General features: G+C 69.7%; 94 protein-coding genes and 2 pseudogenes (1 of these 96 cut by a window edge). 54 read left to right on the forward strand and 42 right to left on the reverse strand.

Annotated elements, in window-relative coordinates; genetic code table 11:
• Together AB0J93_RS15845 and AB0J93_RS15850 are read left to right on the forward strand one after the other, a co-directional pair.
• On the forward strand, positions 1-128 hold the 3' end of the coding sequence (locus AB0J93_RS15845) for a 3-oxoacyl-ACP reductase family protein (RefSeq protein WP_363922350.1). The gene continues 616 nt to the left of window position 1, outside the view; the window shows 128 of its 744 coding nt (coding positions 617-744); the start codon falls outside the window, past its left edge; its stop codon occupies positions 126-128.
• 62 nt (positions 129-190) lie between these two features.
• The gene (locus tag AB0J93_RS15850) at positions 191-1057 is read left to right on the forward strand and encodes an FAD-dependent oxidoreductase (RefSeq protein ID WP_363922352.1); all 867 of its coding nucleotides are present in this window, start codon (positions 191-193) and stop codon (positions 1055-1057) included.
• A gap of 32 nt (positions 1058-1089) precedes the next feature.
• On the opposite strand, the gene AB0J93_RS15855 is transcribed toward AB0J93_RS15850, so the two are convergent.
• Positions 1090-1650 (reverse strand): helix-turn-helix domain-containing protein, encoded by a 561-nt coding sequence (locus AB0J93_RS15855; protein ID WP_363922354.1) that lies wholly within the window; start codon positions 1648-1650, stop codon positions 1090-1092.
• Between the two features lie 59 nt (positions 1651-1709).
• Here AB0J93_RS15855 and AB0J93_RS15860 point away from each other — a divergent pair, with 59 nt between their 5' ends.
• The gene (locus AB0J93_RS15860; RefSeq protein ID WP_363922356.1) at positions 1710-2645 is read left to right on the forward strand and encodes an alpha/beta fold hydrolase; all 936 of its coding nucleotides are present in this window, start codon (positions 1710-1712) and stop codon (positions 2643-2645) included.
• On the opposite strand, the gene AB0J93_RS15865 is transcribed toward AB0J93_RS15860, so the two are convergent.
• Positions 2631-3344 (reverse strand): alpha/beta hydrolase, encoded by a 714-nt coding sequence (locus AB0J93_RS15865; RefSeq protein WP_363922358.1) that lies wholly within the window; start codon positions 3342-3344, stop codon positions 2631-2633. The genes AB0J93_RS15860 and AB0J93_RS15865 overlap by 15 nt on opposite strands.
• 445 nt (positions 3345-3789) lie before the next feature.
• On the opposite strand from AB0J93_RS15865, the pseudogene AB0J93_RS15870 reads away from it, so the two are divergent.
• Positions 3790-3957, forward strand: a pseudogene (locus AB0J93_RS15870) (cell division protein DivIVA); the annotation flags it as partial.
• 105 nt (positions 3958-4062) lie between these two features.
• Positions 4063-4572 (forward strand): hypothetical protein, encoded by a 510-nt coding sequence (locus tag AB0J93_RS15875; RefSeq protein WP_363922360.1) that lies wholly within the window; start codon positions 4063-4065, stop codon positions 4570-4572.
• Here AB0J93_RS15875 and AB0J93_RS15880 read toward each other — a convergent pair.
• From AB0J93_RS15880 to AB0J93_RS15890, 3 genes are all read right to left on the reverse strand, one after another.
• A complete protein-coding gene (locus AB0J93_RS15880) occupies positions 4511-5794 on the reverse strand; it encodes an MFS transporter (protein WP_363922363.1) in 1284 nt (427 codons plus the stop codon). The genes AB0J93_RS15875 and AB0J93_RS15880 overlap by 62 nt on opposite strands.
• 83 nt (positions 5795-5877) lie before the next feature.
• Positions 5878-6357: a hypothetical protein gene (locus AB0J93_RS15885; RefSeq protein ID WP_363922365.1), complete on the reverse strand. Its 480-nt coding sequence runs from the start codon at positions 6355-6357 to the stop codon at positions 5878-5880.
• A 41-nt stretch (positions 6358-6398) separates the two neighbouring features.
• Complete coding sequence (locus tag AB0J93_RS15890; RefSeq protein ID WP_363922367.1) at positions 6399-6713, reverse strand: hypothetical protein; 315 nt, start codon at positions 6711-6713, stop codon at positions 6399-6401.
• Between the two features lie 328 nt (positions 6714-7041).
• On the opposite strand from AB0J93_RS15890, the gene AB0J93_RS15895 reads away from it, so the two are divergent.
• The 3 genes from AB0J93_RS15895 to AB0J93_RS15905 all read left to right on the forward strand — a co-directional run bounded on the left by AB0J93_RS15895 (position 7042) and on the right by AB0J93_RS15905 (position 11323).
• Positions 7042-9489, forward strand: coding sequence for a M14 family metallopeptidase (locus AB0J93_RS15895; protein ID WP_363922369.1), 2448 nt, complete (start codon positions 7042-7044; stop codon positions 9487-9489).
• A gap of 154 nt (positions 9490-9643) precedes the next feature.
• Positions 9644-10312, forward strand: a complete 669-nt coding sequence (locus tag AB0J93_RS15900; RefSeq protein WP_363922371.1) for a HEAT repeat domain-containing protein — start codon at positions 9644-9646, stop codon at positions 10310-10312.
• Between the two features lie 6 nt (positions 10313-10318).
• On the forward strand, positions 10319-11323 hold the full coding sequence (locus AB0J93_RS15905; protein ID WP_363922373.1) for a MerR family transcriptional regulator: 1005 nt from the start codon (positions 10319-10321) through the stop codon (positions 11321-11323).
• A 50-nt stretch (positions 11324-11373) separates the two neighbouring features.
• On the opposite strand, the gene AB0J93_RS15910 is transcribed toward AB0J93_RS15905, so the two are convergent.
• Both AB0J93_RS15910 and AB0J93_RS15915 read right to left on the reverse strand, forming a co-directional pair.
• Positions 11374-12222, reverse strand: a complete 849-nt coding sequence (locus AB0J93_RS15910; protein WP_363922375.1) for an IclR family transcriptional regulator C-terminal domain-containing protein — start codon at positions 12220-12222, stop codon at positions 11374-11376.
• 31 nt (positions 12223-12253) lie between these two features.
• Positions 12254-13711, reverse strand: coding sequence for an amidohydrolase family protein (locus AB0J93_RS15915; protein WP_363922377.1), 1458 nt, complete (start codon positions 13709-13711; stop codon positions 12254-12256).
• A 186-nt stretch (positions 13712-13897) separates the two neighbouring features.
• Here AB0J93_RS15915 and AB0J93_RS15920 point away from each other — a divergent pair, with 186 nt between their 5' ends.
• The 6 genes from AB0J93_RS15920 to pdxY all read left to right on the forward strand — a co-directional run bounded on the left by AB0J93_RS15920 (position 13898) and on the right by pdxY (position 19105).
• Positions 13898-15094, forward strand: a complete 1197-nt coding sequence (locus AB0J93_RS15920) for a CoA transferase (RefSeq protein ID WP_363922379.1) — start codon at positions 13898-13900, stop codon at positions 15092-15094.
• On the forward strand, positions 15091-15879 hold the full coding sequence (locus AB0J93_RS15925) for a citryl-CoA lyase (RefSeq protein ID WP_363922381.1): 789 nt from the start codon (positions 15091-15093) through the stop codon (positions 15877-15879). Before AB0J93_RS15920 ends, AB0J93_RS15925 begins: the two co-directional genes overlap by 4 nt.
• Before the next feature lie 12 nt (positions 15880-15891).
• Positions 15892-16782, forward strand: a complete 891-nt coding sequence (locus tag AB0J93_RS15930) for an extradiol ring-cleavage dioxygenase (protein WP_093405773.1) — start codon at positions 15892-15894, stop codon at positions 16780-16782.
• A complete protein-coding gene (locus AB0J93_RS15935) occupies positions 16779-17141 on the forward strand; it encodes a hypothetical protein (RefSeq protein ID WP_357584430.1) in 363 nt (120 codons plus the stop codon). Before AB0J93_RS15930 ends, AB0J93_RS15935 begins: the two co-directional genes overlap by 4 nt.
• Positions 17141-18106 carry a zinc-binding dehydrogenase gene (locus tag AB0J93_RS15940; RefSeq protein ID WP_363922384.1) on the forward strand — a complete coding sequence of 322 codons (966 nt, stop codon included), beginning with the start codon at positions 17141-17143 and terminating at the stop codon, positions 18104-18106. Before AB0J93_RS15935 ends, AB0J93_RS15940 begins: the two co-directional genes overlap by 1 nt.
• 147 nt (positions 18107-18253) lie before the next feature.
• On the forward strand, positions 18254-19105 hold the full coding sequence (gene pdxY / locus AB0J93_RS15945) for a pyridoxal kinase PdxY (RefSeq protein WP_363922386.1): 852 nt from the start codon (positions 18254-18256) through the stop codon (positions 19103-19105).
• A gap of 508 nt (positions 19106-19613) precedes the next feature.
• Here the strand turns inward: pdxY and AB0J93_RS15950 are convergent.
• On the reverse strand, positions 19614-20273 hold the full coding sequence (locus AB0J93_RS15950; RefSeq protein ID WP_363922388.1) for a TetR/AcrR family transcriptional regulator C-terminal ligand-binding domain-containing protein: 660 nt from the start codon (positions 20271-20273) through the stop codon (positions 19614-19616).
• Between the two features lie 132 nt (positions 20274-20405).
• Between AB0J93_RS15950 and AB0J93_RS15955 the strand changes: the two genes are divergently transcribed.
• The gene (locus AB0J93_RS15955) at positions 20406-21629 is read left to right on the forward strand and encodes a DUF418 domain-containing protein (protein ID WP_363922390.1); all 1224 of its coding nucleotides are present in this window, start codon (positions 20406-20408) and stop codon (positions 21627-21629) included.
• A gap of 179 nt (positions 21630-21808) precedes the next feature.
• Here AB0J93_RS15955 and AB0J93_RS15960 read toward each other — a convergent pair whose 3' ends face one another.
• From AB0J93_RS15960 to AB0J93_RS15985, 6 genes are all read right to left on the reverse strand, one after another.
• Positions 21809-22786: a sugar phosphate isomerase/epimerase gene (locus AB0J93_RS15960; RefSeq protein WP_363922392.1), complete on the reverse strand. Its 978-nt coding sequence runs from the start codon at positions 22784-22786 to the stop codon at positions 21809-21811.
• A 20-nt stretch (positions 22787-22806) separates the two neighbouring features.
• Positions 22807-24939, reverse strand: a complete 2133-nt coding sequence (locus AB0J93_RS15965; RefSeq protein ID WP_363922394.1) for a PQQ-dependent sugar dehydrogenase — start codon at positions 24937-24939, stop codon at positions 22807-22809.
• Between the two features lie 392 nt (positions 24940-25331).
• Positions 25332-25934 (reverse strand): dihydrofolate reductase family protein, encoded by a 603-nt coding sequence (locus AB0J93_RS15970; RefSeq protein ID WP_363922396.1) that lies wholly within the window; start codon positions 25932-25934, stop codon positions 25332-25334.
• A gap of 77 nt (positions 25935-26011) precedes the next feature.
• Positions 26012-26413 carry an MmcQ/YjbR family DNA-binding protein gene (locus tag AB0J93_RS15975; RefSeq protein WP_363922398.1) on the reverse strand — a complete coding sequence of 134 codons (402 nt, stop codon included), beginning with the start codon at positions 26411-26413 and terminating at the stop codon, positions 26012-26014.
• 62 nt (positions 26414-26475) lie between these two features.
• Positions 26476-28236 carry a DUF6119 family protein gene (locus AB0J93_RS15980; RefSeq protein ID WP_363922400.1) on the reverse strand — a complete coding sequence of 587 codons (1761 nt, stop codon included), beginning with the start codon at positions 28234-28236 and terminating at the stop codon, positions 26476-26478.
• Positions 28237-28332: 96 nt separating this feature from the next.
• Entirely contained in the window at positions 28333-28875 is a 543-nt protein-coding gene (locus AB0J93_RS15985) for a DUF4352 domain-containing protein (protein WP_363922402.1), read from the reverse strand.
• Positions 28876-28973: 98 nt separating this feature from the next.
• On the opposite strand from AB0J93_RS15985, the gene AB0J93_RS15990 reads away from it, so the two are divergent.
• Positions 28974-30899, forward strand: a complete 1926-nt coding sequence (locus AB0J93_RS15990) for an N-6 DNA methylase (protein WP_363922404.1) — start codon at positions 28974-28976, stop codon at positions 30897-30899.
• Positions 30900-30901: 2 nt separating this feature from the next.
• Here the strand turns inward: AB0J93_RS15990 and AB0J93_RS15995 are convergent, their stop codons facing one another.
• Both AB0J93_RS15995 and AB0J93_RS16000 read right to left on the reverse strand, forming a co-directional pair.
• A complete protein-coding gene (locus tag AB0J93_RS15995) occupies positions 30902-31303 on the reverse strand; it encodes a hypothetical protein (protein ID WP_363922406.1) in 402 nt (133 codons plus the stop codon).
• On the reverse strand, positions 31300-31611 hold the full coding sequence (locus AB0J93_RS16000) for a hypothetical protein (protein WP_363922408.1): 312 nt from the start codon (positions 31609-31611) through the stop codon (positions 31300-31302). The genes AB0J93_RS15995 and AB0J93_RS16000 overlap by 4 nt, the downstream gene beginning before the upstream one ends.
• 141 nt (positions 31612-31752) lie before the next feature.
• Between AB0J93_RS16000 and AB0J93_RS16005 the strand changes: the two genes are divergently transcribed.
• The 7 genes from AB0J93_RS16005 to AB0J93_RS16035 all read left to right on the forward strand — a co-directional run bounded on the left by AB0J93_RS16005 (position 31753) and on the right by AB0J93_RS16035 (position 45049).
• Entirely contained in the window at positions 31753-33714 is a 1962-nt protein-coding gene (locus tag AB0J93_RS16005) for a class I SAM-dependent DNA methyltransferase (protein ID WP_363922410.1), read from the forward strand.
• The gene (locus tag AB0J93_RS16010; RefSeq protein ID WP_363922412.1) at positions 33711-34952 is read left to right on the forward strand and encodes a restriction endonuclease subunit S; all 1242 of its coding nucleotides are present in this window, start codon (positions 33711-33713) and stop codon (positions 34950-34952) included. The genes AB0J93_RS16005 and AB0J93_RS16010 overlap by 4 nt, the downstream gene beginning before the upstream one ends.
• Positions 34953-35127: 175 nt before the next feature.
• Positions 35128-38181 carry a type I restriction endonuclease gene (locus tag AB0J93_RS16015; protein ID WP_363922414.1) on the forward strand — a complete coding sequence of 1018 codons (3054 nt, stop codon included), beginning with the start codon at positions 35128-35130 and terminating at the stop codon, positions 38179-38181.
• 125 nt (positions 38182-38306) lie between these two features.
• The gene (locus AB0J93_RS16020) at positions 38307-41525 is read left to right on the forward strand and encodes a class I SAM-dependent DNA methyltransferase (RefSeq protein WP_363922416.1); all 3219 of its coding nucleotides are present in this window, start codon (positions 38307-38309) and stop codon (positions 41523-41525) included.
• 91 nt (positions 41526-41616) lie between these two features.
• A complete protein-coding gene (locus AB0J93_RS16025; protein ID WP_363922418.1) occupies positions 41617-43230 on the forward strand; it encodes a serine/threonine-protein kinase in 1614 nt (537 codons plus the stop codon).
• 12 nt (positions 43231-43242) lie between these two features.
• Positions 43243-44382, forward strand: coding sequence for a hypothetical protein (locus AB0J93_RS16030; protein ID WP_363922420.1), 1140 nt, complete (start codon positions 43243-43245; stop codon positions 44380-44382).
• A 25-nt stretch (positions 44383-44407) separates the two neighbouring features.
• Positions 44408-45049 (forward strand): DUF6308 family protein, encoded by a 642-nt coding sequence (locus AB0J93_RS16035; RefSeq protein ID WP_363922422.1) that lies wholly within the window; start codon positions 44408-44410, stop codon positions 45047-45049.
• Positions 45050-45137: 88 nt separating this feature from the next.
• Here the strand turns inward: AB0J93_RS16035 and AB0J93_RS16040 are convergent, their stop codons facing one another.
• Positions 45138-45332 (reverse strand): DUF397 domain-containing protein, encoded by a 195-nt coding sequence (locus tag AB0J93_RS16040; protein ID WP_363922424.1) that lies wholly within the window; start codon positions 45330-45332, stop codon positions 45138-45140.
• A complete protein-coding gene (locus AB0J93_RS16045) occupies positions 45325-46212 on the reverse strand; it encodes a helix-turn-helix transcriptional regulator (protein ID WP_363922426.1) in 888 nt (295 codons plus the stop codon). Before AB0J93_RS16045 ends, AB0J93_RS16040 begins: the two co-directional genes overlap by 8 nt.
• Positions 46213-46438: 226 nt before the next feature.
• Here AB0J93_RS16045 and AB0J93_RS16050 point away from each other — a divergent pair, with 226 nt between their 5' ends.
• From AB0J93_RS16050 to AB0J93_RS16075, 6 genes are all read left to right on the forward strand, one after another.
• A complete protein-coding gene (locus tag AB0J93_RS16050) occupies positions 46439-46693 on the forward strand; it encodes a DivIVA domain-containing protein (RefSeq protein ID WP_363922428.1) in 255 nt (84 codons plus the stop codon).
• 60 nt (positions 46694-46753) lie between these two features.
• Positions 46754-47257 carry a hypothetical protein gene (locus tag AB0J93_RS16055; protein WP_363922430.1) on the forward strand — a complete coding sequence of 168 codons (504 nt, stop codon included), beginning with the start codon at positions 46754-46756 and terminating at the stop codon, positions 47255-47257.
• Positions 47254-47742, forward strand: coding sequence for a hypothetical protein (locus AB0J93_RS16060; protein WP_363922432.1), 489 nt, complete (start codon positions 47254-47256; stop codon positions 47740-47742). Before AB0J93_RS16055 ends, AB0J93_RS16060 begins: the two co-directional genes overlap by 4 nt.
• Positions 47743-48058: 316 nt before the next feature.
• Positions 48059-49057, forward strand: coding sequence for a hypothetical protein (locus AB0J93_RS16065; RefSeq protein ID WP_363922434.1), 999 nt, complete (start codon positions 48059-48061; stop codon positions 49055-49057).
• Entirely contained in the window at positions 49050-49451 is a 402-nt protein-coding gene (locus tag AB0J93_RS16070) for a hypothetical protein (protein ID WP_363922436.1), read from the forward strand. Before AB0J93_RS16065 ends, AB0J93_RS16070 begins: the two co-directional genes overlap by 8 nt.
• Before the next feature lie 150 nt (positions 49452-49601).
• Entirely contained in the window at positions 49602-50003 is a 402-nt protein-coding gene (locus tag AB0J93_RS16075) for a hypothetical protein (RefSeq protein ID WP_363922438.1), read from the forward strand.
• A gap of 6 nt (positions 50004-50009) precedes the next feature.
• Here the strand turns inward: AB0J93_RS16075 and AB0J93_RS16080 are convergent, their stop codons facing one another.
• From AB0J93_RS16080 to AB0J93_RS16105, 6 genes are all read right to left on the reverse strand, one after another.
• Complete coding sequence (locus AB0J93_RS16080; protein ID WP_363922440.1) at positions 50010-50954, reverse strand: hypothetical protein; 945 nt, start codon at positions 50952-50954, stop codon at positions 50010-50012.
• On the reverse strand, positions 50951-51559 hold the full coding sequence (locus tag AB0J93_RS16085) for a thymidylate synthase (protein WP_363922442.1): 609 nt from the start codon (positions 51557-51559) through the stop codon (positions 50951-50953). The genes AB0J93_RS16080 and AB0J93_RS16085 overlap by 4 nt, the downstream gene beginning before the upstream one ends.
• Before the next feature lies 1 nt (position 51560).
• A complete protein-coding gene (locus tag AB0J93_RS16090) occupies positions 51561-52274 on the reverse strand; it encodes a hypothetical protein (protein ID WP_363922444.1) in 714 nt (237 codons plus the stop codon).
• The gene (locus tag AB0J93_RS16095; protein WP_363922446.1) at positions 52271-52684 is read right to left on the reverse strand and encodes a hypothetical protein; all 414 of its coding nucleotides are present in this window, start codon (positions 52682-52684) and stop codon (positions 52271-52273) included. Before AB0J93_RS16095 ends, AB0J93_RS16090 begins: the two co-directional genes overlap by 4 nt.
• Positions 52685-52716: 32 nt before the next feature.
• Positions 52717-53658, reverse strand: coding sequence for a radical SAM protein (locus AB0J93_RS16100; RefSeq protein WP_363922448.1), 942 nt, complete (start codon positions 53656-53658; stop codon positions 52717-52719).
• Between the two features lie 113 nt (positions 53659-53771).
• Positions 53772-56870 carry an N-6 DNA methylase gene (locus tag AB0J93_RS16105; RefSeq protein ID WP_363922450.1) on the reverse strand — a complete coding sequence of 1033 codons (3099 nt, stop codon included), beginning with the start codon at positions 56868-56870 and terminating at the stop codon, positions 53772-53774.
• Positions 56871-57213: 343 nt separating this feature from the next.
• Here AB0J93_RS16105 and AB0J93_RS16110 point away from each other — a divergent pair, with 343 nt between their 5' ends.
• Positions 57214-59733 carry a DUF262 domain-containing protein gene (locus AB0J93_RS16110; protein ID WP_363922452.1) on the forward strand — a complete coding sequence of 840 codons (2520 nt, stop codon included), beginning with the start codon at positions 57214-57216 and terminating at the stop codon, positions 59731-59733.
• Between the two features lie 345 nt (positions 59734-60078).
• A complete protein-coding gene (locus AB0J93_RS16115) occupies positions 60079-61365 on the forward strand; it encodes a serpin family protein (RefSeq protein ID WP_363922454.1) in 1287 nt (428 codons plus the stop codon).
• A gap of 17 nt (positions 61366-61382) precedes the next feature.
• Here the strand turns inward: AB0J93_RS16115 and AB0J93_RS16120 are convergent, their stop codons facing one another.
• Positions 61383-62009 carry an NAD(P)H-binding protein gene (locus AB0J93_RS16120; RefSeq protein ID WP_363922456.1) on the reverse strand — a complete coding sequence of 209 codons (627 nt, stop codon included), beginning with the start codon at positions 62007-62009 and terminating at the stop codon, positions 61383-61385.
• Entirely contained in the window at positions 62006-62929 is a 924-nt protein-coding gene (locus tag AB0J93_RS16125) for an EamA family transporter (RefSeq protein WP_363922458.1), read from the reverse strand. The genes AB0J93_RS16120 and AB0J93_RS16125 overlap by 4 nt, the downstream gene beginning before the upstream one ends.
• A gap of 79 nt (positions 62930-63008) precedes the next feature.
• On the opposite strand from AB0J93_RS16125, the gene AB0J93_RS16130 reads away from it, so the two are divergent.
• Positions 63009-63911 carry a LysR family transcriptional regulator gene (locus AB0J93_RS16130; RefSeq protein ID WP_363922460.1) on the forward strand — a complete coding sequence of 301 codons (903 nt, stop codon included), beginning with the start codon at positions 63009-63011 and terminating at the stop codon, positions 63909-63911.
• Positions 63912-63951: 40 nt separating this feature from the next.
• Here the strand turns inward: AB0J93_RS16130 and AB0J93_RS16135 are convergent, their stop codons facing one another.
• On the reverse strand, positions 63952-64602 hold the full coding sequence (locus tag AB0J93_RS16135; protein WP_363922462.1) for an NAD(P)H-dependent oxidoreductase: 651 nt from the start codon (positions 64600-64602) through the stop codon (positions 63952-63954).
• A 64-nt stretch (positions 64603-64666) separates the two neighbouring features.
• Here AB0J93_RS16135 and AB0J93_RS16140 point away from each other — a divergent pair, with 64 nt between their 5' ends.
• The 6 genes from AB0J93_RS16140 (at position 64667) to AB0J93_RS16165 (ending at position 72112) form a co-directional block, all read left to right on the forward strand.
• Entirely contained in the window at positions 64667-65056 is a 390-nt protein-coding gene (locus AB0J93_RS16140) for a MerR family transcriptional regulator (RefSeq protein WP_363922464.1), read from the forward strand.
• 67 nt (positions 65057-65123) lie between these two features.
• Positions 65124-66242 (forward strand): erythromycin esterase family protein, encoded by a 1119-nt coding sequence (locus AB0J93_RS16145; RefSeq protein WP_363922466.1) that lies wholly within the window; start codon positions 65124-65126, stop codon positions 66240-66242.
• Between the two features lie 126 nt (positions 66243-66368).
• Positions 66369-67913: an arabinofuranosidase catalytic domain-containing protein gene (locus tag AB0J93_RS16150; RefSeq protein WP_363922468.1), complete on the forward strand. Its 1545-nt coding sequence runs from the start codon at positions 66369-66371 to the stop codon at positions 67911-67913.
• A 129-nt stretch (positions 67914-68042) separates the two neighbouring features.
• A complete protein-coding gene (locus AB0J93_RS16155) occupies positions 68043-69656 on the forward strand; it encodes a flavin monoamine oxidase family protein (protein WP_363922470.1) in 1614 nt (537 codons plus the stop codon).
• Between the two features lie 157 nt (positions 69657-69813).
• On the forward strand, positions 69814-71616 hold the full coding sequence (locus AB0J93_RS16160; protein WP_363922472.1) for a RyR domain-containing protein: 1803 nt from the start codon (positions 69814-69816) through the stop codon (positions 71614-71616).
• Entirely contained in the window at positions 71606-72112 is a 507-nt protein-coding gene (locus AB0J93_RS16165) for a hypothetical protein (RefSeq protein ID WP_363922474.1), read from the forward strand. The genes AB0J93_RS16160 and AB0J93_RS16165 overlap by 11 nt, the downstream gene beginning before the upstream one ends.
• On the opposite strand, the gene AB0J93_RS16170 is transcribed toward AB0J93_RS16165, so the two are convergent.
• Together AB0J93_RS16170 and AB0J93_RS16175 are read right to left on the reverse strand one after the other, a co-directional pair.
• Positions 72072-74729 (reverse strand): alpha-amylase family glycosyl hydrolase, encoded by a 2658-nt coding sequence (locus AB0J93_RS16170; protein WP_363922476.1) that lies wholly within the window; start codon positions 74727-74729, stop codon positions 72072-72074. The two genes, AB0J93_RS16165 and AB0J93_RS16170, sit on opposite strands and share 41 nt — an antisense overlap.
• 15 nt (positions 74730-74744) lie before the next feature.
• The gene (locus tag AB0J93_RS16175; protein WP_363922478.1) at positions 74745-75170 is read right to left on the reverse strand and encodes a hypothetical protein; all 426 of its coding nucleotides are present in this window, start codon (positions 75168-75170) and stop codon (positions 74745-74747) included.
• A 239-nt stretch (positions 75171-75409) separates the two neighbouring features.
• Between AB0J93_RS16175 and AB0J93_RS16180 the strand changes: the two genes are divergently transcribed.
• Together AB0J93_RS16180 and AB0J93_RS16185 are read left to right on the forward strand one after the other, a co-directional pair.
• Positions 75410-76525, forward strand: a complete 1116-nt coding sequence (locus AB0J93_RS16180; protein ID WP_363922480.1) for an exo-alpha-sialidase — start codon at positions 75410-75412, stop codon at positions 76523-76525.
• Positions 76522-76824 carry a MoaD/ThiS family protein gene (locus tag AB0J93_RS16185; protein ID WP_363922482.1) on the forward strand — a complete coding sequence of 101 codons (303 nt, stop codon included), beginning with the start codon at positions 76522-76524 and terminating at the stop codon, positions 76822-76824. Before AB0J93_RS16180 ends, AB0J93_RS16185 begins: the two co-directional genes overlap by 4 nt.
• Positions 76825-76898: 74 nt before the next feature.
• Here the strand turns inward: AB0J93_RS16185 and AB0J93_RS16190 are convergent, their stop codons facing one another.
• The 4 genes from AB0J93_RS16190 to AB0J93_RS16205 are packed head-to-tail and all read right to left on the reverse strand — an operon-like array spanning position 76899 to position 80292.
• A complete protein-coding gene (locus AB0J93_RS16190; RefSeq protein ID WP_363922484.1) occupies positions 76899-77525 on the reverse strand; it encodes a response regulator transcription factor in 627 nt (208 codons plus the stop codon).
• Positions 77522-78835: a histidine kinase gene (locus AB0J93_RS16195; protein WP_363922486.1), complete on the reverse strand. Its 1314-nt coding sequence runs from the start codon at positions 78833-78835 to the stop codon at positions 77522-77524. Before AB0J93_RS16195 ends, AB0J93_RS16190 begins: the two co-directional genes overlap by 4 nt.
• A 4-nt stretch (positions 78836-78839) precedes the next feature.
• Positions 78840-79295: an ABA4-like family protein gene (locus AB0J93_RS16200; RefSeq protein ID WP_363922488.1), complete on the reverse strand. Its 456-nt coding sequence runs from the start codon at positions 79293-79295 to the stop codon at positions 78840-78842.
• A gap of 4 nt (positions 79296-79299) precedes the next feature.
• The gene (locus AB0J93_RS16205) at positions 79300-80292 is read right to left on the reverse strand and encodes a hypothetical protein (RefSeq protein WP_363922490.1); all 993 of its coding nucleotides are present in this window, start codon (positions 80290-80292) and stop codon (positions 79300-79302) included.
• 180 nt (positions 80293-80472) lie between these two features.
• On the opposite strand from AB0J93_RS16205, the gene AB0J93_RS16210 reads away from it, so the two are divergent.
• From AB0J93_RS16210 to sigJ, 3 genes are all read left to right on the forward strand, one after another.
• The gene (locus AB0J93_RS16210; protein WP_363922492.1) at positions 80473-81207 is read left to right on the forward strand and encodes a CBS domain-containing protein; all 735 of its coding nucleotides are present in this window, start codon (positions 80473-80475) and stop codon (positions 81205-81207) included.
• A complete protein-coding gene (locus tag AB0J93_RS16215) occupies positions 81200-82216 on the forward strand; it encodes a CehA/McbA family metallohydrolase (RefSeq protein WP_363922494.1) in 1017 nt (338 codons plus the stop codon). Before AB0J93_RS16210 ends, AB0J93_RS16215 begins: the two co-directional genes overlap by 8 nt.
• A 137-nt stretch (positions 82217-82353) precedes the next feature.
• Entirely contained in the window at positions 82354-83238 is an 885-nt protein-coding gene (gene sigJ, locus AB0J93_RS16220) for an RNA polymerase sigma factor SigJ (RefSeq protein ID WP_363922496.1), read from the forward strand.
• Between the two features lie 140 nt (positions 83239-83378).
• Here the strand turns inward: sigJ and AB0J93_RS16225 are convergent, their stop codons facing one another.
• Positions 83379-83996, reverse strand: a complete 618-nt coding sequence (locus AB0J93_RS16225; protein ID WP_363922498.1) for a hypothetical protein — start codon at positions 83994-83996, stop codon at positions 83379-83381.
• A 96-nt stretch (positions 83997-84092) separates the two neighbouring features.
• On the opposite strand from AB0J93_RS16225, the gene AB0J93_RS16230 reads away from it, so the two are divergent.
• The 4 genes from AB0J93_RS16230 (at position 84093) to AB0J93_RS16245 (ending at position 88864) form a co-directional block, all read left to right on the forward strand.
• Positions 84093-84971, forward strand: a complete 879-nt coding sequence (locus tag AB0J93_RS16230; protein WP_363922500.1) for an aminoglycoside adenylyltransferase family protein — start codon at positions 84093-84095, stop codon at positions 84969-84971.
• A 24-nt stretch (positions 84972-84995) separates the two neighbouring features.
• Complete coding sequence (gene manD, locus AB0J93_RS16235) at positions 84996-86225, forward strand: D-mannonate dehydratase ManD (protein WP_363922502.1); 1230 nt, start codon at positions 84996-84998, stop codon at positions 86223-86225.
• Positions 86215-86757, forward strand: a complete 543-nt coding sequence (locus AB0J93_RS16240) for a gluconokinase (RefSeq protein WP_363922504.1) — start codon at positions 86215-86217, stop codon at positions 86755-86757. The genes manD and AB0J93_RS16240 overlap by 11 nt, the downstream gene beginning before the upstream one ends.
• Before the next feature lie 277 nt (positions 86758-87034).
• Complete coding sequence (locus AB0J93_RS16245; protein WP_363922506.1) at positions 87035-88864, forward strand: AMP-dependent synthetase/ligase; 1830 nt, start codon at positions 87035-87037, stop codon at positions 88862-88864.
• A 2-nt stretch (positions 88865-88866) separates the two neighbouring features.
• Here AB0J93_RS16245 and AB0J93_RS16250 read toward each other — a convergent pair whose 3' ends face one another.
• Genes AB0J93_RS16250 through AB0J93_RS16260 form a run of 3 tightly spaced genes read right to left on the reverse strand, consistent with a single transcriptional unit; the run spans position 88867 to position 91069 of the window.
• Positions 88867-89532 (reverse strand): lysoplasmalogenase, encoded by a 666-nt coding sequence (locus AB0J93_RS16250; protein WP_363922508.1) that lies wholly within the window; start codon positions 89530-89532, stop codon positions 88867-88869.
• Complete coding sequence (locus AB0J93_RS16255; protein ID WP_363922510.1) at positions 89529-90356, reverse strand: sterol desaturase family protein; 828 nt, start codon at positions 90354-90356, stop codon at positions 89529-89531. The genes AB0J93_RS16250 and AB0J93_RS16255 overlap by 4 nt, the downstream gene beginning before the upstream one ends.
• On the reverse strand, positions 90353-91069 hold the full coding sequence (locus tag AB0J93_RS16260) for a GntR family transcriptional regulator (protein ID WP_363922512.1): 717 nt from the start codon (positions 91067-91069) through the stop codon (positions 90353-90355). Before AB0J93_RS16260 ends, AB0J93_RS16255 begins: the two co-directional genes overlap by 4 nt.
• Positions 91070-91657: 588 nt before the next feature.
• Here AB0J93_RS16260 and AB0J93_RS16265 point away from each other — a divergent pair.
• Both AB0J93_RS16265 and AB0J93_RS16270 read left to right on the forward strand, forming a co-directional pair.
• Positions 91658-92416 carry a hypothetical protein gene (locus tag AB0J93_RS16265; protein ID WP_363922514.1) on the forward strand — a complete coding sequence of 253 codons (759 nt, stop codon included), beginning with the start codon at positions 91658-91660 and terminating at the stop codon, positions 92414-92416.
• Positions 92417-92577: 161 nt separating this feature from the next.
• Positions 92578-93282 (forward strand): hypothetical protein, encoded by a 705-nt coding sequence (locus tag AB0J93_RS16270; RefSeq protein WP_363922516.1) that lies wholly within the window; start codon positions 92578-92580, stop codon positions 93280-93282.
• 102 nt (positions 93283-93384) lie between these two features.
• Here AB0J93_RS16270 and AB0J93_RS16275 read toward each other — a convergent pair whose 3' ends face one another.
• The gene (locus tag AB0J93_RS16275; protein WP_363922518.1) at positions 93385-94959 is read right to left on the reverse strand and encodes an FMN-binding glutamate synthase family protein; all 1575 of its coding nucleotides are present in this window, start codon (positions 94957-94959) and stop codon (positions 93385-93387) included.
• 333 nt (positions 94960-95292) lie between these two features.
• On the opposite strand from AB0J93_RS16275, the gene AB0J93_RS16280 reads away from it, so the two are divergent.
• The 5 genes and pseudogenes from AB0J93_RS16280 (at position 95293) to AB0J93_RS16300 (ending at position 102163) form a co-directional block, all read left to right on the forward strand.
• Positions 95293-96978: a protein kinase gene (locus AB0J93_RS16280; RefSeq protein WP_363922520.1), complete on the forward strand. Its 1686-nt coding sequence runs from the start codon at positions 95293-95295 to the stop codon at positions 96976-96978.
• A 54-nt stretch (positions 96979-97032) separates the two neighbouring features.
• Positions 97033-97935 carry a hypothetical protein gene (locus AB0J93_RS16285; RefSeq protein ID WP_363922522.1) on the forward strand — a complete coding sequence of 301 codons (903 nt, stop codon included), beginning with the start codon at positions 97033-97035 and terminating at the stop codon, positions 97933-97935.
• Positions 97936-98578: 643 nt separating this feature from the next.
• Positions 98579-99184: a lytic polysaccharide monooxygenase gene (locus AB0J93_RS16290; RefSeq protein WP_363922524.1), complete on the forward strand. Its 606-nt coding sequence runs from the start codon at positions 98579-98581 to the stop codon at positions 99182-99184.
• A 243-nt stretch (positions 99185-99427) separates the two neighbouring features.
• Positions 99428-100159: pseudogene (locus AB0J93_RS16295) on the forward strand (hypothetical protein); the annotation flags it as partial.
• 543 nt (positions 100160-100702) lie between these two features.
• The gene (locus AB0J93_RS16300) at positions 100703-102163 is read left to right on the forward strand and encodes an MFS transporter (RefSeq protein ID WP_363922526.1); all 1461 of its coding nucleotides are present in this window, start codon (positions 100703-100705) and stop codon (positions 102161-102163) included.
• On the opposite strand, the gene AB0J93_RS16305 is transcribed toward AB0J93_RS16300, so the two are convergent.
• The 4 genes from AB0J93_RS16305 to AB0J93_RS16320 form a co-directional block, all read right to left on the reverse strand.
• Entirely contained in the window at positions 102139-102558 is a 420-nt protein-coding gene (locus AB0J93_RS16305; protein ID WP_363922528.1) for a YchJ family metal-binding protein, read from the reverse strand. The two genes, AB0J93_RS16300 and AB0J93_RS16305, sit on opposite strands and share 25 nt — an antisense overlap.
• 96 nt (positions 102559-102654) lie before the next feature.
• On the reverse strand, positions 102655-103125 hold the full coding sequence (locus AB0J93_RS16310) for a hypothetical protein (RefSeq protein WP_363922530.1): 471 nt from the start codon (positions 103123-103125) through the stop codon (positions 102655-102657).
• Between the two features lie 66 nt (positions 103126-103191).
• Positions 103192-103806: a class F sortase gene (locus tag AB0J93_RS16315; RefSeq protein ID WP_363922532.1), complete on the reverse strand. Its 615-nt coding sequence runs from the start codon at positions 103804-103806 to the stop codon at positions 103192-103194.
• A gap of 136 nt (positions 103807-103942) precedes the next feature.
• Positions 103943-104434 carry a hypothetical protein gene (locus AB0J93_RS16320; protein WP_363922534.1) on the reverse strand — a complete coding sequence of 164 codons (492 nt, stop codon included), beginning with the start codon at positions 104432-104434 and terminating at the stop codon, positions 103943-103945.
• Positions 104435-105166: the final 732 nt, after the last annotated feature.

Consider the following 105166-nt stretch of genomic DNA (forward strand, 5'->3'; position numbering starts at 1 on the left):
GCTTCACCGCCCTCGGCCACTACGCGGACCCCGCTGACGTGGCTGCCACGGTGGCGTTCCTCGCCAGCACGGACGGGCGCTACATCACCGGGGCGACGATCAACGTCGACGGCGGCTTCACCATCTGATCCCCGGCTCACCACCGTCGTCCGCTTGACCTCAAGCTAGGTTGAGGTCCGAGGATCGCGCCATGAGTGGAATCGAGAATTCGGCAGCCAGGGTCGCGGTCATCGGCACCGGAGCGATCGGTAGCGCGGTGGCATATCGCCTACTGCGAAGCGGGCACGATGTCACGGTGTGGAACCGTACCGAAAGTCGGGCAACCGACCTGGTGGCCGCCGGGGCACTACCAGCGCGGTCCATTCGGGAGGCAGTGGCAGCAAGTTCCCTCGTGTTCCTGACCCTCAAGGACTTCGCAGCGGTTGAGCAGTGCCTTGCCCAGATCGACATGGACCTGTCCGGGCGTACGGTTGTCGGGATGTACACGGGGACCGCCAGTGAGGCGCGGGTAGCGGCCCGGCGGGTCACCAGCGCAGGCGCACATTACCTCGACGCGGGGATCCAAGCCTCGCCCGAGATGATCGGCACGGATACCGCGACCATCCTGTACAGCGGATCTTCGTACGCCTTCGAGCAGCACCGGACGATCCTCGGTCTGCTGAGCACGCCACGCCTTGTCGGTGAAGCGCCGGAAGCTGCTGCGGTGTGGGACCTCGCCCTGTTCGGCGTCTGGTACGACGCCCAACTCGGCCTGCTACGAGCCCTGGAAACGGCACGCGCGGCTGGTGTCGACGTGGTCGAGTTCTCCCGTACGGCGAGTACTCAACTCGGCCACGTCGTGGCGGCGGTTCCCGCCACCGTCTCGGAGATGCAGCGGGCCACCTACCCGCCAGGTCCGGCAGACCTCACTGAACATTTGACGGTCGTCCGTCATCTCATCGCGCTGCGGGCCGACCGACGTCTCGGCGATGGCGGATTGGCAGAGGTGGCGGCGCGGGTCGAAGCGCTCATCGCGGACGGCCACGGCGGCGAGGGGTTGACCGCAACGGTCGGGTAGCCATCGACCGGAGCGCTGGTCGGCGAAGCCCGCTACGTGGCTGGGTCGGGGTGCAGCACCATGGCGAACGTCGTCCGGCGCCGTCGCTGACCCTCGGACCGGGTCCGCAGGGGTCGTACGAGATCGGTGATCGCGGCGGCGAGCTGGCGCGATTCGGCAGGAGTGGTCCAGAGCGGAATCTGCTGGTACACCACGCCGTCGCGGGTGGGGGCGGCGTCGGTCGCCCGCAGGTACTGCTCGAACCCGGCGACCAGCGCGCCGACGAACGCGGCGAAGTAGCGCTGGTGGTCGCTTGGTGTGGCGGCGTCGAAGTCGTGGGGGCCGAGGGTGACCGCGGACTCCACCACCGTGTACGTACGCTGCGTGCCGCCACGTACCCGCTCCTCGTGGGTCACCCGTAGCACCCCCGCGTCGACCAGGCGTCCGACGTGTCGGTAGAGCGATGCCTGAGGGATGTCGCTGAGTTCGGCGCTGAGCTGGCGCGCGGTCAGCTCGCGGTGCATCAGCGCGTGCACGATGCGCAACCGGCCCGGATGCAGCACGGTCTCCACGATTCCGGCGCTGGATCTCGCCGGCTCGGCATTGATTCCCACAATCGAGAATGTTAACTTGAGCCCTCTGATTCTCAGAAGTGAGAATGAAGGTGGATCCGGTGCGGGAGCACACTGTCGAGATCAGAGCTGTGGGAGCGGTGCTGGCCGGCACGCTCACCCGGCCCAACGTGGACGGCCGGCACCCCTGCGCGCTGCTCATCAACGGCTCCGGGCCACTCGACCGCGACTCCGCCATGCCCGGGATGGCGCTGGGGCTGGGCCGGGCACTCGCGGTGGCACTGGCCCACGACGGCTGCGTCGTGCTGCGCTACGACAAGCGGGGCGTGGGTACCTCACAGGGTGACTATCTGAGCACCGGCTTCCACGACGAGTGCCGCGACGCCGCAGCCGCCCTCGCCGCGCTGCGCGCCCACCCCGCGGTGGACCGGGAGCGGGTCTTCGTGGTCGGGCACTCGACCGGAGCGGTGGTGGCGGCCACCCTCGTACGGACCGTTCCACCGCCCGCCGGATATGTGCTGCTCGCGGGTGCCGCACAGCCCGGCGACCAGGTAATGGCATGGCAGAGCGACCGGATCGCGGCCACGCTGCCACGGCTACTGCGGCCGTTCGGCCCGGTACTGGTGCGCCGTCAGGCCCGCGAGCGCGACCGGATCCGCCGGTCCACCGCCGACCGACACGACCGGATGCCCCGCTCGCGCCTCACCGACCAATGGCTACGCGAGTACCTCGCCCACGACCCGGGCCCGGACCTGGCCGCCATCGACAGGCCGGTGCTGGCGATCACCGGCGACAAGGACGTCCAGGTCGACCCGGCCGACGTCGCACGCATCGGCCGCCTCGTGACCGGCCCGTTCGACGGTGAAGTGCCGACCGACCTCACCCACCTGCTACGCCGCGACCCCGGACCGCCAGGACTGTGGCGGTACCGAGAGCAGGTCAGCAGGCCGATGGACGACTGGGTGACCGAACGCATTCTGGCGTGGGCCCGGACCCGTCTCGGATATCCGCCCACGCCTGGCTTATCCGGCTGGTGACTCCCAACCTGCGGTAACGGTGACGATGTGAGCGGCCACCGCGTCAGGGTCGACGAGTTGGTGGAGGTGTCCGCCGGGAACCTCCGCGACGCTCCAGCCCCGGGTCCGTGACTCCTGCGCCTCACGGCCGTACGGCGGCCCGAACAGCAGGTACGCGCAGGGCCGGTGATCCCAGCCCGGAGGCACCGGGAGTTGCTGCTCGTAGTAGCTCACCGGAAGCCGGGGCTGCTCGGCCGAGACAAGTGCCCTGGTCCCGGCATCGGGAAACAGCGGCGCGACGATGCCTTCTTCCCACCACGTCGTCCATTGCGGCAACCGGCCCTCCGCTGCGATCGACCGCAGGTGGGCCAGCCGCTCGGGTGACGCGGCAGGCGTCGGCCCGCAACGCGAGGGCAGGCCGGCATCGACGAACAAGCATCCCACGACCGGACGGCCGGCCGCCCGTACGACAGTTGGCACCAGAAGGCCAGCGTTGCTGTGGGCAACCAGCACGATCGGCTGGTCCTGCGGTAGGTGGGAGACGATGTCTCTGACGGTAGTGCCGATCCTCGGCCAGAACGGCGGGTCGTCGACATCGGCCACGTGGACCAACGAGGGCACCACCGTGGCCGCGCCCAGTGCCGTCAGCCTGGCCGCCACCGGAGCCCAGGTCAGGGGCCCCAGCAACAGGCTGTGTAGGAGGACAACCGCGGGCTTCACACGTCCATCATCCACGGACCGCGCCGAGCGACCGTCACCCCGCCTCGATCGACAATCGCCCCCTCATGGGTTATGACCTCGGCTGGTCCAGCTCCCTCCTGCGTCAGAGCGGCCGTCGGGGACGAGCCGGGTTGACGTGTTGGTCATGCTGGAACCGCATGCTGACGGACCATCCAGAGGAGAACCGATGCGCAAGCCGGTCACGACTGCCGCCGTCCACGTCGGGCTCGGCGTCGGCGTGGCAATCGGTCCGTCCCTTGGTGCGGTCGCGCTCTGGTCCGGCGTCGCGATTGCCGGGCTCGGTGTCGCGCTTCTCCTGGTGGGCAGGAGGGCATCCGATCTTGTCGGGGACGGCCCGGTGGACCGCGACGAGGACGCCGGAGCGCCAGGCAACGCGACGAGTACAGGTACAACTGTCGCTGCCCCACGACGGCGGAACCGTCCGCGGCCAGGTCTCGGCGGCCTGGGCACCCGGGTGGAACAGATCCTCAAACTCGCCGAGGAGCAGGCCAACGACCACCGCGCCGAGGCGCGGCGCGAGAGCGAGGCGATTGTGACCGCAGCCCGACGGGAGGCCGAGGCGATCCTCAACCAGGCCCACGAACAAGCGGCCAGAGTCAGCGGTGACCGCCGGGACCCGCCCGAGCCTCGTACAATCTGATCCTCGGATTCGAAACGACGGGGGTCGATGATGCGGGCAGGGAAGACCAGCTGGTCGGTGGCTGCTGCTTCGCTGGCCGTGCTGTTGCTCGGCTGCGCGGCCCCGGGCACCGGGGGCGACGACGCGCAGGCGATACCGACGAGCACGTCGGCGTCGCCCACCGCGCTGGCGAAGCCGGCCGCTCCGCGGGCGGACGCACCCCCCAACCATGCCGACAACAACGGCTGGAAACGACGGCGCGAACTCTCCGCCGCGGACCAGCGCACCGGGCAGAAGCTCGCCGCGCGGATCCGGCCCAAGCTTGAGGCACTACGCGCGGCCGGGGACTTCGCGCCGGCGTCCACTCAGCGAGTCCTGCTCGACCTGGGCATCACGGCAGACGCGATCGAGGTCACCGCCATGCGAACGCCGATCGGGCAGGAGACCACACCCCCGCCGGGTGCGGTGTACGCGGTGCGCTTCGCGGACGTGGGCTGTGTGATCGGGGACGTGCGGCCCGAACGAGTCATGGTCGAGGTCCGCGGCTCGGCTGCCGAATTCGGGTGCCTGGAGCCCTTCTCGCACTGACGCCGTCCCGCGTTTCGGCTCGCGACGTCAGCCCGGGACGACCGGCTGACACGGGGGAGGGGTGCGACGGTGTCCGGTCGCGCCGACGTCGCCAGGTCAGCGCGCAGGCGGTGAGACAGACGGCGGCAGCGAGAACGAGCGGTGGCCGGGCGCCGAGCTGTACGGCGGCGGAGCCGAGCGGAGTCGTCGCCGCGATCGGCCCGAACATGACCGTGTTGGCGGTGGCGGCGATCCGGCCGAGCAGTGCGTCGGGGCTGTGTGTCTGGACGGCGGTGACGGCCGCGACGAGCGCCCACGGCAACCCCAGACCGGTCACCACCGACGCGGCGACCACCGCTGGCCACCACGGCAGGCATCTGCCCAGGCAGCTGATGGCGAAGAGCCCGGCCCCGGCCAGGGCCACCGCCGTCGGGCCGAGCCGGGCGATCATCCGGCCGACCACCAGTCCACCGGCGACCGAGCCGGCACCCTGGGCGCTGAGTAGTACACCCAGGAACGTCGCCGGCAGGCCGAGCGTGTCGGTGACGACGGCGTAGCCGGCGGCGGTGGTGAAACCGGACATGCCGATGGCGACCGCGGCGAGCATCACCGGCCGCCGGATCGCCACCGCGCCGAACAGGACGGTCAGCCCGACTCGGACCCCCCGGTCCGGGGGCGCGACCGGCGGCGGTGTGCGGGTCAGGCGCAGCGCCGCGTAGCCGGCTGCGGCGAGGGCCGGTAGGACGGCGGCGAGCAGCGCGACCAACTGGCCGCCCTGCCAGGTGTACAGCCCGGCGCCGGCCAGCGGGGCCACCAGCTTGACGCCTTCCTGGGCACTGGAGCGCCACCCGTTCACCCGCCCGAGATGGACACCCGACAGCGCGGCCGGCAGCAGGGCGCTCTCGCCCGCGTCGACCAGGACGTACGCGATGCCGTAGACCGTGGCCACGCAGAACAGCAGCCACACCTGGCCGGGGCCACGGACCGCCAGCAGGCTGGGCAGGACGGCGGCGACGGTCAGGTTGGCCGCGATGACAAGCGGGCGGCGGGGCAACCGGTCGACGACGGCGCCGAGCCACGGGCCGGCGAGGGTGGGGGCGTATCCGCAGAGGCCGGCGAGCGCGGCCAGGCCGGGAGAGTTGGTGAGGTCGAGGATCCAGATCCCGGCGACCAGGGCCATGGCGCTGCCGCCGAGACCGGACAGCAGGGACACCGCCACGAACAGGATCGCGTTCCGACGCACGAGCCACCTCGGGTGTTGAGCAGTAAAGGTGGCTCACAGCCTCGGGTGTTGAGTCGCATCGAGGCAATATGCGGACGTCTATGTCAACGTCTGGTTGACAGTGCGATGGTGAGGTTGCGGGCGACGTCGCGTACCGGGACCGGCAGGCCGGGATCGGCTACCGGCAGGTCGGCGCGGATCCGCGCGGCCAGGTCGAACAGGGCGCCCGGCTCGGCCTCCAAGGCGAGGGCGATGGTACGGCGGGTCAGCGCGGCCCGGGGGAAGCGAGCGTCCCAGCGGCGGTCGGCGTCGGTCCAGCGCCGCAGCTCGGCGAGCAGGGCGCGTAACGCCCCGACCTCGGCTGGCCAGCGTCTGTCGGAGTTGGTCCGGCGAGCCGCACGGGCGGCGGCCAGCCGCTGGCGGCGCTGTTCGGCGGCCTGCCGACTGCCCAGTCCGAGGGCTTCGGCGACCTGGTTCCAGGTCGCGCCATCCTGCCGGGCCCGGTCGATGAGATCGAGTTCGGTGTCGTCAAGCCGCTCCCGGGTGACCGGGATGCCGGCGAGTTGATCGAGCGGGTCAGGCACTCGTCAACGTTACATTGACAGCCCTCGACGGGCCGGCACGGTCAGGCGGCGGACTGGTGGTGGGAGCGGTCCGTCGACCAGGTCGTCGGGGCCGTCCAGCTGTCTTCCTGGGCGGAGGCAGGGGCCGTGGTCTCGTCGTCCGCACCGCCCTGGGCGAGGTTCAGTGCCCGCTGGGCCTGCTGCCACGGCTCGCACGGCCAGTTCTGACCGGCGCACAGCAGGTGGGTGCAGCCACCGTCCTCGCCCGGCGCGTGCGCGTCGGCGACGTCCAGGGCGAGCCGCCACAGCAGTGGGTCGGTGACTCCGGCCGGACGGTCGGTGGTGTGGTGGTGCCGGTCGGTGGCGTTCTCGGACACGCGTGATCCCCCTCGTAGTCGAGCCTCACGCTCTTGATCTCCAGTCTGCACGCAGGTCAAACACGACTTCCGGCACGGTCGGGCGAGGTGGGCGCGGTCACCGGGGGCGGGGCCGCGGACGATTGACAGATCCCTATCTGCGGGCGAAGGATGTCGGCATCTCGATCACTCCAACGACCCGGATGCGCGACGCTGCGTAATCGGCGATGCGGGCAGCGTCGACCGCCGAGCGCGTCGCCGTGGCCGTCCCGCAGGCTGGGCGGCCCGGCGGATCCGCGCTGAACCCGCTGCCTCCGTGCCGCGCGCCGAGAAGAGGGGCGACCGCCTCATGTCCAAGGTCCGTACGGGCTTGCGCTGGCGACCCCAGCTGCCCGCCGCCACCGTCCTGGCCGCCTCCGCGGCCGTGTTGTTGCTGGTCAATCCCGCTGCGGCGATCGTGCCGCAGGGCGCCGCGCCGGTGACCGCGCCCGCCGACCTCGGCCGGCTCGCCGACGAGCGGGCCAGCGTGGTCGAGGTGATCCTGGCCGACAGCGCCGAACTGGACGCCCTGGTGGCCACCGGCGTCGACCTCGACCATCACATCACCCACACCGGTGACGGCATCGTCGTGCACGCCGTGGTGACCGGCAACGAGGTCGCCACGCTGACCCGGGCCGGCTTCACCTTCGGCCAGGTGCTGCATACCCCGGACGACGCGGCGCAGCGGGTGGCCGAGCGGGAGGCCACCATCGCCGCCCACCTGGCCGAGAACCGGGAGTACGCGGCCGCAGCCGACTTCTCGGCCCGGTCCACGGTCTCCGACGTCAAAATCATCCGGGCGGACTACTACACCTCCGGCGACACGCAGGTGCTCTCGGTCGAGGCGAAGTGGGCGCAGGGTCAGACCGACGCCAGCCCGTTGACCGTCGAGCGGGACAGCGGGCCGGGCACCGAGATCGGCTCCGGCGGCACCCAGACGATCTCCCGGTTCGTCGACGCCGGTGTCTACCTCTACCACCGGGGCGCAGCGCAGGTGACCAGCCGTCCGGCGTACGTGCGGATCACCAGCCCGAGCGGTGACGTGGCGGTGGCCAAGGTCAACGAGTGGCTGCCCATTCCGCCGAAGGCCCCCGAGGGGCCGGGCTACATGAAGGACTTCGTGGCCAGCTACCTGACCCCCACCGAGCTGTACGACCGGATCAAGGCCCTGTCCGCGCAGTACCCGAAGATTTCCGAGATCGTCGAGCTGCCGTACCGGACCAACGGCTACCGGCGTAAGGCGCAGGCCGTGCTCGGCACCGCGAACGCCAGCCGGGTCGCGGTCGACTCGCTGGCCTGGGGCCACCAGGGCGGCAACGACATCTCCGTCGAACTCGCCGATCCCGGCGTCGCCGACGCACCCCTGACGGTGACCGTCACCGGCACCCAGGTCCACGTCGACCTCGCCACCGACGGCAGCGGCACCGTCACCAGCACCGCCGAGCAGGTCGTCGCCGCGCTCAACGCGCAGGCGGGGACGCTGCTGACCGCGTACACCTATCGGGGCAGCCCGGGCACCGGCGTGGTCGCGCCGGTCGCGCGGACCGCGCTCTCCGACGGCCTCGCCGCACCGGCCTCGGTCTCCCGCGACCCGCACCCGGTGTACGCCATCCGGATCGGCAAGCACCGCGACGGCTCCCGGCTCGGGGTGCTCGCCTACGCCCAGGAACACGCCCGGGAGTGGGTGCCGCCGCTGGTCACCATCGAGACCGCCGAGCGGTTGCTGCGCAACTACGCGCACGACCGGAAGACCCGCGAGCTGGTCGACAACCTCGACATCTGGATCGCTCCGTCGGTCAACCCGGACGGCGGGCACTACTCGTTCTACGACTTCAACTCCCAGCGCAAGAACATGACCAACCACTGCCCGCAGGACGGGTCGGCGGACTTCCTCGGCCGCAACTCGTGGGGCGTGGACAACAACCGCAACTACACCGAGTACAGCCTGTTCGACGGCTACGCGGGCGCGTCGACAAGTTGCACCAGCGGCACGTACGCCGGGCCGAGCGAGCTGTCCGAGCCGGAGAACCGCAACGTCGACTGGCTGGCCGCCCGGCCGAACATCACGTTCTCGATGAACCTGCACTCGTCCGGCAACTACTTCATGTGGTCGCCCGGCTCGTACGCCGTCCCCGGCCGGGTTTCCGCACCCCGACCGACGCTGGCCGAGGAGTCGCTGTTCTGGGGCGCGTCGTCGCGGATCCTGACCGCCATCAAGCGGCACCGCAACCTGGCGGTCACCCCGGCCCGGACCGGCCCGATCGCCGACGTGCTGTACTCGGCGGCCGGCAACTCCGGAGACATGCTCTGGTACAAGTACGGCATCTACGCCTGGAACTTCGAGGTCGGCACGTCGTTCCAACCGGCCTGGGCCGAGGCGCACGCCGAGACGATGGAGTTCTCCAACGGCCTGACCGAGATGCTGCGGGTGGCGCGGGACTTCGACACGGACCGGAAGAGGCCGAGAAGCTCGCTGTCGGTGAGCGCGAGCGCCACCCCTGGCATGGTGGACGTGACCTTCTCCACAAGCGAACCGGCGGCGGTGTTCTACACCCTCGACCGGAGCCGACCCACCTACGACTCCACGCTCTACGGCTCGGCCGGCATCCGGGAGGGCGGTGAGACGCTGACCATCCCCGCCGGCACGACAGTGCACTGGTTCTCGGTGGACGCGGCCGGCAACGTGGAGAAGAACTACAAGCCCGACGGCCGGGGCAACAACCACAACAAGCAGAAGGTCAAGGCACCGAAGCGCTGACCCGGTCCGGGGGGCCGCGACCGCCGCCGAGCGGTCGCGGCCCCCCGGCTCGTGCACCCGGCCCGGCCACCACCTTCTCCCGGTGTTTCCGGCGAGGACGGCTTGACCTTGACAGAGTGACAAGGTCTTCACTGTGCCGAGGGAGGTGGTTGGCATGAGAAAGCCACAGGAGGCCACGGACGCGGTACGGATTCTGCGTGGGCTGGAGAGCGGTAACCCGTCGGTGCGGCTGCGGGCGGCGCTGGCCGTCGGCACGAGCCCCGACCCGGGGGCGATCGACACGCTCGTCGCGCGGTGCGCCGTCGAGCCCGAGTTCTCGGTGCGCGAGATGCTCACCTGGGCACTCACCCGCCACCCGGCCGCACTGACCGTCCCCAGACTCGTCGACGAACTGCGCTCCGCGTCGGCCCAGGCACGAAGCCAGGCGCTGCACACCCTGTCCAAGATCGGGGACCGGCGGGCGTGGCCGGCGATCAGCCGGGCGTTGCTCACCGACGCCGACGACGAGGTGGCCCGCAGCGCCTGGCGGGCGGCGGTCGTCCTCGTACCCGACGGTGACGAGGCCGCCCTCGCCGACGTGCTGGCCACCCAGTTCGGGCGCGGCGGGCGGGAGACGCAGTTGAGCCTCAGCCGGGCGCTGATCGCGCTCGGTGAGGTGATCACGCCGATCCTGCGGGCCGCGGTGCGGAATCCCGACACCGGGGTACGTCAGCACGCGATCGCCACGGAGCGTCTGCTGCGCGACCCGGACGCCGGCTTCGAGTTGGCGATCGAGGAGGCGACGCGCGTGGTGGCCCTCGGCGGCAACGATCGGAGGCGGTGACCGGCGGTGTTGATCGGTGAGGTGGCCCGACGCTCCGGCGTCAGCGCCCGCATGCTCCGGCACTACGAGTCGCTCGGCCTGGTGGAGCCGACGGGACGCAGCGGCGTCGGGTACCGGGAGTACTCAAGCGACGACATCCGGCGGATCTTCCACATCGAGAGCCTGCGGTCGTTGGGGCTGTCGCTGCGGGAGGTCCGGTCGGCGCTCGACGATCCCGGCTTCGCCCCCGCACAGCTCGTGGCGGACCTGATCCAGCAGACCCGGGAGCGGATCGCGGCGCAGACGGAGCTGCTCACCCGCCTGCGCCGGATCGGTGCCGCGCAACCCGCCGACTGGGCGGACGTGCTCCAGACCGTCGCCCTGCTCCACGCCCTCGGTTCGGAGCACGCCGGGAGACGCCAACGCGCCGCCCTGTCCTCGGCCGGCGAGGCAGCGGTACCGGTGGAGGCCCTGGTCGAGGCGGTACTGAGCGAGTCGGACCCGAATGTCGCCGGCGCCCTTCGCTGGGCGCTGGCGCAATCGGCCGACGGCGCACCCGCGCTGCTGGCACCGGGCCTCGACGCACCCGACGCCGAGGTACGCAAACGCGCCGTGCAGTCCCTCGCCGAGATCCCGGACGGTGCCGCGACCGCGCTGCTGCGGGACGCCCTCGCTCACCCCGACCTCGTCGTCCGCAGGTACGCGGCGCTCGCGCTCGGGGCACGTGGCGTGGCCGAGGCGATCCCGACCCTGATCGAGATGGTCGTCGAGGAGACGAACGAGGCCGACGCGGCCGACGCGCTGACCGCGCTGGCCGGGGAGCCCTCGCTGGCGGAGCAGATCGCCGGCCGCCTCGTGGAGCGCCTCGGCACCGACGGCGTCGCCTCACCCGTCCGCAGTCGGCTGACCCAGGCGCTCGCCGACATCCCCGGTGCCACGGCCGCGCGTGCCCTCGCCGAGCTGTCCCAGGACGCGGACCGCACGGTCGCGCTCACCGCCACGTACGTGCTCACGCTGCGCGACAGGCGATAGCGGCGGGAGCGTCGCCCGGCGCGATCCGTTCGTGCGGTCAGCTCGACCGGTCAGGTGCCGGCGTCGACCCGCGCGGCGGGAACGGGGGCGGGCTCGACGGTCGCGTCCTGGAGCGCGCTGGGCACGGCGTCGAGCAGCGCCCAGTCCCGGCTGATGTCGGCGGCGGTGCAGAGCAGGCGCGGCAGGTGCTCCTCGGTGAGGGTGCGCACCGACGTCTCGGCCGCGTGGACGGTGACGTTGATGGCGGCCACCACCCGCCCCCGGCCGTCGCGGACGCCGGTGGCGACCGACCGGATGCCCGGGGCGAGATCCTCGTCGGCGAGGGCCCAGCCCCGGGCCCGCACCTCGCGCAGCGACGCGTCGAGGGCGGCCCGGTCGGGCTGCCAGCGGGGCGTGATGCCGGACCGGCCGGGCACGGCGAGCACCCGGTCGAGAGTCTCCTCGTCCAGGGCGGCGAGCAGCACCTTGCCCATCGAGGTGGCGGGGGCGGGGAAGCGGGTGCCGATGCTCACCCCCAGCGTGATGATCTTCGGTACGGCGACCCGGGTGACATAGACGATGTCACTGCCGTCGAGCTGGGCCATCGACGTCGACTCGTTGGTCTGGGCGACGAGCCGCTGCATGTGCGGCCGGGCGACCTCCCACACGCCCAGGGCGTTGATGTACGTCATGCCGAGTTCGAGCACCCGGGGGGTGAGGGCGAAGCCCCGTTCGGCGGAGCGTACGTAGCCGAGGTCCTCGAGGGTGAGCAGGATCCGGCGGACGGTCGGCCGGGCCAGCCCGGTCGCACCGGCGATCTCGCTGAGCGTCATCACCGGTCGACCGGGCTGGAAGCAGCGCAGGACGTCGAGGCCACGAGCGAGGGCTTCGATGAAGTCGGGTCGGGCGTCGCGTGCCATCACTGCCTGCCTTCCGAGGGTCACGTGCCGCTCAATGCTTCCACTGCGCCGACCCGGCGTCCCACTCGGTGTAGGTGTATGGGTTCTCCTGGATCTTCGTCTCCGGGATGTCGGGGTTCATGCCCTTGGCCCAGGCCTCGGCTCCCATCTCGCCGACCAGGTGGTCGATGGTCTGCTCGACGTGCCGGCGGGCCTTGGCCAGGTCCACCCCGAGCAGCTGGTGGTCGTGCTTGACCAGTCGACCGTTGACCACCACGCTGTGCACGTCGCCGCGCTGCGCCTGGAACGCGACATGGCCGTACGGGTTGAGGATCGGGAACATCACCGGCGAGCGGTCGTTCTTGATCAGTACGAGGTCGGCCTTCCTGCCCGTCGCCACGCTGCCCACCACGTCGTCCAGGCCGAGCGCGCGGCTGCCGCCCCGGGTGGCCCAGTCGACGACCTGCTCGGCGCGCAGCCGGCAGTGGGTGACGGTGTCGGCCCGGGCGTGGGCCTCCAGGTGCTCACGCGAGCGGTCGGCGCCGAGCGTGGTCCGCATCGCGGAGAACAGGTCGCCGCTCCACCAGACGCTGGTGTCCATCGACAGCGACACCGGGATGTCGTGGTGGCACAGCGCCCAGGTGGGCGGGTAGCCCTGCCCCGCGCTCTGCTCACTCTCCGTCGACACCGACACCGAGCCGCCGGTGGCGGCGATGCGATGGTACGAGTCGTTGGTGAGCGTGGCGGCGTGCACGTACACCGTGGACGGGGTCATGAAGCCGTTCTCGTGCATCAGCCGGATACCGTCGTCGTTCGTCGCGCCCCACACCCCGGCGTGCGTGGTGACCGGCAGGTCCAGTTCCCGGGCCACCTCGAACGCGGCCCGCTCGGGGAAGGCCGGGTCGCCGGTGACGTCGAAGGCCAGTTGCAGGCCGAGCATGTCGTCGCGGCTGTGGAAACGACGCTCGACGAAGTCGCGGAACTGCGGGTTTGTCGACCACTCCCACGGTCCCTGCTGGATGTTGCCGTACGCGAGGACGAAGCGGCCGGGCACCTCCCGCAGGGCGTCGACGGCGGCGTCGGCGTGGTCGGTGCTCTGCAGGCCGTGTGACCAGTCGACGGTGGTGGTGACACCGGCGTCGATGGCCTCGATGGCGGCGAGCAGGTTGCCGGCGTAGATGTCCTCGGGGCGGAACAGCTTGCCGGACTCCAGGTAGTACCAGACGAAGTACTGGGTCAGTGTCCAGTCGGCACCGTAGCCGCGCATCGCGGTCTGCCACATGTGCCGGTGGGTGTCGATCATTCCGGGCATGAGGATGCCACCGGACGCGTCGATCTCGGTGGCGCCGTCGGGGGCGGCCAGCCCGACGCCGATGTCGGCGATCCGCTCGCCGACGACCAGGACGTCGGTGCCGGGCAGGACGCGGTGTGTGTCGTCCATGGTCAGGACGAGGGCATTGCGGAACAGCAGGGGACGGTCGGGACTCGGGCCTGATACGGGTGCGCTCATGGCGGTCAACTCCCAGCGGTGGTCGGTCCGGCCACGTCTGCGGACATCTGTCCGTACTGCGGGCGTACCTACGTTGGGCGCAAGTGTGGGTGCCCCTTCCCGGAGGTGTCAACGGTTGACATGGCGCACATCCGCTCGAATACTCGGCAGTCACGGACAGATGTCCGCCTAGCGGTCGGGAGTGGGATGTCGATGGCAGCCGAGCACGGACGCGAACCGGAACCGACGGCGGGCGGTGGTCCACTACGGGGCCTGCTGGTCGCCGACTTCTCCCGGATCCTGGCCGGGCCGTACGCCACCATGCTGCTGGCCGACATGGGCGCCGAGGTGGTCAAGGTGGAGAGCCCCGGCGGCGACGACACCCGCACCTGGATGCCGCCGGTACGCGACGGCGTCTCCACCTACTACCTGGGGATCAACCGCAACAAGCGCTCCATCGCCCTGGACCTGCGCGACTCCGACGATCTGGCGGTGGCCCAAGCCCTCGCCGGCCGCGCCGACGTGCTGATCGAGAACTTCAAGCCGGGCGGGCTGCGCCGCTTCGGCCTCGACTACGACACGGTCGCCGCCGCCAACCCGCGCATCGTCTACGCCTCCATCAGCGGTTTCGGCACCGGCCCTGGTGCCGCCCTGCCCGGCTACGACCTGATGGTGCAGGCGATCTCCGGCCTGATGAGCCTCACCGGTGACCCGGACGGCTCGCCGTACCGGGCCGGCATCTCCGTGTTCGACGTGATGACCGGCATGCACGCCACCATCGGCATCCTCGCCGCCCTGCACCACCGGGGTGTGGACGGCGACGGCCAGCACGTCGAGGTCAACCTGCTCTCCTCGGCGCTGTCCGGCCTGGTCAACCACTCCAGCGCCTACGTCGCCGGAGACACCGTGCCCTACCGGATGGGCAACGCCCACCCGAGCCTGTTCCCGTACGAGCCACTGCCCACCGCCGACGGTGAACTGGTCGTCATCGCCGGCAACGACGGCCAGTTCGCCAAGCTCTGCGAGGTGCTCGGCGTACCGGAACTGGTCGACGACCCACGCTTCGGCCGCAACCAGGACCGCACCGCCAACCGCGAGGAACTGCGCCCACTGCTGCTGGAGCGGCTGCGTACCCGCGGCAAGGACGAGTGGTTCCGCGACCTGATCGCTGCGGGCGTGCCGTGCGCGCCGATCAACACCATCGACGGCGGCGTGGCGCTCGCCGACGAACTCGACCTCCACCCCGTCGTCGAGGTCGGCGCGGGCGACCGGGCGGTGCCAAGCGTCCGGCACCCGATCACCTTCTCCGTCACCCCGGCCCGCTACGACCTGCCACCGCCCGGTCTCGACGAGCACGGCACCGAGATCCGTACGTGGCTCACCGAGAGGCAGGACCAGCCGTGACCAGCTTCCCGACGTCCATCGGCACCTCCGACGCCAGCACCATCCGGCTGCTCGGCCAGGATCTCGCCGCCGACCTGATGGGCCGCGTCGGCTTCGGTGAACTCGCCTTCTGGCTGGTCGCGCAGCGCCGCCCCACCCCGTCGGAGGTACGCGTCTTCGAGGCGGTGCTGGTCGCGCTCGCCGACCACGGGTTCACCCCGACGGCCATCGCCGCCCGACTGACCTACCTCAGCGCCCCCGAGTCACTCCAGGGAGCCCTCGCCGCCGGACTGCTCGGCGGCGGCTCCCGCTTCCTCGGCGTCACCGAGGACTGTGGCCGGTTCCTCGCCGACACGCTCGCCGCCGTCGACGGCCCCCTGCCCATCGACGACGCCGGCTTCGACGACCTGGCCCGCGACGCCGTCACCGCCGCCCGGTCCGCCCGGCGGCTGGTCCCGGGACTCGGTCACCCCGTGCACAAGACCGAGGACCCGCGTACGCCGGTGCTCATCCGCATCGCCGAGGAGGAGAAGCTGCGCGGGCCGCACCTGCGGCTGTTCGAGGCGATCGGCCGGGTCCACCCGGAGGTGCTGGGCCGGACCCTGCCGCTCAACGGCGCCGGGGTCTGTGGCGCGGCCCTGGCCGACCTGGGCCTGCCGGTCGACCTGCTGCGCGGTTTCGCGTTGCTGGCCCGCGCCGCCGGCCTGCTCGGGCACCTCGCCGAGGAACGCCGCACCCCGATCGGCATGGACGTCTACCTGACCGTCGACCGCAACGCCACCTACACCACCCCCGACCCGTCCTGAGAGGAGCCGTCCATGGCCACACTGGCCGCGGTCATCGCCTCCACCCACCACCCCTTCTACTACCGCGCGAGCACCGCCCAGGGTGAGGACCGGCCACCCTTCGCCGACGAATGGGTACGCAAGATCACCGCATTCCGGGAGACGCTCACCCGGGCCCGGCCGGACGTGCTGGTGATGGTCGGCTCCGACCACTTCCACCAGCTGTGGCTGGACAACATGCCGCAGTTCCTCATCGGCAAGGCGCCGTTCTACGACGCCAACTGGTACAACGAGGAACGCGAGTTCGGCCTGCCCCGGATGGTGCTGCGTGGCCAGGAGGACCTGTCGGCGTACCTGCTCCGCGAGGGCCTCGACGCCGGCTTCGACCTGGCGTACAGCAACGAGCTGCGCATCGACCACAGCATCACCTGCCCGATCATCACCCTGCGGCCCGAGGCCGACCTGCCGATCGTGCCGGTCTACACCAACATCTTCGCCCCGCCGTTGCCGCAGCCGAAACGCTTCGTGCAACTGGGCCGGACCATCCGCGAACTTGTCGAGTCCTGGCCCGGCGACCAGCGGGTCGCCGTCGTCGGCACCGGACACCTGTCGCTGGAACTGGGCGGGCCACGGCAGTTCGGCCCGCACGGCCCCGACCCGGAGTTCGACCGCCGGGCGGTGGAGTGGATCGCCAGCGGCGACCTGGAGGGCTGCCTGTCCGAGGTGACCCTGGACAGCCTGCACGCCCCCGGCAACGCCACCCACGGTTTCATGGACTTCATGCTGATGATGGGCGTCGCCGGTGAGGGCGCGAAGGCCGACTACGTCGACACGCTCGACCTGTTCCACACCATGGAGGCGTACTTCACCTGGTACCCGGACGGGGTGCCGGCGGGCGGCGACCAGGGGACGGTGACGTCGTGAGCAGGTACCTGCTGAACAAGTTCCTCTACACCGTCGACCGCGACCCCGACCTGGTCGAGCGCTACCGGGACGACCCGCGCGGCACGGTCACCTGGTGGGAGGCCGAACGCGCCAACCAGATCCTCAACTGTCACGTCCCCGAGGCGAGCACCTGGCTACGCTTCGACGAGATCGAACGGGAGGCGCTGGCCACCCACGACTACGTCAAGCTGTTCGAGTTGGGTGCCCACCCGTTTCTCACCCTGACCCTGTTCATCGCCATGTTCGAACGCGACCACCCCGAACCGTTGGGGTTCCAGAAGGAGTACGCCCGCCGGCTGGCGCACTTCTCACTGCCGTATCCGGACATCGCCACCTGATGGACGCCGCCGTCATCACCGCCTGTGGCCGACCGCCCGCCGTCGCACGTCGCGAACCACCGCGACCCGGCGACGGGCAGGTGCGGGTCCGGGTGGCCGCCGCCCCGATCACCCCGCTGGACGTCCTCTGCGCCACCGGCACCTCGTACTTCGGCCCGCCCGCCACCCCGTACGTGCCCGGTGTCCAGGGCATCGGTCACCTCGACGACGGCACGCCCGTGTGGTTCGCCACGGCGGCCGGCATGCGTCCCGGTGACGGCAGCATGGCCGAACACTGCGTTGTGCCGTACGCCGACGTGGTCGCCCTGCCCGACGGCGTCGACACCATCCTGGCGGCCCTCGGGCTCTCCGCGGTGGCCGCGCTGATGGCACTGACCTGGCGTGGCGAGCTGAGCGCGGGGGAGCAGGTGGTGATCCTCGGCGCCGGCGGCGTGGTCGGTCAGGCCGCGGTGCAACTGGCCCGGCTGCACGGCGCCCGGCGGGTCGTGGCCGCCGCCCGGTCGGCCGCCGCCCGGGAACGGGCCCGGCTGCTGGGCGCCGACGCGGTGGTGACCCTCGCCGACACCGACGACGTGGACACCCTCGCCGGCCGGCTTGTCGACGCCTGCGACGGGCCGGCCGACGTCGTGCTCGACCCGCTGTTCGGGGTGCCGGCCGCCGCGGCGCTGCGCACCCTCGCCCCGCACGGCCGGCTGGTCAACCTCGGCAGCTCGGCCGGCGACCAGGCGCCGTTCGACTCCGCGACGCTGCGCAGCCGCTCCCTGCGCATCCTCGGCTACACCAACAACGAACTGGACCCGGCGCGACGGGCGCAGGCGATCCGGGAGATCGCCGACCACGTCGCCGCCGGTCGACTCGCCGCGACCCACGAGACCGTGCCACTGGCCGAGGTCGCCGACGCGTGGACCCGGCAGGCCGACGGTCGGGCAGCCGGCCGGATCGTGCTGACCATGCCGAGGCGCTGAGCCGCCACCAGCCCGGCCGGCTCACTACCGCCCGGTCGGCTCACTACCGCCCGGTCGGCTCAGTGCCGCCCGGTCGCCCGGCTGCCGGCGCGGCTGGGTAGCGGGACCCCGGCCCCATCGAGGGTCGCCGACCGCCATGATGTGACGGTGAAGATCCTGTCCATCCAGTCCTCGGTCGCCTACGGTCACGTTGGCAACTCGGCGGCGGTGTTCCCGTTGCAGCGGCTCGGCCACGAGGTCTGGCCGGTGCTGACCGTGCACTTCTCCAACCACACCGGCTACGGCGCGTGGCGCGGCCCGCTGCTGGCCCCCGCCGACGTCGCCGAGGTGATCGCCGGCATCGCCGACCGTGGTGTGCTCGGCGACGCCGACGCGGTGCTCTCCGGCTACCAGGGGGATCCGGCGATGGGTGCGGTGATCCTCGACGCGGTGACCCTGGTCAAGACCGCCAACCCGGACGCCCTCTACTGCTGCGACCCGGTGATGGGCGACGTCGGCCGGGGCATGTTCGTCCGGCCCGGCATCCCGGAGTACCTGCGCGACGTGGTGGTGCCGCGGGCGGACATCGTCACCCCCAACCAGTTCGAGTTGGAGTTCCTCGCCGGCCGCCCGACGAACACGATCGACGACCTGCTGGCGGCCGTCGACGCGGTACGCGCCACCGGGCCACGGCACGTCCTGGTGACAAGCGTGCTGCACGGCGACCTGCCGGCAGGCTCGCTGGAGGTGGTGGCCGTGTCGGACGCCGGCGCCTGGGCGGTGACCACCCCGCTGCTGCCGATCACCCCCAACGGCGGCGGCGATGTCACCGCCGCCCTGTACCTGGCGCACCTGTCCACGACGGGCTCGCCCGCCACAGCGCTGGAACGCACCACCGCATCGATCTTCGCGGTGCTGGAGGCCACCCTGGCGGCCGGCACCCGGGAACTCCAACTGATCGCTGCCCAGGCCGCGATCGCCGACCCACCGACCCGTTTCCCCGCCCGCCAGCTGAGGTAGCCACCGACCTGGCCGGCCGCCTGTGGTCGATCCTGGTACTCGCCGACCCGTACCCCAGATGACCGTCGCAACGGGTGACAACCGCCCCGACCGGCAACCTCCACCCCGCGCCCTTTGCTCTGCTTCACCATACGCAATGCTCGCTCTGGGTCACCGCCGCACGGTGATCGCCGGCTGCCGTCAGGTATGCGGCCGCTGCTCAGCGGCTGTTGCGTGGGGTGAAGCAGAGCAAAGGACGGACAGAGACGGGTGGCCACTTCAGCGGTGTGGCTACGGAAGGTGAGCGTCACGCAGGGTGCGGGTCGCGGCTGTGCCGCGAAGGCCCGGAGGTGTGGCGGGTGGAATCGGGGAAGACGCCGCCGGAAGCCGGTCGCAGGTTCGGGCCGACGTCGGTCACGGCCGCCGTTGCGTTGCGCCGGTGGCCACCCGACAGCAGGGCAGCTGGTCGAGTAACTGCCCTGTTCGGCTGCCCTGGCGTCGATCGTCGAGCCCAACCGTCCCGGTGATGTCACGGGTTGGTGCGGTGCCGGCCGGTCTCGGGGCTCTCCGGCGAGGCCGGTGGTGGGTGGCCCACGGCGGGCAGGATGGCCTGGTCGACGATGGCCGCGAGGGTCTGCTCGTCCGGCGGGGCTCCGTCGTCGAGGAACCGTTTGAGGGTCAGCGCCTCGCCGATGTCCACCACGACCGGGGTGAGCAGGGCGGGGTCGAGTTGTCCCCGGTCGGCGTAGTGCCGCAGCACAGTGCTGGTGAAGGTGCCGCCCCGGACGTCGAAAACCCGGGTGTAGAGGGCTTCGACCAGCTCGGGTTGGCTGTGTCGCTCGGTCAGGATCCGGGTGGCGGCGGTGCCGGCGGGGCTGACGATCCAGGCGACGAGCTGCCGTAGCGCCTCGATCAGGTCGCCACGGAGGTCGGTGGCACCGGGCGTCGGGCGTTCCACGGGGTGGGCGTCGAGCATCGCGTCGAGCAGCAGCTCGGTCGGGGTGGACCAGCGGCGGTAGAGCGTGGTCTTCCCCGTCGCCGCCCGTCGGGCGATGCCCTCCATGGTCAGACCGGTGACGCCGGTCGCGGCCACCTCGGCCAGGACAGCAGCGTAGACCGCGCTGATCAGGTCGGCGCCGCGCCGCCGGCTGCGAGCCGCTGCCGCAGGAGGCGCGTCCGCCCCGGTCACGGCTGTTGCCTAGTTCTCACCGGGCCCAGCCTAGGGCACGGCGAGGTGTCACCACCCCGATCGTTAGGTACGGCAGCGTATCTTATTAAGATACGCTGCCGTACCTAATCCTTCGCGGAAGGTGACCGACGCATGTCCCGACCCCTCCTCCCAGCTCATCCCTCACCCGGCGACGTCCCACCCGGACCGAATCCACCCGGGCGCGAACCGACCGGCGGCCCGACCAGCGTCCGCTCACTCGCGCCGGACCTGGCCCGCGGCGCCATGCTGCTCCTCATCGCGCTCGCCCACGCCCACATGCACCGGTACGGCGACGAGCCCTCCGGTTACCGTGGCTACTCCACCGACGGCGGGTTCGCCGACCGGATCGTCGCCGGACTTCAGGTGCTGCTCGTCGACGGCCGTGCGCTGCCGATGTTCGCCGCGCTCTTCGGGTACGGGCTGGTGCAGTTCGCGGACCGGCGCACCGCCGCCGGCGCGGACTGGCCGGCGACCCGTACGCTGCTGCGCCGGCGAAGCCGGTGGCTGATCGGGTTCGGCCTGGTGCACGCCACCCTGCTCTTCTTCGGTGACATCCTGGCCAGCTACGGCCTGCTCGGCCTGCTGCTGGTCGGGATGCTCCGGGTCCGCGACCGTACGCTGATCGCGGTCGCCGCCGCCGGCACCCTGGTCTTCGCCCTGCTCTCGCTGGGAACCGGCTTCACCATCACCGAGAACGGTTCCCCGCCACTGCCGACCGCCGAGGCGAACCCGCTCGACGCGATCGCCGCCCGGCTCACCGTCTGGGCCTTCCTCGCCCCGGCCCTCGCCGTGGACGTGTTCGCCCCGTTCCTGCTCGGGATCTGGGCCGCCCGGCGTCGGCTGCTCGACCAGCCGGGGCAACACCTGCGGCTGCTGCGCCGGGCCGCCCTGGTCGGCCTGGCCGTGGCGGTCGTCGGTGGCGCTCCGCTGGCGCTTATCGACGCCCAGGTCTGGACGGGCTGGGGCGACGGCGTCGCCATCAGCGCCTACGCCGTGCACGGGGTCAGCGGGATCGCTGGAGGACTCGGGTACGCCGCGCTCGCCGGCCTGCTCGCCCACCACCTGGCCGGACGACGCAACCCGGTGGCTACCGCGCTGGCGGCAACCGGCCAGCGCTCGCTGACCTGCTACCTGCTCCAGTCCGTGGCCTTCGTCGCGATCTTCGCACCGTTCACCGCCGGTCTCGGCGGAAGCCTCGGCGATGCCGGTGCCTCCGCCGTCGGGGTAGCGGTCTGGCTGACCACCGTGTTGTTGGCCGAGACGATGCGCCGCGCCGGTCGGCGCGGACCGGCCGAGACGCTGCTGCGCCGCCTGACCTACCGCACGTCGCGCTGACCGGGGACCACGCTCACGCCCGTCGCGAAAGGCCATCGTTCACTTGGTGCCAACCGAGCGGCGACGTCGGGCCGGCGGTATCGCGGTGGTGACGCCGGGCCAGGTTGGCGACGCGGACCGGGGTGTCGGGACCGACTCGTGATCGGCCCCGATACCCCGGTCATCCGGCAACGCGGCCGTCAGTACCGCAGATTGCGCAGGTAGCGGTAGCCGACCTCGGCGGTGTGCTGAGGCGTCACGTCCGGAGTGTCGTTCTCCACGATGTACTCCAGCACCGAGTGCTTCCGGAAGATCCGCGCGAAATCGATCATCCCGGTGCCGAGGTCGGCCATGTCGCCGTCGGCGGCGTGCCGGTCCTTGACGTGGTACTGGAGCACCCGCTGCGGGGCGGAGCGGATGACGTCCAGGGTGAAGCCCTCAGGGTCGGTCACGCCGGCACCGGATTCGATGCCGCCGGTGACCGCCCAGTAGATGTCGATCTCCAAGTGGACGAGCCGGGGATCCAGTTCCTCGGTCAGGACGTCCCACGGGGTGCGACCGCCGCCGAGGTCGATTGTGAACTCGTGGGCGTGGTTGTGGTAGCCGTAGCGCAGCCCGGCGCGGGCCGCCGCGGCGGCCTCGACGTTCATCTGCTCCGCCCACCGCTTCCAGTCGTCGGCGTTGGCCGAGTAGAGGTACGGCACCACCATGAACTTCTGACCCAGCGTCACCGCGTTGCGGATCTTCTCCTGTAGCGCGGCCGGAGTTTCGCTGATCCCGTCGTGGCTGGACGTGGCCTTGATGCAGATGCTGTCCAGGAAGCGACGCAGCTGGGCGGCGTTGCGGCCGAAGTAGCCCAGCGCCAGCTCCACCTTCGGGTAGCCGATCCGGGCGAGGTGTCGCAGGGTGGCGTCGTACCCCGGCTCGCCGTTCAGCGCGTCACGAACCGTCCACAGCTGAATGCTGATCAGCCCCGGCGGCACCCGCCGCCGACCGACGTGCCCGTGCCCGGGGCCGGGTCCATGCCCTGGGCCGTGCTTGGGACCGGCGGAGGCGGCCGTCGCGCCCGCCGTGGCGAGGCCGACACCGGCCATCGCGGCCACCGAGCCGCGTAACAGGCCCCGCCGGTCGAGGACGGAACGCCGCAGCGCGGCCATCCCGTCGTAGCCGTAACACATGATGACTCCTCTCGTGGGTCCTACACGCCGGGTACGAGCACGACCTGGTCGGTCCCGGTCAGCGGCGGCAGTCCGTCGTCACCGGGGTCGGTGTAGGAGGCGACGAACACGGCGGACAGGTTGTCGGTCTCCGGGTCGTGCCCCGACGGGACAGTGGTCAGGATCGAGCCGGTGCAGCCGTTGGCGGTGGTCTGCGGGTGGCCGTGATCGTCGTGACCGAGGATGTAGGTCACGCTGACCCGGGCGCAGTCCACCGGCTGGTCGTCGGTGACCCGTACCTCGTACCGGACAGTGTCGCCGAAGGCGAAGGGTTGGCCCTCGACCGGCGCGATCAGCTCGACCACCGGCACGGCGTTGCCGACCACGACCCGCACCGAGGCCGACGCCGAGCGTCCCTTCCGGTCGGTCGCCTTGAGCGTCGCGTCGTAGCTGCCGTTCTCGCGGTAGGTGAAGGTCGGGTTCGCCGACCGCGAGTCGACCCGGTCGTCGTCGTCCAGGTACCACTCGTACCGCAGTCGGTCGCCGTCCGGATCGGTGCTGCCCGCGCTGGAGAACTCCACGGTCAGCGGGGCCAGACCCGCGGTCTGGCTGGCCGAGACCGCCGGAATCGGGCTGCGGTTGCCGCCCCGACCGACGTGGTCGATGCGGGCCAGCTGTGCCTCCGGGTTCTCGCTGAAGAAGCCGTCGCCGTACTCGAGGACGTAGAGCGCGCCGTCGGGGCCGAACTCCAGGTCCATCGGGTTGTCGAAGACGACCGAGGGCAGCACCGGCTCGATCCCGTCGAGCTTGCCGCGCCGGTCCAGCTGGAACGCCTTCACGTAGTCGCGGGTCCACTCGTAGAACAGCGGCTTGCCGTCGTAGTACGCCGGCCACGCCACCGGGTTGCGGCCCCGGGTGGTCGCCCGGTCGAAGCGGTACGCGGGACCGGCCATCGGGCCGATGCCACCGGTGCCCAGCTCGGGGAACTGCGCGGAGGCACCGTAGCCGTACCACACGTCCGGCTGCTGCGTCGCGGGCAGCTTCCGCAACCCGGTGTTGTTCGGCGACTCGTTGACCGGCGCCGAGCAGTCGAACTCCGCACCGGACTCCTCGGTGGCGAAGTCGTAGTCCCGGTACGGCAGTTGCGGGGTGATGCAGTAGGGCCAGCCGTGGTTGCCGGCCTTGCGGGCCACGAACCACTTGCCGTGCCCGGCCGGTCCGCGCAGCGGGTCGGGCTGGCCGGCGTCGGGTGAGTAGTCGGCGACGTACAGGTCGTCGGTCTTGCGGTCCAGTTCGATCCGGAACGGGTTACGCAGACCCATCAGGTAGATCTCCGGGCGGGTGTCCCGGGTGCCGGGCTTGAACAGGTTGCCCTTGGGCACGGTGTATCCGCCGTTGGCGCCGACCCTGATCCGCAGGATCTTGCCGCGCAGGTCGTTTGTGTTGGCGCTGGTGCGCTGGGCGTCGTACGCGGGATTGCGGCCGGGCCGCTCGTCGATCGGGGCGTACCCGCCGGACTCGAACGGGTTCGTGTCGTCCCCGGTGGACAGGTACAGGTTGCCCTTGGCGTCGAAGACGATGTCCCCGCCGACGTGGCAGCAGATGCCCCGGTCCACCGGCACGTCGATGATCCGTTGCTCGGTGCGCAGATCCAGAGTGTCGGAGACCAGGCGGAACCGGGACAGCCGGATGACGCCCTGGAACGGCGCGAGTTCCTCCTCGGTGCCCCAGGTCGGCGCGTCACCCTCGTTGACGTCCGGGGTGGACGGATCGTCGACCGGGGTGTCCATCGGCGGTGAGTAGTACAGGTACACCCAGTTGTTGCCGCGTCGGCCGAAGTTCGGGTCGACGGCGACGTTCTGCAGGCCCTCCTCGTCGTGCTGGTAGACGTCGAGGGTGGCGGCGATCGTGTTGCGGCCGGTGTCGGGGTTGTGCAGCCAGACCACGCCGGCGCGGGTCACGTGCAGCACCCGACCGTCGGGGAGTACGGCGAGGTCCATCGGCTCGCCGGGGCGGTCGTTGAGGGTGACCTTCTGGAAGGCCGTGTCGGGTGGGGGAGTGGTGGTGCCGGGCGCGGCCGTGGGGGTGGTCGGCGCGGCCATCGAGCTGGCGGGCGGGGCGACGAGTGTGATGGTCGTCAGGCCGGCCACGGCGAGCGCGAGTCGTCTCTTCAACTGCCTCTCCTTGGTGTGAGGACGGGTCGGGCAGGTCGGGACGTACGGTTCTGGGCTTCTCCTCCGGGTGTCGGGCAGCACCGAATGGCCCGTTGGGCCGCCGGTGGGCGGCGCGGGCGCAGGAACTGGGAGTTGGGGGTAGGTGTCCGAGGGGCCGTCGGAGGTCACGATCGAGGCGCTGGCCCCCGGTGGCGTTCACCGCGTCGTAACATCCGGGCTGAAGTTAACAAAAGAGATGTCGATGTGTCCATGGCTTCTGCCAGGTTTAATCGAACTTTCGGCCACGATGGCGAAAGGATCGTCCACACACGAAAAACCGCCCTCGGGTCCGGCGGGCGGGTCGTCGGGCCCTGAGGGCGGTGCAGGTTGGACCGAAGGCTCGGCGTGACCCGTCAGGCCACCGGGTCGGCGTCGCGGGCGCCCCGGACCGCGTACCGGTGCATCGTCACACCCTGATCGAACGACGCCTGCTCGATCAGATCCAGCTCGACCGGCTCGTCGTGCGCGTCGAACAACGGCCGACCGGTGCCGAGCACCACCGGGTGGGTGAAGAGTAGAAGCTCGTCGAGCAGCCCCGCCCGCAGCAGACCGGTAGCCAGGGTGGCACCGCCGACCCCGATGTCGCCGTCGGACTGCGCCCGCAGCCGCGCGAGTTGCTCGATCGCGTCGTCCCCACCGATGACCCGGGTGTTGTGCCCGGCGCTGTCGCGGGTGCGCGAGACGAGCACCTTGGGCATCGAGGTCCAGATCTCACCGTACTCACGCATGAAGTCCGGCAGGGACTCGTCGTCCCGTGCGGCCGGCCAGAACGCCTCCATCGTCTCGTAGATCGTGCGACCCTCGACCATCAGCGACATCGCCCGAGCCCGCGCGTTGAACTCCCGGTGCAACGACTCCCCGATGCGCATCCAGTCGCCGCCGCCCTGCTCATTCAGGGCGCGCTCGATCCGCAGATCGACCGACACGTTCATCCAGTACACGAACCGACCCGCCATGCTGTCTCCAAGTGTTGGTGATCTGCAACTGCTTCCGGCTCGACGTCAGGCGCCACCGACACGTGGCCACGGCACCGTCAGGGCGATGGCGATGTCGGCGGGGTCGCCGGAGAGTGTCGTTCGTCGAGCCGGGCGATCAGGGTCCGAGGTGCCACCGCCCGGTAGCCGTCCTCAATGATCTCGGCCAGCTCGGCCCCGCCGATACCCGTGTCGAGGCGTACGCCGACCCAGCCGCGATGCCCCACGTAGGGCGGGCGGAAGTACGTCTGCGGGTCCTCCGCGATCAGCTCGACGGCGGCACCCGGCGGCGCGGCACACCACAGGTGGGCGAAATCGTCCTGATGATGGCCGTCCGGCCAGACGGTGGCGAACGACCTCTTGCCCCGGACGAACCAGGTCGGGGTGCCGTGACTCAGCCGCTCGCTGACCTCGGGAAGACGCAGGCAGGCCCGCCGGACGATCGCCACCATGTCGGTCATCGGCCCACGCTACGACAAGGGTCCGACACGTCCAGGCAGCCGCCGTTACCGGACCTCCCGCTTCAGACCGGCGGGATGGCGATGACCTCGACGTCGACGCCCTCGTTCCGCAGCGTCTTCATCGCCTGGTAGAGCGCCACCTGAGCGAAGGTGAAAAGTGAGTCGACGGTGACCTGCCGGCTGCCGCCGAGCGCGATGGCGTAGACGACCTTGCTGGGGCGGAAGTCCTGGCCGAGGTTCCGTCCGTTCGGCTGCTGCCGCACCACGTCGAGGAATCTGGCGCGTGCGTCTGCCTGGTAGCGCAGCGCCTCGTAGGAGACGATCCCCTGGGCGAAGAGGTGGCTGAGCGGGGAACTGCTCTTCGCCCGCTTGACGTGGATCAGCTCGCCACCGGGGCCGAGCAGATCGCACGCCTCGATGCCGCGGGAATGTTGCGCCGTACGCAGCAGCTTCTTGTCCAGAAGAACCAGGCCGGGGTCGCTACCTGCCGCCGCCCGGTTGTAGGAGTCCTCGTCTTCGATGTCGACTGTCCAGGGCGGCAGCGTGATGTCGGACGGCCGAGCCAGGATCTCGGCGATCTCACGCCGCAGGAAGTCACGGTGCCGCTCGCCGATCTCGTACCAGTTGCCCTCGTGGAGCAGCAGCTGACTGGTGCCGACGGCCACCTCCGCCGTGATCCAACGGTAGAGCCTGCTTGACTGCATCTCCTCGTTGCCGCTGGCATCGGCGTAGAGGGTGAGGGTGCCGGTACGCAGCCCGTCCCACCGGTCACCGTTGAGCGCTGCGTTGGTGTGGGCCAGGATCGTCGGCAGATCCAGCTCACCGGTCAGGGTCGCGCCCCGCCCCGACTTCGGGACCCGGATCCGGTACGACCTGATGTGCTCGATGTCGCCGACCAGGTCACCGGGCACGGCCAGGCCGAGACCAGGTGGGTCGGTCAGGGCCAACCGCTCGTCGAGGATGTCGCGCAGTCGCGGCACACGCGGGTCGGACGGCGGCACCGGGCGGATCTGCGTGATGAACTCCAGGTCGGCGGGCGGCGTTTCCTCCTGGCAGACCCGCTCGATTTCCCGCAGGTCCGCCAGGAGCCCACCGGGCTCGACGCAGAGATGGATGTGCAGGGCATCGCCCCCGTTGATCCGGGTCGGCTTACCGCTCAGCCGGCAGACGGAGAGCCGCATGTTGTCCGTACGGCCGCCCACCTGGCCGACGATCTCACCCCACTTGTCGATGCCGTACTTCCAGATGGGCTGGCCGGCGGGAACGAAGCTACGGTCGACTCGTCCGCTGGCGCCGACCATTCTGCGTCGGACCTGCCGGATGTCACTCGGCATGAGTGCGCGGACGGCGAACGACACGCCGAAGGTCCGGTCGATTTCCTCCTGGTCGACCATGTGGCGGCCCAGCGTTCCATACGCCAGGGCGTAGGCGCGCTCGTCGACAACCAGGAGCAGGGCGCCGCCGCCGCTGCTGTAACCGAGATCCACCTCCTCGCCGGTGAGCCCGGCGATGATGTCGCACCACTCGGCGCGGGGGCGGGGAACACTGCCGTGCACCAGCAGGGCCGGCGCGTCGGCCACGAATCTCGGCACCGGCTCGAAGCCATTGTCGTTCAGATAGCGGAGGTTGAGTGCCTTCCGCAGACCGTCGGGCGTGGGGGAGACCCGAAGGCGGTAGACGGTGGTGGGGTGGGTACCGGGTGTGGCCGGCGGCACCGGGCTGTCGAAGAGCGCCGGCTGATGCGGATCGAGCCGGCGACGGTCCTTGCGGTTGGTGGGGCGGGTGCTGGAGGCGGCCGGGGTCCGGTTCGTCGCACTGCGCATCACGATCTCCTCGCGTAGAGATTCGGGTGGGCGGTCCGTGCGGAGTGGCGGGGGTCGAGGGCAGGCTTCGCGGCGCCCGCCCTCGACGCATAGGGCTCAGCCGAGGGCGACCTCGACGCCGCCGGAGAACGGCGAGTCGTGCAGTTCGAGCTTGGTGAGCTTCACCTTCTTGGGGATGTCGAAGACGACGACGCCGGTGACCTGGTTGCCGGGGTTGATGTCGTTGAGGAACGTCTCGGCGTTCTCGTTGGCGTAGAGGCCGGCCGTGCCGTCGGCGGAGTACTCGGTGCCGTCGGCCGCGTACGCCTTCTGGCTGCTGCCATCGAACATCTGCGCTTCCTTGCCGATGTTCTTGACCTTGACGGTGATCAGGCAGAACTGGCCCTGCGCGGTCGCGCCGAGCAGGTCGCTGCCGACCTTGCGCACCCCGCACTTGCTGGACTTGACGGTGAACTCGAACTTGCCGTCACGAGCCGGGTCGCCGATCTTCGCCGCCATCTTCTCCTCGCCCTTGGCGGCGCTGTCGCTGTCCGAGCTACCCGCGTTGGCCGTGGTGCCGGCGTCGTCCGTGGCACCGGCACCGCAGCCCAGCCCGATGAGGGCGGTGGCGAGCAGAGCGATCGTCGTGGTCTTGCGCATCGTTGTCCTCCCGTTGTTGCGTGGCGGCGTCAATCACAGCATTATCTGTGAACTGTGTCAACGGACATGATGCTTGACGGGTGTGACACACTCCGAACGTGCAGGCAAACACGACCATCACGGCAGCGGAGATCGCCCGGCTCGCCGGGGTCGGCCGCGCTGCGGTCAGCAACTGGCGCAAACGACACGCCGACTTCCCCGCCCCCGTCGACGGGACGACGAGCAGCCCCGAGTTCGACCTAATCCAGGTCGAACAGTGGCTACGGGCCCAGGGCAAGCTGGCCGAGACGACACCCGCCGACCGGCTCTGGCGGCGTCTCGCCCCGGCCGGCGAATCCCCGGCCGCCGCCCTCGCCGCCGTCGGCGCCCGCCTGCTGGACCGGCAACGCGGCAAGCGACCCCACCGCCCGACGGATGCCCGCCTGGCAGCGCTGATCCCCGACATCGACGCGCTGGCCGACGAACTCAGCCCGCAGGGTGCCTTCGACGAGCTGTGGCAACGCTTCAGCGCACCCGGTCCCGGGCGCCCCTTCGCCACCCCCGACGACCTCGCCGACCTGATGGTCGGGCTGGCCGGCGTCGGCGGCGGCTCCGTCCTCGACCCGGCCGCCGGCACCGGCGCCCTGCTGCGCGCCGCCGTCCGCGCCGGCTGCACCACCGCCTACGGGCAGGAACTCGACGAGGACCTGGCCCGACTCGCCGGGCTGTGGCTGGCGCTGCGGGAGGCACCCGGCGAGGTAAGCGTCGGCGACTCGTTGCGCGCCGACGCGTTTACCGGCCACACCTTCGACGCCGTGGTCTGCCACCCGCCGTTCGGCGCCACCAACTGGGGAGACCAGGAACTCGGTCACGATCCCCGGTGGATCGTCGGCACCACCCCGCGTACCGAGCCGGAACTGGCCTGGGTGCAGCACGCCCTGGCGCACCTGCGGGCCGGCGGGCACGCCGTACTGCTGATGCCACCAACCGTGGCCAGCCGCCGCGCCGGCCGGCGTATCCGCGCCGAACTGCTGCGCCGTGGCACCCTGCGGGCCGTCATCGCACTACCGGCCGGAGCGGCCGCGCCGCATGGCGTACCGCTGCATCTGTGGGTGTTGCGGCGACCCGCGACCGACGCGCCACCACCGGCGCGGACGCTGCTTGTCGACGCGGCCGGGGGCGAGCTGGCGGAGACCGGGCCACGCATCGTCGCCGCCTGGCAGGCGTTCAGTGCCGACGACGAGATCGAGGAGGCCGGTTTCGCCCACGCGGTACCGGTGATCGAGCTGCTGGACGAGGAGGTCGACCTCACCCCCGCGCGCCGGCAACCCGCCGTCGCGGGCGCGGCCACCGGAGAACAGTTGGTACGCACCAGAGAACGTCTCGCCGCCCTCGTCGGTGACCTGCCGGCGCTGCTGCCACAGGTCACGCCGATCCCGGACGAGCCGGAGGCGGAGTTCCTGACCGTGGCGGAGCTGGTCCGCTCGGGCGCGGTGCAGCTACTCGGCCCGATCCGCGCCACGTCCACCGAGGCCGCGGCTGCCGGGGATGACGCCCCCGCAGCCGACGCCCCGCCGGTGCTGACCGTCCACGATGTGCTCGACGGCGACGGTCCGTCCGGCAGCGACGAGCGGCTCGGGCAAGAGATCGCCCTCGACGTCGGGGACGTGGTGGTGCCGATGATCGCCCGGCAGCTCACCGCCCGGGTGGTGACAACACCGGGCGCCCTGCTGGGGCGCAACCTCTACCTGTTGCGACCCAACCCGACGGCGTTGGACCCGTGGTTCCTCGCCGGGCAGCTGCGCACCTCGGCAAACGAGAAGCAGGCGTCGAGCCTCTCCGGCACGCTGCGCTTCGACATCCGGCGGGCCCAGGTGCGCCGGCTGCCACTGGACGCGCAGCGGGCCACCGGCGAGGCGTTCCGCCGGCTCGACGCCTTCGAGTCGGCGATCCGGCAAGCGACATCGCTGGGCGCGGAACTGGTCCAGCTCACCGCCGACGGCCTGGCCCGGGGTGTGGTGCGATCCGACGGTGCGCCGAAATGAGGTCAGACCTCCAGAATCTCCCAGCCGTCACCGAGCACCACCCGGATCTGGTCGGGCCGCGAGGTGATGACGCCGGCCTGGTTGACCATGGCCACCCAGGCGACGTGACCGGCTCCGAGCCGGCCGGTGTGTCGGGCCATGCTGCCGATCGTCGGTGCCTCGTCGTCGCTGTCCAGATCCACGGCGGGCAGCACGGTACGCACGACGGGATTGCGCCGCAGCATCCGCAGCAGTTCGTGCTCACCAGGGTCCAGCAGGCTGTACGCCTCCAGCAGGCAGACGACCGGAACCGCCACGCTGCCTTCTACGTCGGCGACTTCGACAAGCGCCTCACCGATGGCCGGCACTCCGTGCACGTACGCCAGCAGCGCGCCGGTGTCGAGCACCCAGTACGGACGGCTCACGCCGCCGAGCGCCGGTCCAACTCGGCCCGCAGCTCGTCGACCGGACGCCCCAGCAACTCGGCGACCCGGGCGACGGCCGCCTCACGCGCTTCGGGCTTGACCTGGTGGCCGGCGAGCCGTTGGGCCGCGCCGATGGGGTCGTACGGAAACTCGCCGTGTCCGGCGGCCCGGAGCGCGGCGCGCATGTCGTCGGATATCCGACGCCTACGCAGCGCCTCGGTGACGTACGCGGAAACCTGGCGGGCCGGAAGGGCGTCCAGTTGCTCGGCCACGTCATCGGGTACGGAGATCGTCACACGCCGACTCATACACCGGAGCCTAGCGGAGTATGAATCGTCCGTCAGCAACGCCGCGCTGACGTTCGGTTGATGGTCCCCGCCGAGCGGAGGACCACAACAAACCAGGACAACGGCCATACTGCTTCACTCAAGGCGATCGAAAGGAAACTGGTGAGCACCAAGCACCACGAACTCGCGAACTTCATCTGGTCGGTGGCTGACCTGCTGCGTGGCGATTACAAGCAGTCGGAGTACGGGCGGGTGATCCTGCCGTTGACGGTGTTGCGGCGGTTGGACTGTGTGTTGGAGCCGACGAAGGACGCGGTGCTCGCCAAGCACGCCCAGCTCAAGGGGTTGGGTGTGCAGAACATGGATCCGGTGCTGCGGAAGGCGGCCGGGTTGTCGTTCTACAACACCAGTGAGATGTCGTTTCGCAGGCTGCTGGGGGATCAGGATCATGTGGCGTTGAACCTGCGCGCCTACATCGGCGGGTTCTCCCCGGGCGCGGTGGACGTGTTGGACAAGTACGGGTTCGACACGCAGATCAGCCGGCTGGCCGAGGCGGGGCTGCTGTATCAGGTGGTCGCCAAGTTCGCCGACATCGACCTGCACCCGGACGCGGTCTCGAACCACCAGATGGGTTACGTCTTCGAGGAGCTGATCCGGCGGTTCTCCGAGATCAGCAACGAGACGGCCGGTGAGCACTTCACCCCGCGTGAGGTGATCCGCCTGATGGTGAACCTGCTGCTCGCCCCGGACGAGGACGACCTGGTGACGCCGGGGATCGTGCGTAAGGTGTACGACCCGGCCTGCGGCACCGGCGGCATGCTCACCGAGGCCCAGGACCACATCCAGGCCAACAACCCGCACGCCACGGTGGAGGTGTACGGGCAGGAGTTGAACGGTGAGACGTACGCGATCTGCCGTTCGGACATGATGCTCAAGGGCGGCGACCCAACGAAGATCACGTTCGGGAACTCGTTCAGCCAGGATGGCCACGACGGTGAACGCTTCGACTACATGCTCGCCAACCCGCCGTTCGGGGTGGAGTGGAAGAAGGTCGAGAAGGTCATCAAGGCCGAGCACGCCCGCGGCCACGCCGGCCGCTTCGGTGCCGGCCTGCCGAGGATCAACGACGGGTCGCTGCTGTTCCTCCAGCACATGATTTCAAAAATGAAACGCCCCGAGGACGGGGGCAGCCGACTGGCGATCGTGTTCAACGGCTCGCCGCTGTTCACCGGCGCGGCCGGCTCGGGCGAGTCGGAGATCCGCCGCTGGATCCTGGAGAACGACCTGCTCGAAGGCATCGTCGCGCTGCCCGATCAGCTGTTCTACAACACGGGCATCTCCACCTACTTCTGGATCCTCACCAACCGCAAGGCCCCGGCCCGCCGCCGCAAGGTGGTGCTGCTCGACGGCCGCGACTACTGGACCAAGATGCGCAAGAGCCTCGGCGACAAGCGCAAGATGCTCACCGACGAACACATCACCGAGCTGACCCGCGCCTACGTCGAAGCCCTGACCATCGCCGACGACCCCGACCACCCGCAGCACGCCAAGGTCAAGGTCTTCAAGACCACCGACTTCGGCTACCGACGCATCACCGTTGAACGCCCCCTCCGCCTCCGCTTCGAAGTCACCGAAGAGACCGTCGCCCTGCTCGCCGAGGCACGTGCCATCGTCAAGTACGCCGACCGCGAGTCACTGCTCGCGTCCGCCGAAACCCTCATCGGTACGGAGTCCACGAGCCGTGCCGACTTCGCGATGAAGCTGAGCGGCCTCGGCAAGCTGCCGACCCCGGTGGAGAAGGCAGTCTGGGAAGCATTCTCGGTCAGCGACCCCGAAGGCGAGATCCAAACCGACCGCAAGGGCAACCCCCTGCCCGACACCGACCTCCGTGACAACGAGAACGTCCCCCTGAACGAGGAGATCCACGACTACCTCAAACGCGAAGTCCTACCCCACGTCCCCGACGCCTGGCTAGACGAAACAAAAACCAAGATCGGCTACGAGATTCCGTTCACGCGCCACTTCTACTTCTACACCCCGCCCCGGCCACTTGCAGAGATTGATGCCGACATTCATTTACTGGAGGAAGAGATCCGGCATCTTCTAGCCGAGGTTGCGAAGTGAAGAACGACAGCTTTCGTCCTACTGCACTTCGTCACCTGATAACCTGCTTGGACGGGCGCCGAGTTCCGCTGAATTCGGAACAGCGCGCAGAGATGCCCGGCCCAGTTCCTTACTGGGGTGCGAACGGGGTGGTGGATCATGTAAGCAGGCACCTCTTCGACGAGGCACTGGTCTTGCTAGGGGAAGACGGTGCGCCATTTTTTGAGGCCGGCAGAGATGTTGCCTTCCTGGTTAACGAGCCGGTCTGGGTGAATAACCACATTCACGTGCTTCGGCCGAGAGGTGTCGATCCTCGTTTCTTGACATATGCGCTGAATGCGGTTGACTACTCCCGATACATCACAGGCTCTACCCGCGACAAGCTGACGCAGGATGACCTCAGGCGGATTGAGCTGAATATTCCTGACCTGCAGGAGCAGCGGCGAATCGCTGATTTTCTCGACGCTGAGACGTCGCGAGTTGACGCTTTGAGGCGCACTATGGGTCGGTTGCGCTCCCTGTTGATTGAACGTCGAAATTCGGTAGTTCATGGCTATGTCACCGGCCTTAACCACGGGGCGGAGAGGGTGCAAGGCCTCCTACACTGGGCTACGAGCCTGCCGGCTTGCTGGCCAGCGGTTCGTCTAAATCTCCTCGCCGTCATGGGTAGTGGCCACACGCCGAGCAGATCCCACGAAGAGTGGTGGGTTGATTGCTCGATCCCTTGGATTACCACAGGTGAGGTTAGTCAGGTCCGCGACGATCGTCGGGAGGTAATAGATCAGACGCGAGAGAGAATCAGTATTGTTGGCATGGCCAATAGCTCTGCAAGACTTCATCCGGCCGGAACGGTGGTCTTGTGTCGGACCGCCTCGGCTGGCTACTCGGCCGTAATGGGCGCAGACATGGCGACCAGTCAAGACTTCGTGACATGGACTTGTGGACCTAGGCTCGATCCCTACTACCTTCTTTGGTGCCTACGGGCCATGCGTTCGGATCTCCTTGGCCGGCTCGCAATGGGATCGACCCACAAGACGATCTATCTTCCTGACTTGCAGATGCTTCGAGTTCCGGTTCCCCCAATTCAGGAGCAACGACGGATCGTAGAGCGGATTCGCCAAAGTAACGCTCGAATTGATGCTGCGGTCGATGCTATCGATCGTCAGATGGCTCTGCTCGCAGAGCGGCGGAGCGCGCTTGTAATTGCGGCGGTTGCCGGGCGGTTGGACGTGACGGCTAAGCGGGGCGAGGAAGGATGAATGACGGACCTCGACTCGCGATGAGGGTCTCCGACCCCGGACGAAATCGTTAGTCACCTGAGGGAATCAACAGATTGTGACGGAGAGGAATATCAGATTCGGTGGTTGGTCGGGTGAAATCGGTATTCGAAGATGCATTCGGAGGGGACGACGAGAGTGGCGAAGGGTAGTGGGCGTGGTCTATCAGGAGCAGAAGTTCGAGGTGGCCATAGCAAGTGCCCTGATCAGCTCTGGGTGGCTGCGAGGCACGGCTAACCATTTCGATCGGCAGTCGGGGCTGGATACGGCCGAGCTGTTCGCGTTCATCGGGGCGACCCAGGCCGACGAGTGGGCGAAGCTGCTGGCTTACCAAGGGAACGATCCGGACTTGGCGCAGCGGCAGTTCGCGCAGTACCTAGCTAGGCAGATCGATGAGCGTGGACCGCTCGACGTACTTCGGCGCGGCGTGCGGGATAAGGGAGTCCTGATCCGGCTGGCGTACTTCAAGCCGGCGCATGCGATCACGGATGACGCGATCAAGCTGTACCGGGCCAACCGGCTCACCGTCACCCGCCAGCTCGCCTACTCGACGAGCAACAACAACACCCTCGACCTGGTGCTCTTCGTCAACGGCATTCCGCTCGCCACGGCGGAGCTGAAGAACCCGCTGACCGGGCAGACCGTCGAGGATGCAAAGGAGCAGTACCGCAGGACGCGCGACCCGAAGGAACTGCTGTTCGCGCGGCGTACCCTCGTGCATTTCGCCGTGGATCCCGACCTGGTTTTTGTCACCACGAAGCTAGCGGGGGAGAAGACCCGGTTTCTGCCGTTCAACACCGGCTCGGCGGGGCCGGGTGTCTCCGGTGGGGCCGGGAACCCGCCCGCCGGGACGTCCGGCTACCGCAGCTCGTACCTGTGGGAGCAGGTCTGGCACCCGGACACCTGGATGGACCTGGTGCGCCGGTTCCTGCACTACGACAAGGAATCGGGGGCGCTGATCTTCCCGCGCTACCACCAGTGGCACGCGGTGACCAACCTGGCTGATCATGCGGCTCGGCACGGCTCGGGGCAGAACTACCTGGTCATGCACTCGGCCGGGTCGGGTAAGTCGAACACCATCGCCTGGCTGGCACACCGGCTGTCCAGCCTGCACACCGCGCCCGCGCTCGACGACGATGCCCGCTCGAAGGGGTTGCGCCCCAACGAGCCCGTCTTCGACAAGGTCATCATCATCACCGATCGGGTGGTGCTGGACCGGCAGCTCCAGGACACGGTGTTCCAGTTCGAGCATGTGCCCGGTGTGGTGCAGCGGATCGACAAGGACTCGGCGCAGCTGGCCGCCGCCCTCCAAGGCGAGACGGCGAAGGTCGTGATCACCACGATGCAGAAGTTCCCCTACATCCTCAACCAGGTGCAGGGGCTGCGGGGCAAGCGGTTCGCGGTCATCGTCGACGAGGCGCACTCGTCACAGTCCGGTGACTCGGCTGCCGCGTTGAAGAAGGTGCTGCTCAGGCTCGGCAGCGATGACGTGGACGAATCCGGCGACCTGCTCACCGCCTCGGCGCTAGCCCGGGGGCGGCACGAGACGTTGTCGTACTTCGCGTTCACCGCCACCCCGAAACCGAAGACCCTCGAACTTTTCGGCACCCCGCACCCGGTCACCGGCACGGCGCAGCCGTTCCACACGTACTCGATGCGGCAGGCCATCGAAGAGGGCTTCATCCTCGACGTGCTGCGCCAATACCTGACCTACAAGGCGTACTGGAAGCTCGCCAACGCCAACCCCGACGACCCGGAGGTCGACCCGAAGAAGGCCGGCGCGCAACTCGCCCGCTTCGCCAGCCTGCACCCGACGATGCAGGCGCAGAAGGCCGAGATCATCGTCGAGCACTTCCGCAAGCACACCGCGCCGCGTCTCGGCGGGCGTGCCAAGGCCATGGTGGTCACCGCGTCCCGCGAGGGCGCCGTCCGGCTGCACGCCGCCATCCGCAGGTACGCCGACATGCAGGGCTACGTCGGCTGTGACTCGCTTGTCGCGTTCTCCGGTGAGCTGGAGGTCGACGGGGTCCAGCACACCGAGGCGCGGTCCAACGGGTTCAGCGAGGGTGAGCTGCCGGAACGCTTCGCCTACACCGCCGCCGACGACAAGCACGCCGGCACGCCGAAGGCGAAACAGCCGGTGGAATATCGGATCCTGGTCGTCGCCGAGAAGTACCAGACCGGCTTCGACCAGCCACTGCTCACCACAATGTACGTCGACAAGCTGCTCAAGAAGGTCGCGGCCGTGCAGACCCTGTCCCGGCTCAACCGCACCCACCCGCTCAAAACCCAGGGCGACGTGTTCGTGCTCGACTTCGTCAACGAGGCCGGCGACGTCGCCGCCGAGTTCAAGCCATACTTCGAGACCGCCGCCACCACCCCCACCGACCCGAACCTGCTCTACACCGCCCAGCACGCCGTCACCGCGTACCCCATCCTGGTCGACTCCGAGATGCAGGCGTACGCCGAAGCGCTGCTCGCCGCCGAGGCCAAGGCGACCACCGACACCGGCCTCGCGCGGGCGCACGCCGCGTTGTACCGCTTCACCGAACCGGCCGTCGATCGCTACAAGGCCCTGGCCGCCGACGACCCCGAGGCCGCCGAGACCTTCCGCTCCGCGCTGCGCGACTACATCCGCATGTACGCGTTCCTCAGCCAGGTCGTGCCGTACCACGACGAGGAACTGGAGCGGCTCTACCTGTACGGGCGGGCACTGCTCAACCGGCTGCCCCGCCGACAGGACCCGTCCGTCGACATCGGCGAGGTGCAGCTGACCCACCTGCGGGTCAGCAAGACCGGCGAACACGACGCGTCGCTCACCCCCGAAGGCGAGCAGATGTTGCCGGGCTTCGTGGGCGGCGGCACCGGCCGCCAGCACGACCAGGACAAGGTCGTCCTGTCGGAGCTGATCGACGAGTTCAACGACCGGTTCGGCATCGGGCTCGGTGAGGCCGACAAGGTCTGGGTCGAGCAGCAGATCAACGCCCTGGCCGAGGACGGCACCCTCGAAGCCGCCGCGATGGTCAACGACGAGAGCAACTTCGGTGTCGTGTGCGACCGGCGGATCGAGGACGTGATCCTGTCCCGCCACGACGACAACGGCAAGCTCATGCAGCGTTACCTCGACGACGAGAGCCTGCGCGCACAGCTCAACCAATTTGCCCGCCGGCAGGCGTACCAAATGATCCGCCGCCGCAAGGGCATCGTGTAGAGGAAACGCTAACGCCAACCAATAGAGTTCTTTGGAATGGTGAGTTTAGACCAACTTCTAATCGTCCGGCGCGAAGCGCTCGACAAAGCCGGGACTGTGCAATTACGGCGGGATCTGGGGTATCGGTGAACGATAGAGGTACTGGCCTTGGAAACTTCATCTGGTCGGTGGCTGACCTGCTGCGTGGCGATTACAAGCAGTCGGAGTACGGGCGGGTGATCCTGCCGTTGACGGTGTTGCGGCGGTTGGACTGTGTGTTGGAGCCGACGAAGGACGCGGTGCTCGCCAAGCACGCCCAGCTCAAGGGGTTGGGTGTGCAGAACATGGATCCGGTGCTGCGGAAGGCGGCCGGGTTGTCGTTCTACAACACCAGTGAGATGTCGTTTCGCAGGCTGCTGGGGGATCAGGATCATGTGGCGTTGAACCTGCGCGCCTACATCGGCGGGTTCTCCCCGGGCGCGGTGGACGTGTTGGACAAGTACGGGTTCGACACGCAGAACAGCCGGCTGGCCGAGGCGGGGCTGCTGTATCAGGTGGTCGCCACGTTCGCCGACATCGACCTGCACCCGGACGCGGTCTCGAACCACCAGATGGGTTACGTCTTCGAGGAGCTGATCCGGCGGTTCTCCGAGATCAGCAACGAGACGGCCGGTGAGCACTTCACCCCGCGTGAGGTGATCCGCCTGATGGTGAACCTGCTGCTCGCCCCGGACGAGGACGACCTGGTGACGCCGGGGATCGTGCGTAAGGTGTACGACCCGGCCTGCGGCACCGGCGGCATGCTCACCGAGGCCCAGGACCACATCCAGGCCAACAACCCGCACGCCACGGTGGAGGTGTACGGGCAGGAGTTGAACGGTGAGACGTACGCGATCTGCCGTTCGGACATGATGCTCAAGGGCGGCGACCCAACGAAGATCACGTTCGGGAACTCGTTCAGCCAGGATGGCCACGACGGTGAACGCTTCGACTACATGCTCGCCAACCCGCCGTTCGGGGTGGAGTGGAAGAAGGTCGAGAAGGTCATCAAGGCCGAGCACGCCCGCGGCCACGCCGGCCGCTTCGGTGCCGGCCTGCCGAGGATCAACGACGGGTCGCTGCTGTTCCTCCAGCACATGATTTCAAAAATGAAACGCCCCGAGGACGGGGGCAGCCGACTGGCGATCGTGTTCAACGGCTCGCCGCTGTTCACCGGCGCGGCCGGCTCGGGCGAGTCGGAGATCCGCCGCTGGATCCTGGAGAACGACCTGCTCGAAGGCATCGTCGCGCTGCCCGATCAGCTGTTCTACAACACGGGCATCTCCACCTACTTCTGGATCCTCACCAACCGCAAGGCCCCGGCCCGCCGCCGCAAGGTGGTGCTGCTCGACGGCCGCGACTACTGGACCAAGATGCGCAAGAGCCTCGGCGACAAGCGCAAGATGCTCACCGACGAACACATCACCGAGCTGACCCGCGCCTACGTCGAAGCCCTGACCATCGCCGACGACCCCGACCACCCGCAGCACGCCAAGGTCAAGGTCTTCAAGACCACCGACTTCGGCTACCGACGCATCACCGTTGAACGCCCCCTCCGCCTCCGCTTCGAAATCACCGAAGAGAACGTCGCTCTTTTGGCAGCTACACAGGCCATCGTCGAGCACTCTGAGCGGGATTCTTTACTGGAAAAAGCGAAAGGGCTTATTGGGCGTCGATCGAAGAATCGCGACCGTTTTGCGCGATATATCGAAGAGTTTGGTACTCTTACTGCTGAGATCGAATCGGAGGTTTGGCAGGCGTTCTCGGTTCGTGATCCCGCTGGCCAGCCACAGAAAGATCGAGCCGGTAAAAGGCTGCCCGATCGAGACTTACGCATTGGAAAGTCACTGCCACTTGGTGTGGATCCTGGAAGTTATTTCCGGCAGGAGATTCTGCCGAAGTTTCCGGAAGCGTGGCTAGCCGAGGCGGCCACTCGCGTCGGATATGCTGTGCCTGCCCTTGCATTCGTCCCAAGAGCTTGGGTGCCCCATCTCCGACCGCTCGAAGAGGTAGCGCACATCGTAACCCCTCGGCGAGTTTGGCAAACGACAGAGCTCGAAATTCCTGTTCTCCGGACATCCGTCCTAAATTCCGTGGATGTGGCCGCAAGTCTCACGGGTTTCCCGACTGCCGGCGAGTATCTAAGCCGATGCAGGGGTGGTGACATCGTGGGCGGCAACGGAGGGTGGCGCCTGTTGCCAGCTGACTTTGGTGAGGCGCTGACGCCTATGAGAGTGATCCGAACCGCCGCTGGCGCAAATGCTGGCGTTTTATGCGAGTGGTTCAACTCCCGCAAGTTCAGGCAGTTCAATCAGGTATCCGAAAACGTCATCGGCGGCGCCACTTTAGTGCCTGTCGCGTTAATCGAAGACCTCGAATTCGGTAGTATGATAGACGACCTAAATGTTCGACGCCGCGGCATATCGCGCGTCACGGCCGGGCTGCTCCCGAATATTTTTCGGCAATCCGTAGGCGATCTAGAGTCTGCGCGTAAAGTTGCGAGGTCGGCGGTCTCGGAGATTCGCTTGGTAGATGAGCTAATTCGGCCACTGGAGGACCCTCTCTGGCGCGCTGAGCGCAGTTATCCTCACCATATTGCCTATTTGGCGAGGCAGTACAGGCTCGCAGGCAAGGCGACGCGGCTGGAGTGTCTAAAGAAACTGAGTGAAGGAATTGCCCGCATCCTTGGGGTCACGTCGCTCGCCATTATGCTTTCTAGGGGATGCCGGATCACCGCGCAGCAGTTCTCTGTCTTTGAAAGTGGCGCTACGTTCGCTAAGTGGTTGCAGCTCACGCGCGGACTGGTTGAGGCGGGTCCGATTCCTGAGTTGCGCGACCTGGAGGACTTCATGGATGGGGGCGGAATCTATGAGAACTTGAATCAAATTCGTTTGCACCGGAACGATGGTGCTCATGCTCATGCGGTTCCCTCTATCTATCAGCAAGAGGTTGCTGCAGATACGCTTGAACCGGCCCTGATATCTGCCCTCGAAGCGACGTCCTGGCTGTCTAGAGCCAACTGGCTAAATGTCGCTGAGTGTCTGTATATGGGTGAAGTTCACAGGCTCGTCGGGAAACGCTTGCATGGAAGTCATCCGGATTGGGAGCCCTTGGATAGGCGCGGAGATCCGCTTATGCCGGATAGGGTCTATTTCGAGTCTCCTTCAACGTCAACTCCTCTGTCTTTGTGGCCGGTGGTAGACGTCGACTTCTGTGACAGTTGCGGCGAGATGGAGTTGTACATATTTGATCGGCGTGATGAGAGTGTATTGACTCTTCGCACTTTGAAGAATCACCACAAGAAGATAGATGCGGTATGGAGGTAAACTTCTGCTTTAGCTTTCGCTGGAGCTGGCGTAGATGTTTAGTGTTAATGCCAATTAAGGCAACTAACTGAGCTGTGCGGGAGATCGCTTTATGCGAGCGCAGGAACGGGTTGCCGACCGGTACGAGTTGACGTACCCGGTCGGTCACGGCGGCATGGGGGAGGTGTGGGCCGGCTTCGACGAGAAGCTGGACCGGCCGGTCGCCATCAAGTTTCTTCGGGAGCTCACCATCCCTGCGGGGGAACGGGGCAACGCCGTCGAACGGTTCATGCGGGAGGCCCGGGTCACCGCGCGGCTCGACCATCCTGGAGTGCCCAGTGTCCACGACGTCGGGCACCACGGCGACGACCTCTACATCGTGATGCAGCTCGTGCCGGGCATGGTGTTGTCCGACCTGATCGCCGAGCGGGGTCGGCTGTCCGTGCCGTGGGCTGCGGCGATCGGTGCGCAGATCTGCTCGGTTCTCGCCACCGCGCACGCCGCCTCGCTGGTGCACCGCGACCTCAAGCCGCAGAACCTGATGGTCACTCCGGCGGGGACGGTGAAGGTTCTCGACTTCGGGGTGGCTGCGCTACTCGGCCCGGACGTGCCTCGGCTCACCGCCACCGGCCACACCCTCGGCACGCCCACCTACATGGCCCCCGAGCAGGCGCTCAACAGCGCCGTCGGGCCGCGCGCCGACCTCTACGCGCTGGGCTGTGTGCTCTTCGAGCTGTTGACCGGCAGGCCGCCGTACCTGGCGGACAACCCGCTCGGCATGCTGCACCGACACCTGAACGACCCGGTGCCGTCGGTCAGCGAGTACCGGGCCGGAGTGGGTGAACCGCTGGTCAGCCTGGTAACCCGACTGCTCGCCAAGGACCCACAACACCGGCCCGGCTCCGCCGCCGAGGTGTACGAGTTCCTTGCCCCGCTTGGCCGGATCGAACGGGAGACGGCCGGCGAGATCGCGGTCACCGTTGCCGAGGGGCAGCGCATCGATCCGACGATGCCTTATCGGTACCCGTACGGACCGTTGCCACCCCAGGCGCCGCCGCAGCCGACCCGGGTCGATGTCGTCCGGCCCCGAGCCGTACCAGAAGCGGTCGAGCCACCTACCGGCGCCGAGTTGACCGAGGTGGAGGAGCGTGCCTGGCAACTCGCCGAGGAGGAACGGTTCACGCAGGCCGCCGAGCTGATCGAGACGGCGTTGCGCCCGGTACGACGTGGCCCTGCCGCCAAACAGCCGAGGATTCTGGAGCTGCGGCTCAACCTGGCCAACCTGTACGTGCTTGCCGGTGCCTTCCGGCAGGCGCTGCCCGAGTTCCAGCAACTTATCACCGACCTGGCCGAACGCCCCGTGCCCGACCGGGAGCTGATCTGGGAGTGCCGGCAACAGGCCGCGGTCTGCCAGGCGGAACTGGGCGAAGCCACCGAGGCGCTGCTCGAACTCAGGGCTCTACTGGCCGAGGAACAGCGGATGATGCCAACGAACGCGCCGGAGTTGTTCCCGCTCCGGCAACAGATCGCGATGCTCGCCGCAGGCTTGGGGAACGTAGCCGAGGCCCGGCGTGAGCTGACCGAGCTCTGGCATGACGTGAGCGCCCTGCACGGCACGGAGTCAGCGGCAGCGGCCGAGATCAAGGCGTTGCTGAACCACCTTGAACGGCTCGGGGACGCGTCCCAGACGACTGACCCAGCGTCCAGACGACACAGGTCGGTGTGAGAGGTAGTGAGCATGTACGAACTGGAAGACGTGGTCAAGCAGTGCGTCGAGCGAGTGGCGCGGTTCCGCCGGCAGCACCCCCGCACCAACGAACAGAACACCAAAGCCGGCCTCATCGAGCCGATCATCGGGGCGCTGGGCTGGGATCTGTTCGATCCCGAGGAGGTGCACCGGGAGTATCGGAGGCGGGGCGTCGACAACCCGGTGGACTACGCGCTGCTACTTCTCCGTACGCCGCGCCTGTTCATCGAGGCTAAGGGGCTCGGCGAGAACCTCGACGACCCGCGCTGGGCAAACCAGACCATCGGGTACGCGACGATGGCCGGCGTGGAATGGGTCGCCCTGACCGACGGTGCGGAGTGGCGGGTCTACAACGCCCATGCGCCGGTGCCCATCGAGCACAAGCTCTTCCGGGCGGTCCGGATCGAAGACGATGCCGATGCCGCGGTCGAGCTGTTGAGCTTGCTCAGCAAGCAGAACATGGGTAACAACCGGATCGAGGAGTTGTGGAAGGGCTTCTTCGTCGACCGGCAGGTTCACACCGAGTTGACGGACCTGTTCGCCGGGTCGGATCCGGTGTCCGAACTCGTGGATCTGCTCGACCGTCGGATGCCGAGGCTGAGCCGCGAGGAGATTCGGCAGAGTCTCATCCGCGCCCGAGCCACTTTCGACTTCCCGATGTCGACGGCAGCCGCTGCACCATTCCAGCGACGTCCCTCTCCTGCGGAGGCAGCGCAACTGGTCGAGTCTCGGCCTGCCACATCGAGACCCGTGAGCCGGTCGTCGACGGGAAAATCCAAACGGGCGACAGCGCGCGTGACGCCGGACGAGCGAAGGCTCAAGCTTGCGGACCTGCTTGCCGCCGGCCGGCTGCGGCCGGGGACCACGCTCTTTGCCCGCTACCTCGGCCAGCAGCACACCGCTGAGTTGCTGGCCGATGGCCGGGTGCGCTATCGGGGGGAAGTGCACAACTCCCCGTCCAGTGCGGGAGAAGCGGTCAAGATTGCGATCCATGGTCGGGACATCACCGATGCCCGCAAAGCTACCGATGGCCTGGACTTCTGGCAGGCAGAGGACGCCGTGTCGGGTGATGTGGTCACCCTCAAGGAAATTCGGCGGCGGGTTGCGGCCGGGGGAGGAGGACATGCCTGACTGGTGGCTTCCGCTGGACGAGATCATGGGCGTGCTCGACGCAGAGCGAGCCACCCGCGATCTCCGCAGCTACTTCGCCAACCAGGCGAAGCCCTTCACCGGCAGTCAGTTCGAGGCGCTGGGTCGTGGACTGGCCGCCGAGCACCGTGATGTCGTGACCGCCGAGGACCTCATCGCCGTCCAGTTGCTGGAGGTACGCGTCCCGGCTGCGGTCGCCCTCGAACTCCTACAGGGCGATCTGGGGCAGCGGATCAGCGATGAACTGCGCGAGATACCAATCGGTCTGGACCTCAGTGATGAGCGAGCAAGACCGTACATCCAGGATGGCGGGCCGGCGGAACGCGCCTGGCAACTGCTGACCGATCGTCCGGGGGTGCACAAGACCATTGCTGGGAAGCTGCTCGCCCGCAAACGGCCGAGGCTGATTCCGATCTACGACAGCGTGTTGAGGTGTGCGCTTCGCGGTCGTCGTGGCTTCTGGCTCTGGCTCCACGAACAGCTCAGGGCCGAGGACCTTCGGCTGACCCGCCGGCTGCGAGAGCTTCGGGTCGCAGCCGATGTTCCCGATCACGTGTCCGACATCCGCGTCTTCGACATCGTCATCTGGATGCGTCACGAAGGCGAGCATCGCCGTCGGAGCTGTGCCGGGCTGTCAATCGACCCGTAGGTGCCGCCTCCGCTGTGGCCCGGGTCAGAGCGGGAGACATGCGGGATGGCCCAGCAGAGGAGCGGAGCCATCCCTCGTCGTTCGACGCTCAGTCGGCCAGATGCGCGGTCCGGACGAAGGCAGCCCAGGCCGCAGGAGAGAAGGAGAGGGTGGGCCCGGCCGGGTCCTTGGAGTCGCGGACGGCGACGAGGCCGGGGAGGTTGTCGGCGACCTCGACGCAGTCGCCGCCGTTGTCGCCGCTGCGGGTGCTCTTGCGCCAGACGGCGCCGGTCAGGTCAGTCATGCCGCATCTCCCCGATGAGCCTCTTGATCATGTCCTTCGATTCTGCCTCGCCGAGGGCGAGCGCATCCAGTCCCCGCCAGACACGTTCGTATGCCGCCAGTTCATCAGGCTTGTCGAGGTAGAGCGCGCCGGTCAACGACTCGCTGTAGACGACCGACGGCTCCGGTGCCGTCCGACCGCCCTTGGTGGGAGGGAAGTCGAGGATGACGAAGGATCCGGCGACTGCGCCGGGCTGAGGCCCGGCTGCCAGTGGTAGCACCCGGACCGACAGGTTCGGCAGCTCGGACAGCTTGAGCAGCTGGTCAAGCTGACCGCCCATGACCGCAGGGCCACCCACGCCGCGTCGGAGCACCGCCTCGGACAGCACCGCCTCAAGCCGGGGAGCCGCCGGCAGCCGTCGCACAAGCAGGCTCTGCCGCTGGAGCCGAACCTGGACGGCTCGCTCCCGATCCTCATCACTCAGCCGCCCGCCGAGGCGGTAGAGCGCGTGTGCGTACTCCTTGGTTTGAAGGATGCCGGGGATCAGCGATTCGTCGTAGCGGCGAAGGTGGGCGGCGGCGGATTCCAGGCCGACGTACAGCTCGAACCAGCTCGGCACCGCATCCCCGTAGGCGTGCCACCAGCCCTTCGACTTCGTCTCGACGGCCAGGCCGCGCATCGCCTCCGTCATCTCCGGGGACACCCCGTACAGCTCGCACATCGCCTTGACGTCGAGCACCCGGACGGAGCCCATGCCGCATTCGAGCCGCCAGATCTTCTGTCGGCTGTACTCCAGGGCCTCGGCGGCGGCGTCCAGCGTCACCCCGGCCTCGTTGCGGAACTGGCGCAGCAGCCGACCGAGCTGCCGGCGCGGCACGGTTGATCCGATGTCTTCGGCCATTCGCACACTCCCTGGTTCCGGCTCGCAACACTGCGTCACCTGCTGCTGTAACGCTTATCGGTTTTGACAAAGAAAGTCAATGCACAAGTACGAAATCCGGCTATGGAACGTTGCTAATCCACTGCGGAGCGTTCCAGGATGGTCACAGCGCGGCGGCCGGCCGATTCCCCCCGGACGGCCGCCGCGTTCCCATCACACTCTCCGCCCACTGTGGAAAGGCAGCGACATGTCCACCTACCGCTCCACTGCGTACTCCGGTCTGTTGCCCTGGCAGGTGCGTGGGCACCGGTTCCGCCGCGTCTGGCTCGGACGTCGCGGCCTGGCCCCCGACGAGGTGTACGCGTTCCTCGATCAGGTCGCCGGAGAGTTGGCCACCGTCCAGCAGGCGCTCGCCGAGAGTCACCGAGAGACCGCCCGCGTCAAGGCGGCGCTGCGTGACTGGCAGTCCGCGCGGGCCCGCGCCCGGGGCGGTGACCGATGACCCGCCGCCGTGGCAGCAGAGCGACGGTCGACCTGTCAGGGCGCGGGACAGGAGCGGGGCATGGGTAGGCGGTGGAAGTGGTTCTTGCGGCCGGGGCCGGTCGCACTTGACCTGACCGGGCAGGCCGTGCCGGACGGGGACGTGCCGGGGCGGTTCCGGCGGGTGTCGGTCGAGCATCTCGTACCGGAGCTGCGGGTGACCTCGCGGTGCGACGGTGCGCTCGTCTACGAGCGACCCGAGGAACGGCCGGCGGTGTCTTCGGCGCGGAATCAGCGTGCGGGTCGCTACGAATCGGGCCGGCGAGGCGAGCGGAACCGTGGAAGGTTCCGAGGGCCAACCGACGGTGAGCCGGCCCGGTCCGCTCAGCCGGATGCCGACAACGACCTCTTCGTGACGCCTGTTCAGCTCGCCAGGGCGAACCGGCTGTTCGAGGCGCACTGGCGGAGCCCCGCCGAGGATCCGCGTACCAGGAAGTGCCCGGACTGCCGCGCCGACGGCACCTGCCCCCGGGCGGACTGGGCCGACACGATCATCGTGCGCTGCCTGCGGACGTACTGGCGATGAACGTCTTCGACCTGTCGCCCGCGCAGATCCGCAACCGACTGATCTTGCGCGCGCGGCGGGCAGCGCTGACCTCTGGGACCGGACGGCAGCCGCCGTCCCGCCGCCCGCATGGTCGCGCCGAGGCGGCGGCGGTGGCCCTGGCGCCGGTCGTCCCGCCCGTGTCCGTCGCCGCCGGGGACGTGGTCCAGCTCGCCGAGTCCGACTACCGGCACTCCGACGGTCCGCTCCGGCTCCGGATCGTCCGGGTCCGGCCGGACCTCAGCGAGTGGTACGACGGAGAATGGGTGTGGCTCGAAGGCGTCGAGATCGGGCCGGACGACCAGGATGGTACGTTCCGGCCGGTGCTGGCCCGGGTCGCCGCGCTGCGGCCAAAAGGATCTACGGCGTCACTGAACGCCGCTCCAGCTGCGTCCGCAGCTCATCGGTTCGGCGACCCAGCATCTCCGCCACTCCGGCAGTGGCCGCCTCGCGAGCCTCCGGGGTGACCTGGCGGCGCACCGCAGATCGCTCATATGGGAACTCGTTGGTGCCCGCAATACGCGCTGCGGATGCATATCGGTCGGATACCCGACGGCGGCGTAGCACCTCGGCGGCCTTCGTGCCTGGCGGGCGGGAGAGTGGCCAGCTACTCGGTAGCATCTGAGACTCAGCCGTATGGGTGATTTTAAAGGGCGCTCCTATGCCAACCGGATCAAGGCGGACAGCCTGCGATTCTTGCCGGCTTCTGCGAGCCGGTGCTCAACGGGCAGCCACTGCTAGGCTGTGAGCCGCAGAAACATCGATTGAGTGTCGAGGTGGGCCATGCCTTTTCCTGTGGTTCTCGTGGCCGTTGCCGTGGGAAGTACGGTCGCCAACGTGGTAGGAAACAAGGTTATCGCCAATCAGGCGAAGAAGAAGATGGAAGACCTGCAGGCCCACCACGATGATGAGCACGCGAAGCACCGAGCCGCCGCAGAGTCCACCTCTGCGAAGCTGAGAACCCTGGGTGGGCATCAAAAATCCGCCCTCGACACTGCGATGCCCCGGATCAAAGCCTTTGCCGAACGGAACGAGCGCCAGTTGCGGATGCGTGAACGCCGAATCATCGATGACGGCGAAGCGCCCGAGAAACGCGAGGTCGACGCATCGCCTGACGTCTCCGGTCCTGGCGAAATCGTGGCCGCGATGAACGGCATTGTATCGGCCGTCACCGGAGGTGGCCTGAGTGGTGCCGCCTATGCAACCGTGGCGAAGGTAGCTACGGCATCTACCGGAGCCGCGATCAAAACTCTGAGCGGCGCAGCGGCACAAAACGCAACCCTCGCGGCGATTGGAGGCGGCGCCAAGGTCGCGGGAGGCGGGGGCATCGCGGCGGGCGTACTCCGGCTCAACATCATCACCGCGATCCCGGCGGTTGCGCTCAGCGTCGGCTTGATGATCAAGTCGAAGTCTGACGCCGACAAGGCAGTTGCTAAGCACGACGCAGAGGTCAAGGAAGCAATCGCCAAGTACAACCACCGCAACGAGCTGTTTCGCGGTGTTGACGAGCGGGTCGGCGAGATTGAGGAAATCTTGGCGGGGCTCGTGTGTCGCGCAGACGAAGCGATCGACCGCTTGGAACAGGCTGAGCGCGAGCCCGGCGGATTTAACCTCGACAACGATGATCATGCACATCGCCTCCAAGCGGCGCTCCTCGTCGTGAAGGGTGTCGGCGAAGTCGGCGCAGCGCCCGTCGTGAATCCAGATCTGACGCTCGATCCCGATGGTGAATTTCTGGTTGTCAAGTACCGCAACTACAACCCGGAGCACGCCAATGTCTGACGCCCGGCCGAACCTGGTCTTTCAAGCGGTGGGCCGGATGGCCACGACAGCAGACGCCGCCCAGTACCTCATGGCGATGGTCGATGTTGCCAAGCGTATCGACGCGAACATGACAGAGCGGGCTAGAATCGTAGCCGAGCGCGACAAGGAGATCGCCAGAATCAGCGCCGCGAGTCAAGGCTTGCGGGATTACCTCGATCGCGTTTTCAACGAGCGTCGTGAACTGCATCGAGCCTTCTTCGCGAGGCTCGACAAGGCTATCGAGGATCGCGACGCAGAAACCATCCACGCCTGCGTCACCGGGATCGTCGAGGTAGCCAAGAGCTCTCCCCTCAACAATATCGTGGAACTGCGCTCCGTTTGGGCGGACCCGAACGCAGTGATCGAGATTTAGGGCTGGACCCTCGGCTGAGCTGGGACCTTCGGTTCTTGAACGACGCCGCGCCTCGTGGGAAGGTCCCCCCATGCTGGAGCAACGTCTGTCCGGGAAACCTGCGGCATGAGGCTGCTCCGCCGGCGACGGCACCTCGACCGTAGCGAGTGCATGGCGATCACCGAGGCGGCGACGACGCTCGCTTCGATGTTCGATATCACGTGGAGAGTCGCGGACAACGAGCCGGGCCACAACATGGTGACGCTGGCCGGCAGGCTCGTCGAGGCTCGCCGGGACGGCAGCACCTTCCTCATGCCCGAGCAGGCACGAGGTTGGTTCGACCTCAGCTTCGACATCCCGGACACTGCGTACGCTCTGGCCCTGGTGCTCGTGTGGTCGTTCGCCGCAGCCGGGACGCCGGCCGGCGGTGCCGCGACCGGGAACCGTGTGCCGATCGCGATGTGGCATCTCCGCCACCTCCTGCCGCGCTCGGCACACCGCGCACTCGCCGACATCGAGGACGCCTTCGCGCAGTTCGACCCACCCGCGCACACCAACGCTGCGGTCAGGTGAGCAGGCTCAAGGCTGCCGCCTGGCAGCTCGCTCCAGGTGCATCAACAGCAGGAAGGGCTTGGCGCGCTGGGCTGCTTTCCGCCAAGTGAGCGCTCGGAGGCCGTACTTGAAGACGACCGTCGACGGAACAGTGGCGCCGACGACATCCCACACCACCTCCTGGGCGACCTGACCAGCGATGTGCGGCCGGGCGAATTCCGCGATCGTCTCGCGGTAGCGGCGGGTCAACTCACGCGCTGTCGCCTCCGGTGTCAGGACCGGGTCGAGGCCCCGCGACAGCGCGAGCAATGACTCGTCCAGCAAGCTCCGAAAGCCGGCGTTGTAGCGGCGCGACTCGACGATCTGATCGACGCTGAGCTGGTCGAGTGAGCCGATCTGAAGCTGCCCCAGCACTTCCCGGACTACCGCGGCCTCGAAGCGTTGCGGTTGCGGCCGACCGAGGCTCCGGGTGAGCTGGGCCTTCACCGCCGGATTGGACAGCATGCCGTCCTGCCGCAGCTCGGAGGAGATGATGAGGGAGGCCATGTGGTTGCGCAGGCTGACGATCTCCGCCGCACCCTTCCGCAACGTGCGCGTGTCGGTCTCGGTCCGGCGATACGCCTCCTGCCGGATCGCCCGCATCACCTCGTCCATCCGGGTCAGGCTCTCGCGCATCTGTCCCTGCGCGATGACCAGGTCAGCACGGCGTCCCCGCTTCGCGCCCTGACCGAAGCGCACCCGGCCACCGTCGTCGACCTCGTACTCGTGGCCCCAGAGCCCCAGGAGCCCAGCCTCCCGCAGCTCGTCAACCCGCCGATTGATCTCGGCGGCCCGCTCCCGGTACGCGGCCGGAACCTCGAAGGAAGCGCGAAGTACGACGCGGTCGGAGAAGAAGACGACCGATTGCAGCACCTTGTCGATGGTGTGCGTGTCGACGAGGCCGCTGTCCAGCAGAGTGAGTGACCGGGTCATCGCGCCCCCGCCAGATAGGTGAGGTAGTCCACCTCGTACAGGTGCATGCTCCACGAGTGGTAACAGACCTTGCTGCCGCGCAGCCCGAGAGTGAGAGCGGCGTCGGAGGTCAGCTGCGCGAAGGTCAACAACTCGGGCACGAACCCGACCCAGACGTCGACACTGCGGGCGGTGAGAAAGAGGACAAGGTCGTCGCCGACGATCCGGAGAGCACCGCCGACCGGCGACACCGGGAAGCGTCCGCCCAGGTCCTCCTCCGGCCGCCACATCGAGAAGACCGCCGACCGGCTGTGCTCGTCCTGTCGGAGCATTTCGGTGGCCTGCTCCAACTGGTCGATCGGCGAGCCGTCCGCCGTGACCCAACCCCGCAGCCGCTGGTACAGCAGCGACGATTCCCGCTGGTCGCCGAAGATCCGGTCGCGGTAGTCCTTGATGAGTTCCGGGTACAGGTAGCCCTGCGGCGGGGTTAGGTCCGCCGGGTTCCGCAGCCAGACGGTGAGCCCCGGAATGTCGAAGCAGATTCCGTGCCGCGTCGTGACCCGCGCAGGCTCGCCTCGGGAGAAGACCGACAGCACGTCGTGCCAGCCGGACGCGACAGTAGCCACCTCAAGCTCCACGCGATGGCCCCCCTGACGATTCCCGCGTCACCGACTTCGTCCTCCGTCTCGTTTGCCGCTGGATCGGCTCGCTCGTTGCCATCGCTTCGCAGAAACTCGGCAGAGGCAGCACCGGCAGCGCCAGCAGGTTGATCAGAGTTCCCCCGCGGCAAGACGGGTTACGGGTCACGACGCACACGTCGGTGGCCAGAAGCGGAACCTCCACGTCGAGTCCGTTCGCGGCCAGGGTTTGACCCGACGTCACGAGCAACACTCCGGCGCCGTTGTCGTCGGCGCGGATGACGCCCTCGGTGGCCCCGTGCAGCCGTACGATTCGCATTGGTCGTGGGTTCGCGCACGCGGCGAGCCACGCCCGGGTGATAGCCGGGTATTCGGTGTAGATCGTGCGCGGAATCCGGCCGGCGACCGTGCAGTAGGTGACGAACGACGTCCGGGCTGGCGGCAGCGCGCGGAGCGCGAGCGGCTGGTCGTTCGCGAGACACCATTCGACGCACACGTCGTAGCCGGTGATGCCGACGTCGACGGTTCCTGAGGCGACGAGATCCGGTATGTCGAAGCCCCGGCATTGGACGAGTGAGTCCGCGCCCAGGCGGTGCCACAGCGACCTCGGGTGAGCCTCGTCCCGGCCGGCGAACCGCCTGCCGACGAACTCGGCGACCGGGCCGAACAGCCGGCTCGAGGAGGCGGGCACCGCGAGGATCACCGCGACCGGCCCGCCACTTCGGCCCTGGCAGCCGATCGCAACCCTGGGCCGATCTCCTCGACCGGGATCACCGCGTCGACCAGCGCCCGGAGTGCGAACTCAGTTGGCCGCTCGGAGAACCACACCACCTTGCCGTGCCCCACGGCGTAGCCGACCTCGATGCACACGCTGACGCCGGCATATCCGCCGTTGGCTACGGCGAAGATCGCGTCCGATCTCGCGATCTTCGCCAGGAAATCACGGGTGAGCTGGACCTTGTCCCGCTCGTCGACCCGCACATGCTGTTCGTTAAAGTCGTAGCGCGGCGTGTAGACGGTCATGCCCAGCTCGCGAAACGCTGCCTCGGCAAGCCGGGCTGTGTCGTAGAACTTGGAGCTGCTGCATATCGTGACTGCCTCGATTTCCGGCATCGATCCTCCAATCGGGTGGTCGGTATTCGCGCTTAGGTGAGCGGTACCAGATGTCGAGGTTCGTCGAGATACCCGACATCGGCGTGCCGCCGCAGAATTTTCTCCCACACCATCGAAGGCGCTTCGGATTCGGCCGGTCGAGGCAGCCTCCGGCGGTCTGCCAGAGCGGGATAGTCCAGGTGGAAGGGGCGCACCGCGAGTCGCCGAGGGAGCCCCGGGCTGATCCGGGCCAGCTCGTGAAAGCTCATGTCGAGTTGTTCCTCGGTCCAGTCGTTGGCGCCGACCGCCGGAAACAGATCGAAGCCAAGCTCGAGGGCCAGGGCGATCCCGTCGAGGATGGCAGGCCAGTCGCTGCTGTCGGGCGGATGATGGATCGTCGTGTGCACCTTGACCCGCCGCAGTTCCTCGCGTTCGGCTGCGGAAAGCCGAAGTCCGCTCTGATGCCAGGCGTATGGCAGGGCGGAGAGGTTCGACTCCACCTTGAGGACGACGGAGTCGAGCAGACCCCGGGCGGCCAACGCGCGGTAGATCTCGATCACGAGGGAGGGTGCGAGCAGCGGCTCTCCGCCGCTGACCCGCAACAGGCTGAGTTGCTGACGGGCATCCTGAGCCGTACGCCTGAGCGCGATGAACTCGTCCACCACCCCGTCGGCGTTAGTAATGAAGGCGTCGCGACCGGCCAGATGGCGATAGTCGACATAGCAGTAGGAACAGCGAAGGTTGCATGCGGCGACGTGCGTGATGGCGGCCAGGTTGTGCTCCGACCAGTGCCCGCCGAGCTCCGCCCCCACCGTCACCGGGCTGTCGGACAGGTTGGCCACATGCCGCAACCCCGCGAACTCAGGCAGAGAGGTGGGCAGGCGCATCCGGTCCCGCCGTATTGGCGTGAAGAGGCGGAACTGCCGGCTCTGAACGCCGCCGAGATCCGTCTTGCGAAGATCAGTGAAGGCGTAGTCGCCGCCCCCGGCGTTCACGATCCGATGTGCCTGAGCAGGATCGGCCGTTCCCTCGGCCCAGCTGCGGAAGCGTTGCTGACCACTCGGTCCTCCATCAGGGAGTGTCAGGACAGATTACTGACGGGCGTCCATCAACCGAGCATCTCCATGACGACTGCTTCGATCTCCGGCGAGGCCGGGTGCAGCGCGAGTTCGGCACGAACCCGCCGACGCATCGTCACGAAGTTCGCACCCTCGGTCAGGTGCAGCGCGGAGACAGCCTCAGATTGCTGCCGTCCGAGATCCGCGAGTCGCTGATGCAGCGCGTCCGCGTCATCGAACCGGGGGATGGGTAAATCCCACACGTGCTTGTCGATGTCGCGCTCATCCTTGCCGTAGGACATCATTGGCCGGACAAGCTCGGTCAGCAGGGTGCTGTTCAGGATCGCCGAGAGAAATAGGCCCTCCTCCCAGGAGGCAATCGGAGCCCAGTAAAGCTTGTGCTCGATGACTGCGGCCGGATCGTCGACAATCGCGGCAGCGACGTGCATCCCTGATGCGGAGTAGGCCAGCCGCAAGGGCGGTGCGGGGAACTGGGCGGTAAGGCCGCGATGAAAGTCGAGGCGTTCGGCCAGGGTGAGCCGTGTGCTGCTGCGGTGTGCCTCCCAGGTGGCCTCGGCCTTGCCCCACCACTCGGCGAGGCCGAAGTAGTAATCGAGTCGGGACGCAGGCCCGTTCATCAGCGTGGAGCCGTTGAGTGGAAGCACTGCCTTCTTCGCTGGCAGGATCCGGTACGGCAGCAGGCTCTCGCCGAGGAGCACGCGCCGAATGAATTCGCTCTCTACGACGCCTTCAAGCGCGGGCAGGTCCTTCCACGGTGCCTTCTCCAGGTTGCTGCGCGCCGAGCGGACGGCGTGGCGGCCGGCACCGAGACCGAGCCGACCGCCAGTATCAGTCTCGACGAAAAACAAGATCTTGGGGAAGATGGTCGCGCCGTTGCGCACGTGTGGCTTGTACGGTGACTCGGCGAGGAACGCCTGTCCCAGAGGGGCGCGCTCGCGGCGGATGTACGGCGCCGCCTGTTTCCACCTCCTGGCATCAGTGCCAAGGCGTCCCGTCCACCGCTCGGTAACCGATGGAAGGCCGCGAGGGCTCTGTGTGGCCGCCTTGTTGCCGAAGACCACACTGGCGCCCCGCGGGAAGGGGTGGGGACGCAGGCGCCGCAGGTCCCAGGAGTCGGTGAAGGCAACCGCCGTCGGCTCGACCTCGTCCTTGTACCAGCCTTTGCGGAAGCCCTCGAAGTGCTCGCGGTCGAGCACGGCGTTGGGCAGGACGAAGGCGAACGCGCCACCGTCGCGGAGGTACTGCTGGACGGCCCTGGCGACGAAGAGGACGGAGAGGTCCTGCTGCGTCGCGAACTGATTTCCACGCCACAGCCCGCGGTCACGGGAGAGCTTCTTGAACATCGCCTGCATTCCGGGAGGCATTTGGCGGTAGGAGAGCCACGGCGGGTTGCCGATCAGAGCGTCCACCCGGTTGTCGTCCATGGCGAGCCAGACGGGTCTGGCCAGGTTGCGCAGGTAGTAGCTCCATATGTGGTCGCGACCCTCGTCATGCAGCCGGCACATCGCCTCGAAGGTGCCGCGAATCATCGGCTGGTCGTCCAGCCCGATCTCCATCTGATGGAAGAAGGCCGCTAGCGACGGCGGGCTGTCCCGATCTCGCGGCTTTGCGGCGATGCTGGCGAGCCTCGCGACGATCTGGTCGAAGCGGCTCGGCTCGTCGAGCAGGCGTTTCGGGAAACGGAGCCACTCCTCGACCTCGCTGGCGTTGTAGCCGGCACTGATCCGCACGTGCTCCTCGGTGAAGAGGTCGCGACGTTCCCGCCACTGCATGCTGTCGCCGAGATAGACCGGGATGGTGATGGCGCCCCGCTGGTCAGTCAGCCGTTGGTGGCCGATGGCGAGCAGGTAGGTCACACGCGCGAGCGCCACGGCGACGGGGTGCAGGTCGACGCCGACCACATGATGGGTGAGCTGCGTCAGCGCGGCGTCCAGCGGCACGGCCGCCGTCTCGGCGGCGGCGAGATAACGGCGTACGGCGTGGAAAAGGAAGGTACCGGAGCCGCAGGCCGGGTCCAGCACCCGTTGCCGCAACGGGTCGGTCACGACCGTGTCGACGAGGTGCTCCGCGAGCCAGTCGGGGGTGTAGTACTCGCCCATCCGCTTGCGCGTCTCGGTTCCGATCATCGACTCGTAGAGCACCTTGAGGATGTCGTGGTCGGCCTGCAGCCAGTCAAACCGGGCCAGTCGCCGGGTGAGTCCCTGGATGAACTCGCGACCGCCGGGCACCTCGGTGGTCCAGCCGAAGAAGTCGTGTTCGACCACGCCCAGGATGCGGGCCTGGTCGAACCGTTGCCCGGTGATGAGGTCCCGCGGCTGCAACTCCAGGGCGTCGATACCGACGACGAGGTGCGCGATGATGTACGCGCTGTTCATCAGCAGGGTGTGCTCGACGAACAGATCCGGGTCGTCGACGAACTGGGTGCCCAGGGCGCTGTCCAAGAGCTCCGCCCACAGCTTCCGCTTCAGCTTCACGGTCGGCAGCTGCTCGTGCTCCGCGTAAAGCGCAGTGAGTGCGGCGCGATCCAACTTGTGCGAGGTGCTCTGCGCGCCGAGGCGACGAGCCACCTCGGCGGGAGCTGGCCGGACCCGCTGGCTCGTCGCCAGCACGCCTTCCAGCCAGTAGAAGAGGGCCAAGCCATCGGGGCGGGTGCCAGCGACCGTGTGGGTGTCGATGAGGGTCAGCGCATCGCCGGCCAGCTGGTACGCACGCCAGGTGGCACCGTCGGTGAGGATGCCGACGTATCGTTGGCCGCTCTCCAGACTCCGCGACCGAACGTAGCCGCCCAGCTGTCGCTCCGCCTCCAACAGCGAGCGCCCGCTTTGTAGCCGTCGCTTGACCTCGATGATGGTGTAGCCGACTTCGATGTCGATGCGGCGGCCGCCGCCAGCCGGGGCCTCGAGACGGACGTCGTCGAGGTGCGCATCGGAGAGCCCGAAGTCGCCGGCCAGCAGAAGCTGCCGGATGTCGGCCTGCAGGGTTGCCTCGCTGCGAGCGACACGTCGGTCGGCGATCCGTGCGAGTAGCGGCTGCAGTGACGGGGAAAAGCCGTCGGGCGCACGTACCTGCGACCGGGGTGATGACTGGCGGCGCCGGCTTCCGTCTGGCGTACCGTCTGAGCTAGCCATACACCAGTCTGGATATTGAGGGTGGTGATAGCCAATAGGTCGGGAACTACTGTCGGATTTCGGACAGCTACCCTGTGTGACTACAGTTTGCAGGCATATCTATCGATAGTGGTGGCCAGATTGCATTGCCGCATCCGCTTCGGCTCGCCGTAGGCCCTTCGGTCGACGTCCATGCCGCGATCGCAGACCTCTTTGCGCGGTAACACGGTCGGCTGTCGGTAAGTCGACAGTAGACAGCGCGGTCCGGGCGGTGTTTTGCGCCTTTCGTAGGTTGCCCGGCCATCCATGCTCTGGTTGTCTTGCCGGCTCAGGCGCAGATCACAGTGAGCGAGGAGCCAGTTGCATGGTCGCGGCACACGAGACGACACTGCGGGAGTTGCTGGAGGGTGCGAAGCAGTATCGGGTGCCGCTTTACCAGCGGACGTATTCGTGGACAGAAGCCCAGCTCGAACGTCTGTGGGACGACATTCGCAAGCTCGCCGAGGAGCGCGTCGAAGATCCGCATCTCACGCACTTCATTGGGTCGCTGGTGCTTGCGCCCAGCCCAACGCACGGCCCGTCGGTATCGGAGTTCCTGGTGGTGGACGGCCAGCAGCGGCTCACCACCCTCTCCATCCTGCTGTGTGCGATTCGCGATCACCGGGCACGGCACGAGGGCCCAGACCATCGGGATCGCATCGATCAGGAGTATCTGATCAACAAGTTCAAGCCGGCTCACCGATTGAAGCTTGTTCCTACGCAAGCCGACCGTGCCGCTTATGAGGCGTGCCTGGAGGCGACGCCCCAAGCGGGCGGCAGCGACAAGGTTGGCGCGGCGTACCGGTTCTTCGCGGCCCAACTCGCCGCCGTCGACGATCCGGACGACCCAATGGACATCGAACGCATCGAGGACGCGGTCATCTCGGGTATGGCCCTGGTTTCCGTCGTCGCACAGGCTGGCGACAACGTCTATCGCATCTTCGAGTCGCTGAATAACACCGGTCTCAAACTCACCCAGGCCGACCTGTTGCGGAACTACCTCTTCATGCGGCTACCAAACCGCGGCGAGGCCGTCTACGGCTCTTTGTGGTTGCCGCTGCAGAAGCAGCTGGACTCCGGCGATCTCGAGCAGCTGTTCTGGCTCGACCTGGTACACCGGCATCCCGAGGTGAAGCAGACCGACACCTACACCGGCCAACAGACGCGGCTCAACGGATTGCACACCGAGGCGGAAATCGAGGCCGAGGTACGCCGGTTCTGCCGGCTCGGCACCCTCTTGCGCATCATCCTGCATCCCGGGGAGGAAGGCGACCCGGAGGTCCGGCGTCGACTGACCCGGCTCAACGCGTGGGACACGACGACCGTCTATCCACTACTGTTGCACCTGTTGGATCGCCGCGAGCAGGGGACAGCCTCTTCCGAGCAGGTGGCCTCAGCGATGCTGTACGTGGAGAGCTTCTTCGTCCGGCGCCTGCTGATCGGTCGGGCTACCGCGAACATCAACCGGATTCTTCTGCGCATCGTGACCGACATGCCCGGAGATCTACCGGTCGACGAGGCGGTGCGGGCGTACCTATCGGTCGGCCGGAAGTACTACGCCACCGACGCCAGCGTCCGGGAGGCGGTGCGAAACATCCCATTTTATCTAAACGGGCGCGCGACGCAGCGCAAGCTGGTGCTTCAGTGGTTGGAGGCGTCGTACGGCAGCAAGGAGCCTGTGGCCTCGGAATCGCTGACCATCGAACACGTCCTGCCGCAGAGTCCGACTACCGAGTGGCGCACGATGCTGAGTGAGGATCTGCAAGGCGAGGAAAGCGTTGCCGAGGTGCATGAGGGACTGGTCCACACGCTGGGCAACCTAACCCTCACCGGGTACAACGCCGAGTTGAGCAACAGCTCTTTCCTCGTCAAGCGGACCCAACTGGGCAAGAGTGGGATCTCGCTTAGCCGGGACATCGCAGCGCAGAAGCGCTGGGGACGCCCGGAGATCTACGCCCGCGCGGCCGAACTCGCCGAGCGGATCGTCGCTTGCTGGCCGGGCCCTATTGAAGAGGCGGGGAACCGGTCTGAGGTGCCTTGGGACGTCATGAACAAGGCGCTTGCCGCCCTGCCCGCTGGCTCCTGGACCGCGTACGGCGATGTGGCCGCCCTGATCGGCAGCCATGCCGTGCCGGTCGGTGCCCGGCTGGCCAACCATCCTGCGCCGAACGCGCACCGTGTGCTGCAGGCCGAAGGCATTCCATCGCCGAATTTCCGCTGGCTCGACCCGTCCCGGACCGAGGATCCGCGAGACCTGCTGCGGGCCGAGGGCGTCGAGTTCGACAAACACGGGCGGGCCATCCAGGCGCAGCGGTTCGGTGTCGAGGAACTCGCTCAGCTCGCCGGAATGCCGCAGCAGGAGGCTTCAGGCCAGCCGCTTCGTCCGCGCTCCCGTCGTAACGACTCGCTCGATGACCGGTTTGTCGAGCAGTTGACGGACCTACAGGACGCGCAGGTAGTGACCGGTTGCCTTGCCGTCATCGAGGCTTGGGCCATGATGGGTGGCAGACCGCTTTACGGCAACGGCGGCGAGACATCATGTTTCCTCATGGCCCGCGGCAAGGACCACGCACTCGGCAACATCTGGCCCGCAGCCATCTACCCGAGCGGGAAGTTCGAGATCGTGTTCCAGCACCTGAGCATCCGGACGCCGTTCGACGACATCGCACTCCGCCAGCAGTTCCGCGAGCGATTGAACCAGCTGCCCGGCGTGAAGATCGCAGCGGCCAAGCTCGCCCTTCGCCCTGGATTTTCTCTGGACGTCCTCGCCGACGCCAAGGCCCGCGTGAAGCTGATCGAGCACCTCGGCTGGTTCTATCAGCGGGCGGTGCATCCCGAGTTCTGAATCCCAGTGGGTCCCACTCGGCTAGTACTCCAGCCGCACCGCACCTGGTGACCCACTTTGCCGGCAGGCCGGCGGTGATAGCGCGTTCGATGATCCGCAGGCCCAGCGCGGGCTTTGTGGCGAACCCGACGATCGCGGCGATGCCCGCTTCGGCGCGGCGATCGGGGTCGTCGCAAAGCCCATCTGCTGTTGTGTCGGCCGCCGTCGGGTTGGGCGTCGCGTGTCCTGTCACTCTGCTGCCGCCGGGTGCTTGAAGCCGTACGCAAGTAACGAACATTGGTGAACTTCGATGCATTTTGGACGTTCCTCCGTCACGCCCCGGCAACACTGCACTACCGTCGGGACATGGTCTCGCGTCGATCTTTGTTGGGGGCGGTACCGCTCGCCGCCGTCGCCCTCACCGCCACCCCAGGTCACGCCCGGCTCAACGGGTCGTCCACCTCGACCATCCCGGAACGCATACCTCCCGACCCGGCCACGATGCAGGCCGCCGCAACAGCTGTACGCGGCTTCACCGCCGACCTCTACCGTACGATCGCGTCGAGCCACGCCGGCGGCAACGTGGTGTGCGCGCCGTACTCGGTCCAAATCGCGCTGGCGATGGCCAGGGCGGGTGCCGGCTCGACCACGGCGGACGAGATGGATGCCGTGCTGCACGCGCCGCATCCACGACCCGGCGCGCTCGACAGCGGGCTGAACACCGTCGACCAGTCGCTCGCCGAGCGGTTCCAGGATGGCGACGGAGTGCGGCAGCCCCGGGTGACCACGGCCAACGCGGTATGGACCCGCCTCGATCTGGGCCTGCGGTCCGGGTTCCAGAACACCCTGGCCGGCTACTACGGTGCCGTCCCGCACCCGGTCGACTTCCGTGACGCGCCGGAAGCGGCCCGCCAGGAGATCAACGCCTGGGTGTCCGATCGGACCAACGCGAAGATCCCGGAGTTGTTGGTCCCGGACTCGGTGCGCCCCGACACCAGTTTGATGCTCACCAACACGGCCTACCTCAAGGCGGCCTGGTACTACCCCTTCCGGGCGTCGGCCACCGTGGAGGAACCGTTCACCCGCGATGACGGCACCGTCGTCCAGGTGCCGATGATGCGTGGCCCGTTCGACCGGATGGGCCATGTCCTGGGCGACGGTTGGCGGGCGGTCGACGTGCCGCTCGCGGGCGACGGACTGGCCATGGCCATCGTCATGCCGACCCGGGACAACCTCGCCGCGGTCGAGGCGAACGTCGACGGGGCGTGGTTGAGCGCGTTGTTCGCCGGCTTCCAGTTCACCGACATCCAGCTGCGGATGCCGCGGTGGACGTTCCGCCTCCCGGCCCAGTTGGGTGCCGCGTTGAGTGGCCTCGGCATGCCCACGGCTTTCACGCAGAATGCCGACTTCACCGGCATGAGCACCACCGATCCGGCGCTGTGCATCGATGACGTGGTGCACGAGACGTTCATCGGGGTGGACGAGAAGGGTGTCGAGGCGGCGGCCGCGTCGGCGGTCATCATCCGGCCACCGTCGATTCCGCAGGGGCCGCAGTTCTTCGTGAACCGGCCGTTCCTGTACGTCATCCATGACAGGGTCACCGGCGTACCGCTGTTCCTCGGCCGGGTCCACGACCCGCTGGTCACCGGCTGACATGCGCAGCGGTCCGCTCAGTAGCCGACGGCGAAGTGGCGGTCCTCGCCGGGCCGCTCCACCTCGTCGAGGACGGCGACGGCGAGGTCCTCCGCCGAGATCCGGGACGAGCCGTCCGGGGCGACCATGAGGGCGGTGCCGCCGCGTCGATAGTCGCCGGTACGCACCCCGGCTTCGAGCAGCGCGGGTGGGCTTAGATAGACCCAGTCGGCGCCGTGGGTCCGGCAGACGTCAAGTTGGGCGGCGCTCGCGGCGGCGATGTCGCGTACCGCTGGTGGCACGTACCGGGGGTCGTCGAGCACCAGCCCACCCGACGGACTCCGCAGCGGCGCGGAACCGCCCACCAGCAGGATGCGGATCCCGGTTGCGGCGGCGGCGTCGAGCAGGGCGAGGGTGGTCGCGGTGACGGTGCTTTCCGCGCCCGGCGCGGGGCGGGTGGCGCCCACGATCACGTCGGCTTCGGTGAACAGCCGCTTCATCTGGTCGACATCCGCGGCGTCGCCCCTGACGGCGATCACCTCGGGCGGCAGGGCGGCCGGTCGTCGGCTCCGGAAGACGGCGGTGACGTCGTGCCCTCGGTCCAGGGCTTCGCGGACGACCCGCGAGCCGACCATGCCGGTTGCTCCGATCACAGTGATCTTCATTGGTTGATCCTTTCCTTGGTGCGCATGGTGGTGGCCGTGGCGCGTGTCGGGTTGACCTGGCCGGCGACGATCGCGGCGAGGCAGAGAACGAAGCCGGCTGACTGGCTCGGGGTGAGCAACTCGTCGAGCAGCACCGCACCCAACAGCGCCGCCACCATCGGCGAGAGCAGGGTGAGCACCGCGACGGAGGTGACCGGCAGCGTGGCGATGCCGCGGAACCACAGGATGTAGGCGAGCAGGCCGCCGGGCAGGCCGAGCCAGAGGTAGCCGAGCGCGGCGCTGGCGTCGACGGTGGGCGGCGTCCCCTCGAACAGCAGCGTCACCGGCAGCAGGAACAGGCCGCCGGCCGTGAGCTGCCAGCCGGCGAACGCCGTGGGGCCGACGCCCTCGGGGCGTCCCCAGCGTTTGGTGAGGGTCACCCCGACCGCCATCGCACCGGCGCCGCCCAAACCGGCCAGCAGTCCGACCGCGTCGAAGTCTGCGTCGGGGCCGATGACCAGCAGCCCGACCCCGGCGACGCCGGCGATTCCCCAGGCGAAGCTCCAGGCTGACGGGCGCTGGTGCAGCACGGCCACGGCCAGGATCGCGACGGCCAGTGGCTGCACCGCGCCGAGTGTGGCGGCCACTCCTCCGGGCAACCGTTCGGCGGCGACGAACAGCAGTGGCAGGAACACACCGATGTTGAGTACGCCCAACACCGCCGCCTTGAGCCACCACCTGCCGCGTGGCAGCGCCCGGCCGATCGCCAGTGCGGCCAGGCCCGCCGGCAGTGCCCGGATCAGCCCGGCGAAGAGCGGATGGCCGGCCGGCAGCAGCTCGGTGGTGACCACGTACGTCGTGCCCCACACCGCTGGTGCGAAGGCGGTCGTGGCGGTGGCGGCGAGGCGGCCCGCGGTCGGAGATGGCAACAGGTTCGTCACGCGAATCAGGATCGACGACTCGCATTCATGAGTCCAACACATCCTTGTCAGCCCAACCATCACGATCCACGATTGATGAATGGAGCTTCAACAGCTGCGGTACGTCGTGGCCGTCGCCGAGACGCGGAACTTCACCCGCGCCGCCGAGCGTTGTCTGGTCGTCCAGTCGGCGCTCAGTCATCAGATCGCCCGCCTGGAACGGGAACTCGGCGCCCGCCTCTTCGACCGGACCAGCCGTCGGGTGCGGCTGACCCCGGCCGGTGCGGCGTTCCTCCCGGCGGCCCGTCAGTGCCTGGACGCGGCCGAGCGGGCCGCCGCCGAGGTCGCCTCGGCGGTCGGCGAGATCAGGGGCCGGCTGACCGTCGGCATGATCCCGACCGTCGCGGCGGTCGACATCCCGGCCGCGCTTGACGCCTTTCACCGGCGGTATCCGCACGTCCGCATCCGGCTGCGCGTCGGTGGCAGCGAACAGCTCGTCGAGCAGGTCAAGGAGGGCGCCATCGACATCGGCTTTCTCGGGCTCCCCGTGAACGCCCGGCCCGAAGGGGTCACCGCCCGGCGGCTGGCGTACGACCGGTTGGTGGCCGTGGTCGCCCCCGACCATCCGCTCGCCGGTCAGGCCGAGGTCGACCTCGCCCGCCTGTCCACCGAGGCGTTCGTGGATCTGCCGGCCGGATCGGCCGGGCGGGCCCAGTCCGACCAGGCATTCGCCGCCGCCGGAGTGCACCGCGAGGTCGCCTTCGAGGTGAGCACCGTCGATTCCATGATGACCCGGCTGATCCGCCGGCAGCTCGGCATCGCCCTGCTCCCGTCGAACTTCGCGCCGCACCTGCCGGGCGTGGTCACCATTCCCGTACGGGACGCCCCGGCCCGGATCGAGCACCTCATCTGGAACCGGGCCACCCTCACCCCCGCGGCGACGGCGTTCCTCACGGAGCTGGACGTCCCGGTCGACGAGGGTGGGAGCGAGGGTGATCGCTGAGTTGGGCCCGCGCCGCTGTGACCGGAAACCAGCTCCGCGTTCAGGTCGTGAAGGGGCGGTCCCGACGTGCGTCGGCAAGCACCTGCGCCCACCAGCGCAGCTCGGTCAGGCTCGCGGTCAGGCCCCGGGAAAGCTCCCCGTCCGGTGTGTAGCGGCCCTGGTCGTCCAGGGCCGTCCACGGCACCCGCAGGCCCAGGGCCCGGCGGGTGGTCACCACGCTGAGTTCGGCCAGTACGCCGCGCAGGTGTTCGATCGCCGCGTACCCGCCGTGCACGCCGTAGGCCACGATGGTCGCCGGCTTGAGCCGCCACTCGCCGTAGTGCCAGTCGATCAGGCGCTTCAGCGAGGCGGGGTAGCTGTGGTTGTACTCCGGCGTGACGAACACGAACGCGTCCGCTGCGGCTATCCGGTCGGCGACCTCGCTCTTCGGCCCGCCGCCGGGATAGAGGAGGCTGTCGTCGGGCAGCTCCACCTGGGCCACGTCGATCAGGTCGACCGGAGCAGGGTCCAGGTCGGCAGCGGGGTCGAGGGCGGGAGCAGGGTCCGGTGCGGCAGGGGAGTCCAGGGTGGCGGCGACCCAGCGGGCGATCGTCGGCCCCATCCGGTCCTTACGGACGCTGCCCGAGATCACGGCCACCCGTAGGCTGGCGGCGGCGGACAAGCTGCGGTTCTGGTCGGTCGAAACACTCATGTCCGAGACCGTGCAGGTTCAACATATGTTGAAGTCAAGTCGCCCGCATGCCTATCCTGCGGCCATGACAGTGCTCGCGGGTTCCCCTCGGTCGTTAAGCGTCGGCGAGGTCGCCGTCGACAGTGGCGTCGCGCCGTCCGCCGTCCGGTTCTACGAGAGCCACGGGGTCATCACCGCGGTACGCACCGCCGGCAACCAACGTCGCTTCGACGAATCCGCCGCGTGCCGGATCCAGGTCGCCAAACTCGCCCAGCGGGCCGGTCTGAGTGTCCGCGAGATCGCGGCCCTCTTCGCCGACCTGTCGGCCGATCCGACGCCCGACGAGTGGGCGGGTGTCGCCCATCGGCTGGTGGCCGAGGTCGAGGAGCGGGTACGCAACCTCAAGGCGCAACTCGCGGCGCTGGAGTCGGGCACCAGGCTGTGCGAGATCGGGCAGAACGATCCGGCCCGGTGACCGGCCCGCGAACGTGACCGCCTCGCGGCCTTGACTTCAACATATGTTGAACCCCGATCGTCGGGGTATGAGTGATCTGCGAACCCCGGTCCCGTCGTCAGCCCGCACACTTGCCGCCCTCGTCGAGACGGCCACCATCGTCGGTCTCGGCACCAGCACCCGGGAGGCCACCGAGACCTTCCGGCTGGTCGAGGAGACCACCCACGAGTTGATTCGGCGCGGCTTCCGGGTCGTCGCCCTGCTGGACAACCAGCGGGTCGGCGACCTCTACGACCGGTACGTCCGGGGCGAGGACGTCGACCTGGACGCGGCGCTCGGCCAGGCGTGGGGTCCGTGGCGGACGATCGAGATGCGCGACGCGCTGGTCCGGCTGCGCCGGCACAACGCGCGTCACCCCGACGATCCGGTACGCGTCATCGCCGTCAACGGTCGACGTACGCTGCCGGGCGACTACGACCGGGTCGTGGCGCTGCTCGCCCCGGCGGAACCGGCGACGGCGGCGCGGATCGGCGGGATCTTCGACGTCATCCGTACCGCCCACGACAGCGGCGAGCACGTCCAACGCCTGCACGGCACCCACCCGGGCGTACCCTTCGTCGACCTCGCCCACACCGCCCGCGACCTGGCCGCCGATCTACCGGACAGCCCGGGGCGTGCCGAGGCACTGCGGCTGATCGAGGCGATCGTCGACTTCCACGCGCACGCCCTCGGCGCCGGGTACGACGCGGCAGCGGAAGAGCGTGCGGCGGCCGGGCGACTTCTCGATCACCTGCGGCGTACCGGCGACCGGATCGTGTTCTGGGAAGGCAGCGCCCACGTCGCGGGGCACGGCGATGTGATGATGGGCGCGCACCTCAGGGCGGGCCTGGGGGAGGGATACGCCGCCGTCCACCTCACCTTCGGCCACGGCCGGCTCCCCGCGACACAGATCCCGCGCCCCGTCCCGTCGTCACTGGAAGCGGTGCTGCTCCTCGACCCCGGTGAACGGATCATCGACCTGCGCGCCGCCGTTCCCGCGCGCCTCGCGGACCGGCTCGGACGGCCGTGGCGGACCCGGCTGATCTCCGGTCTGTACCAGGCCGAGCACGACGAGGACCACTACTACGAACTGCCCACCCTGGCCGGCAGCTTCGACGTGCTCGCCTTCGTCCCCACCGTCACCCCGATCCACCCGTTGCCGCGCTGAAGCTACCTGGCTGCGGCTCGACGCTGATCAGGACGACGATCGTCGGACGTCATACCAATTATGTTTAAGTTCCTCTATGCTTCCGGGAGTCGCACCAGCCCTCCACCACCACCCGGGAGGATCATCATGATCGTTGCGAGAGGTCGCCGCCATCGCCCCCGACGACTGGCGGCCATCGGCGCGTCTGTGCTCACCGTGATGGGCGGTGCCATCCTGGCGCCGCAGCTCCATGTCGCGGCCGCCGCGCCGGGCGCGGCAATCGCCGAGGCCATCGTCCCCGGCCAGAGCGCCGTGATCACCGGTGTCGCGTCCGGGCGGTGCCTGGAGGTGCCGAACGCGAGCACCACCAACGGCATCCAGACCCAGCTGTGGGACTGCACCGGAGCCGCCCACCAGACCTGGACCTACACCGCCGGCAGGCAACTTCAGGTGTACGGCAACAAGTGCCTGGACGCCAACGGCGCCGGCACCAGCAACGGCACCCAGGTGATCATCTGGGACTGCCACGGCGGCACGAACCAGCAGTGGAACGTCAACGCCAACGGCACCATCACCGGCGTGCAGTCCGGGCTCTGCCTGGACGCCAACAACGCCGGCACCGGCAACGGTACGAAGATGATCCTCTGGTCCTGTCACGGCGGCACCAACCAACAGTGGACCTCGCCGGCACCCCCGCCGACGAGCCCGCCGCCCACCCCGCCGGCCGGGTCGCTGCCCTGTGACATCTACGCGGCCGGCGGTACGGCGTGCGTGGCGGCCCACAGCACGACCCGGGCGCTGTACGCCGCGTACGGCGGCAACCTCTACCAGGTACGACGCTCGTCGGACAACACGACCCGGGAGATCGGCCTGTTGACCACCGGCGGCACCGCCAACGCGGCCACGCAGGACTCGTTCTGCGCCGGCACGCAGTGCGTGATCACCGTCATCTACGACCAGTCCGGCCGGGGCAACGACCTGTGGTACCAGGGCTCCACAGTCGTCCCCGGCTCGCCGCAGAGCCGGCCCGCGATCGCCACCTCCGAGTCGCTTACCGTCGGGGGCAGCAAGGCGTACTCGCTGTACATCAACCCGGGCAACAGCTACTGGCGCGACGGCCACCTGACCGGCGTGCCGACCGGCAGCGCACCGGAGGGCATGTACATGGTGACAAGTGGCACCCACGTCAACAACGGCTGCTGCTTCGACTACGGCAACAGCGAGACGACCCGTAAGGCCGACGCGGCCGGCGCGATGGACGCGATCAACTTCAGCACCCAGTGCTGGTTCGGCGGGTGCTCCGGAACCGGCCCGTGGGTGCAGGCGGACCTGGAATGGGGCCTGTTCCCCGGCGGCAGCCAGTCCTGGAACCCGAACCAGCGCTCGTTCCCCCACAAGTTCGTCACCGCCACCCTGAAGAACAACGGCACCACCCGCTTCGCCATCAAGGGCAGCAACGCCCAGTCCGGCAGCCTCTACACGCTCTACGAGGGACCGCTGCCGCCCGGGTACAGCCCGATGAAGAAGCAGGGCGCGATCATCCTGGGCAGTGGTGGGGACTGCTGCAAACCCGACGGCGGGGCCAACCTCAGCGCCGGCACCTTCTACGAGGGTGCCATGGTCGCCGGCTATCCCTCCGACGCCACCGAGAACGCCGTGCACGCCAACATCATCGCTGCCGGCTACCGCTGACGGTGTCCAGCGGTTCGCGTCGATCACCGGCCGCCGCACCGGGCCGGTGATCGACGCGTAACAAGAGGGATGCGTCGCTGAAACCCGTCGTTGAGATCGTCGGACATCGATCTTGTGCGGGAGGTGGCGGTGACGATACCGACGACGCGGCGACAGTTCCTCCAGGCAGTCGGGGTGTCCGGCGGGGCCGGGGTGCTCTACGGGACGATGGGTGCGCTCGGCCTGGCGCCCGCCGCGCAGGCGGCGCCACCGTTCCGGGCGCCGAACCGGTCCGACTTCACGCTGACCGGCCGGTCGGCGACGTCCGTGCTGGTGCTCGGGGCCGGCATCGCCGGCCTGGCCACCGCGTACGAGTTGGGCAAGGCGGGGTACCGGGTGCGGCTGCTGGAGGCGCGCGACCGGCCCGGCGGACGCAACTGGACGGTGCGGGGCGGCACCACCGAGACCGACCTGGACGGGCGTACCCAGCAGGCCCGCTTCGCCGACGGCCAGTACCTCAACGCCGGTCCGGCCCGGATCGCCCAGCACATGGTGACCCTCGACTACTGCCGGGAACTCGGCGTGCCGATCGAGATCTTCGGCAACCAGAACGCCGACGCCTACTACGTCAACGAGAACGCCGGAGCGCTCTCCGGCCGGCCGATCCGGCACCGCGAGGCCAAGGCGGACGTCTACGGGTACGTCTCCGAACTGCTCGCCAAGGCCACCGACCAGGGTGCCCTCGACACCTATCTGACCGGTGAGGACAAGGAACGGCTGCTGGAGTTCCTGCGCGGCTTCGGCGCGATCGGCGGCCGGGTGGTCGACGACCCGGCGGCCAGTTGGCGGTACGCGGGCACCAACCGGCGCGGCTACCTGGTGGAGCCGGGTGCCGGCTTCGAGGCGGGCACCCCGAAACTCACCCCGTACCCGCTGACGGACGTGCTGGCCAGCGGCATCGGCCGGTACTTCTCCTTCGAGTTCGGCTACGACCAGGCGATGCTGATGTTCCAGCCGGTCGGCGGGATGGACCGCATCGCGTACGCCCTCGAAGCGGCCGTGGGTCGTCGGCTCATCACCTACGGCGCTGCGGTGCGCTCGATCTCCAACACCGGCTCCGGTGTCACAGTGGTCTACGACGGGCCGGGCGGCCGGCCGCGTACCGCCACCGCCGACTTCTGCGTCTGCACCATCCCACCGCAGGTGCTGGCCAAGATCCCGTCGAATCTCACCCAGCCGGTCCGGGACGCGTTGACCTACCCGGTCCCGAACGCCACCGGCAAGATCGGATTGCAGTACCGGCGACGGTGGTGGGAGCAGGACGAGAACATCTACTCCGGCATCACCAACACCAACCTGGACCTCGCCACGATCTGGTACCCCTCCTACGGCTACCACGGGGCGAAGGGGGTGGTGGTCGGCTACTACAACTTCGGCGCCAACGCCCAGGCGTACGCGGCGCTGACGCCCGCCGAGCGGGAGGCCCGCGCGGTCGCGCAGGGTGTGAAGATCCACGGCGAGGCGTACCGGACGGAGCTGGAGACGTCGTTCTCGGTGGCCTGGGACCGCACCCGCTACTCCGAGGGCGGCTGGGTGTCGTGGCCGTCGCGCACCAGTGGACAGTACGGCCGGCTGCTGGAGCCGGACGGCCGGGTCTACTTCGCCGGTGACCACCTCAGCCACTACATCGCCTGGCAGGCCGGGGCGTTCGAGTCCGCCCGCAAGGTCGTCACCGACCTGCACGCCCGGGTCATGTCGAGCTGAACCCCGACAGCTCGACTCCGACGAAACCGCGTCACCTGCGAAAAGTGCCCGACCGGCCGGCACGTCGCCGACCCTGGTGATCGACTTTGTCCAATAGCATGGCGCGCATGGTCGTAATCCGGTGGCTGGGGTGCCGGCGGGTTCAGGTAGCCGGGCGATGACCCAGCCGGTCCCCGGTGCGGCCCGGCCCGCCGCGTGGTGGCTGCGGGTCGTGTTCGGGGTGATCGGCCTGGTCGCCTCGGTGCTCGGTTACGTCGGCCTGGAACGCCTGTCGCAGGTACGCCCCGAGGCCATCGGGGACCGGTACGACATCCTCTACTACGACCTGCAACTGTTCTTCCTCAGCGCCGAACTCTTCGAGCAACCCGGTCCCTATCCGTGGCAGTTGCAGGTGGCCCGGTTCATGGCACCGCTGTTCACCCTGCTGGCGGTGGCCGAGGCCGGCCGGCTGCTGCTGGCCACGGAGATCCGGCGGCGGCGGGCCCGACGGGCCAGCGGCCACGCGGTCGTCTGCGGCGACTCCCAGTTCGCGCACATGCTGGCCGACCGGCTCTACGCCGACGGCGACCGGGTGGTGGTCGTACGCTCCGAACCGTTCGGGCCGCTTGAGTACCGCCGACGCCGTTACCTCGGCGTCGTCGGCGACCCGACGAACGAGGAGGTGCTGCGGGGTGCCGGCCTGCCCCGGGCGCACACCGTCTACGCCTGCACCGACGACGACGACCGCAACCACGCCATCGCCAACACCGCCAACCGGATCATCCAGGACCGACGCCACCCGCCCCGGGTGTACGTGCAGGTCCACGACCCGGAGATGTGCCTGTCGTTGCAGGCCCGGCGGCTCGGTGCCGCCGGGTCCAGCCGGCTGCGCCTGGACTACTTCCACGTCGACGACATCGCCGCCCGGGCGCTGCACCGGCACCATCCGCTGCCGTCGGCCCCGGACCGGCCGACGACGGTCCTCATCGCCGGTGGCGGCAGCTTCCGCCGGGCCCTGCTGGTGGAGACCGCCCGGCACTGGCGGGCCCGCCAGGCCGACCAGAGTGGGCCCGACCGCCGGCTGCGGGTGGATCTGGTGGCGCCGGACGCCCGGGCCGAACTTGCCCTGGCCACCTCCCGCTACCCGTTCCTGAGCGAGGTCTGCCGGTTGACCGGGTACGACCGGGACATCGCGGGGCTGGTCGGCCTGGAACACTTCGCCGCCGAGGGCTACGACCGTATCTACCTCTGCGCCCCCGACGAGATCAGCGGCCTGCGTTTCGCGCTGGACACCCCCGCGCTCTGGCGCGGGGCGCGCAGCATCGTCTTCGTGCCGGTCTACCGGCAGGCCGCGCTCGCCGCCGCCTTCCACGGCGACGTCCGCCACGACCTGCTCGACGAGGTGCACGGCAAACTGCGGCTGTACCCGGTGCTGACGCACGCCTGCGACGCCCGGCTGATCGCCGAGGACCTCACCGAACGGCTCGCCCAACAGATCCACCTGCGGTACCTGTACGCCCAGCAGCGGGCCGGGGTCCGTCTCGGCGACGCACCCGCCATGGTGCCCTGGTCCCGGCTGCCGGAGTCGCTGCGCCGCGCCAACCGCAGTCATGTCCAGGACATCGCCGCCAAGCTGCTGAACCTGGGCTGCGTGGTGGCGCCCCGGCACGGTGGTGCCGGTGACGCCTCGGCCGCCGGGCGGGCCATCGACGACCGGGTCGAACAGTTGGCCCGACTCGAACACGAGCGGTGGTGCCGGGAGCGGCGCTCCGAAGGCTGGACGTACGGCGAGCCGCGCGACGACGTCCGGCGTCGACATCACCTGCTGCGGCCGTGGGACGAGCTGTCGCCGGCGGCGAAGGAGCAGAACCGGCAGGAGATCCGGGCGTTGCCCGATGTGCTGTCCGACAGCGGATTCGAGTTGATCCGGCTGGGCCCCAGCGTGCCCGTCCAGCGGGGAGGGTCGGCCGATGCCGCCTGAACGGGAACCGGTCCGCGTCGGGGTCACCGGCCACATCAACCTGACCCCGGCCACCGAACGGCTGGTCGCCGAGGCGATCCGCCTCGAACTGCGCCGGATCAGCGACCGGCCGGTGCACGGGGTCACCTGCCTGGCGGCGGGCACCGACCAGATCTTCGCCCGCGCGGTCCTGGACGGCGGCGGCACGTACGAGGTGGTGCTGCCGGCCCCCGACTACCGGGACACCATCGCCCCGGCGGCCCGGGGCGCCTTCGACGAGCTACTGGGCCGCGCCACCCGGGTCCTGCACACCGGCCACCGCACCTCCGGCACCGCCGCCTACGTGGCCGCCAACCGGGAACTGCTGCTGCGGGTGCAGCGGCTGCTGGCGGTCTGGGACGGCGAACCGGGCTGCCACGACGCGTCGACCGACCGGACCGTCGGCTGGGCCCGCGAGCGGGGCATCCCCACCACCGTCATCTGGCCCGCCGACGCGCGGCGGTCCCCGGCGGGGTGAGCGCGGTGTCCGGGTCGCGGCCCGCGGCCACCGACAGCCAGAAGACGCCGTGACCGGCGACGCCCAGGTCGTACTCGCCCGAATCCGGCACGCACGGAAACTCGGCACCGCCGGTCAGTTCGCGGGGCCGGCGGCCGACGTGCGAGGTCAGGGTCAGCGTCGTGGTCTGCGGGTAGCGGGAGAAGTTGAACACGCAGAGCACCTCGTCGTCCGGTTCACCGCGCAGGAACCCCAGCACCGCCGGGTTGGTGGAGCGGACGATGCGGCAACCGGGGCGGGAGAACGCCGGGCAGGCGTGCCGGGTCTCGATCATCTTCTCGACGACGTGCAGCAGCGACGAACGCGAGCGGAGCTGGTTCTCCACGTTCACCGCCATGTAGCCGTAGATCGACTCGTGGATCGGAGGCGCCGGCAGGTTCTCCGGCTGCGCCACCGAGAAGCCGCCGTTGCGGTCCGGCGCCCACTGCATCGGGGTGTTGAACGCCAGGTGGCCCGGCAACGCCAGGTTCTCGCCCATGCCGATCTCGTCGCCGTAGTACAGCACCGGCACGCCGGGCATCGACAGCAGCAGGGCGAAGGCGAGTTCCAACTGCCCCCGGTCGTCGTTGAGCAGGGTCGCCGTGCGGCGTCGGATGCCGGTCGCACCCCGCATCCGGGCCAGCGGCGCGTACGCGTGCAGCAGGTCGTCGCGTTCCCGCTCGTGCAGCAGGCCCAGCGACATCTCGTCGCCGTTGCGCAGGAACACCGCCCAGTGCCGGTCGGGCGGCTGGTCACCCATCTGCGCCAGCACCCGGGACACCGGTCGGTGCGCCTCCCGCCGCATCGCCAGCAGCAGGCTCGGCATCAGCGAGGCGTACATCACCAGGTGGCACTCGGGGTGCTCGGTGGTGCCGAAGTAGGCACCGGCCCCCTCCGGCCAGTCCTCGCTCCAGGCGATCAGGATCCGGTCCGGGTACGTCTCGTCCAACCAGGACCGCAGCTGGCGCAGGTAGCCGTGGGTCTCGTCGAGCCCCTTGCTTGAGGTGCCGCTGCGCTCGAACAGGTACGGGACGGTGAGCAGACGCAGCCCGTCGACGCCCTGCCGGAGCCAGAACGCCATCACGTCGCGCATCGCCGCGCGTACCTCGGGCGCGTCGTAGTTCAGGTCCGGCTCGGACCGGCTGTAGCGGTGCCAGTAGTACTGGCGGCGCTGACTGTCGTAGGTCCACCCCGCGCCATGGCTGCCCAGCGGGTCGTCGGCCTCGGCGTAACCCTCGTCGCTGTCGCTCCACACGTAGAAGTCGCCGTACGGGCCGGCGGGGTCGCTGCGCGAGGCCTGGAACCAGGGGTGCTTGTCGCTTGTGTGGTTGAGCACCAGATCCAGCGCCACCCGCAACCCCTGCCGGTGGGCGAGGCTGAGCAGTTCCAGCAGGTGCGACGGGGCGCCGAGGCCCTCGTCGATCGCCTCGAAGTCGGCGGCCGCCCGACCGTCGCCCAGCGCCGGTGCCGCCATGATCGGATTGAGCAGCAGGCAGTCGACGCCGAGGCGGCGCAGGTAGTCCAGCTTCTCGGTGACACCCCGCAGGTCGCCGTGGCCGTCTCCGTCGGAGTCGTAGAAGAACCGGACGTTTACCTCGTAGAAGGTGCTGCCGGCCGCCCAGCCCGGCTCGCCCGGCGGCTCCGGCGGCCCGGGATCCTCCGCCATCTCGGCCCGGGTGACCCGCAGCCGGCCCGACAGGGCCTGGCGGGCACGCTCGGCCACCCGTTCCGCCGGATCCCGCTCCAGGGTCTCCAGCGTCTCGAAGGCGGCGACCAACTGTTCCCGGCTGCGCTGGTGGCCGTACGCCCAGTTGCTCAACTCCTCCACGGCCAGCACCCGGGCCGCGGCGAGCCGGTTGCGGGTGAGCGCCAGCAGGTCCTCCGGGATCAGCTCGGGCCGGCGCGGCGCGTTGCTGAGGATGAGATCACCGACCCCGGCGGCGCGCATCTGGGGTGTCTGCCGGCGTTCCCGGTCGACCATGCGCACGGCCGCGTACTCGAACGCCTCCCGCACGCTGATGATCCCGTTGCCGTCCCGGTCGGCGCCGCCGGTACGCAGTCCCTCCAGGAACGGACCGGAGAACGCCGACGGCAGCGCGTGCTGCTTGTGGCCGTCGCCCTCGTGGGCCAGCTCGGTGGCCCCGGCGGAGACCACGACGATGCGACTACGGCCGCCGCGCTGTTTGAGGTCACCGAAGGCGCCCGCGTGGCAGCAGTCGAGGATCAGCACCAGTTCGCCGGCCCGGCACTCGTCGACCCAGTGCCGGAACTCGTCGGTCGGTACCGAGGTCGGTGGGAGCCGGTCGGGGTCGGTGTCGGTCGCGGTGAGGTAGAGCCGGTGATCGTGATGCAGCCGCCCGTGGCCGGAGTAGTAGACGAGCAGGAAATCGTGCGGATCGGCGCTGGTCAGGAAGTCGTAGAGGGCCAGCTGGAGGCGGTACGAGTCGGCGTCCAGGAGATCGCGTACGTCGTCGAAGGCACCGAGCGTCGGATCCCGCAGCAGCCGGGCCCAGTCCTTCAGGTCGCTGGCGGGGGAGTCGAGGGTGGGCAGCGCCTCGTTGGCGTAGCTGCCCACCCCGACCAGCAGCGCCCGCTTCACCGTGACTCCGCCGGATCAGTCACCGTCGACCTTCTCGGGCACGGCCGCCTCACCCTGCCGGGGCACCGACACCGACTTGATCAGCTCGGCCAGGGTCTTCTCCGACACGTCCCGTACGTCGATCTCGGTGCCGTCGGGGAGGGTCATGCGCAGCCGCTTGCCCTTGTTGCGCTCCTGGTAGCGCTTGATGACCTCGGCCAGGTGCCGGATGTCCGCCGCCGCCCGCTTGACCGTCGGCACGGTGAACACGGCCAGGGCCAGTACGCCGAAGATGTAGCTCGCGGTGTCCCGGGTGCCCGGTGCGGCCTCGGCGGTCAGTTCGCTCGCCTCGACGCCGGGAAGCTGGTTCAGGTGTTCCCTCAGATGGCGGGCCTGCTCGGCCAGTTCCTCGTCGCTGACCGGACCGTCCGACACGACCTGCAAGATCAATCCATCGACCATGATCCCATCGTGGTCGCTGTCACTACACCGTGCAAGGGCCGCCACGGCGGGATACGGGTCAGGGCCGCAAGTGACGGGCATCCGACAGAAGCCGGGTGAATCCGAGCGGCGGCGGGTGCTGTCCGTTTCGCTGATGCCAATTCGTCGTACCCAGGGAGTAGACCGGCCAGGACCGATGCATGTCGGTGCGGCGGCGCGGAGACCGCCCGCCGGCCCGACGAATACGAGAGGACGCTCAGATGAGTGGTGTACGCGTACTGGTGGGGACGCGCAAGGGTGCGTTCATCCTGACCTCCGACGGCAGACGCGACAGCTGGACGGTCGACGGGCCGCACTTCGGCGGCTGGGAGATGTACCACCTCACCGGGTCGCCGGCCGATCCGGACCGGCTCTACGCCTCCCAGTCCGGCGGCTGGTTCGGGCAGCTGATCCAGCGCTCCGACGACGGCGGGCGCACCTGGACCGCGGTCGACAACGACTTCGCCTACGCCGGCGACGTCGGCGACCACCTCTGGTACGACGGAACCCCGCGACCCTGGGAGTTCAAGCGCATCTGGCACCTTGAACCGTCCCGCGACGACCCGGACACCGTCTACGCGGGCGCGGAGGACGCGGCGCTCTACGTGTCAAACGACGGCGGCGGCAAGTGGACCGAGCTGACCGCCCTGCGCACCCACCCGAGCGGGCCGTCATGGCAGCCCGGCGCGGGTGGCATGTGCCTGCACACGATCATCCTGGATCCGGTCCACCAGGGTCGGATCTACACCGCCATCTCGGCGGCCGGCGCGTTCCGCAGCGACGACGGCGGCACCAGTTGGCTGCCGATCAACAAGGGCCTGCGGTCGGGAGAGATTCCCGACCAGGACTCCGAGGTCGGCCACTGCGTGCACCACATCACCCAGCACCCGTCGCGCCCCGACACGCTCTACATGCAGAAGCACTGGGACGTGATGCGCAGCGACGACGCCGGCGCGAACTGGCGCGAGGTAAGCGGCAACCTGCCGTCGGACTTCGGCTTCCCGATCGCGGTGCACGCCCACGAGCCGGAGACCATCTACGTGGTGCCGATCAAGAGCGACTCCGAGCACTACCCGCCGGAGGGCAAGCTGCGCGTCTACCGCAGCCGCACCGGCGGTGACGAGTGGGAGCCGTTGACCGACGGGCTGCCGCAGTCCGACTGCTACGTAAACGTGCTGCGCGACGCGATGGCCGTCGACACGCTCGACCCCTGCGGCATCTACTTCGGCACCACCGGTGGTCAGGTCTACCGCTCCGCCGACGGCGGCGACAGCTGGGCGCCGATCGTCCGGGACCTGCCAGCCGTGCTCTCCGTGGAAGTTCAGGTGCTGCCGTGATCCGGGTCGTCCTCCCGGCTCACCTGAAGACCCTCGCCGGGGTGACCGGCGAGGTGCGTGTCGAGGTGGCCGGCCCGGGGCCGGCCACCCAGCGCCTGGTGCTCGACGCCATCGAGGCGCGGTACCCGATGCTGCTCGGCACCATCCGCGACCGGCACAGCGGTAAGCGCCGCGCCTTCGTCCGCTTCTACGCCTGCGAGGAGGACCTGTCCAACAGCTCACCCGACACACCCCTGCCCGAGCGGGTCGTCGCCGGTGAGGAGCCGTTCATCGTCCTCGGCGCGATGGCCGGCGGATAACCGGTTAAAAACGCTGCCGGGGCCGCCGCGACCGAGGCTGCCGCCGCCCGATGCCTCGCCCGGGCGACGCCGGTTCACAGGCCGCGGGCGAACAGCGCCAGGCGTACCCGGTTGGGGCTGCCCGTCTTGGTCATCAGGCTGGTGATGTGGGACTTGACCGTGGTGACACCGATGTGCAGCCGCTCGGCGATCTCGCCGTTGGACAGCCCGTCGGCGACCAGGTCCAGCACCTGCTGCTCCCGGGCGGTCAGCCCGGTGACCGGCGGTGGCGTCCCGGTGCGGGCGTGCACCGCGCGCTGCACCAACCGGCGCAGCACCTCCTGGCTGAACGGACTGTCGCCCGTCGCGGCCCGGCGCACACCGTCCAGCAGCTCGGTCGGCGGTGCGTCCTTGAGCAGGAAGCCGCAGGCGCCGGCCGTCAACGCCGGGTAGAGGTGGTCGTCGTCGCCGAACGTGGTCAGCACCAGCACGCGCGCACCGGGACGGTCGGCGATGATCCGGCTGGTCGCGGAGATCCCGTCGACGCCGGGCATGCGCAGGTCCATCACCACGACGTCGGGCACCAGCCGGGCGGCCAGGGCGATCGCGTCGCGGCCGTTGTCGGCCTCGCCGACGACCTCGATGTCGGGCTGAGCCTCGCAGAGCATGCGCAGGCCGGCGCGGATGAGGTGCTGGTCGTCGACCAGCAGTACGCGGATCACGCGCGCTCCGTCGCACACGGGCCGGAGCGGGACCCGTCCACCCCCGCCGTCGACGCGGTGCCCGGCGGCCCGGCCGGCACGTCCCTTGCCGACGGCGTGACTGTCGCGTCGTCTGTCGACGGTGCCGGGGCGGGTGCCCCGGACACCTGGCGGCCGGCGGGCAGCACGGTGGCCACCCGCCACCCCGCGCCGGTCGGGCCGGCCGTCAACTGTCCGCCGAGGACCTCGACCCGTTCGCGCATGCCGGTGATGCCGTGGCCGCCGCCGACCGGCACGGTGGCGGGCACCCAGCCACGACCGTCGTCGACCACCTCCCAGTGGACGGCCCCGTCGACCACGTTTACCGACAGCCGCGCCACCGCGGTGGTACCGGCGTGCTTGGCCACGTTCGTCAGCGCCTCCTGGCTGAGCCGCAGCACCGCGAGGCCGCGTACCGCGTCGAGGGCGCCGACCGCCGGGTCGATGTCGGCGACGACTGTGACACCGGCCTGGCGGGCCCGGTCCACCGCGGCGCCGAGCGCGGCCGGCAACGCCGACGGTTCGATCGCGGTCAACGCGGCGTCGCCGCGTACACCGTTGGGGTCACGCAGCACCGCGACCAGCCGGCGCAGGTCGGCAAGGGCCGCCGTGCCGGTGCCGTGCACGTCGTCGAAGACCGCGCCGACCCGTGGATCCAGGTCGGTCAGCACGTGTCGGGCCACGCCGACGCGCAGCACCATTGACGCCACGTGGTGCGCGACCACGTCGTGCAGCTCGCGGGCGATGGCGCTGCGCTCGTCGGCCCGTGCGGCGCGATTCTCCGACTCGCGCCGCCGTTGCTCCTCCTCGGCCCGCCGCCGCGACTGCTGAGCGAGTTCCCGGGTGGTCCGGATGACCAGCCCCAGCAGCAAGGGCACGCCGACCTCCGCCAGCAGCCCGAACACACCGGAGAGCAGGCGCGGCAGCGGATCGCCGATCGAGTCGGTCAGGTCGACCACGGCCAGCAGCCCCGCCGCCAGCCAGATGGTCCGGCTCCGGCGGGCGACCATGGTCAGTTCGAGCAGCGCCCAACTGGCGCCGACCTGATTGATCATGAAGTCGTCGATCAGCCAGATCGCCACCGCCAGCAGCGCGGTCTGCGTCAGCAGGTTGGCCAGCGGCCGGCGGTGCAGCGCCAGCCCGACCACGAAGGCGAGCGCCGCGAGGATCCACTGGGTGGTGGTCGGTGCGGACAGCGCGCCGAAGAACAGATAGCCCAGCCCGGAGAGGATGAGCAGCACCATCCGCACGAGGCTGTCGCGCGCGTCGAACAGCCGTCCCACCCAGCCCACGGCCTCAGCCTAGGCGCTGCTCGTCGAGGCCAGAAGTGGCCGGCGGGCGTACCCATCTGGTGCGGACGACCAGATAGGCGGCCAGGCCGAGCGGGCCCAGCAGGATCGTCAGCACCAGCACCGGTGCCATCACCAGCGACGGGACTTTCCGCTCCCGGCTGTCGAGCCAGGCCCAACGGCCGACGAAGAGGTCGAAGGCGATCATGTGTGCCCAGGCCGCCGCCGCGCCGTCGGCACCGCCCAGCAACTCCCGTACGCCGTCGAGGGTGGGGTTGACCACGGCCGGCAGGACCTCCCCGAGCGCCGGAATCACCAGGATCGCGTAGATCGCCACGACCGGGATCACGATCAGCGGTGACCGGATGATCCGGTGGGTCACCGTCCAGTTCGGCAGCAGGATCATCAGCGCCCAGAAGGGTGCCGCCACCGCGAAGGTCAAGGAGAACAACGTGGCGCTCACGCGGTCACCTCCGTCCGCTCGTCACCGTCGACCCGCCCGTCGCGCGCTGCTCACCCGGGCCCGTCGGCCGGTGTTCGACCGTGGCCGCCGAAAAACGGTGTCGGGCCAGCACCGCGCCGGCAGCGGCGACGGTCGTCACCGCCAGCGCCGCGGCGGCGGCCAGGGTGAGCGTGTCCGGTCGCAGCAGCGGCTGCCCGCGCAGCGCCTGCCAGGTCAGCAGCATGGTCACCGCACCGTAGCCGACACCCACGACGAGCAGCAGCCGCGCCCGCGTACGCTCGTCCAGCCAGCCACCGGCGAACCGGCTCAGCAACAGCGCCAGGATCGGCAGCACCTGCATTCCGTGCAGCCCCACGAAGTGCCCGATCCGCAGATCCCCGCCGGTCGTGCTCCAGCCGACCAGCGGTAGTCCCGGCCCGCCGTCGGGCACACCCACACTGTGCGCACCGGCGATGCCCTCGATCACGGGCGCCTGACCCGGCATGGTCATCGGTACCGCCACCAGCATGCCGAGTGCCGCCAGCCCGAGCCCCAGACCGATGGCGTACCGGCCGGCCCGGCCGGCGATCGGCTGCCGCAGCACCGCGACACCGATGGCGACGTGCGCGACGAACAGCACCATGATGGCCGCACCCATCAGCTGCCACAGCACGGCGTTGAACGTGCTGGTCTCGTTGTAGTGGCTGGTGGTGCCGCGGATCACCTGCCCGACGATGATGCACATCTCCACCACACCCATGGCGACCACCACGGTGACGGCCCACTCCGCGACCCGGCTTCGGCGGCGCAGCAGGGAGAGCAGCCAGACCAGGGTGCCGCCGTACAGGACGAACGACACCGAGAACTTGAACGGCTTGAGCCAGATCGGCGCGCCGGTCAGGACCCGCTGGTCGGCGACGATGCCGACCGCGCAGACGACGGCGAGCACCGCCATCGCCGAGACGAAGACCATCAGGGGGCGGTGCCGGTACGCCCGCCGCGACAGGTTGTCAGTCATGCCTGTAGATGCTTGTCGGCGTACGGGCCGACGTCGCCCGACCACTGGCCCCGACCGCGGCCGACGGTCGGATGGCCGCCCCCTACCTGGGTAGGAGAGAAACCCCGTCCTGCGGCAGGGCCCAACGACTCTGTCGACGGCGCAGCGGCGGTGGAAGGCTGGAAGGCAAGGAGGAGGGCAATGACCACCAACACTGCACAGCGAAAGTCACAATGGATGGTCGGCGACGTGATGACCCGCGACGTCATGTCGGTGCGGCCCGACACCTCGTACCGTGAGGTGGTCGACGCGCTGGTGGGCAGCGGTGTCAGCGCGGCACCCGTGGTGGACGCGGAGGGTCACGTCCTCGGCGTGGTGTCCGAGGCCGACCTGTTGCACAAGATCGAGGCTGCGGGGGACGAGCGGCACCGCCGGATCATCGGCGTCCGCCGGGTGGCGGCGAAGGCACAGGCCACCGTCGCCGCCGACCTGATGACCGCACCGGCGGTCGTGGTCGAGCCGACGGCGTCGGTCGCCGCGGCGGCCCGGCGGCTGGAGGCGGCACAGGTCAAGCGGATGCCGGTCGTGGACACCGACCGGCGGCTCGTCGGAATCGTGTCCCGGCGGGATCTGCTGCGGATCCACACCCGACTGGACACGGAGATCAGCGCCGACGTCGTCGACACCGTGCTGCGCGGCCTCTGGATCGACCCGAACACCGTGACGGTCGGCGTGGTGGACGGCGTGGTGACGTTGTCCGGCACCGTCGAGAGTCGCAGCCTCGCCGCTATGGTGGCCGATCACACGGCCAGGCTCGCCGGCGTCGTCGAGGTGATCGACGAACTGGCCTGGGAACGCGACGACTCGGAGTTGATCGAGTCGCGGGGCTACGCGTTCGGCACCGCCGAGCGTCTCATGCGACCCTCGGGTGGCTGAAGACCGGCTCCGGCATCCCGACGGGGCGGCGTACCCGGCCCGGCGGGTGGCGGGTCGGGGGCCCGGCTGGTACCGGGGCGACGTCCACCTGCACACGGTGCGCTCGGCCGGCGGCGAACTCACCCCGGGGCAACTCGCCGCCGCTGCCCGCGAGATCGGGTTGGACTTCGTCGCCACCACCGAGCACAACACCGTCGCCGGGCACGGTGACTGGAGTCGGTACGCCGGCGACGACCTGCTGGTCATCCTCGGGCAGGAGGTCACCACGCACACCGGGCACTGGCTCGCCCTCGGCCTCGAACCCGGGCACCAGGTCGAGTGGCGCTACGGCGTGCGCGACGACGCCATCGACCGGCAACTGGCCCGGGTACGCCGACCGGGCGGGCTCTGCGTGGCCGCCCACCCGTACGCGCCGTACGAGTCCGGCACCCTGGCCTACCCGTACCGGTGCTTCGACGCGGTGGAGGTGTGGAACGGGCAGTGGCGCTCGGACCTGCCGTGGAACGCGGACAACGAGGCGGCGCTGGCCGAGTGGGGGCGTAACCTCGGCCACGACATCCACCGGGGACGGTGGTGGCCGGCGGTCGGCAACAGCGACGCCCACCTCGCCGGCCAGCTCGGCACCCCGCACACCGTGGTCCACGCCGAGGAGTTGGGTGTCGACGCGATCCTCGCTGGCCTGCGGGCCGGCCGGAGCTGGATCGCCGGCTCCGCCGTCGTCGACCTGGAGCTCACCGCCACGACCGGTGACCGCGCTGCCGGCGTCGGGGCCCGCCTGGACTCCGACGGCGAGCCGATCGAGGTACGGGTGCGGGTGTCCGGGGTACCGTCGGGCACCGTCAGTCTGCACACCGAACGCGGCACCGTGCTCCGCGAGCGACTTCCCGCCGACGGGGCGGACACGATCCGGTGGCGTACCGCCGCGCGGGACAGCGGCTTCGTCCGGGCCGAGGTGCGCCATCCGGATCGGCAGATGGCGGCCCTGACCAACCCCGTCATCCTGGCCTGATCAACCCCGTCATCCTGGCCTGACGGGCCTCGCCCGCCACGCCGGCCGCTGGCGCACCCGGCATATCCAGCCGGTGCTCGTCACGTTCAGGCTCCGGCCGGGGTCGGGTGGGTGAACCTTTAGGAAGGGAAGTGCCAATGGGGGAGTCCGCCTGGTTGACCGAGCGGTTCGAGCAGCAGCGGCCGTACCTGCATTCGGTGGCCTACCGGATGTTGGGCTCGCTCGGCGAGGCGGAGGACGCCGTGCAGGAGACGTGGCTACGGCTGTCCCGTACCGACTCCGACGAGGTGGACAATCTCGCCGCCTGGCTGACCACGGTTGTCGCCCGCGTGTGCCTGAACATCCTGCGCAGCCGACAGCGGCGGCGCGAGGAGCCACTGGACATCCGGGTGCCCGACCCGGTGATCACGCCCGCCGGACCCGACGATCCCGAGCACGCCGCCGTACTGGCCGACTCGGTGGGGCTGGCGCTGCTGGTGGTGCTCGACACACTGACCCCCGCCGAACGTCTCGCATTCGTCCTGCACGACATGTTCGGGGTGCCCTTCGACGAGATCGCCCCGATGATCGACCGGTCGCCGGCCACCGCACGGCAGGTGGCCAGCCGGGCCCGCCGTCGGGTACGCGGTCAGGCACCGTCGACCGACCGCGACCTCGCCCGGCAACGCACGGTGGTCAACGCGTTCCTCGCCGCCGCCCGGGACGGTGACATCGAGGGACTCGTCGCCGTGCTGCACCCGGACGTGGTGCTTCGTGCCGACGGCGGCGCCACCCGCACCCGCCACACCACCGTGATCGCCAGCGCACGGGCGGTGGCCGCCCAGGCCACGACATTCGGCCGGTTCTCGCCCTTCGCGCGGCCAGCGGTGATCAACGGTGCCGCCGGGGTGGTCGTCATGGCGTCGGGCCGCCCGCTGTCGGTGATGGCCTTCAGCATCCGCGACGGGCGCATCGCCGAGATCGACGTGATCGCCGACCCGGCCCGCCTGGACCGGTTCGACCTGTCCGCCTTCGCCGACTGACGCCCGATCGTCGAGGCCACGCCTCGGTCGGCGCGCGCACCGCCGGCTCTTGTACCGGCCGAGGTGTCGCCCGACCGCCACGGTGCCGGTAGAGGCGTGGCACCGTGGCGTCGCGGGGCCGTTGCGGTGTCCGCGCCGACTCAGCGTGGCGCTGCGTACGCCAGCGGGGCCCGGACGTCGTCCCAGGTGCCGGTAAGCGTGGCGCCGGCCGGTGCGGCGACGGATCCGGGGCGGCGGATCACCCCCAGCTCGAGGGCGTCGCTGACGATGAGCGTGGGGTCGCCGTCGACCACCTGGCGGACCGCCCCGATCGTGGGCGGATCGGCGACGGGAGCGTCGCTGGTGATGCCCATATTGGGCGGGCGCACCTCCCGCCGGCCGTCGACCTCGAAGTACTCCTCGGCCTGTCCGGTGCCGGCCAGGATGGCCTCGGCCAGGGCGGCCGCGTACACCGGGTCGCCGACCGCGTCGTAGACCCACCGCCGACCCAGCACCGAGTGCTCGATGGTGCCCACCAGCCACTCGTCGGCACCGTCCAGCGGCGCCCCACGGTAGGTCAACGGCACCTGGTGCACCGGCCCGTCGCCGCCCCGGACCAGGAGCGTCTCGATGCCCACCTGCCCGGCCGGATCGTCGAACCGGTACGCGGCCACGCGCGTCACGTCGCCGCCGCCCTCGTACCAGTCCCGGGTCGGCAGCCAGGCCGCCAACAGTTCCAGCTTGGAGGGACGGATGTCCGCTCGGTGCAACAACGCCATGTGCCGCATCGTACGCTCCGCCAGGACCAGCCGGCGGCCCGTGGCACGGTCGGAAAGCGGTGGCGCCGACGCTGCGCTCGGACACAGACTCGGCCGATGATGGACCAGATCCGGCAGCTCGTCGGACTCCTCAAGGACGTGCTCGGTGACCGGCTCGTCGGTGCCTACCTGCACGGCTCGGCGGTGCTCGGCGGGTTGCGGCCGGCCAGCGACATCGACGTGCTGGTGGTCACCGCTCGGAGCCTGACCGACCCGCAGCGGCGGCTGCTGCTCGACGGGCTGCTGGCCACCTCCGGTTCGGTGAACCGGGCCCGCCCGATCGAGTTGACCGTGGTCGTCGCCGCCGAGGTGCGACCATGGCGGTACCCGCCCACTGTGGATTTCCAGTACGGCGAGTGGTGCCGCGCCGCGTACCTGGCCGGCACCGTGCCGCAGCCGGAGACGATGGCGGATCTGGCGCTGGTGGTCACGGCCGCCCGCGTCGGCGATCACCCGCTGGCCGGTCCGCCCCCGGCGCGGGTGCTGGCGGCGGTGCCCACGGCCGATGTGGTCCGGGCGAGCGTGGCCGGCGTACCGGGCCTGCTCGACGACCTCGACGGTGACACCCGCAACGTGCTGCTCACCCTCGCCCGCGTCTGGTTCACCGTGACCACCGGTGAGGTCCGTGCCAAGCACGTCGCCGCCGACTGGGCCCTGGCCCGCCTGCCACCGGATCACCGGCCCGTCCTGGCCCACGCCCGCCGGATGTACCTGAACCACCGCTACGAGCAGGAGCACTGGAGCGAGACGTTGCGCGCCCAGGTCCGCCCGCACGTCCACGAGGTGCTGGGCCACATCGGGCAGGCGGCCGGCCGGGGTAGGTTCCCCGCCGCGGATGGCGGCGCGGAGGCGTTTTGGCCTAGCATCTCGGGCCAGTACAACGTCGAGCTCAACGCGGGTTCCCCCGACTCGCCGCCGGTGCCGCCGCCGGGTTAACGGCCCGCGGGAAAGGCACCCCTCGTGAAGATCGTGGCCGCCGACGTCATCGTCACCAGCCCGGACCGCAACTTCGTCACCCTGAAGATCACCACAGAGGACGGCATCACCGGCCTTGGTGACGGTACGCTCAACGGGCGTGAACTCTCGGTCGCCTCGTACCTGCGTGATCACGTCGTGCCGTTGCTGCTCGGGCGCGACGCGCACCGCATCGAGGACGCCTGGCAGTTCCTGTACCGCTCGGCGTACTGGCGGCGCGGGCCGGTCACCATGGCCGCCATCGCCGCGGTCGACGTCGCGCTCTGGGACATCAAGGCCAAGGCCGCCGGGATGCCGCTCTACCAGCTGCTCGGCGGCGCGTCCCGTACCGGCATCATGGCGTACGGCCACGCCTCCGGGCGGGACCTGCCGGAGCTGTTCGACTCCATCCGGTCGCACCTCGATCTCGGCTTCCGGTCCATCCGGGTGCAGACCTCCGTGCCCGGCATCAACGCCGTGTACGGCGTGGCCACCCAGCCCAGCGCCGACGGTAAGCGCTACGACTACGAGCCGGCGCAGCGCACCCCGCTGCCGGCCGAGGAGGACTGGGACACCCGGGCGTACCTGCGCCACCTGCCCGGCGTCTTCGAGGCGGTCCGCAACGAGTTCGGGCCCGAGCTGCCGCTGCTGCACGACGGGCATCACCGGATGACCCCGATCCAGGCCGCGAGGCTGGGCAAGGCCCTCGAACCGTACGACCTGTTCTGGCTGGAGGACTGCACCCCGGCGGAGAACCAGGAGGCGCTGCGGCTGGTCCGTCAGCACACCACCACGCCGCTGGCGATCGGCGAGGTGTTCAACACCGTCTGGGACTACCAGACCCTGATCCGGGAACAGTTGATCGACTACGTGCGTTCGGCGGTCACCCACACCGGTGGCATCACCGCGATGCGTAAGCTGCTCGACTTCGCCGCGCAGTACCAGATCAAGTCCGGCATCCACGGGCCGACCGACATCTCGCCGGTCGGCATGGCCGCCGCCCTCCACCTTGACCTGGCCATCCACAACTTCGGCATCCAGGAGTACATGCGGCACGGCGCGCTCACCGACGAGGTGTTCCGCCAGTCGTTCACCTTCACCGACGGCTACCTGCACCCGGGTGAGCAGCCGGGCATCGGTGTGGAACTGGACGAGGAGGCGGCCGCCCGGTTCCCGTACCAACCGGCGTACCTGCCGTTCAACCGGCTTCAGGACGGCACCGTCCATGACTGGTGACCGGGCGACCCGGCACGTCGTGGTGATGGGCGTGTCCGGCGCGGGAAAGACGACCGTGGCGCAGGGGGTGGCCGCGCTTACCGGGCTGACCTTCGCCGAGGCCGACGAGTTCCACTCGGCGGCCAACGTGGCCCGGATGCGGGCCGGCGTACCCCTGGACGACGCGGCCCGCTGGCCGTGGCTGTGCTCCCTGGCCGACTGGATGGCCGCCCGCCACCGCGAGGGCGTGTCGACCGTGCTGGCCTGCTCGGCGCTGAAGCGCTCGTACCGGGACGTGCTGCGGCAGGGCCCGCCGGGGGTGGACTTCGTGCACCTGACCGGCCCGACCGAGGTCATCCGGGAGCGACTGGCACGGCGCTCGGGCCACTACATGCCGGTAGGCCTGCTCGACTCGCAGGCCGCCACCCTGGAGTCGCTCTGTCCCGAGGAGCGGGGCCTCGTCCTCGACCTGCGACTGTCCACCGACGAGCTGATCACCGCGACCGTGGACCAGCTCGGCCTACCCCGCCACCCCACCCCCTCCCACCCCTAACCACCCCACCCCACCCCACCCCACCCCACCCCACCCCCCACGCTCCCTCCCGCCGCCCCACCCACCCCGTCGATCTTGCACTTTTCGTCCAGGCATAGGCCGCGAAAGGGGTACCTCGCCGACCGAAAGTGCAAGATCGGTGAGAGCGGGGGGTGGGGTTAGCACGGGGGGTGGGGTGGGGGGCGGGTTTGCGGGTTTTCGGGGTACGCCGTGGGGTGGCGGGTGACCATCTGTTCCGATGGCCTAGGCCGGGTGATGCGACGGCAGGTGGACGGGCGTGCGGGAGACAGCGGTCGAGCCGATCGTCAGCGGCGATGACGTCGGCCTGGCGGAGCAGGTGTGGCGCAACGCGGCCGAGGACCCGGACGCGGTGCAGTTCGTCCGGCCCGACCCGGATCCCCGGTCGTGGCCGGTGCGCCGCTCCGGACGAGGCGGCGCCCTGCCGGTGACCTGCCGGCAGTTCCGCGACGACGTGGTGGCGGTGGCCCGCGGTTTCGTCGCTGCCGGGATCGCGCACGGCGACCGGGTCGGGTTGCTCAGCCGTACCCGGTACGAGTGGACGCTCGTCGACTACGCCCTCTGGTCGATCGGGGCGGTGACCGTGCCGATCTACGACACCTCCAGCCCGGAACAGATCCGCTGGATGCTCGGCGACTCCGGGGCGGTCGGCTGCGTGCTGGAGACCGCAGACCATGCCTTCAGCGTGGCCGATCTGAGGTCGGAACTGCCCGAGTTGCGGCAGACCTGGCGCATCGACGCCGGTGATCTGATCGAGCTGGTGGCGCGGGGCCGGGCCGTCGACGTCACCGAGGTGGATGCCCGCCGAGCCGCGGTGACCGGCGCCGACATCGCCACCATCGTCTACACCAGCGGCACGACCGGCCCACCGAAGGGCTGCGTGCTGGCCCACCGCAACCTCTCCGCCGACATCGGCAACGCCACCGCGGTGCTGCCCGAGTTGCTGCATCCGGGCGCGTCGACGGTGCTGTTCCTGCCGTTGGCGCACGCCTTCGCCCGGCTGATTCAGATCGGCATGGTGCACAACCGCGCCACCATGGTGCACAGCGCCGACATCTCCGGGGTGCTCGACCAGCTGCGCCGGTTCAAGCCCACCTTCATCCTCGCCGTGCCCCGGATGTTCGAGAAGATGCACGACCAGGCCCGCCACACCGCCGAGGACGCGCACCGGGGATGGCTGTTCGGCCTCGCCGAGCGGACGGCCGTGCGGTACAGCCGCGCGTTGGACACCGCGCGCGGGCCCGGAAAGCTGCTCCGCCTGGCGCACCTGGTGTTCGACCTCGCCGCGTACCGCCGGATGCGCGCCGCACTCGGCGGGCGGTGCCGGATGGCCATCGTGGGCGGCGCGCCGCTGGGGGAGCGGCTCGGTCACTTCTTCCGGGGCGCGGGCATCACCGTCCTGGAGGGGTACGGGTTGACCGAGACCTCCCCGGCGTTGACCGCGAACCTGCCGACGGCGATGCGGATCGGCACGGTCGGTCGACCACTGCCGGGGGTACGGATCCGCATCGCCGACGACGGCGAGGTCCTCGCCCGGGGAGAGGTGGTGTTCGGCGGCTACTGGAACAACCCGGAGGCCACCCGGAAGGCGCTTACCGACGACGGGTGGTTGCGTACCGGTGACCTGGGCAAACTCGACGACGACGGGTTCCTGCGGATCACCGGGCGGACGAAGGAGATCATGGTCACGGCCGCCGGCAAGAACCTCGCGCCCGCGCCGATCGAGGAGCGGATCCGGGCGCATCCGCTGGTCAGTCAGGTGATGCTGGTCGCCGACGGCCGCCCCTACGTCGCCGCCCTGGTGACGGTGGACCCGCAGGCGTGGACGCGCTGGCGGGAGCAGCACGGGCATCCCGGGGCGTCGGTGTCCGCGTTGCGGGACAATCCGGAGCTACGGGCCGAGATCCAGGTCGCGATCGACCGGGCCAACCGCAGCGTCTCCCGGGCCGAACAGGTCAAGACCTTCCGGATCCTGCACCGGGATCTCACCGAGGTGGACGGGGAGCTCACCCCCACTCTGAAGATCAAGCGGGAGGCCGTGCAGAATCACTTCGCCGACGAGGTCGCCGCCCTGTACCACGGTCACTAGTACTAGCGCCGGCTCGTCGCCGCCCAGCCGGTACTGATCAGGAACAGCGCGGCGCTGTAGGTCGCCATCACCAGCACGCCGTGTCCGGGCACCGTCGTACCGGCTGCACCGAGGCCGATCAGCAGGTCCGAGAAGAGGAACAGCGCACCGCCGAGCGCTACCCGCCGGCCGAGGGCGGTGGCGGTCGCTGCCATCAGACACAGCGCCAGGCTGTACCCGAGCACCGGTAGCCGCAGGTCGCCCAGCCGCGACCACAGCATCGCGTTCGCCACCGCCCACAGCGCCAGATACCCGGTCACCGCCGCCGGTCGGGCCCGGCGGTGTCTCACGAACGCGGTGATGAACGCCAGTTGCGTACCGAGGAAACAGCCCATCCCGACCAGGAACGCGATCTCCGACGGCACCAGCAGCGCGACGTCTCCGGCGGTGGCGAGCAGCAGGCCGACCGCGATCGGGACGTTCGCCGCGCGGACCCGCCACAGCCACGCCAGCAACAGCGGTGCCAGCAGCGGCTTGGCCAACCACTGCGCCGCGGGCACGTCGGTGGCGACGGCGACCAGTTCGACGGCCGCCACGACGGCGAACGCCCAGAGCCACGCCCCGCCCCGGTCCGGCCGCCGCAGCCGTACGCCCACCGGTCGCCGACCGGTACCGGTTGCGGTGTTCATCGGGCCGGCTGCCAGCCCGGGCGGCGCAGCAGGTACCCGAGCCGCTCCCGCCACGACCGGGCGGTGCGCAGGTCCCGCCAGATGGCCGCGTACTCGTGGGTCGCCACCCGCAGCGGGTTGTAGGTGCCGATGTTCTTGGTCAGCCCGTACCGGACCGCGTCCCCCTCGGCCTGGAAGGTCCCGAAGAGTCGGTCCCAGACGATCAGGATGCCGCCGTAGTTGCGGTCCAGGTACTCGTCGTTCGAGCCGTGGTGCACCCGGTGGTGCGAGGGAGTGTTGAACAGCAGCTCGATCGGCCGGGGCAGCAGGTTGATCCGCTCGGTGTGCAGGAAGAACTGGTAGAGCAGGCTGATCGACTGCTGAAGGAAGATCATCCACGGTGGAATGCCGAGCAGGGCCAGGCCGAGCCAGAACGGCAGCGAGGTCATCGGCGTCCAGCTCTGCCGCAGGGCGGTGGAGAAGTTGAAGAACACGCTGGAGTGGTGTACCACGTGCCCCGCCCACAGGAGCCGGACCTCGTGGTGGGCCCGGTGGAACCAGTAGTAGGCGAAGTCGTCGGCGAAGAACAACAACACCCAGACCCACCAGTCGCCGGGGGAGAGACTGAACGGCGAGATGGTGTACGCGGCGGCGTACAGGCCGATCGTCAGCAGCTTCCACGGCACGCCGATGACCTGGCTGCCGGCACCCATGGTCAGGCTGGTGGCGGTGTCCCGGGTCTCGTAGCCCCGCTCGGCGTCGTCGGGCGCGAACCGGTACGACAACGCCTCGACGGTGATGAGCAGGAGGAACGCGGGGATGGCGTAGAGCACGGCGGGGATCATGCCCGGCTGTCCTTTCTGGTCGGGGCGGTGAGCGCGGCGGTGAGCAGGGATCGGGCCTGTTCGGCGGCCTCGACGTCCCGGCCGTCGGCGATGGCCGAGGCCAGCCGGCGGTGCCCGGTGACGTCGAGCAGTTCGCTGGCGCGCCGCTGTGGCGGCACCTCGGCCACCGCCAGGGCGCCGGCCACCAGGCTGTTGAAGGCCAGCAGGTACGCGGTGTTGCCGCAGCCGTCCAGGATGAGCCGCCAGACGGCGATGTTGGCCTCACCCATCGCGGTCAGGTCCGGGGCCAGGTCGGCGAACTCCTCGACCGCCCGTACGATCCGTCGTCGCGCGGCGTCGTCGGCACGGCGGGCGCAGAGCTGGGCCGCGTCCACGCCGATGCAGGCCCGCATGTCCATCATGTCGCGTACCAGGGTGGCGACCGGCAGGACGTCGCCGGAGCGCACCAGGGACAGCGCGAGATCCAGACCGGCGTGCACCCGCCAGTCCAACACCCGGGTCGCCCCGCCCTGGCTGATCCTGACCAGGCCGAGCTGCTGCAACCGACGCAGCGCCTCCCGGACCGCGTGCCGGTTCACCTGGAAAGCCGCGGCCAGCTCCCGCTCGCCGGGCAGGCTGTCGTCGGTGCGGTAGGTGCCACTGACGATGGCGTCGCGCAACTGTCCGAAGACCAGGTCGGAAACGGAGGCCCGGGTGACGGGGACGAATGCCATGCCGGGCAGTGTGGCCCAGGGCACATCAACCCGTCAACTGGTTGGACCAGTATTGGTCTGCGGATCGACACGCCCGTGGCTCGTGACCAGGCTGTCGCGGTGAGTTAGGGTGCGTTCGCAGTGGGTGGTGGTTGGGCACGGGAGGCGCCGGTGACGAGACGACGGCGTGGCCTCGCCCGCATGGTCCTACGACTCGGTTTCCTGACCGTGGTCGCCGGGGCGGCGTGGTGCGCCTACGACGTCGCCTCGACCGATTCCGCCCGGGCCGCCGGGGAACCGCCAGCCGCCACTCAGGACGGCGCAACGCCCCGCGTCGGCGACCTCGTTCGAGGTCTGCTCGCCCCGGTACTCACGTCGGATCCGCCCGCCCCGGAGCCCCCTCCGCCGCCGGCCCCTCCGCCGCCAGCCCCTCCGCCCAGGTCTGATCCGCCCCGACCGCTTCCGCCCGACGAGCCCGAACCACCCGCCGATGCCGGGCGGACCGGACCGCCGTCACCACCTGCCGGTGGGCGACCACCGCAGGACACTGCGCCGCCGGCTGACCCGACGCCGCCGGCTGGTCAGGTGCCACCGGGGACCGATCCGGGCATGTCGAGACCGAGGCCGACCGCACCTCGGGGAGCCGCCGATCCGACGGGTGCGGCACCGTCAGCGCAGCGGGCGGCCGGGACGCCTGCGGCGGGCAGGTCGCTCAGCCGGTCGGCGGAGCCGCTGGCGCGGCTGCCCGAGGCGGTACGCGACGAGGTGGCCGCCGTGGTCGCCGAGGCCGGGCCGCTCGCAGCACCGCTCATCGCCGCCCTTGCGGAGCTGCTGGCTCCCGCGTCGCCGCTGCTCGACTCCGTCGTGGTGGGTCTGGAGCCGGTGCTCGACCTGCTGGAGCCGGTCGTCGAGCTGCCTCAGCCCGCTCCGGCACCGACACCGGTGGACCCGACCCCCCGACCCGATCCGGATCCCGCCACGCCACCGGGAGCCGAACCCGCGCTACCGGCCAGGCCGGACCGGGCCGACGCCGGCCCGGACAGCGCCCGGCAGATCGGCTCCGTCCACCACGTCGTCCGTCACCGGTCCGGCCAGCCGTCGGCGTCGCTGCCGCACACCACCGACGGGATCGTCGACGGTGGACAGCACGACGGGAACGAGCGGCCCGACCGTACGCCCGGTCCGCCGCCCTCGTCGCCGGCTCCCGGCACCAGCGGTGCCGAGTCGGCACCGACCTCGCACAGTGGCCCGGCCGACATGGCCGTGGCCGGCTGGTCGCCGCCGGCGGTCAGCGGCCGGGTGACCCGGCTGGCGCGTACCCGGCGACGACCCTCCCGCTCGCCACGCCCGCGCAGCCGGCCGGCCTGACCGCGGCGCTGCCCCCTCAGCGCCGCCACGCCGGTCGTGGTCGCGCGACGCGACACCTGACGGCGGCCGTCCTCGGCGACCGTCCCGGGCCCGCCCGTGCGTGACCCGTGGCACCGGCCCGTCACCGTTCTTTCCGACTTCATGCCTCACCAGGAGTACCCATGCACGTCACCCTGCCGGTCAACCGTGCCCGATGGTGCGACCTCGACTGGATCGTCGACCTGCTCACCGCCACGATCGTCCCGACCTCCCTCGGCGCGTGGCTCGTGCCCGACGGGCGGCGGCGTCCCGCCGTGATCGCCGCCGTGGCCCGCATCTGGACCGAGCACGCCCTACTGTTCGGCGACGCGTTCCTGCTCAAGGACGGGACCGCCGCCACCGTCTGGTTCCACCGCTACCGTCCGATCCCGCCGCCACCCCGCTACGACGAGCGACTCGACGACGCCAGCGGCGAACACGCCGTGCGCTTCCGTCGCGTCGATCACCTCCTTGCCGCGCGGCGTCCCGCCGACGCACACAACCACCTCGCGTTCCTCGCCGCACCACCGGACGTCGACCGGACCGGTCAGGCCGCCGCCGTCCTCGCCGGCAGCCACCGGTACATGGACAACCTCGGTCTGCCCACCTACGCGGAGGTGCACGGCGACGACGACCTGCGCCTGTATCGCCGGCTGGGCTACCGGGGCCGGCAACGTCTGTCGTGTCCCGGCGGAGCCACCGTCAACCTGCTGTGGCGGCCGGCCCCGTCGGTGCGGCTCAGCCCGTCCACCTTTCCGGCGCGACGGGTACCACCCGTCCGACCGGCGACGCCGCCCAGAGCGGTGGTAGCGGTCGACGCCAGGGGAGGGGTCGGTGCCCGCCGCTGATCCGTCCTGAGGTGGCACGAACGCGCGCGGGTCGGCCTCGGTCGACCCGCGCGCACCCCGGCTCGCGAAACCACTGTCGACGGCTGGGGTGAACGCCGGGCGTCAACGCTTGGCGGTCGGTGACGGGGGAGCGCTGCCGCCCTGGGATGCCTCGGTGGACATCAGCTCCACCACCGCCTTGCGGTCGGCCGCCGACGGTAGGCCCCAGCCAGGTCGGTACCCGTACACCTCGCGCAGCGGGGTGGCGCTGGTCCGCCCGCCGAGTATCTCCACGGCGTCGGTGTCGATCAGTCCTGGGTGCTCCACCCCGCACGCCTCGGCGACCTTCATCAGATCCCGCCGCAGCGTCTTGATGTAGTGCGCCGCCCGGACCGACTTCGATGCCGGGTCGAGCCCCCGGGTCAGCCAGGCGTTCTGGGTGGCCACCCCGGTGGGGCAGGTGTCGGTATGGCACTTCTGCGCCTGAATGCAGCCGATCGCCAGCATCGCCTCCCGGCCCACGGCCACCATGTCGCAGCCGAGCGCGAACGCGACCACCGCGTTGTCGGGCAGGCCGAGCTTGCCGGAGCCGATGAAGACGACCTGCTCGTGCAGGTCACGTTCGGCGAAGACGGGGTAGATCCGGGCGAAGCCCTGCTGGAACGGCAGCGAGACGGAGTCGGTGAAGATCAGTGGCGCGGCGCCGGTGCCGCCCTCGCCGCCGTCGATGGTGATGAAGTCGACGCCTCGGCCGGTGCCGCGCATCAGGTCGGCCAGCTCGGTCCAGAAATCGAGGTCGCCCACGGCCGATTTGATGCCGACCGGCAGGCCGGTCTCGGTGGCCAGGAGTTCCACCCAGTCGAGCAGGCTGTCGCAGTCGGCGAACTCCGCATGCCGCGAGGGGCTGACGCAGTCCCGGCCGACCGGGATCCCCCGGGTCGTGGCGATCTCCGCCGACACCTTCGCCGCCGGCAGCAGGCCACCGAGGCTGGGCTTGGCACCCTGACTGAGCTTGATCTCCAGCGCCCGCACCGGTGCGCCAGCGACCACGTCCTTGAGTCGGGCCAGGTCGAACCGGCCCCGATCGTCGCGGCAGCCGAAGTACGCGGTACCGAGTTGCAGGATCAGCTCGCCGCCGTGGCGGTGGTACGGCGACAGCCCGCCCTCGCCGGTGTTGTGCAGGCAGCCGGCGAGCGCCGCGCCCCGGTTCAACGCCTCCACCGTCGGGCCGGACAGGGAGCCGAAGCTCATCCCGGAGATGGTCACCGCCGATTCGGGGCGGAACGCGTGGGTGCGCCGCCGCGCGCCGCCGAGCACCTTCGCCGCCGGCAGCCGCACCTCGTGCCCGGTCGTCGGCGTCGACGGTGGTACCGCCCGACCGAAGGTGCGGTGCTTGATGACCGGATATCCCGGGGTGTACTCGATGTCGTTGTCGGTGCCGAACCCGAAGTAGTTGTTCTGCCGCTTCGCCGAGGCGTACACCCAGCGGCGTTGGTCCCGGGTGAATGGACGTTCCTCGTTGTTGCCGGCCACGATGTACTGCCGCAGCTCCGGCCCGAGTGATTCGAGCAGGTAGCGGGCGCGACCCAGCAGCGGAAAGTTGCGCCTCAGCGCGTGCTCGCGTTGCAGCAGGTCACGGGCGGCGAGCGCGGCGAGGGCGGTGACGGCGGCGGGTACGGCGTGACGGGCCCATCTCATCCCGCCACACTTTCCGTCGCCGGCCGGGGTCAAACGTCGACGCCGCGCAGCTCAGCGCCGGGATTGGGCGGCGGCACCGCCTGGTCCGCGCCGCCGTCGGACGTTTGACCGGGGGTGCTACCAGTGACAGGGTGTCCGTGACCGACCATCGTGCGTCGTCGGGGTGGCCGAGCCAGCGCCCCGCCACCGATCGTGCCACCGGAGGAGTCACCAGGCAGCCACCCGGCGCAGCGGAGCACCCGCCGGGCCGATGGTGTCACCGGCGGCGGTGACGATAATGATCAGCGTATTCAGCGGCATTGTCCACCTGCGCACAGCACGGAGAGCGGCGACATGAGCGGTTGGCAGGTCTCCGGCTATACCCCGGTCCGTCGGCTCGGCGCCGGCGCGTCCGGCAGCGTCGAACTCGCCGTTCACGACGCCACCGGCACGCCAGTGGCGATCAAATACCTGACCGGCAGGTCCGACGACGAACTGTTCCGGGCCGACTTCCGGGACGAGGCGCGGCTGCTCGCCGACATTGACGACCCGCACATCTGTCGCCTCTACGAGTACGTCGAGGCGTCCGGCGGGGCGGCGATCGTGATGGAGTTGGTCAACGGCGTGTCGCTGCGCCAGATGCTGCGGGCACAGGGCCCCACCACACCGGAGTCGGCGCTCTGCGTGCTCAAGGGTTCCCTGGCCGGGCTCGGTGCGGCGCACGCGCGCGGCGTGGTGCATCGTGACTACAAACCCGAGAACGTGCTGGTGACTGCCGAGGGCACGAGCAAGCTCGCCGACTTCGGCATCGCCATGCCGGTCGGTGCCGCCTCTGGTGGCAGTGTCACCGGCACCCCCCGCTACATGGCCCCCGAGCAGTGGTCCGGTGCCCCGGCCAGTCCGGCCTGCGACATCTACGCCGCCACCGCCACCTTCTTCGAATGCCTCACCGGCCACCCGCCGTACGACGGGCGGGACCTGGCCACGCTGCGCCGCCAGCACGTCCGCGCGCCGATTCCCACCGACCGGGCGCCGCGCCCGGTGCAGGGCCTGCTGCGGGACGGGATGGCCAAGCGACCCGACGAGCGCCCGCAGCCCGCGCAGGTCTTCCTCGCCAGCCTGGAGGAGGTGGCCGCCGCGGCCTACGGCGATGACTGGGAGGAACGCGGGTGGCGCGAGCTGGCGCGTCGCGCGGCGCTGCTGGCGGCACTATTCCCATTCCCGAACGGCACCGGTGGCGGCATCAGCGTGGCCAGCACGGCGCTCGCCGCGTCCACCCCGCCGCCGGTGGCCGACGACTCCGACGTACCCGTGCCCCGGCGGACCGGGCGGGGCCGGGCGGCGCTGGTCGGGACCGGGCTGGTGGCCGCGATGCTGGTCGGTGGCGCCGGGCTCAGCTACGCCGCGAAAGACGAACCCGTGGGGGCCGGGGCCGCCACCGAGGCCCGCACGGAGCTGACCGCCGGGACAGCCCCGACCAGCGGAGTCCCGGTCGCGCCCCCGGGCACTGTCACGCCCACACCGGACGAGCCGGTGGTCGACAGCCCTGGACCGGCCACGCCGACCGGTACCGGCCCCGCCCCGACCGGCATCACCCCCGCTGACCCGAGCCCGTCGGTGTCCCGCACCGGCGACGCGCCGGCCCCCACGCCGGTGCCCAGCCCGCCCACCAGCCCGGCACCGCCGCCGGACACCACCGCGCCCACCGTCGACCGGGTCGCGGCGAGCCCGACCGAACTGGATCCGTCCGGCTGCCCGTTCGGGCCCACCGCAAGCACGGTTACCGCCCTGGTCGCCGACGACCGCACGGACCCGGGCCAGCTGCGCGTGCGCTTGCGCTACACGCTGGAGAAACGGTCGTACGAACAGAGCATGGGTCTGCTGCGTGGCGGCCAGTTCGGCGGCGTGCTCGGCGATCTGCCCCGGCCCGGCGCGACCACGCGGATCCCGGTGACGGTCCTGGCCACCGACGCCGCCGGCAACACCACCACCGGCGCGACGGTGTACGTGACGCTCTACTCCTTCTGCACACCCGGCTGATCCGGCCGCACCCCGCACACTTAGGCCCACAACGACGCAGGAGAGACGACAGCCGTGACGCAGCCGGACGACGCCACCGAGGCCCTGCCCACCCAACGGGTACCGGTTGAGCCGACCGTTACCCTGCCCGCACCTCCACCGGCGGCGAACGAGCCCACGGTGTCGTCAGGTGGTGATGCGCAGACGGTGTCCTTCGGTGGTGGTGAGTCGACGGTGTCGTTGAGCGGCGGTGAGCCGACGGTGTCGCTGGGCGGTGTCGAGCCGACGGTGTCGCTGGGTGGGCAGGGATTCGGCGGCGGGTCTACGGTGGCGTGGGGCGGCGGTGAGTCGACGGTCTCGCTGAAGGGGACGGCGGCCGGCACGGCCAGCGTCGGCGCGACCATGGCCGCGGGTGCCACGGCGGCCACGGCAGGCACGCGTACCGGCGGCGCGGTTTCGCCGGCACCGGCCGCGGGGCCCGGTGGTGAGCTGCGGTTCGGTCCCGGGGTGCCGGTCGCCCCGCCACCCGCGCCGGCCTGGCCGGCGTCCGCGCCGCCACCGCGTCGCCCGTCGCTGCGGCGTCGACTGGTCTCCGTGCTGTCCACCCTGCTAACTCTCGCGCTGCTCGCCGCGGTGGGACTCTGGATCTGGCAGCGGCTCAGCCCACTGGAGGTCACCGACGTCACCGCGAGCGTGCCCCGACCGGCCGGCGCACGCTGCGACGTCACCGTCGACGTGGTCGCCAACGTGCGGACCAACGGCCGTGCGGGCGTGATCGAATATCAGTGGCTGCGGACCGGCAGTGCGCCAGGTGCTCTGCTCACCGAGCGCGTCGGTCGGGGACAGCGTAGCGTCACGCTGACGTTGCGCTGGTCGTTCACCGGGGTCGGCAGCACCACGGAGACCGCGACGGTGAACATCGTGTCGCCGGCACCGGCGCAGGCGGCGACCGAGGTCAGCTACGCCTGTCCAGGCTGACTCCGACAGGCCGGTGGTCGGGGATGCGTCTGGGGCTGGGACGCCTACCCGCCCCCGGGATGCAGCGGCCCCATCCTGATCGCCTACGCCGTGGAACCGGGCAGCGCTGTGGAACCGGGCAGCGCTGTGGAATCGGGCAGCGCTGTGGAATCGGGCAGCGCTGTGGAATCGGGCAGCGCTGTGGAATCGGGCAGCGCTGTGGAATCGGGCAGCGCCGCCGCCGAGCGGTTGCCGCTGCTCGCTGCGGACGCGACTTGACGACCTCTGCCGGCCACACCGACATCCGCCTCTGGAACGAGCCGGCCTGACGGCGCTCTCGTACTATGAATCGCGGGCCGTCAACAACCGAAAGTTTCGATCCGGGACGTCGTTCGGGTGATCGGATGGGTGGCGGAGTGGGTCATCGTCGCAGCACAGATGGGGCATTGGTGCCCTTCACGGTGACTCGGGCCGGCTCGGGACACAGTGGCACCAATTAAGATCATTGTTGACATTTATGCGACTCGATGCTTGTCTGGCGTTGGAAGCGCTCCCATCCACCGACACCACCGAGGAACGGAGGACGCACATGCGTTCACGCAGGCCTGATCAGAGCGGCGGACGGTCCCGGTCAGCCGTCCGCCAGCCCCTTCGGGTGTTTGCCGTGCTACTCGCGATGATCGTTGGCGTGCTGCCCTGGGCCACCCCGGCCCAAGCCCACGGCACCATCATCAACCCGGCCTCCCGCGCCTACCAGTGCTGGCAGAGCTGGGGCAGCCAGCACACCAACCCGGCCATGCAGCAGCAGGACCCGATGTGTTGGCAGGCGTTCCAGGCCAACCCCGACACCATGTGGAACTGGATGAGCGCGCTGCGGGACGGTCTGGGCGGCAACTTCCAGGGCCGCACCCCCGACGGGCAGCTGTGCAGCAACGGGCTGTCCAGGAACAACAGCCTGAACCAGCCTGGTGCGTGGCGCACGACCAACGTGAGCCGCAACTTCACGGTCCAGCTGTACGACCAGGCCAGCCACGGCGCCGACTTCTTCCGCGTCTACGTCAGCAAGCAGGGGTTCGACCCCACCACCCAGCAGCTCGGCTGGGGCAACCTCGACTTCATCACGCAGACCGGCAGGTACGCGCCCGCGCAGAACATCTCGTTCAACGTCTCGACCTCCGGCTACACCGGACGCCACATCGTCTTCGTCATCTGGCAGGCTTCGCACCTCGACCAGGCGTACATGTGGTGCAGTGACGTGAACTTCGTCTGATCGACCAGTTCCACAACCGTCCCACCCGCTCCGGCCCAGGACTGCCGTCCTGGGCCGGAGCGCTCGTGGTGGCCGCAGTCACCTCGTCCGATGCGTGGCAGCTTTGGCGCTCGACACGCCGACCACCGGCCACCTTTCCTGCCACAGATCTGGGCGGGCTCTGCTGAGGGGCGGGGTTTCTGTGCAGGGGCGGGCGGGTAGGTCGGGCCGGACGAACCACCTGCCCCTGTGGAGGACCATCCGATGCGAGACGACTTCGGTGACGCGGTGGGGGACACCCTCCGCTCGATACTTCTCTTCCTGCCCAAGGCGCTCGCCTTCGTGGCGATCCTGGTTGTCGGCTGGCTGCTGGCCAAGGCAGCGCTGAAGCTGGTGAACCGGCTGCTCGAACGGGTCGGCTTCGACCGTGCGGTCGAACGCGGCGGGATCCGCCGAGCCCTGGCCCGATCCCGCTACGACGCCAGTGACATCGTCGCCCGGCTCGCGTACTACGGGATCCTGCTGCTCACCCTCTACCTGGCCTTCGGGGTCTGGGGGCCGAACCCGATCTCCGACCTGATCGGCGGGGTCATCGCCTGGCTGCCCCGTGCCTTCGTGGCGATCGTCATCGTGGTGGTCGCCGCCGCCATCGCCAGTGCGGTGAAGGACATCATCTCCGGCGCGCTCGGCGGGTTGTCCTACGGCCGGCTGCTGGCCACCGTCGCCTCGGCGTTCATTCTCGGTCTCGGCATCATCGCCGCGCTCAACCAGATCGGGGTCGCCACCGCGGTGACCACGCCGGTGCTGATCGCCGTGCTGGCCACCATCGGCGGCATCCTGGTGGTCGGAGTCGGTGGGGGACTGGTGCGTCCGATGCAGAGCCGCTGGGAGTCCTGGCTCGCCCGGGCCGAGCAGGAGTCGCGGACCATCGCCGAGCACGCCCGGGCCTACTCCGCCGGCCGCCGCGACAGCGACGAGAATCTCGCCGACCCTACCGCCGGCGCGCCCACCTACCCGTCGGACGTCGCCACGCCCAGCACCTCCCACCCGGTAAACGCAGAACCCGCTGGCCCCACAGCGCCCACCTCCACCGGCGCGTCGGCCGGTGACGACCCGGAGGCGACCCAGGTCGTCACCGGACCCGCCATCGATCCCGACGCGACCACGCCGCTACCGCGCCAGGATCCGACGCGGCCCGGGCCGACGTCCTCGGCGTCGCCGGAGAGCGACCCGGACACCACCCAGGTGGTCACCCCGAACCCGCCGCAGCTGCCGGCACAGCGCGACTCCGCCGACAGCGACTCGACAATCGTGCTGCCGAAGGCCGGCGAGCAGCGTTGAACGACGGGCGGAACGGGACCGATGGCGGTCCCGTTCCGCCCGAGCAGTCCGCCGCCCGCAACACCAGTGCGAATGCGCCGCGTGAGGCGTTAGCATCAGCGTCATGACCTGGCGACATTGATCCGTCATCCGAGGCCGTGGGCCGCCACGGGCGCCGTGACACCGGCGTCCGTGATCCGTCCCACCTGAAAGGCCCCGATGACCCCGACCTCGCCGCGTGCCCGCCGCCTGGCCGGCACGCTCTACGCGTACGCGTTCCTCACCGACCTGGTGCTGCTCTACCCGGTGTACGCGCTGCTCTTCGCCGACACCGGCCTGTCGGTCGGGCAGATCTCCTCGCTGTTCGTCATCTGGTCGTTGGCCAGCATCGCGCTGGAGGTGCCGTCCGGCGCCTGGGCCGACGCGACCTCCCGGCGGCGAATGCTCTGCCTCGCGCCGCTGTGCACCGCCGCCGGGTTCGCCCTCTGGACCCTCGCACCGTCCTATCCGGCGTTTGCCGCCGGGTTCGTCCTCTGGGGAGCCGGCGGCGCGCTCGCCTCCGGCGCGGCGGAGGCCCTGGTCTTCGACGAACTCGACCGGCTCGGTGCCGCCGACCGGTACGCCCGCGTCATCGGCCGGGCGCGCACCGCCGGCACCGTCGGGGTGCTGGCGTCGATCGTGCTGGCCGCTCCGGTGCTCGGGTTCGGCGGCTACCCGGCGGTTGGCGCGGCCAGCGTCGCAGCCTGTTTGCTCGCCGCGGCCGTCGCCGTCCGCTTCCCCGAACACCGCCGGGCCACAGGCACGGACACCGGCCCGGCCGGCGTCGCCTCCGCCCCGCCGGGTGGCCTCGACGTCGATCCTGCCGTGCCGCGTGGCGTCGATCGCGCTGCGCCGCGTGGCGTCGATCGCGCCGCGTCGGTTGGCCTCGACGTCGACCGCGCCGTGCCTGCCGTGGGTCGGGCGGCCCCAACCGTGGGCAGCGGGTCGGCGGACACCGGGGCGGCGGTGGCCGACCCGGACGCGGACGAACTCGGCTGGTGGCAGGGGCTGCGCGCGGGAGTGGCCGAGGCCCGTGGCAACCGGCCGGTGCGCCGGGCGGTGCTGCTCGTCGCCGGGGTCGGTGCCGTCTGGGGCGCACTGGACGAGTACACGCCGCTGCTGGCCCGTGACACCGGCGTCGCGTTGACCACGGTGCCGCTGCTGCTCCTGGTCGTCACGGTCGGGCAGATCGTCGGCGGTCTGCTCGCCCCGATCGGTCAACGGTTCGGCAGCCGTGGCTACGCGCTGCTGCTTGCCGGCTCGGCGCTGGCCCTGGCCGCAGGCGCACTGTCGGGTCACCCGGCCGCGTTCGGTCTGGTGGCGGTGGCGTTCTGCGGCCTGCAACTGGCCTCGGTGCTGGCCGACGCGCGCCTACAGGCCCGCATCGCTGGGCCGGGGCGGGCCACCGTCACCTCACTGGCCGGCATGGGCACCGACCTGACGATCATCGTCGTGTACGCCGGGTACGGTCTGGTCGCCACTGCGGCGGGCAACCCGGTGGCGTTCGCGGTCGCCGCGGTGCCGTACCTGCTGATCGCGGCGGCGGTGGCGATAGGGCCGATCGGCGACCGGAGCCCGCGCGCGCCGGTAGGGGTGACCCCGGGCGGTGACCAGCTTCAGCCGAGGTCGTCGTCCAGGTAGACCCAACGGCCGTCCTCACGGACAAAGCGGCTGCGTTCGGTCACCGTGCCCGGCTCGCGTCCCTCTTCGTAGTGGGCTCGGAACGTCACGGTGCCGACGCTGTCGAACAGGCCACCGCCGTCGGTGTCGAGCACCTCCAGCCGGGTCCAGCGCTGGGCGGGGTCGAGGTGCAGCCGTGGGGGCCGGGTGCGGGAGTGCCAGCTGCGCATCAGGTAGTCCGGGTCGCCGACGGCGAAGGCCGCGTACCGGGACCGCATCAGCGTCTCGGCCGTGGGCGCGTCGGTCTCGCCCCGGTGCAGCCGTCCGCAGCAGTCCGCGTATGGCAGGCCCTGCCCGCACGGGCACGTCCCGGTCACCCCGGCCCCGCCGGCCGTTCGTCTGTCTCGCTTGGCCACGTCGCCATCCTTCCGGTCGCGGCGTCGGCCACGGCCACCGGGGCGGCCTCACTGTCCCACGTCGGCGCGACTGCCCACCGGCCGCTGGCGTGCCGGTCAGCGGGATCCGGTACGGGCGCCCCGACGGTTGCCGAACGACTCCATCGTGGCGGACCGCTTCGCCGGTGCCGGGCTGGCGGAGCGGGACCGGGATGCGGCGGCCTGGGAGGCGGAGGTTTTCCTGGTCGGTGCCCGCTTCGTACCCGTGGCCTTCCTTGCCGGTGCCGTCGCGCCGGACGCTCTCGCCGCCGTCGCCTTCTTCGCGGGTGCCTTCTTGACCGGAGCGGACTTCTTCGCCGCTGTCGTCTTCGCGGTGGGCCGGCGGGCCGGGGTGGCGGTGGCGGAGACGGCCTTCTTACGGGCGACGCGGGAACTCGTCGGGGTGGGCTTCGTATCGGGCGTCTTCGCGGCGGTGGCCCCGGTGGCCCGCTTCGCCGCCGTGGCCGCCTTCTTCGCCGCCACCTTCCGCGGCGGCGGGCCGCCCTTGTCCGCGCCGGTCCGCTTGCTGGCCCGTGCTGCCTGCGCCATCGTCGCTCCTTGCGAATCTGCCGTGGGCGACGGGTCTTCCCGCCGCCTCGACGGTCAAACGCGGGCTCACGCCGCCCGGGTGGCGAACACGATGACGTTGTCGACGTACTCGCCGGTGTCCCGGTCGAACCGGCCGCCGCAGGTGATCAGGCGGAGTCCGGCCGTGTCGCCCGGGCCGTAGACCAGGTCGGTGGGGAACCGATCCTTCGGATACGCCACGACGCCGTACACGGCGAAGCGCACCACCCGGGCGTCGGTCCGGACGATCTCGATGGTGTCTCCGGGACGCAGCTGTCCCAGGCGGAAGAAGACGGCCGGCCCGGCGGGGGAGTCCACGTGACCCACCAGCACCGCGTTACCGGTTTCGCCGGGGCTTACTCCGGGGCGGTACCAGCCCGCCACGCCCGGTCGGTCCAGCGGCGGCACCTCCAACGCCCCGGCGGCGTCGGCGGCCACGGAGATCAGCGGTGCCCGGATGTCGATGGCGGAGATGCGTACCTCGACCGGGGCGGCCCGGGGCAGCGGTGGCAGGCGCGGCACGGGCATCGTCGGGTGCGGCGCCGCCGCACCGTCCGGTTGCGGTGGTCGCGCCGGTAGCTGCGTCACACCCGCGCCGACCAGCGCGAGGCCGACCACCGCCAGCGCCGCGACCAGGAACCGGCTCAGCTGGTACGCCCGCACGGGAACCTCCGTTCGCGGTGCCCGCGCGGAGCGGGGGCGTGGGGCTCGACTCCGTCTGCCGGTGCCACCTCGGGTGCCCGTACCGTCGAGCACGGTACGGGCACCCGTCGCAGGATGGGATGGGGTGGGCCGTGGATCAGTGGGTCGCGGCGGTGACGGCGTGACGACGCCGCCGGGCCAGAATGACGGCACCGCCGAGCGCGGTGGCCAGCAGGGTGGCGCCGGTGGCCACCGTCCCGGCACCGTCGTCGCCGCCACGGCCGCCGGCCTCGGCACCGCCGATCGGGGTGACCGTGAAGGTCGCGCTGCCGTCGGCCGTACCGTCGCCGCAGGTGGCGGCCACCGTGTAGGTGCCGAGGGTGAACCCGGCGGTGAACAGCTCCGCGCTCAACCCGCCGCCCGCGGCTGCCGTGGTGGAGCGAACATTCTGGTCGCGGTCAGGCCCGGTGACGCGGAAGATCGCGTCGCCTGATTTCGGGTTGCAGCCCGTCGCGGTCAGTACGACGGTTCCGCCGACCGGCGTGGTGGACGGCGACACGGTCGTGTCGGCCAGCGCGGTGCCGGGCAGCAACAGCGCGCCGAGAGCGATGCCGCCTGCAGCCGGTATGAGAACTCTTCTTGCCTTCATACGCGTCTTCCCTCACTTTTCGTCCGCTGACTGCGTGGGACGTCGTTCGGGTGGCCAACTCCGTGACTAGCACCGGTGTGCCCAACACTAGGTGGCCTTGAGACCCGATCCGGTGAAAATGAGAAATCCTCGTTGCCGTCCCGTGTTCCCCCGGACGCCACACGCGTCGCGGAAGGGGCCGTCGGGGTGCGCCGTGTCCGGCTGCTGGGGTTGTGGGCTGCCGTGCCCGGGTGGGTGTGTAGGTGAACCCCCGGGCTGAACCCCGGGCTGAACCCCGGGCTGAACCCCCGGGCTGAACCCCCGGGCTGAACCCCGTTGATCATGAGGTTGACGGCGTGTTTGATCTCCAATCGTGCCGCTAACCTCATGATCAACGGCTGGTTGTGGGGGTTTGGGGTTGGTGTCGGGTTCGGGGGTGGGGCTCGGGGTGGAATGGGTGGCGGGTCGGGGTGGTTGTAGACGGGTGAGCGACCGAGGAAGACCGCCTGCCGCACGGTGGGTGGGTGTGGCCCGGGAATGTTGGTGGGCCGCCGGTCGTTGGACATGGTCCCGGCGACGTGCAGCGGCCTTTGGCCCCGCGTGCCGGATGATTTCCCCCTTGTTTTTGAGCGCCCTTTTGGTGCTTGCGTGCGCCTGACCGATCCCCCTTCGGTGTGGGTGTGCGTCGACCCCCGAATTGGAGCTTTGTCATGAACTCGATGCTGCGTAAGAGCGTGCTGGGTGTTGCGGGTC

The organism is Micromonospora sp. NPDC049374 (assembly GCF_040677165.1).
Lineage (GTDB): Bacteria > Actinomycetota > Actinomycetes > Mycobacteriales > Micromonosporaceae > Micromonospora.

Bases quoted from the DNA above. Each gene is read 5' to 3' on its own strand.
- AB0J93_RS15850 (WP_363922352.1), top strand. From the start codon at position 191: ATGAGTGGAATCGAGAATTCGGCAGCCAGGGTCGCGGTCATCGGCACC.
- AB0J93_RS15895 (WP_363922369.1), top strand. From the start codon at position 7,042: ATGTCCAAGGTCCGTACGGGCTTGCGCTGGCGACCCCAGCTGCCCGCC.
- AB0J93_RS15900 (WP_363922371.1), top strand. From the start codon at position 9,644: ATGAGAAAGCCACAGGAGGCCACGGACGCGGTACGGATTCTGCGTGGG.
- AB0J93_RS15910 (WP_363922375.1), bottom strand. From the start codon at position 12,222: ATGGCACGCGACGCCCGACCCGACTTCATCGAAGCCCTCGCTCGTGGC.
- AB0J93_RS15915 (WP_363922377.1), bottom strand. From the start codon at position 13,711: ATGAGCGCACCCGTATCAGGCCCGAGTCCCGACCGTCCCCTGCTGTTC.
- AB0J93_RS15920 (WP_363922379.1), top strand. From the start codon at position 13,898: ATGTCGATGGCAGCCGAGCACGGACGCGAACCGGAACCGACGGCGGGC.
- AB0J93_RS15930 (WP_093405773.1), top strand. From the start codon at position 15,892: ATGGCCACACTGGCCGCGGTCATCGCCTCCACCCACCACCCCTTCTAC.
- AB0J93_RS15940 (WP_363922384.1), top strand. From the start codon at position 17,141: ATGGACGCCGCCGTCATCACCGCCTGTGGCCGACCGCCCGCCGTCGCA.
- AB0J93_RS15955 (WP_363922390.1), top strand. From the start codon at position 20,406: ATGTCCCGACCCCTCCTCCCAGCTCATCCCTCACCCGGCGACGTCCCA.
- AB0J93_RS15960 (WP_363922392.1), bottom strand. From the start codon at position 22,786: ATGTGTTACGGCTACGACGGGATGGCCGCGCTGCGGCGTTCCGTCCTC.
- AB0J93_RS15970 (WP_363922396.1), bottom strand. From the start codon at position 25,934: ATGGCGGGTCGGTTCGTGTACTGGATGAACGTGTCGGTCGATCTGCGG.
- AB0J93_RS15975 (WP_363922398.1), bottom strand. From the start codon at position 26,413: ATGACCGACATGGTGGCGATCGTCCGGCGGGCCTGCCTGCGTCTTCCC.
- AB0J93_RS15980 (WP_363922400.1), bottom strand. From the start codon at position 28,236: ATGCGCAGTGCGACGAACCGGACCCCGGCCGCCTCCAGCACCCGCCCC.
- AB0J93_RS15985 (WP_363922402.1), bottom strand. From the start codon at position 28,875: ATGCGCAAGACCACGACGATCGCTCTGCTCGCCACCGCCCTCATCGGG.
- AB0J93_RS16000 (WP_363922408.1), bottom strand. From the start codon at position 31,611: ATGAGTCGGCGTGTGACGATCTCCGTACCCGATGACGTGGCCGAGCAA.
- AB0J93_RS16025 (WP_363922418.1), top strand. From the start codon at position 41,617: ATGCGAGCGCAGGAACGGGTTGCCGACCGGTACGAGTTGACGTACCCG.
- AB0J93_RS16030 (WP_363922420.1), top strand. From the start codon at position 43,243: ATGTACGAACTGGAAGACGTGGTCAAGCAGTGCGTCGAGCGAGTGGCG.
- AB0J93_RS16035 (WP_363922422.1), top strand. From the start codon at position 44,408: ATGGGCGTGCTCGACGCAGAGCGAGCCACCCGCGATCTCCGCAGCTAC.
- AB0J93_RS16040 (WP_363922424.1), bottom strand. From the start codon at position 45,332: ATGACTGACCTGACCGGCGCCGTCTGGCGCAAGAGCACCCGCAGCGGC.
- AB0J93_RS16045 (WP_363922426.1), bottom strand. From the start codon at position 46,212: ATGGCCGAAGACATCGGATCAACCGTGCCGCGCCGGCAGCTCGGTCGG.
- AB0J93_RS16050 (WP_363922428.1), top strand. From the start codon at position 46,439: ATGTCCACCTACCGCTCCACTGCGTACTCCGGTCTGTTGCCCTGGCAG.
- AB0J93_RS16055 (WP_363922430.1), top strand. From the start codon at position 46,754: ATGGGTAGGCGGTGGAAGTGGTTCTTGCGGCCGGGGCCGGTCGCACTT.
- AB0J93_RS16060 (WP_363922432.1), top strand. From the start codon at position 47,254: ATGAACGTCTTCGACCTGTCGCCCGCGCAGATCCGCAACCGACTGATC.
- AB0J93_RS16065 (WP_363922434.1), top strand. From the start codon at position 48,059: ATGCCTTTTCCTGTGGTTCTCGTGGCCGTTGCCGTGGGAAGTACGGTC.
- AB0J93_RS16070 (WP_363922436.1), top strand. From the start codon at position 49,050: ATGTCTGACGCCCGGCCGAACCTGGTCTTTCAAGCGGTGGGCCGGATG.
- AB0J93_RS16075 (WP_363922438.1), top strand. From the start codon at position 49,602: ATGGCGATCACCGAGGCGGCGACGACGCTCGCTTCGATGTTCGATATC.
- AB0J93_RS16080 (WP_363922440.1), bottom strand. From the start codon at position 50,954: ATGACCCGGTCACTCACTCTGCTGGACAGCGGCCTCGTCGACACGCAC.
- AB0J93_RS16095 (WP_363922446.1), bottom strand. From the start codon at position 52,684: ATGCCGGAAATCGAGGCAGTCACGATATGCAGCAGCTCCAAGTTCTAC.
- AB0J93_RS16105 (WP_363922450.1), bottom strand. From the start codon at position 56,870: ATGGCTAGCTCAGACGGTACGCCAGACGGAAGCCGGCGCCGCCAGTCA.
- AB0J93_RS16110 (WP_363922452.1), top strand. From the start codon at position 57,214: ATGGTCGCGGCACACGAGACGACACTGCGGGAGTTGCTGGAGGGTGCG.
- AB0J93_RS16115 (WP_363922454.1), top strand. From the start codon at position 60,079: ATGGTCTCGCGTCGATCTTTGTTGGGGGCGGTACCGCTCGCCGCCGTC.
- AB0J93_RS16120 (WP_363922456.1), bottom strand. From the start codon at position 62,009: ATGAAGATCACTGTGATCGGAGCAACCGGCATGGTCGGCTCGCGGGTC.
- AB0J93_RS16130 (WP_363922460.1), top strand. From the start codon at position 63,009: ATGGAGCTTCAACAGCTGCGGTACGTCGTGGCCGTCGCCGAGACGCGG.
- AB0J93_RS16135 (WP_363922462.1), bottom strand. From the start codon at position 64,602: ATGAGTGTTTCGACCGACCAGAACCGCAGCTTGTCCGCCGCCGCCAGC.
- AB0J93_RS16140 (WP_363922464.1), top strand. From the start codon at position 64,667: ATGACAGTGCTCGCGGGTTCCCCTCGGTCGTTAAGCGTCGGCGAGGTC.
- AB0J93_RS16145 (WP_363922466.1), top strand. From the start codon at position 65,124: ATGAGTGATCTGCGAACCCCGGTCCCGTCGTCAGCCCGCACACTTGCC.
- AB0J93_RS16150 (WP_363922468.1), top strand. From the start codon at position 66,369: ATGATCGTTGCGAGAGGTCGCCGCCATCGCCCCCGACGACTGGCGGCC.
- AB0J93_RS16160 (WP_363922472.1), top strand. From the start codon at position 69,814: ATGACCCAGCCGGTCCCCGGTGCGGCCCGGCCCGCCGCGTGGTGGCTG.
- AB0J93_RS16165 (WP_363922474.1), top strand. From the start codon at position 71,606: ATGCCGCCTGAACGGGAACCGGTCCGCGTCGGGGTCACCGGCCACATC.
- AB0J93_RS16175 (WP_363922478.1), bottom strand. From the start codon at position 75,170: ATGGTCGATGGATTGATCTTGCAGGTCGTGTCGGACGGTCCGGTCAGC.
- AB0J93_RS16180 (WP_363922480.1), top strand. From the start codon at position 75,410: ATGAGTGGTGTACGCGTACTGGTGGGGACGCGCAAGGGTGCGTTCATC.
- AB0J93_RS16205 (WP_363922490.1), bottom strand. From the start codon at position 80,292: ATGACTGACAACCTGTCGCGGCGGGCGTACCGGCACCGCCCCCTGATG.
- AB0J93_RS16210 (WP_363922492.1), top strand. From the start codon at position 80,473: ATGACCACCAACACTGCACAGCGAAAGTCACAATGGATGGTCGGCGAC.
- sigJ (WP_363922496.1), top strand. From the start codon at position 82,354: ATGGGGGAGTCCGCCTGGTTGACCGAGCGGTTCGAGCAGCAGCGGCCG.
- AB0J93_RS16225 (WP_363922498.1), bottom strand. From the start codon at position 83,996: ATGGCGTTGTTGCACCGAGCGGACATCCGTCCCTCCAAGCTGGAACTG.
- AB0J93_RS16230 (WP_363922500.1), top strand. From the start codon at position 84,093: ATGATGGACCAGATCCGGCAGCTCGTCGGACTCCTCAAGGACGTGCTC.
- AB0J93_RS16240 (WP_363922504.1), top strand. From the start codon at position 86,215: ATGACTGGTGACCGGGCGACCCGGCACGTCGTGGTGATGGGCGTGTCC.
- AB0J93_RS16250 (WP_363922508.1), bottom strand. From the start codon at position 89,532: ATGAACACCGCAACCGGTACCGGTCGGCGACCGGTGGGCGTACGGCTG.
- AB0J93_RS16255 (WP_363922510.1), bottom strand. From the start codon at position 90,356: ATGATCCCCGCCGTGCTCTACGCCATCCCCGCGTTCCTCCTGCTCATC.
- AB0J93_RS16260 (WP_363922512.1), bottom strand. From the start codon at position 91,069: ATGGCATTCGTCCCCGTCACCCGGGCCTCCGTTTCCGACCTGGTCTTC.
- AB0J93_RS16265 (WP_363922514.1), top strand. From the start codon at position 91,658: ATGTCGAGACCGAGGCCGACCGCACCTCGGGGAGCCGCCGATCCGACG.
- AB0J93_RS16270 (WP_363922516.1), top strand. From the start codon at position 92,578: ATGCACGTCACCCTGCCGGTCAACCGTGCCCGATGGTGCGACCTCGAC.
- AB0J93_RS16275 (WP_363922518.1), bottom strand. From the start codon at position 94,959: ATGAGATGGGCCCGTCACGCCGTACCCGCCGCCGTCACCGCCCTCGCC.
- AB0J93_RS16280 (WP_363922520.1), top strand. From the start codon at position 95,293: ATGAGCGGTTGGCAGGTCTCCGGCTATACCCCGGTCCGTCGGCTCGGC.
- AB0J93_RS16300 (WP_363922526.1), top strand. From the start codon at position 100,703: ATGACCCCGACCTCGCCGCGTGCCCGCCGCCTGGCCGGCACGCTCTAC.
- AB0J93_RS16310 (WP_363922530.1), bottom strand. From the start codon at position 103,125: ATGGCGCAGGCAGCACGGGCCAGCAAGCGGACCGGCGCGGACAAGGGC.
- AB0J93_RS16320 (WP_363922534.1), bottom strand. From the start codon at position 104,434: ATGAAGGCAAGAAGAGTTCTCATACCGGCTGCAGGCGGCATCGCTCTC.